Here is an 86620-nt window from a genome sequence, read left to right as displayed (position 1 = left end):
CCACTCCGCCCTGGGCTACCAGACGCCAGAGCAGATAGAGCACAATGCCGCCTGATCCCTGTCCATCAAATCAGCGGAAGATCAAATCGCCATTCCCTGGCTCCTCCCCGTTCTGGCTTTGCCTCAGCCGCACACGACGCCTGCGGCGCGCAGTCGCGCCAGCTCGGCCTCGCCCAGGGCGGGGCACAGGATCTCGTCGTTATGCTCGCCCAGCTTCGGCGCCGGGCGGGCCAGCACGCCAGGCGTGGCAGAAAGGCGCGGCACCATGCCATGCATCGGCACGAAGCCGCCGGGCATATCGTCGTCCGGCACCTCGATCAGCGCCTCGCGCTCCGCCACGTAAGGGTCCTGCAATAGGTCCGCGGCATCCATGATGGGGCCGATGGTAACGCCGGCCTTGTCAAAATGGTCCAGCACCTCGGCCTTGTCGCGCTCGGCGATGAAGCCGGCGACGATGCCGTCCAGCTCCTGCCAGTTGCGCAGCCGGTCCACATTGGTGCGGAAGCGCGGGTCCTGGATCAGCTCCGCCCGCCCGATCGAGCGCAGCAGCTTCTCCGTCATGCCCTGGGTGGAGGAGGACAGGCAGACCCAGCCGCCATCCCGCGTGCGATAGGCGTTGCGTGGCGCGGTATTGGTGCTGCGGCTGCCGGTGCGCTGCTTGGTGCGGCCGGTCAGGCAGTAGTTGGCGGTCTGTGGGTCCATCACCGCCAGCATGGGGTCGATCAGCGAAAGGTCGATCACCTGCCCCTGGCCGGTCTGCTCCGCGTGCCGCAGCGCGATGGTGGCGGATGCCGCGCCATAGATGCCAGCGTAGCAGTCGCCCATGAACATCGGCGGCAGCACGGGCTCCCGGTCCGCGAAGCCATTGACGGCGGCGAAGCCGGAATAGCCTTCCACCAGCGTGCCAAAGCCCGGCTTGTGACGGTAGGGGCCATCCTGCCCCCAGCCGCTGATGCGCACGATCACCAGCGCCGGGTTGATCTCATGCAGCACTTCCGGCGCCAGCCCCATCTGCTCCAGCACGCCGGGGCGGAAGCTTTCCGTCAGGATGGCGGCATCCTTCACCAAGGCCCGCACCACGGCCTGCGCTTCCGGATTTCGCAGGTCGAGGCAGATGCTTTTCTTGTTGCGGCACCAGCTTTTCCAGGATGTCTCGACACCCTGCACCTTCCAGGCGCGCAGCGTGTCGCCCTCGGGCGGCTCCACCTTCACCACCTCGGCGCCATGGTCGGCCAGCACCATGCTCAGCGTATTGCCGGCCACCAGGCGCGCCAGGTCCAGCACGCGCACCCCATGCAGCGGGCCGCGCGCGGCGGGGTCGAAGGCCTTGCGATGCAGGCGGGAGGGCGCGTGCTGGTCCATGCTCAGTCGATCCGGATGTTGGCGGCGGTGGCAACCTGCTTCCAGCGGGCGATGTCCTGCTTCAGGAAGCTGTCGAAGTCGGCAGCGGGGCGCGGGGAAGGCTCGGCGCCCTCGCCGCGCAGGTATTGGGCGAGGCGCCCCTCGCCCAGCGCCTCATTGGCGACGGCGTTGAGCTTCTCCACGATCTCGCGCGGCGTGCCGCGGCGGGCCAGCAGGCCCCACCAGATCTCGGCGCTGTAATCCAGGCCGCTTTCCTTCGGCGTCGGTGCCTGCGGGCCGCTGGCGGGCCGGGCCTCGGAGGTCCAGCCGAGGATCTTGACGCTGGCATCCTTCACCAGCCCGGCGGCCGAGGGCACGGTGGTGAAGAGAAGCTGGATGGTGCCGGCCACCAGGTCGGTCGTCGCCGGCCCCATGCCTCGATAGGGGATGTGCACGAGTTGCAAGCCGCCGGCCCTCTGCGCGAAAAGCTCCGCCGAAAGCTGGTTGATGCTGCCAGGGCCGGCGGAGCCGTAATCCACTTTGCCCGGGTTGGCGCGGATATACTCCACCGCCTCCTTCAGGTTGTTGGCCGGGAAGGACTTCGTGGCCAGCACCAGCAGCGGCGCCGTGGCGGCCAGCGCCACGCCCTCGAAATCGCCGATGGCGTCATAGGGTGTCGCCTGCGTCGCCGCGCTGGTGGCGAAGGTGGAGGAAGTCACCAGCAGCGTGTAGCCATCCGGCGCCGCGCGGGCGACCTCGTTGGAGCCCAGCGTGCTGCCGGCGCCGGGCCTGTTCTCCACCACGAAAGGCTGGCCAAGGCGGCGCTGGAAATGCTCGGCCAGCGGGCGCGCCACGGCGTCGTTGGAGCCGCCGGGGGTGAAGGGCACCACCACGCGCACGGTGCGGCTGGGCCAGTTGCCCTGCGCGCGGGCGAGGCCGGGCAGCACCAGCGGGGCGGCCAGGGCGCTGGCCAGCAGGCCACGGCGGGGTATTGCAGCGATCATTGCAGGTTTCCTCAGGATCTTCTTGCTTCAGGCTGCGGCGCCGAGGCCCAGCCGCCGCGCCAGTGCCAGCACGGCGCGGGCGCTGGCGGCAAAAGGCGCGTCCACCATCTGCCCATCCACGGTATAGGCGCCGATGCCCTTGGTCTCGGCCTCCTCGGCCGCCGCGACCACGCGGGCGGCGCGGGCAATCTCGGCCTCGCTGGGCTGGAAGGCAGCGTTCACGATGGCGATCTGGCTGGGATGGATGCAGGACTTGCCGGCGAAGCCGAGCCGGCGGGACGCCTCGGCCTCCGCCCGGCAGCGCTCGGGCGAGGCGATCGCGGCCAGCGCGCCGTCGAAGGCCGGAATACGTGCCTCCGCCGCTGCCAGCCGCACCTGGAGGCGCACCTGATGCAGCGCGGCCTCGTCGTCGCGGGCGATGCCGAAAGGCTCGAAGAGGTCGCCATAGCCGATCTGCAACCCGGCCACGCGCGGGTCGGCGCCGGCGATCTCGGCGGCCAGCCGCAGCCCGCGCGGCGTCTCGATATTCGCCAGGATGCCGCAGGGCGCGGCGCCCACGGCAGCCTCCGCCCGCGCGATAACCGCGATGGCATCCCGCACCATGGCAGCAGATTCCACCATGGGCAGGTTGATGGCATCCAGCCCGGTTCCGGCCAGCGCCGCCACATCCTCGGCGAAATGCGGCGTGCCGGGTGCGTTCACGCGCACGATGGCCAGCTTGCCCGCGGCACGCAGGGCCGGGTCGCGCAGCGCGGCGGCGACATGGGCGCGGGCCTCGGCCTTGCGCTCCGGCGCCACGGAATCCTCCAGGTCAAAGCTCAGCGCATCGGCGGCGGAGGTCGCGCCCTTGGCGAAGAGTTCCGGCCGCGTGCCGGGCAGGAACAGCTTGCTGCGCATGGCGTCGAGGGAGGCGAAGGTCATGGCGCGGTCCTGTTCAGGCGAAGCCGTAGAGGGTGGCGGGATTGTCCACCAGGATGCGATCGGTGAGCCGCGGGCCGGCCCACTCGGCCAGCAGGTCCAGCAGCAGGGCGTCATCCGGCTTGTGCGGCTCGGTCACATGCGGCCAGTCGCTGCCCCAGACCAGGCGCTCCGGCGCCTCGGCAATGAAGGCGCGGGCGATGCGGCCGGCTTCCGGGTAGGGCGGGCCACTGCGGGTGTTCAGGTAGGCGCCGGACAGCTTCGCCCAGGCCCGTCCGGATTGCAGCAGCCGCGCCACCACGGCGAAGGCGGGATGCTCCGGTCCATCCTCCGGCGGCAGGCGGGCCATGTGGTCGAAGACCACGGGGCAAGGCAGGGTGGCCAGCACATCGGCGGCTTCCAGGATCTGCGCCGCCGTCAGGTGCAGTTGCAAGTGCCAGCCCAATGGCGCAACGCGGGCAGCGAGCGGCGCCAGGTCAGCCAGCGACAGGGGTGCGTCCGCCGGGTTCCACAAGCTCAGCCGCAGCCCGCGCACGCCGGCGTCGTTAAGGCGGCGGAACTCCTCGTCCGGCGTGCCGGGGGGCAGCACGGCGATCCCGCGGCCATCCGGGCCGAGTTGCGCCAGCGCGTCCAGCAGCGCGGCGGGGTCGGTGCCATGGTGCTTGGCCTGCACCAGCACGGCGCGGCTGGTGCCGAGGCGGCGCTGCAGCAGCCGGTAGTCGGCCAGCGTCATGCCGGCAACGGGTCCCGCGCCGGGAAAGCGGCTGTCGAGAACGTGCAGGTGGGCGTCGCAGGCCTTGGCCGGCACGGGGTGGCGTGGCGGGGCGATGCCCGCCGAGTGCGGCACAGCCGTCACGACGCGCAGCCGGTTGAACCGGTCAACATGGATCGTTCCTTCCCGCTCCGGCGCCGTGTCGCGCCTGTTCGTTTTCGCGGCGGCAGGATGGCGGCTTTCCCATCCCGAGTATAATGCATTGATGGCATTGATTGATGAGGAATGGTCATGCATCTGCCAATGGACGACGTGCAGGCCTTTGTGCAGGTGGCTGAGCTTGGCAGCTTCACCCGCGCCGCCGACCGGCTGGCTCTGACGCAGACAGGGCTGACGCGACGCATCCAGCGGCTGGAGGCTTTTGTCGGCCTGCCATTGTTGGACCGGACGAGCCGCCGCACCACGCTGACCGCCGCCGGGCGGGACTTCCTGCCCCTCGCCAAGCGCGTCGTGGAGGACCTGACCCATGGGCTGGAGCGGCTGCGCACCACCGCCCGGCTCAGCGCCGGCGATGTCACCCTGGCCACCATGCCCGCAGTGGCCTACCAGCGCCTGCCTATGGTGCTGGCCACCTATGCCCGCCGCTATCCCAGCAACCGCGTCATGCTGCTGGAACGCTCCGGCGCCCTGGTCACCGAGGCGGTGCGGCGGGGCGATGCCGAATTCGGCATCCATATCGGGCAGGACCCGCAGGACGATCTGGCGGAAGACCTCCTCTCGTCCGATCCTCTGGTACTCGTCTGTCACCCTGCCCATGCGCTGGCCTCCCGCAGCGCCGTGGCCTGGGCGGAGTTACGGGAGGACGACCTCATCACCCTGGGCGGCAGCAGCGGCAATCGGGCGCAGGTGGAGATGCAACTGGCCCGCGTCGGCCTGCCTGGGCGTGGGCGCTTCGTGGTGGAGAACACGCCCAGTGCCATGGCGCTGGCGGCAACGGGCGTGGCGGCAGCCATCCTGCCTTCCGCGACCGGCCGGGGCCTGCTCTCTGGGGCGCTGGTGGAGGTGCCCTTGGTGGAACCCGTGCTGCATCGCCGCTTGAGCCTGGTCCGGCGGCGGCGGGAAGCACTGACTCCGGCGGCGGCAGCGCTCTACCGCATGTTGCTGCCAGCCCGCGCCTCGTCAGACGAGGAGTGAATCCATACCGCTTCCTGATGCTGGTGGCTCAAGAACGGAGGTTCTCAAAGGCATCCAGCGCCTCCGGCTGCCGAAGCTTCGGCTCAGCGCCAGTCCACCAGCCGATCAAGTTCAGTATACCGTCTGCGTCACCGCGCGCAGGCTGGCTGGGTTTCGTCGATCCCGCGAACCACCAGTCCTGTGCGGAGAAGGCTTCGAGCTCAACAAGCCCTGGCGATGAGGCCCTACAAAGCGACAGCTAGGTCTTCCTGACGTTCCAGAACTTGATGAAGCCCGGAAGCATGCCGGAAATGTTCTGTCGCACCACTGTGGGCAGGAACACCTGACCAACAGGGATCCACGTTACGTCCTTGAGCGTCTGAAGCTGCAGATCCCGAGCAATGGCTTTTCTCTGCTCCTGATCGGGCGCCAGGAACCAGTCGCGATACAGCGCCTCGATGGCCGGGCTGTCCGGCCAGCCCACCCAGGCATCCTTGCCATTGGCGCGGATGGAGGGGACCACCGTAGGATCCTGGAAATAGTCCCCGTCGGCGCTGACAGCGAAGAGGTTCCAGCCGCCCTTGTCCGGCGGCTGCTGACTGGTGCGCCGCTGCACCACGCTGCCCCAGTCCATCGCCCGGTAATCGACATTGAAGCCCATCTTGCGCAACAGGTCGGCCGTGACCTCGCTGGCCGCGTTGTTCACCGGGCTATCGGTGCCAACCAGCATCACGACGGGCTCTCCCTTGTAGCCCGCCTCTGTCAGCTCGCGGCGAAGCTGGTCGAAGTCGGTGCGCCCGGCCATCGCCTCGACGCCTGCCTCCGTGGCCATGGGGGCGCCCGGCAGGAAGATGCCGACCTTGCCGCCGTGGAGGGAGGGGTCGGACCCGCCCATCGCCACGGCGTAATCCTCCTGGTTGATGGCAGAAAGGACCAACCGGCGGACCGCGACGTTGTTGAAGGGCGGGTAGAGGTGGTTGAACTGCAGGAAGGCCATCGTGCCGGCCCGGTTGGTCACTTCCACCTTCAAGGACCGGTCGCGGCGCAGCAGCGGAATGAGGTCGGGGATCGGCCTTTCCCACCAGTCCATCTCGCCCTGCTGCATCGCGGCCTGCGCCGTGGCGGCATCGGGGACGATCCGCCACTCGACACGCTCGACATGCACGACCTTGGGACCGGCGGAGATGCCGGGCGTGCCATCGGGGCGCGGCACATAGCCATCGAAGCGGCTATAAACCACCTGCGCGCCGGGCAGGCGCTCGCCCGCCACGAAGCGGAACGGGCCGCTGCCGATCATCTCCGTCACGGCTGCGTTCGGATCGGCCGGCAGAACCCGCGCCGGCATGATGAAGGGCGTATAGGGCGTCGTCTTCGCCAGGGCCTGTGGCAGCAGCGGGAAGGCGCGCTTCAGGCGGAAGCGCAGCGTGCGCTCGTCCACGGCCGACAGCTCGTCCGTTACCGCCATCAGCGTCTTGCCGAAGGGGTCGCGCCGGGCCCAGCGCCGCAGGCTGGCCACGCAATCCTCCGCCCGCACAGGCTCGCCGTCATGGAAGCGGAGGCCGTCGCGCAGCCGCAGGGTCCAGACCTTGCCGTCCTCGGACACGTCCTGCGCGCCGACCATTTCCGGCACCGGCTCGCCGGCCGCATTCATGCCGTAGAGCGTGTCGAAGACCATGAAGCCATGGTTGCGCGTCACGGTCGCGGTCGTGATGCCGGGGTCCAGCACCGCCAGATCCGCCTGCGGAACGACGCGCAACACCGAACGGCCCTGGGCGAGCGAGAGGCGCGGCGCGGCGAGCACGCCGGCACTGGACAACAGAAACTGACGCCGCTTCATCACGCCTCCTCCCGCCGCCGGCTTGTGCCGGTCGGCTTCTTTCAGTCCCGCCATCTAGACCAGGCTGCGTCCGGGCGCCAAGCCCGGCTTTCCGGTCCCGCCTCCTCTGGCGCAATATCCGGGGAGAATTGGGGGCAGGCAGCGATGCAGGGCATTCAGGCGGATTGGGTGACGCTGCGGCTGTTCCTGGCGGCGGTGGAACTCGGCAGCATTACCCGCGCCGCGCTGCGCTGCGGCATCGCCAGCTCGGCGGCCGCCAAGCGCCTTCGTCTTCTGGAGGAAGCCTGCGGGCTCCCGCTCCTTCAGCGAGGGGCGCGCGGGGTGCGCCCGACCGTGGCGGGAGAAGCGGTCGCGCAACACGCGCGGGCGCTGTTCGACCTGTCGGCACGCATGGCGGATGACCTGCGGGCCTTCGCCGCCGGGGGCCAGGGGCATGTCCGGCTGCACGCGGCGTCATCCGTCATCGGCGGCCCCGACCTCGGCCCCCTGCTCGCCGCCTTTCTGGAGGAACGGCCGGGTATCCGCGTGGAACTGCGCGAGGCGGCGAGTTCCACCGTCCTGCACGACCTCATGGAGGGACGCGCCGACCTTGGCCTGATCACCGGCGCGGGCGAGGTGCCGGCGCCGCTGCAAAGCTGGCCATGGCGGCGGGACCAGCTCGTCGTGCTGGTGCCGCTGGGGCATGACCTCGCCTCCCGCCCCGGCCTGCATTTCGCCGAACTTCTGGACCACCCGCTGATCGGCGTGCAGGAGGGCGGGGCGCTGTCCCTCCTGCTGGAGGAGCAGGCCCAGAGGCTCGGCCGAAACCTGGCCTTCCGCTTCCATGTGGTGGGCACGGACGCGGCCCGCAGCCTCGTGGCGGCGGGGCTGGGCCTCACCGTCATGCCGGATGGCCTGGTGCGCGGCAGCCTGGAGCAGGCCGACCTGAAGGCGGTACCGCTGCGGGAGCCCTGGGCGCGGCGAAGCCTCCGCCTGGTCAGCCGGCCCACGGAGACCCTCCCCCCGCCTGCCCGGCTGCTGCGGGACCACCTGATGGCCAGCGTGCGCCAGCCGCGCACGCTGGCACCGCAAAATGGCGCTTCTGCCGCGTGATCCGCGGGGGCATGATGGCGCCATGAGGAACATGCCGGACAGGCCCACCGTGCTGGTGCGCGAAGTGGGACCGCGCGATGGGCTGCAGAACGCCCGCGCCATCATGCCGACCGAGGCGAAGCTGCGCTGGATCGCCGCCATGGTGGAGGCCGGGCTGCGGGAGATCGACGTGGCGAGCTTCGTGCCCCCCGCCGCGATGCCGCAGATGGCCGATGCCGCCGAGGTCGTGCGCGCCGTGCGCCAGAACCATCCGTCGGTGCACACCGTGGCCCTCGCACCCAACCTGCGCGGGGCGCAGAATGCCGCTGCCGCCGGGGCCCAGACCCTGCTGATCCCGGTCTCCGCCAGCGAGGCGCATAGCCGCTCCAACGTCCGGCGCAGCCGGGCGGAGCAGGTGGAGGCCTTCCGTGGCATCGTCGCATGGGCCCGCTCCCTGAACGGGGCGGCGCCGCGCATCGAGGCCGGCATTTCCACCGCCTTCGGCTGCTCGCTGCAAGGCGTGGTGCCGGAGGATGAGGTGCTGTCCCTCGCGGCGGAACTGGCGGAGGCCGGGGCCGATGTCATCGCCCTGGCGGACACGCTGGGCTATGCCAACCCGGCCAAGGTCCGGCGGCTGGTGCGGGCAGTGCGCGGCGTGGTCGGCGTGGAGCGCTTCGGCAACCTGCACCTGCACGACACGATGGGCACGGGCCTCGCGAATGTGCTGGCCGCGCTGGAGGAAGACGTGCGCGGCTTCGATGGCGCGCTGGGCGGGTTGGGCGGCTGCCCCTTCGCGCCAGGCTCGGTCGGCAACATCAACACCGAGGACCTCGTCTACCTGCTGGAATCTGAGGGCTTCGACACCGGCATCGACCTTCCGGCCCTGATCGCCGCGCGGGAGCCGCTGCGAGAGGGTCTGCCCGGCGAGCCCCTCTCCGGCCGCGTGGCCGCCGCCGGCATTCCCCGCACCTTCCAACCCGCGCGCCTTGCTGCCTGATGGAGCCGATCATGACTGAAACCACGAAGCCCGGCCCCCTGAGCGGCATCCGCGTGCTGGAATTCACCCACATGATCATGGGGCCGAGCTGCGCCATGGTGCTGGCCGATCTCGGCGCCGACGTGGTGAAGGTGGAGCCCGGTCCGGATGGCGACAACACGCGCCGCCTGATGGGGGCCGCCATCGGCTTCTTCCCCTCCTTCAACCGCAACAAGCGCAGCCTGAGCCTGGACCTGAAGCAGCCGGAAAGCCTCGACCTCGTCCGCAAGCTGGCAGCGCAGGCGGATGTGGTGGTGGAGAACTTCCGCCCCGGCGCCATGGACAAGCTCGGCCTGGGTTACGAGGCGCTCTCGGCGCTGAACCCGAAGCTGGTCTATTGCTCCTGCAAGGGCTTCCTGCCTGGCCCCTACGAGCATCGCGCCGCGCTGGACGAGGTGGTGCAGATGATGGGCGGCCTGGCCTACATGACCGGCCCGCCGGGTCAGCCGCTGCGGGCTGGCGCCTCGGTCAACGACATCATGGGCGGCCTGTTCGGCGTCATCGGCATCCTGGCCGCGCTGCGGGAGCGGGAGGTGACGGGCCGCGGCACCCATGTGCAGTCCGGCCTCTTCGAGACCAACATGGTGATGATGGCGCAGCACATGGCCGGCGCCGCCATCACTGGCCGCAACCCGCCGCCCTTCGCCGACCCCGCGATGCAGAAGCCCTGGTCGGTCTATGATGTTTTCGATAGCGCCGATGCGGGCGAGCAGGTCTTCGTCGGCGTGGTGACGGAGACGCAGTGGCGCGGCTTCTGCGAGGCCTTTGGGCTGCAGGAACTGCTGGCCGATCCGTCCCTGGCCACCCAGTCTAAGCGCGTGGCCGACCGGTCCCGCTACCTGCCGCGCGTCGCCGCCGTCTTCCGCAGCCTGCCCAAGGCCGAGCTGATGGCGCGCTGCGAGGCGCTGGGCGTGCCCTTCGCGCCGATCGCCCGCCCGGCGGACCTGTTCGAGGACCCGCATCTGCGCGCCTCCGGCGGGTTGCTCGACACCGAGCTGACCAGTGCCCAGGGCGCGCCGGGCGGCACGCCAGCGCAGCCGGCCGCAGGCCTGCCGGGGCTGCCCATCTCGCTCGATGGGCGCCGCATGGGCATCCGCCGCCAGCCGCCCCGGAGTGGCGAGCACAGCGCCGATATCGCGCGGGAGGCCGGGCTCAGCGAGGCGGAGATCGCCGCCATGGTGACTTCCGGCACGCTCTGGGCCGCTGACCTGCCGCTGGCGGCGGAATGACCACGCTCGCCCTGCCGGGGCGCATCCTCATCCTGTCCACCGATCCCGCCGCCATCGCGGCGCAGATCGATGGGCAGGACCTGGATCTGGCCTCGGCCGGGGCGCTGAGGGCCGAGGTCTCCACCGATGAGATCACCCCGCTGCCTTCCCTCGTCTATTTCGATGAGCGACTGGCGGAGCACGCCTATACGGGCGTGAAAGCCGGGGATGCGCTGCCCATCGGCGTTGGCGCGGTGCGGCAGGGGGGCTTTTCCGTCATGGTTGGCGGGGCGCGCTACGGCAAGGGCTCCTCGCGCGAGCATTCGCCGCTGGCGGAGCGGATGGCCGGCATCCGTCTTGTTATCGCCGAGAGCTTCGAGCGTATCTACCGCCAGAATGCCGACAATCTTGGCCTGTTCACCTCCACCGATCTCGGCCTTGTTGAGCGCATCCGTCGTGGCGAAGCCATTGAGGTGGAGGAGCTTGTCGCGGGCCGGGACCCCGTGGCCGCTGCGGTTCTCCGTGCCGGCGGGCTGCTGAACTATGGGCGCGAGCAGCTGGGTGTGGCGGCGCTGGCGGACCCGGCGCCGCAAGGGCCGCTGACCCTGGCCGAGAAGATCCTGGCGCGGCATGCCCTCGCTGTTCCTGGCATCGCCACGGGCCTGACGCCGGGGCAGAGCGCCTTCGTGCGGCCGGACTTCCGCTTCATCCACGACATCTACACGGCCATGTGCCGCTTCATGCTGCGCGAAGCCTTCGGCGAGGCCCTGGCGCTGCGCGACCCCGACAGCATCCTCACCTTCGAGGATCATTATTCCTACGCGCATCGCAGCATCGCCCATGTGGCGCGCGGCCTGCTGCCGCAGGTGCAGGCGCTGTCCGAAGCACATCGCGCCTTCGTCGCCGAGCACGGCCTGCGCGACCATGGCTACCTGGCTGGCGGTGAGGGTTCCCAAGGCATCTCCCATGCCCTGATGGCGGAACAATACGCGCTGCCCGGCCAACTCATCGCCGGCACGGATTCCCACACGCCCCATAGTGGCGCCCTGGGCTCCCTCGCATTCGGGGTGGGGACGACGGACATGGCCAATGCCATGACGACGGGCGCTGTCCGGCTCGCGGTTCCATCCGTGCTGCGGATCGAGCTGGAAGGCACCCTGCCGCGTGGCGTCACGGCGAAGGACCTGGTGCTGCATCTCCTCGCCCTGCCGGCCCTGCGTGCCGGGGAGGGCGTGGGCAAGATCTTCGAATTCGGCGGCCCCGGCATGGCGGCGCTGAACACCGACGAGCGCACCACCCTGACCAACATGACGGCCGAGCTTGGCGGCTTCAGCGGCATCGTCGAGCCGGACGAGGAAACGCGGCGCTTCCTGCGCGAGCGGCGCGGCATCGATGTGCCCATCGAGCCCTGGATGCGGAGCGACCTCGGGGCCAGCTATGCCGGCTGGATCACCGTCGATCTGGCCGGGCTCTCGCCCATGGTGGCGGCGCCGGGCGATCCGGGGCGCGGGCTGGACCTCAGCGCCCTTCCCTCTCCTGTGCGGGTCGACATCGCCTATGGCGGTTCCTGCACCGCCGGCAAGCGGGAAGATTTCGACCGCTATCATGAAGTGCTGGCCTGGGCAGCGGAGCGCGGGCTGCGCGTGGCGGACGGTGTGGAACTGTATCTTCAATTCGGCACGACTGCGGTGCGGGATTATTGCGAGGCCAAGGGATACCTGGACACCTTCGAAAAAGTCGGCGCCCAGCTTCTTCAGCCGGCCTGCGGCGCCTGCGCCAATTGCGGCCCAGGCACATCCACGCGCGCTGAACAGGTGACCGTCAGCGCCATCAACCGCAACTTCCCTGGCCGTGGCGGACCCGGCGGCGTCTGGCTCGCCAGTCCGCCGACGGTGGCCGCGAGTGCCATTGCCGGCAAGCTGATCTCCTTTGAAAGCTTGCAGGAGCACGCAGCGGCCGTTCAGGCTGCGGAGCAGGCTTAAGGTCAGTGCTGGTTGCTTTCTGAAGCCTCACGATCCTCAGGGCCCTCCTCCCGCCTCCGGGCGCGCAGGGGGATATAGGCTGCCAGATAGGCTTCCTTGGCCTGAACAGCCTCTTCCACCATCTCATCCGTCAGCCGGCCGTGCCGGATGTAGGACAAGGACCAGATGGCGTCGGTGATGGTCACCGAGATGGCAAGCTTTTCGATCAGAGATGGGTCTTCGGGGATCACGTAGTACTGGCGCAGCAGCTTGTACTGGTGCTGGCCGAATTGCCGGTTGGCGTCCAGATCCGCCTCCCTGATCCGCCCGGCGACATCGGCGCCGAGGAAGAGCCGCATGGTGGTCGGGTAGGCATCGTAGACACGGCGGCTACGCTGAATCAGCAACCGGATCAGTTCCGGCCAGCTGTCCGGCACCGTGGCGATGGGTTCCTCGTACACCGCCTCGAACAGGCTGTGGTAGCGTTGCGCCAAGCCCAGGAAGGCCGCCGTGCTGTTGGGGAAGTAATGGTAGACCGAGGCCAGCGGGGCCTTGGCCTGCCGCGCCACGTCCTGCAGGCTGATCAAGGCGGGCGGGCTATCGGCGAGCAGGGCATCCACCGCATCCAGCAGGGCTTCATAGCGCGACCGACCCCGGGCCCTCAGCGGCTGTCTCGGCATGTCTGGACGGGTTTCGGTCATGCGTATCCTGTCCTCCTCCGGGCCTCTGTCTAGCCGCTGAACAAAGTGATTGACAGCCTGACATCGCGATGCCGAAATCGAACTTAATCGATAAACGAAAGGTGGGACGGCATGGTGCGGAGTCTGTCGCAGGGAACGGCGCTGATGGAACGTGCCCGTGCCGTCATTCCCAACGGAATGTACGGGCACGAATCGGTCGGCTTGCTGCCGGAGGGCTACCCGCAATTCTTCGCCAAGGCGCGGGGCGCACGGCTCTGGGACGCCGACGGCAACGAGTACATCGACTATATGTGCGCCTTCGGGCCGAATTTATTCGGCTATGGACAGCCTGAGATCGAGGCGGCCGCCGATGCCCAGCGCGCGCTGGGCGACACCATGACCGGCCCCGCCGAGGCGATGATCGCCTTCGCCGAGGCCATGGTCGCACAGGTCAGCCACGCCGACTGGGCCATGTTCTGCAAGAACGGCACCGATGCCACCTCCATGGCCATCGCCACGGCCCGCGCCCATACAGGCCGTGGCAAGATCCTGGTCGGGCGCGGCGCCTATCACGGGGCTTCCGGCTGGGCGACCCAGCGCAGCAGCCGCGGCCTGATGCCGGAAGACAAGGCGCATGTGATCCACTTCCGCTACAATGACGCGGAAAGCCTTGCCGATGCCGCCCGCCAGGCCGGGGACGATCTGGCCGGCATCCTGGTCACGCCCTTCCGGCACGAGATCTTCCAGGACCAGTTCCTGCCGGACCCGGAATTCCTGCAGCTCGCGCGCCAGATCTGCGACCGGACGGAGGCGCTGCTGATCGTGGACGATGTGCGCGCCGGCTTCCGCCTGGACCGGGATTGCAGCATTGAGCAGTTCGGCGTTTCCCCCGACCTCAGTTGCTGGGGCAAGGCGATCGCCAATGGCCAGCCCATCTCCGCCCTGCTGGGCGTGGAGAAGGCGCGCCAGGCCGCCGGTTCCATCGTGGCCACAGGCTCCTTCTGGTTCTCCGCCGTGCCCATGGCGGCGGGCGTGGCGACGATGCGCAAGATCCGGGAGACGGATTACCTGGAGCACACCATCGCCATGGGGCAGGCGCTGCGCGACGGCTTGCAGCAGCAGGCGGCGGCGCATGGCTTCACCCTGCGCCAGACAGGCCCCGCGCAGATGCCGCAGATCCTGTTCGAGGAAGACCCGGATTTCCGCCTGGGCTATGCCTGGGTGGTCGAGGCGCTGGATCGCGGCGTCTATCTCAGCCCCTACCACAACATGTTTCTCTGCGCGGCGCTGACGGAGGCCGATATCCGCCTGACGCTCGACCGCACGGATGACGCCTTCGCGGCGCTGAAGGCGAAGCGGGACACCGTGAGGCCGCTGGAGAAGATCCAGCCCCTGGTTGCGGCCATCCGCGCCGCAAATCGCTGAGACGGGACGAGGCCAATGACCGAGACGGCAGAATCCCTGGCAGGCGCCTGGCTCGCGACCCTGGCGGAGCGCATCGCGCAGGGGGATGCGGCCGGCGCCGCCTCGCTCTTCGCGGCGGAGAGTTACTGGCGCGACCTGCTGCCCTTCACATGGTCCGTTGTGACCCTGGAGGGCCCGGACCAGATCCGCGCCATGCTGGAGGAAACCCTGCCCCGCGCCATGCCCACGGCCTTTCGGCTGGAGCCGGGCAGCGCGCGGCAGCAGGACGGCGTCACGGAGGCCTGGTTCCGCTTCGAGACCGGCGCGCTACGCGCCCGTGGCCACCTGCGCCTGAAGGACGGGCGGTGCTGGACGCTGCTGACGGCGGCGCTGGAGCTGAAGGGCCATGAGGAGAAGGCCGGCCGCGCGCGCGAGATGGGCGTGCGGCACGGCGCCGTTCCGGGCCGCAAAAGCTGGTTGGAACAGCGGCGCGAGGAGCATAGCGCCCTCGGCACGACGCGGCAGCCCGAGGTGCTGATCGTGGGCGGCGGCCAGGGCGGCATCGTGCTGGGCGCGCGGCTGCGCCGCCTGGGCGTGCCGGCACTGATCATCGATGCCCTTCCCCGCCCCGGCGATGCCTGGCGCCGACGCTACCGCACGCTCTGCCTGCACGACCCGGTCTGGAACATCCACCTCCCCTACCTGCCCTTCCCGGACCATTGGCCGGTCTTCACGCCCAAGGACCAGATGGGCGACTGGCTGGAGGCCTATGCCGGGCTGATGGAGCTGGACATCTGGAGTTCCACCCGGGCCGAGGGGGCGCGCTACGACGCGGCGCGGGGTGAGTGGGAGGTCGGCGTGGTGCGGGACGGCGTGCCTGTCACCCTGCGCCCGAAGCAGCTGGTGCTGGCCACCGGCATGTCCGGCGCGCCCCAGGTGCCGGCCTATGAGGGCGCGGAAAGCTTCCAGGGCGTGCAGTGCCATTCCAGCGCCTATCGCGGCGGCGAGGCCTATGCCGGCAAGCGCTGCGTGGTCATCGGCTCCAACAACTCGGCCCATGACATCGCCGCCGAGCTTTGGGAATGCGGCGCGCAGGTCACGATGGTGCAGCGCTCCTCCACTCTGGTGGTGCGCGCCGAGACGCAGATGCGGCACTTCGCCTACAAGCTCTATTCCGAGGACGCGCTGGAGGCCGGGATCGGCACGGAACAGGCCGACTTCATCGCCGCTTCCCGCCCCTATGCCCTGCTGCCCGCCATGCACCGGGCCATCTACAACCAGATCCGGCAGGAAGACGCGGAGTTCTACCGCCAACTGGAGGAAGCCGGCTTCATGCTGGACTTCGGCGAGGACGAGAGCGGCCTCTCGATGAAGTACCTGCGCCGTGGCTCGGGCTATTACATCGATGTCGGTGCCTCCGACCTCATCATCCGCGGCGAGATCAAGCTGAAAAGCCGCGTGAAGGTATCGCGCATCCTGCCCGAGGGCGTGGCGCTGGATGACGGCACCGTGCTGCCTGCCGACCTGATCGTCTACGCCACCGGCTTCGAGCCGATGGAAAGCTGGATCTCGCAGCTCATCTCTGAAGACACGGCCAGCAGGGTCGGGCATGTCTGGGGTCTTGGCTCGGGCACGCGGCGCGACCCGGGCCCCTGGTCCGGCGAATTGCGCAACATGTGGAAGCCGACGCGCCAGGAAGGCCTCTGGCTGCAGGGCGGCAACCTGGCGCAGGTGCGCTTCTATTCCCGCATCCTCGCCTTACAACTCAAGGCACGGATGGAAGGCATTCCTACCCCGGTGCACGACCCGAAGGTATTCCGCGAGGCCATGGCGGAGGCGAGCCTCTGACCCCGCCATGCGCGTCGCGAGGCCTCCGCCGCCCGCGCCCCGCCGCATGAAGCCTGTTGGCCCCCCACTGCACCTGAACGGAGACACGCCATGACGAATGCGGAGCTGGGCTTCCTGCCGGCGAGCGAACTGCTGTCCCTCTACCGGAGCAAGGCGCTCTCGCCCGTCGAGGTCACGGAGGCGGTGCTGGGGCAGATCGAGCAGGCCGAGCCCCGCATCAATGCCATGGCCCGCACGACGCCGGACCTCGCCCGCGCGGCGGCACGGGAGTCCGAGGCGCGCTGGTTGCGGGGTGAGGCCCGCCCGCTGGAGGGCGTGCCCGTCACCATCAAGGATCTGCAACACACCAAGGGCATCCGGACCGATTTTGGCACGCATATCCTGGCGGGCAGCGTGCCGGATGTGGACGTGCCCTGCGCGGCGCGCCTCTTCGAGGCCGGCTGCGTCATGCTGGGCAAGACCACCTCCTCCGCCGAATGGGGCTGGAAGGGCGTCAGCCAGGCGCCGGTCTATGGCATCACCAGCAATCCGTGGAAGCAGGGCTACAACGCGGGCGCTTCGTCTTCCGGCGCCGGTGCCGCCACGGCGGCGGGCTATGGGCCGTTGCACCAGGGCGGCGACGGTGCAGGCTCCATCCGCATGCCGGCGCATTTCAGCGGCATCTATGGGCTGAAGCCGACGCATGGGCGCGTGCCGAACTGGCCGATGTCCAACAACGACCTGGCGACGCATATCGGGCCGATGACGCGCACGGTGACGGATGCGGCGCTGATGCTCCGCACCATGGCTGGCCCGCACCCCTGGGACTATACCTCGCTGGAATCCACGCCGCCGGATTATGCCGCGCAGCTTGCCGCCGACCTGCGCGGCAAGCGTGTCGCCTTCAGCCCCGATCTCGGCCATGCCCGCGTGGACCCGGAGGTCGCCGCCCTCGTCGCGCGCGCCGTATCCGCCTTCGAGGAGATGGGCGCGGTGGTGGAGCAGGTGACGCCGGCCTGGGGCAAGGAGGGGCCGGAGCTGTCCCGCTTCTTCTGGCCGGCCACCTTCAGCGGACGGCTGAAGTACCTCCCGGAATGGGAGGATAAGATGGACCCTGGCTTCGTCGCCATGATCCGCACAACGGAGAACTATACCGTGTCGCAGTTCATGACGATGCGGGAGCGGCGCTTCAACTACTGCAACGCCATCCATGACTTCATGGAGGATTACGACTTCCTGCTGACTCCTGCGGTCAGCGTCGCGGCCTTCCCGGCCGACCGCCTGCAACCGGAGCACTGGCCGCAGCACCCCTGGGACTGGCTGATGTGGGCGGAGTTCAGCTACCCCTTCAACTGGTCCGGCAGCCCCGCCGCCAGCATTCCCTGCGGCTTCACCGCGGCCGGCCTGCCGGTCGGCCTGCAGATCGTCGGCCGCCGCTTCGACGACCTTGGCGTGCTGCAGGCTAGCGCCGCCTTCGAGGCCGCGCACCCCTGGGCGCAGCACCGCCCTCCCCTGGCCGCCCCGACACGAGAGACACTGCCTACCGCCTGAACCCCACCCCACCAGGAGAGACCACCATGAAGCGACGCGACATGTTCAAGGCGACGGCCGCGTTCGGCGCCGCATCGCTGGCCGTGCCTTCCATCTCCCGGGCGCAGGGGGCCAATGTGCTCCGCTTCGTGCCGGCGGCGGATCTCACCCTGGTGGACCCGGTGTTCAACACCGCCCTTGTCACCCGCACCCATGGCATGCTGGTCTTCGACCAGCTCTATGGGCTGGACGAGCACTTCAACCCGCAGCCGCAGATGGTGGAAGGCCATGTCATCGAGGATGACGGCAAGACCTGGAAGATCACGCTCCGCGAAGGGCTGATGTTCCACGACGGCACGCCGGTGCTGGCGCGGGACTGCATCGCCAGCATTGACCGCTGGACCAAGGCGGATGTGCTCGGCCGCAATATCCGCGCCCTGACGCAGGAGATGAACGCCCTCTCCGACCGCGTGCTGGAGATCCGGCTCAGCAAGCCCTTCCCGCTGCTGGCCACCGCGCTGGCCAAGCCTTCCTCCTTCTGCCCCGTCATGCCGGCGCGCCTGGCCAGCCAGCCGCCGACGACGCAGGTGACCGAGGTGGTGGGCAGCGGCCCCTTCCGCTGGGTGGCGGAGGAACGGCTCGCCGGTTCTCGCACCGTGTACCGGCGCTTCGATGGCTACAAGCCGCGCCCCAATGGCACGCCGAGCTTCCTGGCCGGGCCGAAGATCGCGTATCTGGAGCGGGTGGAATGGCATACCCTGCCCGATGCCGCGACCGCCGCCGCCGCCTTGCAGCAGGGCGAGGTGGACTGGTGGGAAAGCCCGGCACCCGACCTCGTGCCCCTGCTCCGCCGCCGCGACAATATCGCGGTGGAGGTGAAGGACCGTGCCGGCACCATGGGCATGATCCGCTTCAACCACCTGCAGCCGCCCTTCGATAATCCCGCGATCCGCCGCGCCTTCCTCGCCGGCATCAACCAGACCGACTACATGACGGCGGTGATGGGCAGCGACACCTCGCTGTGGAACGCGCGCTGCGGCTTCTTCCTGCCCGGCAGCCCGCTCGCCTCCGAGGACGGGCTGGAGGCGATGAACGGCGCCCCCAATTACGACAAGGTCAAGCGCGATCTGGAAGCCGCCGGCTACAAGGGCGAGCGCGTGGTCTTCATGGTGCCCACCGATTTCGCGGTGCTGAACGCGCAGAGCGAGATCGCGGGCGATATGTTCCGCCGTGTCGGCCTCAACCTGGATTACCAAGCCTCCGACTGGGGCTCGGTGGCCAGCCGCCTGCCCAACCAGGGCGGGCTGGACAGCGGCGGCTGGAGCGTCTGGGCCAATATCATCCCCGGTGTCATCGCGCTCAATCCCGCCACGCAATCCTATGTGCGGGGCCCCGGCAAGAGCGGCACCTATGGCTGGCCGGAACTGCCGAAGGTGGAGGCGCTGCGCGACCAGTTCATGGACGCGCAAAGCCCGGAGGAACAGAAGCGGCTGACGCGGGAATTGCAGATCCAGGCCTTCCAGGACGTGCCCTACCTGCCGACCGGGCTTTATTTCCAGCCCACGGCATACCGCAAGAACATCACCGGCATCCCGGCCGGCTTCCCGCTGTTCCACAACGTCCGCAAGTCCTGACGCCTGCATGCTCGTCAACGACCCGGCGGCGGCGCACTGGCCCTTCGATCCATCGCGGCTCGACCTGGCGCTGGAGTTCCGCCGCCGGCCGCGTGGCCCGCACGGCGATGCCTTGCAGAAGCTGCTGCACCGCATGCGCTGGGCGGGTGACCCAGCGGAGGAAGGGCGCTGGATCCTGGTGGTGGTGGAGCCGAACCGCCGCTGGATGCTGGCGCAACTGCCGCGCCATCGGGGGCAGCCTGTGCGTACCCTGCCCAACCAGGTCTTCACCTCCCTGGCCGAGGCGGAGTGGGAGATTTTCAAGCGGCGCTGGGCGGCCCTGGCCGGGGCGCCGCTTCCCGAGGAGATCGCCGGCGGCGGCGCCGGCACATGAGGCGAGAGCAAGCTGTGATGCCGGTTCCCGGTACGGTCGATACCACCTCCATCCTGGGCTATGCCTGGCCGCTGGCTGTCTCCGCGGGGGAGGAGGTGCGCTTTCACCTATCCAGCCCGGCGCTGGATCTGGCGGAAGCGGCGGTGGCCCGCGTGCGCTGCGCCGACCCTGACCCGAATGGCCCTGGGCTGAAGCTCACCTTCCCCGGCACGCCCATCGACGGGCCGGTGCCGCTGCGGAACCAGCCGCTCCATCCCGGCTCCTGCGGCATCGTGGCCGATGCGCCGGCGCTGACGGCCTTCTCCGGCTTCACCGTGGGCACCTTCCTCTGGCCCACCGCCCCCGGCGCCGAATACAACGGGGCGGCGGCGCAGACGGTGCTGGCGCGCTGGTGCGAGGCCGAGGGGTGTGGCTGGCGCCTTGGGCTGGACGCTGAAGGACGGCCGGAGTTCATCGTCTCGGATGGCGGCCAGAGCTGGCGGGCCGTCTCGCCCCATCCCCTGGCTGAGCGCGAATGGGTGCTGATCGGCGGCAGTTGGGACCCCGCCGCGCGCGAAGTCCGGATCATGGCGCGCAGCCTGGACCCACAGGCCGGGCGGGACCGTTCCGCCGATATCGCCGCACCCGGCCCGGCAGCGCTCTCCTGGCCCATGGATACGGCACTGACCATGGCAGGCCATGCGGCGGCGCAGGGTCCCTCCCCGCGCGTGCTGGGCCTCCTCGACGGCAAGCTGGACCGCCCTCGCCTCTATGGTGCCCCCCTGCCGCTGGATGCGCTGCACCGCCTTTGCGAGGCCCAGCGCCCGTCACCGGGCGACCCGCTGCTGCTGGCCGCCTGGGACTTTTCCGACGGCATCCCCACCGACCGGCTGCATGACCTCTCGGCCAACCGGCTGGATGGCCTGCTGCGCCAGATGCCGGCGCGCGCCATGACCGGCGCGAACTGGGATGGCAGCACGCGAAGCTGGACTGAGGCGCCCTGGCAATACGGCGCCATCCACTTCCACCGGGACGACATGGCCGATGCCGGCTGGGCCGCCGACCTTTGCCTGACTGTTCCGGCCAACTGGAAGCCCGGTTTCTATGCCCTGCGCCTGCGCGCGCGGACCGACAGCCCGGAACCGGTGGAGAGTTTTGTCGCCTTTTTTGTGCGCGCGCCTGTTGGCCGGCCCTCGTCGCGCCTTGCCTTCGTCGCCAGCACCGCGACCTTCCTCGCCTATGCCAACAGCGCGCTGCGGCTGGACCAGGTGCACGCGGAAGCCATGCTGGAGGGCGTGATCGCGCTCTCCCCAGACGACGTGTACCTGCAGAGCCACCGCGAACTCGGCCTCTCCACCTACGACACGCATAACGACGGCAGCGGCTGGACCATCAGCAGCGGTGCCCGCCCGATCCTGAACATGCGGCCGCGCGGCGCCGTGTTCAACTATGGCAACGACACCCATGTCCTCGACTGGCTGGAGCATTTCAGCCAAGACTATGACATCGTCACGGACGAGGACATCGACCGCCACGGCGTGCAGGTGCTGCGGCCCTATGCCTGCGTCATCACGGGCTCCCACCCGGAATATGTCTCGCGCCCCATGCTGGATGCCTTCGACGCTTATCAGCGTGGCGGCGGCCGGCACATGTATCTCGGCGGCAATGGCTTCTACTGGCGCATCGCCTTCCATCCCACGCGGCCGCATACCATGGAGGTGCGGCGCGGCATGATCGGCCTGCGCACCTGGGAAGGCGAGGCCGGCGAGGACAGCCTGGCCTTCACCGGGGAGCCTTCCGGCACATGGCGTACCAATGGCCGCCCGCCGCAGCGCTTGGTGGGCGTCGGCTTCGACGCGCAGGTCTTCACGGCATCGGCGCCTTACCGCTGGCTTGAGGCGGCGCGGGACCCGGCCCTGTCCTGGCTGACGCAGGGCATCGACCTGGATGCGCCGCTGGGCGATTTCGGCCTGCGCGGCAACGGGGCCGCCGGCATCGAGGTGGACCGGGTGGAACCCACGCTGGGCTCCCCGCCAGATCTCGTCTGGCTCGCCACGGCCGACCAGCTGGGCTACGGCGGCGTGCCGGTGCCCGAGGAATTCCGGACCCTGCACCGGGGCCTGATGGGCGACCAGAACGCCAGGGTGCGGGCCGATCTTGTCTTCTTCCCGACGGCGGGCGGCGGCGCGGTATTCTCCACAGGGTCGATCGCTTATAGCTGCGCGCTCACCTGCAATGATTATGAGAACAACGTCAGCCGCCTGACCCTCAACGTCCTGCGGCGCTTCCTGGACCCAAGGCCGTTCTGAAGCAGCCTTTCCCAACCGACTGATCCGAGGCGTCCGGGCGCCACGGAAATCCTCGCCCGATGATCCGGCGGCAGGTGCGATAGCTCAGGGCGGGTTCTCACGCTTCCCCAGGCACCGCGTGGAGGGAGACGCGGGCGCCCGCCCTTGGGCGAGCACCCGCGATCCGGCTCTCAGCCCGCTTCCGCCGCCAGCGCCGCGGCGACCCGGCTGGCGAAGGCCACCGGGTCACGCGGCGTGTCGCCATCCTGCACGCGGGCCAGGTCCAGGAGCAGGCCTGCCGTTTCCGCCAGGTCTGCCCCGGCGCCGGCACGCTCCGCCAGCCGGCGGATCAGGGGATGGCGCGGGTTCAGTTGCAGCACCGCCCGGTCGGGGCCGAAGGCGCGGCCAGCGCGGCGCAGCAGCCGCTGCATCTGCAGGTCAGGCCCGCCCGCCTCGGCGGCCAGCACCACGGCGCTGCCCACCAGCCGGTCCGTGGCCTGCACGTCCGCCACCTCGTCCTTCAAGGCGTCCTTCAGCAGCGGCAGAAGCGGGGCCAGATCGGCAGGCTCCGCCGCAGCCTCTCCTTCCAGCGGCAGCTTGGAGAGGTCGATATCGCCCTGGGTGATGCTGCGCAGCGGCTTGCCGTCGAAGCTGTCCAGCCGCTCCGGCCAGAAGGCGTCGATCTGGTCGGCCAGCAGCAGCACCTCGACGCCACGGGCCTTGAAGCCCTCCAGCTGAGGCGACTTGGCCAGGGCATCCGTGCTGTCGCCGGCAAGGATGTAGATCGCCTCCTGTTCCGGCTTCATCCGGCTGACATACTCGGCCAGCGAGGTCCAGCCCTCCACCGCCGAGGAGCGGAAGCGCAGCAGCCCGGCCACGTCCTGCCGGTGCTCGGCATCCTCCCAGACGCCTTCCTTCAGCACGATGCCGAAGTTCTCCCAGAATTTGGCATAGTCCTCGGCGTCCTTGGCGCGGGACTTCAGCTCGGACAGCACGCGGTTGGTCACGGCCTTGCGGATGCGGCCCAGCACCGGGGTGGCCTGCAGCATCTCGCGGGAAACGTTCAGTGGCAGGTCCTCGGTATCCACCACGCCATGCACGAAGCGCAGCCAGGGCGGCAGCAGCTTGGCGTCCTCGGTGATGAACATGCGACGGACATGCAGGCGCAGCGGGCTCTCACGCTCCCCTTCCACCACCTGGAAGGGCTTCATGCCGGGGATGAACAACAGCGCGCTGAAATCCACCGCACCTTCGGCCCGCCAGTGCAGCGTGGCCCAGGGCTTGTCGAAGGTGTGGGCGACATGGCGGTAGAAGTCGGCGTATTGCTCCTCGGTGATCTCCGACTTCGGCTTACGCCAGAGCGCCGTGCCCTCGTTGGCCGGCTCCTCCTGCCCGTCCCGCACCACCGTGATGGGGATGGTGATGTGGTCGGCCCACTTGCGGATGATGGTCTGCAGCCGGATGGGCTCCAGGAACTCCTCCGCATCGGACTTGATGTGCAGCACGATGTCCGTGCCGGCTTCATCGCGCGTGGCGGGGGCCAGGGTATACTCGCCCCGGCCTTCGGAGGCCCAGGTCCAGGCTTCCTCGGTACCGGCGCGGCGGGAGGTCACCTCCACCCGGTCCGCCACCATGAAGGCCGAGTAGAAGCCGACCCCGAACTGGCCGATCAGGCTGGGCTTCTCGGCCGCCGGGGCATCGGCCAGCGACTTGGCGAAAGCCAGGGTGCCGGAGCGGGCGATGGTGCCCAGATGCTGCGCCAGTTCCGCCTTGCTCATGCCGATGCCGGGATCGGAGAGCGTCAGGGTCCGGGCGGCCTTGTCCGGGATGATGCGGAGCTTGGCCTCGCCCGGCAGCATCAGGGCCGGATCGGTCAGCGCCTCGAAGCGTCGGCGGTCCACCGCATCGGCGGCGTTGGCGACCAGTTCACGAAGGAAGATCTCACGCTCCGAATACAACGCGTGGACCACGAGATCGAGCAGGCGCCCCACTTCGGCGCCAAATTCATGCCGCTCCAAGGCTTCGCTCACAATGCATCTCCCTCTAGGTTCAGGCTCAGCGCGGCGCGATATGAGAGATCAGCGGCCGCCTTTCAACGGCTCAGTGCGCGGAAACCTTAGCCTTGACCATGAAGCCGGTTTGCCTTCGCCTGCAGCCTGACGGGTCCTCCCTGGGCGCTGCTCCAGAACAGCGCGGCCTGTGAGTTTACTTCGCCTTCGATGAAAGCCGCGGCTATCACGCTTCAACCGCTTTCCTCGGAAGACGGTGCCACACCGAGCCTGGCCCGGCGCGTGTCCCGTGCTCGTTCCAGAGATGCCGCTTTGCGGCGTTCCTGCCGCAGCACCTCGATCGTCGGCTGCCACCAGCCGCGCGCAAGGTCGGCTGGCCCGGGTGGTGTTCGTGCAGGCCATGCCTGAACCAGCTCGGCATGGCCGGGTCTGCGCCATGTCGCCCAGACAAGTGTGGCTGCTCCGGCGCTGACGTTGGGATAGAAGCGAGCAGCGATCAGAGGCTCGACCAACTCGCCGGTGACGGCCTCGAAGATGATGCAACCCACATGGGTCATCACCACGCGGCCAAGTGGTGGCAGAGCATCCTCCGGCACAGGATACCGGTTCCGGCGGCGCTCGGCGGCTTCGGCGCGCCTGTCAGCATGCTCGGGAGAGGTCTTGCGGCTTTCCTCGCGTTTTCGCCGCTCTTCAGGCTCGGCGCGGCGGGCGGCGGCTTCTATGGCAGGCCAGCGCTTCTGCAACTCCCCGAACGAACGGAATGGCACCCGCCAGGCCTTCAATGTCGGGTCCCACCGGGCCCAGGGCACGGCCCGCAACTCGGCGATGGCTGTTCGGGAATACGGGGTCCGGATTACAAAGCCGTCAGCAACCTCCAGATAGGGGCTTGCAATGGGCTCGAAGGTGAAGGCGTCGCGGCCGCGCGCATCGGCATAGGCCAGCACGCCCGACCATTCACGGCTCATCCACTTGGTCAGGCGTTGTTCCGCGCGTGTGCCCGGCACGAACCAGGCGCCTAGGTCGTCGCGCCACCGGGCTTGCGGGAAGGCCTTGCGGAACCGCTCCACGGTCATGCGGTCGTATGGGAAGGCAGCCGTAGCTCCTGGCGCACCATCGCCGGCATCTTGCTGCGTTGCGCTGAACTCCACCGTCTCGTCAGCCACCCGTCATTCCCTTATGGTCACGTAGCCTGCAGTGATCCTGCCGTCCGCCTCCTCCGCCAGCATACCAGCCCCCCACGCCGCCGCGGCACTGTCGGTGCGCCGGCAGGCTTGCGTCAGGCAGGCGCTGAACGCCGGGCTGGATCATGCCCCTGGCTGAAGCAGAGATCAGGGCGGCAGCCGTAACATCGTCAACCCAGGAACAATCTACCACCTTTGCGCCATGGCGTGTGGCGCTCCGCCAGGGCTAGCCTCTGGTGCAATACCAAGACTGCATGCTTCAGAATTCTGCCGGGGATGTGATTGCCGCTTCAGCAGCGTCAAGCCGGGAGGTCGTGCATGAACAGCGCACCGATAGCGTCACCCGACACTGGCTCGGTGACCAAGGGCACGGCGCCCGTGGCCACGGGCAATGTGCTGACGAATGACCGCGACGCCGAGGGCGACCCGCTGCGCGTCACCGCCATCAATGGCCAGGCGGCCAAGGTGGGCACCGCCCTGGCCGGCACCTACGGCACCCTGCTGCTCGGCGCCGACGGCAAGTACACCTACACGCTGGCCAGCAACCAGGCCAATGTCCAGGCGCTCAGCGCCGGCCAGGTGGTCACCGAAACCTTCCGCTACACCCTGTCCGACGGGCAGTCGCATCTGGTGCAGCAGCCAGGGCCCTGGCAGAACCTGCTCACATACTCCGAGGCCTTCAACAACGCCGCCTGGAGCCGCTTCGCCGTCTCGGGCGCGCTTCCGGCCGTCACGGCCGACGTGGCCGCCACCCCCATCGGCAGCGGCAACACCGCCGAGCGCCTGACGCTTTCCGGCGCCAACAGCGGCATCTTCGAGAATGCCGCCGTGTCCGGCCAGCACACCTTCAGTGTCTGGATGCGCCTGGCCAGCGGCGATGGCAACTTCAGCTTCAACTACTACAACGGCAGCAGCAACAGCCTGCAATCCGCCGTCGCCACCGGCGAGTGGCAGCGCTTCACCTGGACCTTCACCGGCAATGGCTCCAGCAGCGGCAATGTCGCGCTGATGCACAATGCCAGCCAGGCGGCCACCGGCGTCTTCGAGGTCTGGGGCGCGCAGCTCAACCCCGGCGCCACCGCGCAAAGCTACCTGGCCACCACCACCGCACCTGTCACCATCGCCAATCCCACGCCTGTCGAAGAGGTCGTCTCCTCCACACTCACCCTCACCATCCGGGGGAACACCGATCCAGGAACCCTGAGCTTTGCTACATCTAGTCGCGGCGTTGTCGCTGATCTTACGAGCCATGACTGGAGCCATCCCATCGCCCTCATGCCTTTGGGCGATTCCCTCACCTATGGTTGGCGGCGCGAGGATGATCTTGGCCAGAGCGGCGCGTCCAACGGCTACCGCAACCCGTTGTGGTGGAAATTCGCAGCGCAACATATGCTGATTGACTTCATCGGTCCGCAGAGCTCTGGTTCAGCCAAGCTTCCAGACCCTGACCACGCCGGCTTTCCAGGCGAGCGCGCAGATCAGCTGGCGCTACGCGTCAATAGTCTGATGCAACCGGTGCCGGGCATTCTGGCCGAAGGCGATCCAGTGTCTATCCTGCTGATGGCCGGCACCAATGATATCACGCAGGAGAGCGCACCACAGAACACCATTGGTCAGGAAATCCGTAGCATTCTCAACAGTGTTGCGAAGGTGAGTCCACTTGTTCACGTCTATGTCGCGACCTTGCCGCCGATTTCATCCGCGCACACGGACCCGAACAAGGTCACGAGCGTGAATGCGGCCATCACGGCTTCAGTCCAGAAAGCGATGGCTGAAGGCCTCAACGTCAGCCTGCTGTCCATGAGCAACCTCACGCTCTCCGACCTCTATGAAGGCAAGCATCCAAGTGAGGCCGGTTACGTCAAAATGGCACAGAACTGGTTCAACGCCATTCTCGCTTCGCAACCCGAGCATGGCGGCACACCGGGCGGAACCGCGCATGCGATCGATACGGGTATCCATGACCTGGTGGGCAGCAGTTTCAACGACCTGCTGATCGGTGATCTGGGGCCGAACCGATTGACGGGCGGCAATGGCAACGACAGGCTCCTGGGCGGCGGCGGCGTGGATACGCTGATGGGTGGCGCCGGCCGCGACCAGTTTGCCTTCGAAGCCGTCAGCAGCACCGTCACCATCGCGGATTTCAAAGCAGCCGATGCAGATGCTTTGGTCTTCCAGAAGTTCGCCGGCCTCACCAGTTTCAGCAATATCGCTGGCCAAGTGAGTCATACGGCCAGTGACACCATCATCGATCTGCACTCCCTCGGGTTTGACGTGAAGATCACGCTGGCAGGCTTCACCGGCACCCTCAACGACGGCAATGTCTGGTTCTCCTGAAGGCAGGCTTCCGCAAGCTCCCTCTGGATGTGACTGGTGCGGTACAGCAAGCCGGCCATGGAACTCGCAGTCCGCAGGCGCCTGACCGTGAGCTGCCAGTCATGCAGCCTGGGTCAAGCCCTCCCTCAGCCGCTGCATGACAGCTGCCTGATGCTATAATCAGGCCCAGGAGGTTCGTGGCTGATATCATCATCCATCGCCATGATCCCGGGATCGTGAGCGGAAGCAGGCCGGATCTTCCTCTCCAAGCAGCTTAAGATCACCAAAAGGATGGGAGGCAGCTATGGCGAGAGACTTCCGGCGAACGCATCTGGATGGGCACGCGCTTCATCCGCAGACTCAGATGACGGCCTTTGGTTATGACCCCACGCTGTCGGAAGGCGCGGTCAAGCCTCCTGTCTTCCTGACCTCCACCTTCGTCTTCGACAGCGCTGAACAGGGCGCCGAGTTCTTCGATGTCGTGGCAGGACGTAAGCCGGCGCCTACCGGAATGGGCGCGGGAGGATTGGTCTATTCCCGCTTCAACCACCCCAACCTGGAGATCGTGGAGGACCGTCTGGCGATCTACGACCATGCCGAGACCGCACTCGTCACCGCTTCGGGCATGGCGGCGATCAGCGCCGTCGCACTGAGCTACCTCCGGCCGGGCGACAGCATTGTGCACTACACGCCACTCTATGGCGGAACGGAAACCCTGCTCGGCAAGGTCTTCCCCCAATGGGGCATCCACCCCTTCGCCTTCACGGACGGGGCAAGCGCCGAGGCCCTGGAGGAGGCGCTCGGCGAGGCGGCACGGCAGGGGCCAGTCAAGATGGTCTACCTCGAGACCCCCGCCAACCCGACGAACGCCTTGACGGATCTGGCACTGGTGCGACAGACCGTGGATCAATGGTCGCGCGGCTCCGGCCAGCGCCCGATCATCGTCTGCGACAACACGATGCTTGGCCCGGTCTTCCAGCAGCCGCTCGATTTCGGGGTGGATATCTGCGTCTACTCTCTCACGAAATATGTTGGCGGCCATTCCGACCTCGTGGCGGGCGGCATCACCGGCTCCCGCGACATGCTGCGGCCCGTGCGTCAGACCCGCTCGGCCTATGGCTTCCAGCTCGACCCGCATTCCTCCTGGATGCTGTCGCGCTCGATGGAAACCCTGTCGCTGCGCATGGAACGCGCTGCGGAGAGCGGCAGGAAGGTCGCGGCCTGGCTTGCCACGAACCCGCATATTCCCTGCAAGGTGCTGCATCCTGAGCATCCCGCCTCCGAGCGGGACCGCGCCATCTACGCGCGCCAGTGCTCGGGGCCGGGTTCAACCTTCTCCTTCGTGGTCGCGGATGACCGGCCGCTCGCCTTCCGCATCCTCAATCCTTTGCAGATCTTCAAGCTTGCGGTGTCGCTCGGCGGCACGGAATCCCTCATCTGCCATCCGGCATCGACAACGCATTCCGGTGTTCCGGCGGAGGCGCGCAGCATGAGCGGCGTCAATGAGGGGCTCATCCGGCTGTCCGTCGGGCTTGAGCATCCGGACGACCTGATCCGTGACCTCGACCAGGCATTCAGGCGCGCGGCAGCCAATGCGCCACAGGCAGTCCTTTCAATAGCCCAGGGAGCAGGGCCTTGACCTTCTCGTGCCCAAGGGCTTCAGCCTGTGTAGCCTGTCACAGCCATCCGCGTTCCCGGAAGCCGGCCAGATCCACGCCGCTTGGCGCATACCAGCCGCCGGGCCGGTAACGGGCGCCCATCTTCAGGGCCGCCTCCTTGTTGCCGAACGGAATGTTCAGCGGCGTGTCGCCATCCGGCAATTCCGCAGCCTGGCTGGCTTTCACGCCACGGCTCGCCGGCTTGCTGCGGACTGGCGGGCCGGCCTGCGTGGCGCGCTTGGACGCACCCTTCCGCTTCCGGGGCGCGTGGGCTGGCGCAGTTCCGGCATCGGCACCTGCCTGGTCTGGCGATCCGGCTTTACTCGGCATTGTATCCGCGGCGCTCCCTCCGTCCCTCTTGGGCGCATGCTGGTCCAGAAAGCTGCGGCAGAGGGCGCCCGAGGCCGTATAGCCACGCGGCGGCTTGATGCCTTTCTGCCGCGCCAGGCTATCCACGAAGCGCTTCATCGCGGCCGTGGGCGGCCGGTCGGAGCCCCCTGGCCTGGCTGACCCGCCGAGAAGCGCGGGAGCCAGAGCCCCCACCCCTTCCTGCAACTGCGCGATGATGCGGCTGGCCTGGGCACAGACGGCATCGATCGCGCTTCCCATGTCCTGCTGCCCCACCAGAACCTCGTCCAGCAGCCGCTCCATCTGCGCCGTCACGCCGGGATCGACCAGCGCGGGGTCCGCCCGCTCCAGCACCGCGTGCAGCGACAGGCCCCGCTCCGTCGGAACGATGTGCTTGCCCTCGATGGTGAGGAAGTCCTGTGCCTTGAGGCCACGGATGATCTCGGCACGGGTCGCGGGCGTGCCGATCCCCTTGGCCTCCTTCAGCCGCTCCTGCAGGGCCTCGTCCTCCACGAAGCGCCAGGCATTCTGCATGGCCTCGATCAAGGTGCCCTCGTTGTAGCGCGGCGGGGGGCGGGTTTCCTTGTCCTCGACAGCGGCATCGTGCAGTCGCGCTTCCTCGCCATGGCGGAGCGCGGGCAGAAGCTGCGCGTCCTCGCCCTTTTCTTCCGCCGGTTGCCATTCGGGGAAGGCTGCGCGCCAGCCCAGGTCGATCGGCTGCCGCCCCGAGGCCCGGAACTGGTGGCCGCCCACGTCCAGGGTGGCCGTTGTCTGCCGGTAGCGGAAATCCGGCATCATGGCCGCAAGGTAGGAGCGGGCGATGATGTCGAACAGCTTCCGCTCGTCGGCCGAGAGGCGCGGCCAAGCCTCTCGCAGCGTATCCACGGTGTTCACGTTGGGAATGATGGCATGGTGGCTGGCACCCTCCAGGCCCTTGTCGTGGAAGGCGCCGCTGGCACCCCGGCGGATCACCGCCGGGTCGGGTACCGGAATCTGGCTGAAGGCGCGGCCGACCCGCAGCCCCGCCACGATCCGGGGCACGTCGGGGATCAGGTTTTCCGGCAGGTAGCGCGTCTCGGCCCGGGGATAGGTGATGACCTTCTTGCCCTCACCGTCATAAAGCTGCTGCGCGACCTCCAGCGTCCGCGCCGCGGACCAGCCGAAGCGGGAACCGCACAGCTTCTGCAGGGAGGGCAGGTCATGCAGCCGCGGCGGCCCCTGGCGCTTGTCCTCGACCTTCACGGCAAGCGGGCCCTGGAAGCCCTCAGCCAATGCCGCGATGGCCTCGGCATCCTCGCGCTTCAGGATCCGGTCCTTCGGCGCGTGCCGCATCCGCAGCCGGCCCTCGGAGACCTCGGCCGTCGCCACCACCTCGAAATAGGGCTGTGGCACGAAGTGGCGGATCTCGAGCTCACGCCGGCAGACAATGGCCAGGGTCGGTGTCTTGACCCGCCCGACCCCGATCACCGTGCGTGCCCCACGCGCCAGGGTCACGGTGGCGGTGCGGGTCAGGGACAGATTGTAGATCTGGTCGGCCTGGCGGCGTGCCACGGCGGCCGCATAGAGGCGGGCATATTCGGCATTGGGGCGGGCCTTCGCGAAGGCATCCTGGATGGTCCGGGGGTCCTGGGCGGTGAAGATCACCCGCATCACCCGGCCGCGGTACTTCAGGTGCTCCAGGATCTCCTGGCCGATCAATTGCCCCTCACGGTCGCAGTCCGTGGCGAGCCAGACGCATTTGGCGCTCTTCAGCGCCGCCTGGATGGCCTTGAGCTTGGAGGCCTTGTTGCCTCCGGAAGCAGGCTTGGTGCCGTAGAGGCCATCCGGCCGCAACAGCACCGCCGACCAGCGCTTCCAGGCCGGCACCGCTTCTTCCGGCTCCACCAGGTCGAACAGATGGCCTTCCGCCGGCAGGACCACGCCGTAGCGGCCCCCGATGGCGGCCCGTACGTCCTTGGCCTGGCTGGACTTTTCGGTAATGACAAGCTGGTCGGTCATGGGCACCCTTCGGATGTTCTCTAAAGGTTCCAAAGCCGGCCTGCCAGTCCCATCTTGAGGGGCAGCCCGGCAGCAGTGGCAATACCGGCATGGCTGCGCCACGCTTCCCTGGGCTTTTGATGAACCGATCTGAGGGCCGATGGCCGCTGCGACCGTCCAATCCGCACCCACCGAGGCCCTGGCAGGGCTGGTCGAGCGGATCACCTACCACAATGCCGAGAATGGCTTCTGTGTCCTGCGGGTGAAGGCCAGGGGGCACAAGGACCTGGTCACGGTGGTTGGCCATGCCGCCACGATCACGGCCGGCGAGTGGGTCCAGCTCTCGGGCAGCTGGGTCAACGACCGCAGCCATGGCCTGCAATTTAGGGCGCAATTCCTGAAGGCGAGCCCGCCCACCACCCTGGAAGGCATCGAGCGCTATCTCGGCTCCGGCATGATCCGCGGCATCGGCCCGGCTTATGCGAGGAAGCTGGTGCGGGCCTTCGGCGAGGCGGTCTTCGACCTCATCGAGGCGGAGCCGGGCCGGCTGCGGGAGGTGACGGGCATCGGCCCCCGGCGCGCGGCCCGCATCGTCGCGGGCTGGGCCGAGCAGAAGGTGATCCGCGAGATCATGCTGTTCCTGCACGCCCATGGTGTCGGCACCTCGCGAGCCGTGCGGATCTACAAGACCTATGGCGTCAATGCCGTGCAGGTCATCACCGAGAATCCCTACCGCCTCGCCCGCGACATCCGCGGCATCGGCTTCCGCACGGCCGACCTCGTGGCGCAGAAGCTCGGGATCGAGCCCACGACCACCATCCGGGTGCGGGCCGGCATCTCCTTCGCGCTGGCCGAGGCCACCGGCGAAGGGCATTGCGGCCTGCCCGTGGAGGAGCTGACCGCACAGACCGCCGCCTTGATCGTGGTGCCCCCGCCCCTGATCGAGGCCGCGCTGAAGCTGGAACTCGAAGCCGGCGAGGTGGTCGCCGATACGCTGGAGGGCGAGCGCTGCGTCTTCCTCGCCGGCCTGTACCGGGCTGAGCAGGTGATCGCGGAACGGCTGAAAACTCTTGCCGCGGGGCAGCCGCCCTGGCCCGCCATCGACGCGGAACGCGCCATCCCCTGGGTGGAAGGCAAGACCGGCCTTTCCCTCGCGCCCAGCCAGCGGCAGGCCCTTGGGCTCGCGCTCCGCTCCAAGGCGCTGGTCATCACCGGCGGGCCCGGCGTGGGCAAGACGACACTGGTGAATTCCATCCTGCAGGTTCTGCGGGCCAAGGGCGTGCAGGTGGTGCTCTGCGCGCCCACCGGCCGTGCCGCCAAGCGCCTGACGGACAGCACGGGGCTGGAAGCCCGCACCATCCACCGCCTGCTGGAGGCCGACCCCAAGACCGGCGGGTTCAAGCGGAGCGAGGAACGCCCGTTGGAATGCCAGCTCCTGGTGGTGGACGAGACCTCGATGGTCGATGTCCCCCTCATGCGGGCCTTGCTCCGGGCATTGCCGGACGAGGCCGCCCTGCTGCTGGTGGGCGACGTGGATCAGCTTCCGTCGGTGGGGCCGGGGCAGGTGCTGGCGGATATCATCGGCGCCGGGACCCTGCCGGTGGTCCGGCTGACCGAGGTGTTCCGGCAGGCGGCTGAAAGCCAGGTCATCGTCAATGCCCATCGGATCAACCAGGGCCGGATGCCCGAGCTGCGCCAGGCCGAGGGGTCGGACTTCTACTTCGTGAATGCGGCCGACCCGGAGGAAGGGGTGCGCAAGCTGCTGGCGGTGGTGCGGGAGCGTATCCCTGCCCGCTTTGGGCTGGACCCCGTGCGGGATATCCAGGTGCTATGTCCCATGAACCGCGGCGGACTCGGGGCGCGCGCGCTCAACATCGAGTTGCAGAAGGCGCTGAACCCGCCGGGGGAGCTGCGGGTGGAGCGCTTCGGCTGGACCTTCTGCCCCGGGGACAAGGTCATGCAGGTGGCGAACGACTATGACCGGGAGGTCTATAACGGCGACCTCGGCATCATATCGCGCCTCGACCTCGAGGAAGGAGAACTCACGGTCCGGTTCGAGGAGCGCGAGGTCGTTTATGGTTTCGGCGAGCTGGATGAGCTGGTCCTGGCCTATGCCACCACAGTCCACAAGGCGCAGGGATCGGAATACCCTGCCGTGGTGATCCCGCTCACCACCCAGCACTACACCATGCTGGCCCGGAACCTGCTCTACACCGGTGTGACGCGGGGCAAGCGGCTGGTCGTGCTGGTGGGCCAGCGGCGCGCGCTGGCTATCGCGGTTGGAAACAAGAACACGCGGCGGCGGTGGTCCAAGCTCAAGGAGTGGATGCAGGACGGTCCTCTGCGGCCCGTATCCGGGTGAGACGCTCGGCGGGCCAGGCCCATGCGGCCGCCTGGCACCGGCAGGACGTTTCCTGGCAGCCGATCTCTGCTGAGATGCTGGCCGCTGAATCGGGCATCATCGGTCCGGAAGAGAACGGTGCCGGCGGGGCAGATGGGAGGAGCGAGTGGATTTTCGCCAGTTGCGGACCTTCAAGGCCGTGGCAGAACTGGGCAGCCTCAGCAAGGCCTCGGACCGGCTGCGCATCGCGCAGCCCGCCTTGAGCCGCCATATCAAGCTGCTGGAACACGAGCTGCGTACCGAGCTCTTTATCCGCAACGGGCGCGGCATGCAGCTGACCAGTGCCGGCTGCATGCTGCTGGAGCGTACGGCCGGACTGGTCCGGCAGATGGAGCAGGTGCGCGACGACATCCAGTCCTTCAGCGCCTCCCCTGCCGGGCGCGTCGTCCTGGGGCTGGTGCCTACGGTCAGCACCGTGCTCTCGGCCCGCTTCGCGCGCCGCGTGGTCAATGAACTGCCGGATGTAGCCCTGTGCATCGTTGAAAGCTACGGCGGGCATCTCCTGGAATGGCTGAACCGTGGGGAGATGGACCTGGCACTGATCTATGGCCCGGCTGTGGACCTGCATCTCTCGGCCCAGCCGCTCGGCCGCGACGAGGTGGTGGTGGTCGGGCCGCCAGGCTCAGGGCTCAGGGAAGCCGGGCCGGTCCGGCTGGCATGGCTGGCGCAGCAGAAGCTGGTGCTGCCCAGCCATTCCCATGGCCTGCGCACCCTGATCGAGCGCGCGGCGGCCAAGCGTGGCCTTTCCCTGCGAGTTATGCTGGAAGCCGATTCCTACCGGGTGCTGACCAGCTTCGTGGAGGAAGGATTGGGCTTCAGTGTCCTCCCGCCCTCATCCATCGCCGCCGAACTGCGGGCAGGACGGCTGGAGGCGGCGCCGCTCAACCCCGCCGTGACACGGGAGCTTGTGCTGGCGGCACCGGTTGACCGCCCTTCCTCCGTGGCGGCCACAGCCGTCGCCAACCTGATCGTCGAAGAGGTCCGCTGCTTGTGGCAGGAGGGCCTCTGGGACATCCAACTGGAGACGTGACGCCACCACCAGCACGCCCGCCTCAGCTCACCGGGAGCCCGAGCTTCTCGCGGAAGCGGTTCTTCAGATACACGCCGTCCCGCGCCGGCAGAGCCCGCTCCTGGTTTCCTGGAGCAATGCGCAGGACCGCGAAGCGTGGTCCTCCGGCGACGTCCTGCAGGCGGGGGCGGAAGGCTGCCACCCCCTCCAGGTTCCGGATGGTGACGACCTCGGAGAAGCCAGCGCCCTGGGCCAGCTTCGCCAGATCGACGCCGAAGCCAGAATGGCTGCGCTGCATGCCGGTTTCGCCGAACTGTCCATTGTCCAGAACCACCACCGTCAGGTTGGGCGGCTTGCGGACCGAGATCGTCAGCAGCCCCCCGACGCCCATCATGGCCTCGCCATCGCCGGTGATCACCGCCACAGGCTGCCGCGGGCGGGCCAGGGCCAGGCCCAGCCCCATCATCGCGGCGCCGCCCATGGCGCCCCAGAGGTAGAAATTTGCCGCATCGTCGCCCGCCGCGAAGACGTCATAGCTGGGCGAGCCGAGGCCGCTCACCACCAACAATTCCGCCCGGTCCGCCAGCAGGTCACGCACGGCGTGGCGGCGATCCATCGTGCCCGGTTGCATGGCCATCACTCGCTCACCCACTTCTTGCGGCCGATCAGGCGCTGGGAGATCAACACGGCGATCTGCTGATCCCCTTCGAAGGCGAGATCGGCTGCTGCGGTGACGATCTCATCGGCCTCGTCAGCTTCATCCAGGCGCATGACGGTGACGCCCATCAGCTCAAGCGCCGCAGCGGCCGCGCGGCCCATCGGGATCTGCCACGGATTGAACTCGGCCCATTCGCCCCGCATGGTCACCAGGGTCAGGAAGGGAAAGCGGCAGGAGTTCAGCAGCGACAGCATGTTGATGCAGTTGCCGACACCACTCGACTGCATCAGCAGCACGGACCGGTCCCCGCCCAGCCAGGCCCCCGCCGCCAGGGCAACGCCCTCCTCCTCGGTGGTCAGGACGGTGGCCGCCATGGCGGTGTCCTCATGCGCCAGGTTGATCAGGCGGGAATGCCCGGCATCCGGCACATACGAAACCTGGCGCACCCGGGCACGCTTCAGCGCGCCATAGATGGCCACTGGCCAACCGGTATCCACCTCGCTGGCTGGAGGGCCGGCAATCTGGTTCATGGTCTACCCCCTTGATGCTTTCCAAGAGGGCTAAAGCCGATCGGTTCCGAGCCGAATTCGCAATTCGGTCATTCTGCCATGCCGTTCTTGTATGGGATCGACGCCCGAGAAGCGTTGCTAAATCGTTCCTGTGCCAGACGTACGCGACAGACGCACGCCACAAGATCAAGGGAGGAGACCGGCATGGATGTCGGATTCATCGGGCTGGGCCGCATGGGGCGCCCCATGGCGTCGAACCTCTGCCGCAAGGGGTTCCGGCTGGTCGTCAACGACATCAATCCGGAGGCGGTGGCCGAGCTGGAACTGCTGCAGGCGCGTGCCGCGGCAACCGTGGCCGAGGTGGCTTCCGCTGGCCAGGTGATCGTCACCATGCTGCCGAACTCCGCCATCGTGGACCAGGTCGTGGGCGGTGCGGAGGGCGTGCTGGCCAATGCCAAGCCTGGCTCGATCGTGCTGGACATGAGCACCATCGACCCTGAGACCACCGACCGCCTGGCCCGGCAGGCCAAGGAGCGCGGCATCGGCTTCGTGGACGCGCCGGTGGGCCGCCTCGCCAGCCATGCGGACCGCGGTGAGTCGCTGTTCATGGTGGGCGGCGAGCCCGAACATTTCGAGGTGGTCCGGCCGCTGCTGGAAGCGATGGGATCGACCATCCACCATTGCGGCCCCGTGGGCAGCGGCACGCGCACCAAGCTGGTGAACAACTTCCTGGCCGTTGCCTCCTGCCAGATGAATGCAGAGGCGCTGGCGCTGTCGCAGCGCTTCGGCCTGCAACTGGAGACAACGCTGGACGTGCTCTATGGCACCACGGCGGTGAACGGGCAGCTCAAGATCGCGTGGCCGACAAAGGTGCTGAAGGACGATATCGAGCCCGGCTTCACCATCGACCTGGCGCACAAGGATCTGACGCTGATCGTCGATGCGGCCAATATGGCGAAGGTGCCGATGCCCATGGCCGCCGCCGCCCGCGAGGCCTTCAGCACGGCACGGTCGCGCGGGTTCGGCGGCAAGGACTTCTCGGCCATGGTGGACGCGCTCTGCGACCTGGCCGGCATCGAGAAACCCCGGCTGCGCTGAACGGCGGGCCGGATCGCCGGCCCACCGACAACATGCACCGCCCCGTAGAGGGCGGGCCATGCTGACATACAGGGAAACGCCCAATGTCCACATCGCGTCGCGCGCTGCTTCAGGGGACGGCCGGCCTCGCGGCCACCCTGGCCACGCCTGCCATCGCGCAGGCACCCACTATCCGAATCGGCGTTCTGGCTGACTTCTCCGGCATCTACACCGATCTTCTTGGCCCGGCCGGCGTGGCCTGCGCACGGCAGGCCGCAGCCGAGATGATGCCCAAGGTCTCCGGCCTCAATGTCGAGATCATATTCGGCGACCATCAGAACAAGGCGGATATCGGCGCGACACTCGCCCGGCGCTGGTTCGACCAGCAGGGCGTCGACATGCTGATCGCGGGCCCGAACTCCGCCGTCGGCCTCGCCGCCGCAACCGTTTCGCGGGACAAGGACAAAGCCTGCCTGGGCGTGGCCGTCACCGCCACCGAATTCACCAATGCGCTCTGCACGCCGAATACGATCAACTGGACCTATGACGGCTATATGCTGTCCAAGGCCGTGGCGGCGGAGACGGTGAAAGGCGGCGGCCGCAAGTGGTACTTCATCGCCACAGACAATGCTTTTGGCCACTCGCTGCAAGCTGAAACGACCGCATTTGTGCAGGAGGCGGGCGGCAGCGTGGTGGGCGGCTCACGGGTACCGCTGGGAACATCCGACTTCTCGGCCACGCTGCTGGCCGCGCGCAGCAGCGGCGCGGAGGTCATCGGCCTGGCGCTCGGCGGCAACGATCTGCCGAACTGTATCAAGCAGGCGCAGGAGTTCGGGATCACTCAGCGGATGAAGGTCGCGGCCCTGGTCATGTTCCTGAACGACATCAAAGCGGCAGGGCTGCAGACCATGCAGCACCTGCTGTTCACCAACAGCTTTTACTGGGACACCAATGAGCAGACGCGGGCTTTCACCAAGCGCGTGCTGCCGGTCATGGGTGGCGCCTATCCCGGTATGGTGCATGCAGGATGCTACGCCACCACGCTTCACTACCTGAAGGCTGTCGGAGCGCTCGGGGTATCCCGCGCCAAGGAAAGCGGCGCCGCAGTGGTGGCGCAGATGAAGAAGATGCCGACACAAGACGACGCTTTCGGTTCCGGCACCATTCGCGCGGACGGCCGGGCGGTACTGGCAGCCTATTTGCTGCAGGTGAAAACACCGGCTGAAAGCCAGCAGGAGTGGGATTACTGCAAGCTCATCTCTACCATGGCGCCCGAGGACACGGTCAAGCCATTACAGCTGAGCGCCTGCCCGCTGGTGCGAACCTAGGCTTAAGGCCCATCGATCCAGGAGGGATGCTAACGCGGAAGACGGCAGGCACGAAGATATCTGCGCAACGCTTATAGTTCATGTGTCGTCGTGCCGGTCTTCAGGTCAGCCGGACCCATAAAAATCTATGGGCGCGGCAGAGGTCGAGGCGCGAGGTATCTGCCTCGCCTGAACCACCGCGTTGCCTCGGATGCTCAGAAGGCCGGCCAGCACCGGCCTGTGCCAGCGTGTTCTGCATTATTGTGGCAGCGGGAATTCCTGCAAGTATTGCGCATAATCTGGCTCCACATCCACCTCGAGCGTCGCCAGCAGCCGCACCACACCACAATAGAAGGCTACCACCACCGTCAGCTCCGTCAGCAGCGCCGGGTCCAGGTGCGGGCGCAGCGCATCGAAGGTTTCTGCCGACATTCCAGGCCCGTGGAACATCTCCCGTGCACCGCGCAGCACCAGCTTGGCAACCGGATCAAGGCTGCTGCCCTGCCCGTCAGTTTCCGCGGCGATGGCAGCAATGTCATGATCCGGCACGCCGAAGTCACGGCTGATGCGGACATGATGGGACCATTCATAGGGGCTCCGCGCTAGCCACCCGATCTGCAATATTGCCAGTTGGCGCAGCCGCGGATCAAGGCGGCTGCGATGGCGGATGAACATGCCGAGGTTGTCGAAGGCCTTGGCTGCCTCTGGGCTATTGGCCAGAACACGATTCAACGTGATGTCGCGTGCCAGGATGCCCTGGTGTTCGGGCGCCAGATCTTCACGGCTCAGGATGGGTACACGTGCCATGTCCAGCTCCTTCCTAGGCCGTTTCGCCGAGGCGGTAGAAGCGCGTGGCATTGCCGTGGAACAATGCTGCCCGCTCATGTTCCGACCATCCAGCAGTGATGCGCTTGAAGGCATTCCACAGGACCGTGTAGCCACAACTGGCCTTGTCCACCGGGAAATTGCTTTCGAACATGCATCGCTGCGGCCCGAAGGCTTCCACGCAAGTCTCGATATAGGGCCGCCAGAGTTCAGCCAGTTGCACAGAATCCGGTGGAACCTCGCCTTCATGCAGGCCGAAGCCGAAGAGCCGCATCCCCAGCCCGCCGAGCTTCACATGCAGATTGGGGCAATGCGAGAGTTCACGGATCGCGGCGCTCCAGGCCGCGGAAACATGGCGCCGGCGGCTCGCATAAGGCCCGATCCCGATGGCGCCGCCGACATGATTCAAGACGATGCGGGTTTCGGGGAAGGCATCAGCCAAGTCGCGCAGCTCCGCGAGCTGCGTATGGTAGGCCCAGGCGTCGAAGCTCAGTCCCAATGGCGCAAGCTGCGCGAAGCCTTCGCGGAAGCCTGGATCGAGCATCATCATGGGCGGCGGCGTGGCCACGGAGCCTCGCGCTGCCGGGTCTGGATGCCAGGCAGCGATCTGCCGGATGCCGCGGAAGTGCCCTCGCCCCGCCTCGATCTGCGCCTCTAGCACCGGGCGGACGGCGGCACCGGCGCTCAGGTCCGCGAAGCCAACGATGCCATCCGCGACGCGCGGTCCGTGCGGTCTCGACGCGGCACGGGCTGCGGCAGCCGCTACGAATTCCGTTTCCCCCAGCGGACGGAACAGCGGGTCGCCGTCCGGGTGATAGGAGGTGTTGCATTCGATGAAGACGCTGGCCTGCACGGCGTGGCCGCCGGAAGCATCGGCCAGGAATTCATCGAGCATATAGGGATCGCCCGGCCGGTCCCAGAGGTGGTGATGCGCGTCCACAATGGGCAGATCAGGCTCCAGCGCCGGTTCCGCGTTGCGGGCGAGCCAGTCCGGACGAATGGTAGGATGCCGCACAGGTGCGGCAGCGGTCGTGCTCAGGGGCCTATCCTCCAAAGCTTCTTGGGGCGCACCTTCCGGTCCAACGCCCGGATTCATCCTATGCACATGCGCGGGGGCCGTCGACTCTCCTTATGCAGCCTTCTGGAATCATTCCTGCCCGCACCGCTCTCCCAAAGATTGTTGTGGTATCAGCGATGCTCGATTGACAGCGGATGCGCCTCGTAGAAGTGTCAGCAGGATGTGAGGAGGCCCGAATGCGCCACCCCAGCAATACTGGAATCCCCGTCGGGCTGAATAAAGGGCCGGCGCAGTGATGCCGGCTGTGTTGCACCACCGTCTGACAGGACCCCCTGCCGATACGGGGCCAGTTCTGCTGCTGCTTCATCCCCTTGGCGCCGCGCTGGATTTCTGGGCTGCCAGCCTGCCGCTATGGGAGCCGCATCTTCCCTGCCTCGCGGTGGATCTTCGCTCCGCTGGCGCTTCTCCACGCGCGGCGCAGCCACCGGGCCTCGACCGGCATGTCCAGGACCTGGAAGCCCTGAGGGCCGCTTTGGGGCTGGTTTCCGTGATTCCCATTGGCTGTGCCATGGGCAGCATGGTCGCCGCCGCTTACGCCGCGCGTCATGCTGAGCACGTGCCGGCTGTGGTGATGTCGAATCCGACACCGCGCACCAGTGAAGCCGCGGGCACCATGCTGCGGGCCCGCGCTGACGCCGTGAGAACCGGCGGCATGGCCGCCATCCTGCCAGACGCGGTGGACCGCCCCTTCGCCGCGCAGCCACGCGACGGGCGTCATGCCCGCTATCTTGCCGCCTTCGCGGCGCAGGATGCCGCGGCCTATGCCGATGCCGTGCTGGGCTTTGCCACCGCGGATGCCACTGCCGACCTGCGCCGTATCCGCTGCCCGGCATTGCTCGTCGCCGGCCGCCACGACCTGCTGTTGCCGCCAGCGCTGGCGGAGGAGGTATCGGGCCTTCTGCCGGCTGGCACGGCGCAACTGGAGATCGATGAGGAAGCAGCGCATTTCCTGCCCTACCAGCAGCCTGCGCGCTTCGCCGCCCGGGTGCTGGACTTCCTCGCCCCCATCATCGGCGGCAAGCCGCCAGGAAGAGGATAGAAGGGCATGTCGAGAAAGGGCTACCTGCTGGTGCTCATGCATCCGCCCACGGCGCTGGAGGAGGAATTCAACGCCTGGTACGACACGGAGCATGTTCCGGACCGTCTCGCCATTCCGGGCTTCGAAAGCGGAACGCGCTTCCACAGCCTCGCCGGTGGCGCGCCTCGTTACCTTGCCTTCTATGATCTGGCTTCGGTGGCCGTAATAGAGTCGCCCGAATACCTGCGCGTATCCTTTGACCAGGCAACGCCCTGGACCAAGCGCATCACGGCCCGGGCCAGGGTGCAGCGCTTCACCGGCGAGCAGATCTATTCCGGCGGCGGCCAAGCCACACGCCCCGCCCGCCTGCTGCTGCTGCGCTTCCGTGGCCTGAAGGCCGGCGATGCCGATGCCATCGTGACGGCGATGCGTGCCAGCTTCGGGATGCGGCCTGAGGTGCGGCGCGTCCGCGTGCTGGCGCATGACGCGGGGTCTGCCGGCACCGACTTCATCGGCCTGGTGGACACGGGCGCACCGATGTCCGAGCAGTTCGATCCCACGCCCTTCGGCCTTTTGGCCGATGCGCTCGACATGGTCGGCACCTACACGCCTTTCTGACCCCCTGACGGGCCTTGTGCCGGTAGCCATCGGCCCGGTTTGGCATTACAGCCGCGGCGAACGCGACGTGGCGAGGAGACAAGCATGAAGATCACCTGGTTCGGTCACTCCGCCTATCGGCTGGATTTCGGCAGCGCCGTGGTGCTGATCGACCCCTTCCTGTCCGGCAACGGCAACTTCAAGGGCGATGTGGAAGCCGTCACGGCCGGCACCACCCATATCGTGCTGACCCATGGCCATGGCGACCATGTCGGCGACACGGTCGCCATCGCCCAGCGCACCGGCGCCAAGCTGGTGGCGACCTTCGAACTGTGCCAGTTCCTGGCCGCCAAGGGTGTCGCGGCCACCGACCCGATGAATACCGGCGGCACCACCGACCAGGGTGAGTTCACCGTCTCGCTCACCACCGCTTTCCATTCCTCCTCGGAGCTGGATGAGAATGGCGTACTGCACAACCTGGGCCTGCCCAATGGCGTGGTGATCAGCCCCAGGGCGGCGGGTGAGCCGGTGGTCTACCACACCGGCGACACCGACATCTTCTCGGACATGGCGCTGATCGCGGAGCTCTACCGGCCCGAGGTCGTGATGGTGCCGATCGGCGACCGCTTCACCATGGGCCCGCGCAGCGCCGCCCTGGCCATGCGCCGCTTCCTGCCCGATGCCGGGACGGTGCTGCCCTGCCACTACGGCACCTTCCCGCCGCTGGTGCAGTCTCCCGAGCCTTTCCTGCGCGAGATGGGCGACCAGGCCGGGCGCGTGCGTGTTCTGGCGGTGGGTGAATCCTGCACCGTCTGATCAGCGGGTCAGCGAAGCGATGCGGGGCGCGCGGATGACGCGCCCCGCCGCGTCAAGCGCGGAGGACGCGGCGTTTCGGTTTTGGTTCGGATGCCGCTTCGGCGGCCTCCGACTGTCCGCCGGCTTGCATTCCGGCCCAACCGCTCTCGATATGGTCCACCAGCGCCTGCACCGCGCCTTTCGCATTGCCGGCCTCCAGCATGGACAGGAAACGTTCATGCTCCGCCATCTGCTTCTCGCGCCGGCCAATGTATTCCTGGCCGATGAACGGGTACTTGGCCCATAGGACGCGCACGAACTGCAAAGTCTGCGGCCGCTTGGCCATCTCATAGAGCCGGAAGTGGAAACGGTAGTTTTCCGCCCGCATCTCTTGTTCGGTGCCGCTGCCGGTCAGCGCCACGATGCGGGCCTGGCTTTCCCGCAGGCCGGCGATGTCGCGTGGCGTCATCGCCGCGACGGCCCGGGCCGTCAGTTCGCGTTCCAGCAACACGCGCAGCTCAAAGACCTCGGTGGCGGCGCCGGGCACCACCTCCGGTACCAGGAGCCCCTTGTGGGATACGCCGGCTACATAACCTTCGGCCTCCAGCGTATGCAGCGCCTCGCGGACCGGAGTGATGGAAACGCCCAGTTCCTCCGCGATCTGGGACTGCTTCAACTTGGTGCCACGTGGATAAGTGCCAGCGATGATGCGCTCGCGGAGGATTTCGGCCACTTGATCCTGTTTGGTCCTGAACGCCATCGTTACCATATCCTTACCGGGGCATGTCCGGCATTTCCTTGGGCCAGATTACCCGGGTGCTCCCGCCGAAGTAAACGTGAGGCGGGGCGGGAGGGTGGCGCTGTCAGGACTGCCAAGTCAGCGCTGGAAGTTCAGCCGCAACCCGGGCTCGTCCCAGCGCATGCGGGCCAGCTCGCCCTTGGCCGAGAGGGTGACATAGGCGGTGCGCATGTCTGTGCCGCCGAAGCAAATATTGGTCGGATGCGTGTCCGGCATCTTCAGTTCGCGGATGACGCGGCCATCCGGGGCGAAGACCGTGATGAAGCCGGTGCCCAGCGTCGTCACCGCGATATTGCCCGCCGCCGTCACCGCCAGGCTGTCGAAGCGCGTGGGCCCGGGCAGGCCGCCGATGCAGCGCCCGCCATGCGGCGCGGGAAAGACGCCGGGCTTCACCACGCCAGGAGCTTCTACATCGAAGCACCAGAGGCGCGCGCCCTCGGTATCGGCCACATAGACCCTGCGCTCATCCGGGGAGAGGCCGACGCCATTGGGGCTGAGGATGGGGTAGGCGAGCTCGCGGACGGAGGAGCCATCCGGCAGGGCGTAATAGAGCCCGCCGTGGTCGCGTGAGCGCGCGTAGCGTTTGCCCATATCGGTGAAGTAGAAGCCGCCGTGCCGGTCGAAGACCAGGTCATTGGGCGCGGAGAACCGGTGGCCGTTGCATTCGGCATACAGCACCCGCCGCTCACCGGTCCGCGGATCGACGCGCTGGATCGAGCCACCGGCATAATCGGCGGAAGGCCCCATGCCCATGAAATGCCCGGGCAAATACAGGCTGCCGCCATTATCGCAAAGATAGAGCGCGCCGTCCGGCCCCATGGCCAGCCCGTTCGGCCCGCCGCCGGGTTCACCAATCGAGGTGACCTTCCCATCGGCCGTCACCCGCGTGATCTTGCCGCCGTTGATCTCGGTGATGAAGACGGTGCCGTCCTCCAGCACCACCGGCCCTTCGGGAAAGCCCAACCCGCGGGCCATGATCTCGATATTCTCCATGCTCGCTCCGTCCCAGTCGTGTTGCTTGTTGTCACGCCGCTCCGGCGCGGCCCTGCTTTCCGTCATGGCGCCACCGCGTATCGCCAGCCGGGCGGCGGGCCACCCAGCCAGCGCGGCGCCTCCCCGGCCCAGAGCACCGCACCGCTGGCATCCACGCCCCAACCGGCCGCGACACTCAGCACCCGCAGGCCGTCAGGCGCGAGCGAGAGGGCATTGACGTGATGGTGGCCATGCACGACCAGCCGCGCCCCCAGGCTCCGCGCCAGGGCTTCCAGCGCCGCCGCCCCGGCGGGGCGGCTGGAGGGTGCCTCGTGGGTCACCAGCACATCCGCCCGCTGGCCCAACAGCGCCTCCCAGTCCTCCGGCCAGATCGCCATGGCGGCCAGGGCCTCCCCCAGCGCTTGGCGCTGCGCGGCGTTCCAGCCCGCGTCCAGCTTATTGAGATCCGCCTCCAGCTCCGCCCTGCGACGCAGGCGCGGCGGCGCCGGGGGTTCCCAGACCCGGCGGCGGAAGACGCCACCAAGCCCTACGACCCGCAGCCCGCCGATCTCGGCCACCCGGCCATGCAGCGCGCCGGGTGCGGTCAGCGGGTTGCGCTCCGGCGCGGCGAGGTTGGCCCACATTTCCGGCCCGCCGTCATAGTCATGGTTGCCGAAGATCCAGTGCACCGCCACGCCACGGCGGAGCAGCGGCGCCGCCAGCAGGTCCAGGGGCGCGTCGCATTCCATGTCGCCCAGCAGCACCGCCGCGGCGGGCGGCGTGGCCAGTGCCGCCAGCCCGTCTTCCAGGTAGTCCCAGCGCCGGTGCAGGTCCCCCACGAAAACGATGCCGCCGGCACCGGCCACGGCGTCAGATCACCCCTTCGGCGGCGAGTTCGGCGACCTCGCGCGCCGAATAACCCAGCAAGTCCCGCAGCAGCCGCTCGTTGTCCTCGCCATAGCCAGGGGCGCCGCGATCGATGATGCCGCCGCTATAGGCCGGGGTGGCCGAGAGCTTTGCCGGCAGTTCCGTGACGGGCCAGCGGCCGATCTTGGTGCCGGTCACCTCCGTCATCCAATCCAGGGCCGCGAGCTGCGGGTCGCGGTCGCAGCGGTCCTCCGCATTCTGGCAGACGCCGGCGGGCACGCCGGCCGCCTGCAGCGCGGCCATGCAGGCATGGGCCTCCTGCTCCCGCGTCCAGGAGGTCAGCGCCACGTCCAGCGCGTCCTGGTGGGCCAGCCGCCCCTCCAGCGTGGCGAAGCGTGGGTCGCTGGCCCAGCCCGGATGGCCGGCGACCTGGCAGAGCCCGCGCCATTCCTCCTCCGTGAAGCAGGCGATGGCGATCCAGCGGTCCTCCCCGGCGCAGCGATAGGCGCCATGCGGCGCCGCCGGCTTGTAGGGGGAGCGGTTGCCGATGCGGGTCCAGGAGCGGCCATTCACCGCGCGGTCCAGGATCGGCACGCCGCAATGGAAGATGCCGGACTCGCATTGGGAACTGTCGATCCACTGCCCCCTCCCGGTGCGGTCGCGGTGCAGCAGCGAGCCCATGATCGCCATGGCGAAGCCGTAGGCGCCGATCCAGTCGAGGTAGGAATAGCCCCAGCCCGCCGGCATGGCGGGTTCCGGCAGGCCGGACATCTCCGCCGTGCCGGCGAAGGCGGCCGCCACGGGGCCGATGGTGCGGAAGCGGCCATAGGTGCCGACGCCGCCCATGCCGGATTGCTGCACATAGATGATATCGGGCCGGATCTCCCGCAGCGCCTCGTATCCCAGGCCCAGGCGCTTCAGCACGCCGGGCGAGAAGCCTTCCGCCACCACGTCCGACTGCGCGATCATGCGCCGGGCGATCTCCAACCCCTTCGGGTGGCGGATATTGAGCGAAAGGCCGCTCTTGCCGGCATTCTTGTTGTTGAACTGCCCGCCCATATCGGAATCCGTGACGCCCGGCAGCGGCGCTGTGGCCTTTTGCCGCGCTTCCCGTCCACCCACCGGCGCCATGGCGGCCAGGCGGGTGTCGGGGTTCTCCTTCCACTCCACCTTGATCACATCGGCACCCAGCGCCGCGCAAAGCCGCGTGCCGCCGGCGGAAGCCAGGAACCAGGAGAAGTCAAAGATCCGCACGCCCTGCAAGGGAAAGGCCTTGCCATGCGCGGAGAGCCGCGGCTGCCCCTCGCGCGGTTTCGCGGGCACGAGGGGCGGCTTCCTCCCGGCCGGCGCGGCGTCCAGTACGGCCTCGGTATGCTCGCCCAGTTGTGGTGCCCGGGCGCCCGGCTGCCAGCGCGTCTCGGTGCTCAGCCAGCGGCTGGCGGGATAGGGCAGCGCGCGCCCCAGCTCCGGGTGCACCACCTCGGCGAAGGTGCCGCGCACCTGCCAGTGCGGGTCGTCCACATTCTCATGCGGCTTGCGCAGCGGCGCCCAGAGCAGGCCGGCCGCCTGCGCCTCACGCCAGGGCATGTCCTCGTAGGTATAGGCGCGCATGAAGCGCTGGATCACCTCGGTGATATGCGCCTTGCTTTCATCGCCGGCTGCGGAGCCAGGGATATTGCGGGCGCGGGAATCCGCCCCCTGCTCCGGCATCGCCAGATCCGCCTGCATCTCGTATTCGGCGAGGAAGGGCACCAGGCTCGTCTGGTCACGCACCGAGAGGCCGAGCGCGATGAACCAGCGCCCGTCCTTGGTATGGCCGATATTCGGCACGTGGTTCACGTGCTCCCCGGCATGGCGGCAGGTCATGCGGTAGAGCGGCGCGCGGCGCATCACCCAGGACATCACATCCAGCTCGGTGTTCTTGGATACCGCCTCATGCACGGCGACGGAGACGTCCTGCCCTTCCCCCGTGTGCAGCCGGTGCAGCAGCGCCGCCAGGATGCCCACCGTGAGCTGCTCGCCCGCGATGTGATAGGCATGCCAGAGCTGCGGCGCGATGGGCGGCAGGTCGTATTTCCAACCCGGCGCGGCGTCGTAGCCGCAATTCATCATCACGCCGCCCAGGGCGAGGTGGATGAGGTCGCTGGCGCGGTAATCCTTCCAGGGCCCGGTATCGCCGAAGGGCGTCATCCGCGCCACGACCAGCCCCGGAAAGCGGCGCGGCAGGCTCTCCAGGCTCTCGCCCAGCGCCGCATGCAGCCCGCCACGGGTGGAATCCAGCACGATATCGGCGGAGCGGATCAGTGCTTCCAGCGCTTCCCGCCGCGCCGGGTCGGCGATGTCGAGGCGGACCGACCGCTTGCCGCGGTTGTAGGTCCAGAAATGTAGCGACTTCTCGGGGTCCGGCGTATCGCCGGCGAAGGGGCCGATATGGCGGGTGGGGGAGCCTTCCGGCGGCTCGACCTTGATCACCTCGGCCCCCAACCCGGCCAGGATCAGCCCGGCATATTCCGCCAGCTCATCCGCGAATTCCACCACCCGCAGCCCGGCCAGCATGCCGGGCGCATCGGCGTCCAGCTTCCCCGGCTCCACCGCCACACCGGCCTGATCCTGCCGCACCGTCACTCCATCCATCCCCTGGCCCTTTCTGGCCGCGGCAATGCCGGGCCTTCTTGTTCTTCTGTTTCGCGCCCCTGACCCATGGACTCATGCCACCCCGGTGGCCGGGGCCCGCAGATGGCAGGCCACGGCATGGCCCGCCGTATCCGTCACCAGGGGCGGCTCCACCTGCTTGCAGATCGACACGGCGATCGGGCAGCGGGTGTGGAAGCGGCAGCCTGGCGGCGGGCGGATGGGGCTCGGCACGTCGCCCCGCAGCATCGGGCGGTGCGGCCGTGGCGGCCTGCGGCCATTCACCCGTGGCGGCGGCCGGGAGGGCGGCACCGCCGCCAGCAGCGCCTCCGTATAGGGATGGCGCGGCGCCTCGAAGAGCGCGGCGCGCGGCGCCAGCTCCACGATCTTGCCGAGATACATGACCGCAACACGGTGGCTGATATGCTCCACCACCCCCAGGTCATGGGCGATGAAGAGGTAGCTCAGCCCCAGTTCCTCCTGCAGGTCCATCAGCAGGTTGATCACCTGCGCCTGCACGGAGACATCGAGTGCCGAGACCGGTTCATCGCCGATGATCAGCTCCGGCCCGAGCGCCAGGGCCCGGGCAATGCCGAGGCGCTGCCGCTGGCCGCCGGAGAATTCATGCGGGTAGCGCGCCATCTGGTCCGGCCGCAGCCCGGTGCGGCGGAACAGCGCCTCGGCCCGGTCCCGCCGTTCCGTGCGGTTGCCGATGCCGTAGTTGACGAAGGGCTCGGCGACGATATCCCCCGCTGTCATGCGCGGGTTTAGCGAGGAATAGGGGTCCTGGAAGATCACCTGCATCCGCTGCCGGTAAGGATGCATGGCGGAGGGGCCGAGATGCGTGATGTCCTCCCCGCCCAGGCGAATGCTGCCGGCGGTGGGCTCCACCAGCTTCAGGATGGCCTTGCCGGCGGTGGACTTGCCGCAGCCGCTTTCCCCCACCAGCCCCAGCGTCTCACCGGCGCCGATGGAGAAGCTGATGCCGTCCACCGCGCGGATCTCGCCGCGCGAGCGGCCCAGCAGCCCGCCGCGCAGGGGGTAGTGCTTCACCAGCCCTTCCACGGACAGCAAAGGCTTCGTGTCACGCATGGCGGGTGAACTCCCCTTCCCCGGGATGCCAGCAGGCGACAAGGCGGCCGGGCATCTCCTCGCCCAACGGCGGCATGGCCTGATGGCATTCCCCGGTCGCGCGCTCGCAGCGCGGAGCGAAGGGGCAGCCGGGCGGCATGGCGGTAAGCGCGGGCACCACGCCCGGGATCTCCGCCAGGCGCCGCCGACCGACGCCAACGCCGCCGAGATGCGGCATCGCTGCCATCAGGCCCCGCGTATAGGGATGCAGCGGCGCCTCGAAGAGCCGCTCCACCGCCGCTTCCTCGACCTTCCGGCCGGCATACATCACCACCACGCGGTCGGCCATTTCGGCCACCACGCCAAGGTCGTGCGTGATCAGGATCACCGCCGCGCCGGTTTCCTGCTGCAGCTCCCCGATGAGGTCGAGGATCTGCGCCTGGATGGTGACATCCAGGGCCGTGGTCGGTTCATCCGCCAGCAGCAGGCGCGGGCGGCAGGCCAGTGCCATGGCGATCATCACCCGCTGCCGCATGCCGCCCGAGAGCTGGTGCGGATATTCATGCAGCCGGCGCTCCGGCTCCGGCATGCGCACCTGGCGCAGCATGGCCAGGGCGTGGTCCATGCAGGCGGCCCAGGGAAGCTGCTCATGCACCATCACCGTTTCCGCGATCTGCCGGCCGATGGTCAGCACCGGGTTCAGGCTGGTCATGGGCTCCTGGAAGATCATCGCGATCTCGCCGCCGCGCACCGCGCGCATCTCGGCATCCGAGAGGGCCAGAAGGTCACGCCCGCCCAGGATCGCCTCCCCCGCCGCGATCCGCCCGCCGGGCCGTGGCACCAGGCGCAGCAGGGACAGCGCCGTCATGCTCTTGCCGCAGCCGGACTCGCCCACGATGCACAGCGTCTCACCCCGCCGCACCGTGAAGGAGAGGTCCTGCACGGCCACCGCCGGAGGTCCATCGCCCTGGAACTCGGTACGCAGCCCCCGCAGTTCCAGCACCGTCTCACCCAGGTCCGGCAGGCCCGGGTGGCCGGGCAGCACGGCCGCGCTCACAGACGCCTCGCCAGGCGCGGGTCGAGCGCATCGCGCAGCCCGTCGCCGAGCACATTGACCGAGAGCACCATCAGGGCCAGCGCGATGCCGGGGAAGAGCACGTTCCAGAAGGCGAGCTGCACATAAAGCCGGCCATCCGCGATGACATTGCCCCAGCTCGGGATCTCGGGCGGCGTGCCGACGCCGAGGAAGCTGAGGTAAGCCTCCGTCAGCACGGCGGAGGCGCAGATATAGGTTGCCTGCACGATCAGCGGCGCGAAGGTGCTGGGCAGGATGTGCAGCCGCATCAGCCGGGGAAAGCGCGTGCCGATGGCGCTCGCTGCCTGGATATAGGTCTGCTCCCGCACCGTCAGGACCACGGCACGCACCAGGCGCACCACGCGCGGGATTTCCGGAATGGTGATGGCGATGACCACCACCCAGAGGCTGGCGCGCGTCAGCGACATCAGTGCGATAGCGAGCAGGATGCCGGGGATCGCCATCAGCCCGTCCATCACCCGCATGATCACTGCATCCGCCAGCCGGAAATAGCCGGCGACCACGCCGATCACGAGGCCCAGCACCGTACTGGCCAGGGCCACCGTGACGCCGATCAGCAGCGACACCCGCCCGCCATAGAGCACCCGGGCGAAGAGGTCGCGGCCATAGGCATCGGTGCCGAAGGGATGGTCGGCGCCCGGCGGCAGCAGCCGGTCGATCACCTCCATCTCGATCGGGTCCCGGCTGGTGATCCAGGGGGCGAAGAGCGTGCTCAAGACCAGCAGCAACAGGAGCACCCCGCCCAGCGTGGGCAGCGGGTAGCGCCGCAGGCGGCGGAGCCAGCCAGGACGACGCGGCGCGGGCAGAGCCAAGGGCTTTTCGATAGCTGCGCTCATGATCACGCGCCTCCTCAGTACCGGATGCGCGGATCAAGCGCGGAATAGGTGAGGTCGATGCCGAGGTTCACCAGCACATAGACCCCGGCCACCACCAGGATGACGCCCTGGATGACCGGATAGTCGCGTTGCAGCACCGCCTCGATGGTCAGGCGCCCGATGCCGGGGATGGCGAAGACGCTTTCCGTGACCACGACGCCGCCGATCAGCAGCGCGATGCCGAGCCCGATGGTGGTGACGATGGGGACGGAGGCGTTCTTCAGCGCGTGCAGGATCAGGACCCGTGGCTCCGCCAGCCCCTTGGCGCGGGCGGTGCGGATGAAGTCCTCGTTCAGCACCTCCAGCATGGTGGCGCGGGTAATGCGGGCGAGCAGCGCGGTATAGACCAGCCCCAGACTGATTGTCGGCAGCACAAGATGGCGGGCGAAGGCCACCACATCGTCGCCCAGGCTGACGAAGCCTTGCACCGGCAGCAGATCGAAGGTCAGGGCGAAGCCCACCACCAGCCCCTGGCCGATCAGGAAGACCGGCACGGAGAAAGCCACCACCGAGAGCGCCATGATCGTCTGGTCCACCCAGGTGCCGGCGCGCCAGGCCGCCAGCACGCCCATGGGCACCGCCAGCAGCACCGCGAAGACCATGGTGCTGACGGCCAGTGCCAGGGTTGGCTCCACCCGCTCCATGATCAGCCCCAGTACCGGGCGGTTGAGATAGATGGAGGTGCCGAGATCCCCGCTGAGCAACTGCCCGAGCCACAGCATGAACTGCTGCAACAAGGGCCGGTCGAGCCCCAGGCGCCCGCGGATGGCGGCGATGTCGTCGCTGGTGGCCTGGTCTCCCGCCAGGATGGCCGCCGGGTCGCCCGGGCTCAGGTGCAGCATCAGGAAGACGATGACCGCCACGACGGCCATGACCGGCACTGTCGCGAGAATGCGGCGAATGGCGTAAGCACCCATGGCCTCAGCGCTTCTCGATGTTCCAGTAGACGGGCTGGCCGGCCGCCAGCACGCCATGGACGTTGGAGCGCACCGCGATCGGCTGGGTGAACTGGCCGATGGTCAGATAGGGAAAGGTCTCCCAGGCGCGGCGGTGCAGCTTCTCCAGCAGCGGCCGGCGCGCCGATGGGTCGCTCTCCTTCGCCCAGTCCGCGACCATGCCGTCCAGGTCCATGTCGCAGGCCCAGCCCGGATTGGCCTTGTCGCACCGGCTGTTGAACCAGGTATTGGCGACAGGATTGGCCGTATCCGGCCCACCCTGGCCGGTGATGAAGAGATGGTATCCGCCACTCTCCGGCGGATCGCGCCGGGCGCGGCGGGAGAGCAGCGTGGACCAGTCCATCGCCTGCACATCCACGGTTACCCCGGCGCGGCGCAGCCCCTGCACCAAGACCATGGTGGCGGCGTTGTACTGCGGGCGGTCGCTGGGTTGCAGCACCACGATGCGCTCACCCTTGTAGCCGGCTTCCTGCAGCAATTGCTTGGCACGCGCGAGATCCGGGTCGCGGTAAGCCTCGCTGCCCGCGTCGGTGTCGTTGCCAGAGCCGCACTGGAAGATCGCGCCGCACCACCGCGTGTAATACTTGGGGTTGCCGACCACCACGCGCATGTAGTCTTCCTGCTTCGCCAGCAGCGCCAGCGCCTGCCGGGCCCGCACATCGTTGAAAGGCGGGTAGAGCCAGTTGGAGCGCACCAGGAGCTGAGTGCCGAGCGGGTCGATCATCTCCAGCTTGATGTTGCGGTTGCGCTCCATCAGCGGCACGAAATCCATCGGCGGCGCTTCGAAGTAGTCGATCTCGCCCGCGTTCAGCGCCGCCAGCGCGGTGTTGTTGTCGGGGATGTAGCGCCATTCCACGCGCTCCACGAGCGCGCGCTTGCCACCGGAGAGAAAATCCGCCGGCTCCGGCCGCGGCTTGTAGTCGGGGTTGCGGCGATAGACCACCAAGCTCCCCGGCCGCCATTCCTCGCGCTGGAAGATGAAGGGGCCGGAGCCGGTGGTGTCGGTGATCTGCGTATTGGGAGGGGTATTGGCCACCCGCTCTGGCATCACGAAGGTGCCGGTTCCCTTGGCGAGCGTTTCCAGCACCAGGCCGTAGCGTTCCCGCAGCTTGATGGAGAAGCTCCGGTCGCCCGAGGTCTCGACCGCGCTGCTGAACTGCGCCAGCCGCTGCCCCATCGGGTCGCGTTGCATCCAGCGGCGCAGGGAGGCAACGACGTCGGCGGCACGCACCGGCTGGCCATCGTGGAAGGCGAGGCCCTCGCGCAGCGTGAAGTCCCACAGCAGGCCGTCTTCGGAGACGGTGTGCCGGTCCACCATCTGCGGCTGCGGTTCGAACTTCGAGTTCATGCCGTAGAGGGTGTCGTAGATCAGGTAGCCATGCCGCAGCGTGATCAGCCCCGTGGTCCAGACCGGGTCCAGGATCTGCAGGTTGGCATGGATGGCGACGCGCAGCGTGTTGCGGTCCCCCGTTTGCGCCAGGGCGGGCTGCGCCGCCACGGCCCCAAGCAGCGCCGCGCAGAGCGGAGCAAGCAGCCTTCTCATCCTCATCCTCATCTCCTCCCAGCCGCGACTGGCCGCCCTCTGCCGGGGTGGTCCTTGGCGCGCTTCAAGCGTGGATCCGGAACTTCGGCAGGCTTAGAGCTTCGTCCACGGCCTCGAATGTCACCTTGACGGATGCGCCGATCGGCGGATCGTCGGGCGTTTCGCCGGCGAAGTTGCTCAGCATCAGCGGCCCTTCCTCCAGCCGTACGAGGCAGACGAGGTAGGGAAGCTCGGCGCGGAAGCTGTCCCAATAGGCGCGATGGAAACGCACCCAGGACACCAGCTTGCCCCGCCCCGAGACCGGGGCCCAGGACTGCCGCGATGACAGGCAGTTCGGGCAGACCGGAGAGCCTGGATAATGCTGGTGCCCACAATCGTCGCAGCGCTGTACGGAGAGTATGCCGCGCCGGCAATTCTCCCAGAAGCCGCGGCTGACCGCATCGACGGTGGGGCGGGGCTTGGTGGAAAGCGTGGTGGTATCCATGAAACGCCTCCTCAGCCCCGCGTATAGATAATGGAGCGGGAACACGGCGTGATGGCGCAGAACTGCGCCACTTCCGCGCCTTCAACCTGCCGCTCGCCGCATTCGCCACGCAGCTGGCGCACGGCCTCGGCATTCAACGCCCAGCCCTGCATATAGGAGTTTGACAGGTGGCCGCCGTCCGTGTTGGTGGGCAGCCTGCCGCCAAGCTTCAGCGCTCCGCCTTCCACGAAGCCGCCAGCCTCGCCCCGGCCGCAGAAGCCCAACCCCTCAAGGCTGAACAGCACCGTCGGGCTGAAATTGTCGTAGCACATGAGCGTATCGACATCGGCCGGTCCGACCCCTGCCATGCCATAGACTTGGCGCGCGACATCCTGTGCCTGGGGATACCAGCAATCCGGATCGTAATTGGCGATCGAGGCCGTCTCATAGGCCTCTCGCCCACCGATGCCGGAGATCAGGATCGGGCGCTTCTTCAGGTCGCGCGCCCGCTCCTTGGTTGTCATGATCAGGCAGACCGCGCCATCATTGATGAGGCAGTAATCGAGCAGCCGCAATGGCTCGACGATCGGCCGCGCTGCCTCATGATCGTCGATGCTGATCGGCTGCTTCATCACAGCATCCGGATTCAGGCAGGCGTGATGCCGGAAGGCAACCGAGACCTCCGCCAGCTGCCGGGTGGTGGTGCCGTATTGCGCCCGATGCTGCTGGAACATCAGGGCATGGGCCGCACCGGGCGAGGTGAAGCCGAAAGGGTCCCAGACGCCGGGGCTTTCCTCGCCGCCGTAGTTCACGCGGCGGGACCGGCCGATATTGGCGTAGATCAACGCGGCGTAGTCACAAAGGCCGGCATCCAGAGCCGCCGCGGCCTCAATGATGCCCATGGCGGACATCCGTCCATGCGGCGGCAGCGGCACCGTCCAACGTGGCGACAGGCCGAGGATCTCGCCCATGCGGGCATAATACGGAATGCGGCAGACCAGCAGCCCGTCCACCTTGTTCTTTTCTAGCCCGCAATCTTCTAGGGCGTTGCGGAAGGCTTCGGCGCCGAGGCTGTAGTCGTCGCGGTCCGGGAAGTTGCCGTAGCGGGTATTGCCGACGCCGACGATGGCGATCCGGTCCTTCAGGTGGGTGTAGTCGTTCATCGTGTGCGGCGCCCCGTTTCGTCAGGCGCCATGGGCGCGCAGCCGGCACGGACCGGCGACAGGTCCAGTCGCATCCTCGCCTCCTCCCGCCGCCCGCTTTCCGCAGGTCGGTCTTGTTCACGAAGGCCTGGAGCACGCCCTTCGGCCCGCTGCGCCTCCTATTAAATATAAAATGCCTTTTATGACTGGCGGCTGCAAGCATCTTCCGCGATCCTCGGCACATCAGGCCGCTATGCCTTTGGCTCAGCGCGGCGCAAGGGAGGAAACATGAGCGAAAACAAGGAAGGTATCCGTATTCCGGACCTTCGGGGCAAAGCCGTGCTTGTCACGGGGTCCTCCACAGGCATCGGCGCCGCCGTGGCGCGCGGCTTCGGCGCCCAGGGCATGCGCGTCGCCGTGCATGGCCATTCACATCCCGAAGCCGCGGAAGCCGTCGCGGCAGAGGTGGAACGCGCCGGCGGCAGCGCTATTGTGCTGCGCGGCAATGTGCGTTCACGTGAGGACTGCGCGACCCTGGTGCGTGATGCCCATGCCGCCTTCGGGCGCCTCGATATCCTCGTGAACAATGCCGGCAATGTGGTCGATCGCCGCCCCATTCGTGATGTGGATGATGAACTGTTTGACGCCGTGACGGAGCTGAATGCGCGGTCCGTCTTCGCCTGCTCCCGCGCCGCTCTGCCCATCATGGAAGCGCAAGGTGGCGGCACCATCATATCCACGACCTCGCTGGCCGCCCGCAACGGCGGCGGCGGACGCTCGGTGCTCTACGCCTCCTCGAAAGCCTTTGTGTCCACCTTTACGCGCGGCCTTGCCAAGGAAGTCGCGCGCTTCAACATCCGCGTCAACGCCGTCGCGCCTGGTGTCATCGACAAGCCCAACATCGGCAGCACCACGCCTCCCCACCAGATCGAGGCTTCCCTGCGGCAGACGCCGATGCGCCGCACGGGGACAGTGGAAGAATGTGTGGGAGCCTATCTCTATCTTGCCTCCCAGGAGATGTCCGGCTTCGTCACCGGGCAGATCCTGGAGGTCAATGGCGGGCTGCTGATGCCCTGATCGGTACGGCGATTACTCGAGTTGGATCTGCGCCTTCTGAATGACCTCGCGCCACTTCTTCACCTCACGCTCGGTGAGCGCCCGCAGATCCTCTGGCGCCCCTGGTGCCGGCTCCGCGCCAAGCCCCGCCAGAGTGGCGCGGATCTCCGGCTTCGCCAGCACGGCATTGGTGGCGGCGTTGATCTGTCGGATCATGGCGGGCGGCGTGCTGGCCGGTGCGAAGAAGGCAAAGAAGGAGGTCACATCGAAGCCGGGCAGCGCCGCCTCGGCAATCGTCGGCAGTTCCGGGAAAGAGGGAGCGCGGCTGGCACCGGTGACGGCAAGCGCCCTTACCTCCCCCGCCTGGATGAGCGGCGTGGCGGAGGGCAGGTTGTCGAAGATCATGTCCACATGGCCTCCCATCAGATCGGCCAGCGCCGGCGCACTTCCTTTATACGGAACATGCACCATGTCCAGGCCGCCTGCGTGCTTGAACAGTTCCCCGGCCATGTGCAGCGACGACCCGGCGCCGGCTGATGCGAAGGTCATCCTGCCCGGTGATCGCTTCGCGAGAGAGATCAGTTGCCGCACATCCTGCGCTGGCACCTGCTTGTTCACGATCAGGACATTAGGCACCGTGGCGATCAGGGCAACCGGCGCGAAGTCCCGCATGAAGTCGAAAGGCAACTCACGCTGCGCCGCGTGATTCACCGGGTTGTTGAAGGAGCCGACATAGAGCGTCAGGCCGTCAGCAGGGGCTCGGGCGCCCTCCGCCGCCGCCAGGTTGCCGTTCGCGCCGGGCTTGTTCTCGACGATCACCGGCCTCCCGAGATCGGTGGTGATGGCGGTTGCGATCACGCGCGCCAGGCTGTCCGACGTACCTCCCGGCGGAAAGCCAACCAGAATACGCAAGGATCTGGCATTGCGCTCCGCCGGCTGAGCGACGGCCCGGGAGGCGTCGCTGGCCGGTGCGGGGGGCAAGAAGGCCAGATTCCTTCGCCGCAGGAGCATCATGGTGCTTCCATCTCTCGCCAGGAATGAAGCCGCCATATGGCGGCAGTAGCTCGGTCCCTTAGTCAGTCAGCGCGAAGCGCGGCAGCACGGCGCCGTCCGGCATTTCCGCATAGATCAGCCGCACATGGCATCCGATCCAGTTTCCGTCTGGCTGCTCACCTTCAAGGTTGCTGATCATCACTGGCCCTTCGGCCAGCCTGACGGCGATCACGTTGTAAGGTGCCGGATAGGCCTGCAGATACTGCCGGTGAAATATGGCCCAGGAGAGGATGGTTCCGTCACCCGAGACAGGCGACCATTCGAGATCCTCCGACAGGCAGGCATGGCATCCGGGCCCAGGTGGATATTGCCAGGTGCCGCAACTGCAACAGCGCTGCAAGCACATGGCACGGGCACGAATGCCCTCCCACATCGGCCCGTCGTAGAGTCCCTGGACGGGGCTCGGCGTCTGCGCGACGTCGCTTCCCATGGCGTCCCTCACCGGCCGTAGATCAACGACACGGCCTTGCCAGCCACATCGGAGGTATAATGAACATGGCGGCAGTCTGGCACCTGCCTCTCGCCACATTCGCCGCGCAGCTGCCGGACGCATTCGATCTGGTGCGCCCAGCCCTGCATGTAGGTTTCTGAGAGATGGCCGCCGCCGGTATTCGTTGGCAGCTTGCCCCCGGGGCCAATCCGCTGCTCCCGCAGAAATTTTCCGGCCTCGCCGACGGCGCAATAGCCATAACCTTCCAGGGCGAGGGGAACGTGCACCGAGAAGCTGTCGTAGACCTGGAACACATCCATGTCCTCCGGCCCCACCCCAGCAACCTCGTAGGAGCGTGCGGCGGCCTGCTGCTGTGCCGGGAGATAGAATTCGGTGATGCGGGGCTCCAGCGCCGTAGCGCCACGGTTCAGGTCTGAGCGTCCCACCGCCTCGATGAAGACCGGGCGCTCGCACATGCGCTTGGCGCGCTCGGCCTCCGCGATGATCATCGCCACGCCGCCATCGTTGATCAGGCAGTAGTCGAACAGATGCAGCGGCTCGCATACATAGTTCGATGCCATATAGTCTTCCAGCGTGATGCGCTTGCGCATGATCGCGTTGGGGTTCATCGAGGACCAGCCGCGCTGCGCGACCGCGACCTCTCCCAACTCGGCCTCTGTGAAACCACGTGCCTGCTTGTATGCCTGAAAGGTCAAGGCATAGAGCGCACCCTGCGAGGTGAGCCCCCAGGGCGAGTGGTAGACATAGGACAGGAAGGCATCGCCGCCCATGGCCTGCGGTCCGCCGTACTGCGTGCCGGCCGTGCGCTGGTCGTTACCGTAGACGATCGCCACCACATCCGCGAGGCCGGCCTCGATGGCCATGCAAGCCTGCGTCACCGACAGGACGGCATCCGCCTGGCCGCCCCAGCGGGGGTTGATGCCGAGCACTTCCCCCAGCCGCTCATAGGCGGTGGTGGGGCCCGCAATCAGCCCGTTCACCTCCTCACGCTTCAGGCCGGAGTCATTCAGCGCGGCCGAGAAGGCGCGCATGGCATAACCGTAGCAATCCGCAGGCTTCTCACCCGCGCGCGCTCGCTTCCAGTCTCCCACCCAATCCGTATGGCCGATGCCCACCACGGCGGCGGCACGCCGCATGCGCGGCGCTCCCTCCTGCATGCTCATGCGCGTGTCGCTCCTTGTGTCCAGGCTCTCTTCACGCCGCGATCCAGACGTCGCCGAGGTCCTGGTAAATCATGTGCGTCGGTGCCATCGACCACCCGCGAACCTGCTGGTTCATCACCACGATGCGCTGCCACCAGAGGATGGGTACGGCATAGGCTTGATCCAGCGCCCGCGCCTCGAACTGCCGCACCAGCTTCTTGCGCTGTTCGCCATCGATGGTCCTGGCCTGCTCATCGAAGAGCCTGTCCAGCTCCCGGTCGGTGGCACGCGCCACTGCCACCTCGGCGCGGTCATAGGAGATGTACTTCACCAGCACATTTGTCGGGTCATCGCTGAACTGGGTGAAGGAATCCACGAAGGCTTCGAAATTGCCGCTGTTCTGTGCCGCGTACCAGGCCGACAATTCCACCTGCTGGTGCTCGGCCTTCACGCCGATCTGCCGCCACTGGTCGATCATGAAGATGCCGGCGGTGACATAGGGCTGGTGATTGCGGTCCATCAGCGTGAAGCTGAGGTTCTCCGCCCCCGCTTCCTTCAGCAGCCGCTTGGCCTCGGCGCGGTTGGCCGCCATGTCGCGGCCGTAGCCAGGCCACTGCTCCATCTCCTTGGGTGTGGCGGACCACTCGCTACCCGGCCGGACCAGTCCACCGACTTGGCCAAGCTGCGAGATCTTGGACAGCGACTGCGATCCGCCCCAGCGGTCGATCGCCAGGGACAACGCGCGCCGCACCCTTGGGTCGTTGAAGGGCTTTCGCTCGCAATTGAAGGTCAGGATCATGTGCAGCATCCAGCTGGATTCCTGCACACGGGCATCCTGCCCCAGGGCGCGAACGATCCGGTCCCGCTCATTGGGCGTGAAGCCGCGAAATTCGGCCATGATCTGGCGGCCAGAAAGAGCGTTCACCATCGCGGCCGGTGACATGGTGATGGCGCGATAGCCATCGAGATAGGGCTTCCCTTCGCGGAAATAGCCGTCGAAGCGCTCGCCGACCCAGTGGGAACCAGCGACGTGCTCGACAAAGCGGAAAGGCCCGCTACCCATGATGTTGCGCGCCGGGAAGTTTGGGTCGGCACGCAGGCGAGCAGCACTGAAGATCGAGTTCCAGGGCGAGGCGAAGGTATCCATGATGGAGGCATCGACCTCCTTCATCCGGAAAGCCACCGTCAGCGGGTCAGGCGTCTCGATCGTAGCGATCTGCGCGAAGGATGGCTGCCGGTTGGAGACGACGCCCTCCGGCGGTGCCCGCATCCGGTCGTAGCTCGCCTTGACATCCTCCGAGGTCAGCGCGGTGCCGTCATGGAACTTGATGTTGGGATGGAGCTTGAAGGTATAGGTCAGCCGGTCTTCGGCAACGGTCCAGTTTTGCGCGACATCGCCGACGATATTGGGATAATTGCCGGGCTCGTAGCGCAGCAGGGTCGAGTAATGCGGCGCCACGCGGTGCATGACGGCGAAGGTGCCGGTCGCATGCAGGTCATAGGTCGGCGGCTCCGCCGCCACGGCGAAGGTCAGGATGCCGCCGCGGCGCGGGGACTCGCCTTGTTGCGCCAGAGCTGGGCTGGTCCGGCCCAGGGCGGGCAGCACCAGCGCCGGTAGCGCCAGTGCGGCGCGCCGGCTGAGTGGCCTGCCGCGTGGTTCCTGTGTCATGTCTGTGTCCTCCCGTTCTTGTTGCAGCAAGGCCACGCCGGCTCATGTCCGGAATTTCGGGTCGAGCCAGTCGCGCAGCGCATCGCCGAAGAGATTGAAGGCGAAGACCGCCAGGGAGATCGCCAAGCCAGGGAACAGGATCATCCAAGGCGCTTCCTGGTAGAAGTTCGAGGAATCTCCGGCCAGCATCAGCCCCCAGGCCGGCTTTGGCTCCACCACACCGAGGCCGAGGAAGGAGAGCGATGCCTCCAGCAGGATGGCCTGGGCGATATAGGCGGTCAGCAGGATCAGGTAGGGCGCGGCGACATTGGGTGCCATGTGCCGCAAAATGATATGGACATGGCCGTAACCGCCGGCGCGGGCCGCATCGATATAGGGCATGGCGCGAACGCTAAGTGCCGCCGCCCGCACCACCCGTGCCGCGCGCGGCACGATGGGGATGGCGATGGCCGCGACTAGGTTGAGGTCGATGCCCAGCAGCGGCCGGTGCCCGACCACGGCGACCATCACCAGGGCCAGGACGATGATGGGAAAGCACAGCACGATGTCCACCAGGCGCTGCAGCAGCAGGTCCACCCGCCCGCCGAAATAGGCGGAGGCAACGCCGAGCAGGCCGCCTGCCGTGCAGCCCAGGAAGGAGGATAGGAAGCCGATGCTCAGCGCCGTGCGCGCGCCATAGAGCAGGCGAGTCAGGATATCTCGCCCGAAGGCATCCGTCCCCAGGAAGTGCTCCGCCGACGGCGGCGCCAGCATCGAGGCGAAGTCGATCGCTTCCGGATCATAAGGGGCGAGAAGGTCAGCGAAGATCGCCGCCGCCGCCATCAGCAGGATGACCAGCAACCCCGCCGCGCCCAATGGCTGGGCTGCGATGAAACGCAGGACCAGTCCCCGCTCCCGGTGCCGGCTCTGCACCGCTCGCGAGATGCCGGCCTCCATGGATGTGCTCATTGCTCCAGCTCCCTCAGCCGTGCCGCACGCGGGGGTCGAGCACGCCGTAGAGCATGTCGATCAGCAGGTTCATGGTGACGAAAACCACCGCCAGCAGCATCACCAGCGCCTGCACCAGAACGAAGTCGCTGCGCGAGACGGCTTCCACGAAGAGGCGGCCGATGCCGTTCAGGTTGAAGACCTGTTCCGTGACCACCAGGCCGCCGATCAGGAAGGCGAATTCAAGCCCCACCACGGTGATGGCGGGCAGCATCGCATTGCGCATGGCATGCCGCGCCACGACCAACCGCTCGAACACGCCCTTGGCCCTGGCGGTACGGATATAGTCTTCCCTCATCACCTCGATGACGGAGGAACGCACCATGCGCGCCACCACGGCGGCGTAGCGGTAGCCGACCGCCAGGGCAGGCCAGATCAGTTGGGAGATATTCTCCAGGGGTGAGCGCCAGAAGGGCGTGTAGGTCACCGGGGGCGACCAATGGAACACGCTCAGCAGCCCGAGGATGACCAGCATGCCCAGCCAGAAGGAGGGCACCGCCAGCCCCGCCATGGTGAAGATCCGCACCGCATAGTCCAGCCAGGTGTCTCGCCAGAGGGCGGAGATGGTTCCGAGTGGCACGGCGATCAGCACGGCGATCACCGCCGCCATGAAAGCCACCTGCATGGTCAGCCCCAGGCGGATGCCGATCTCCTGCGCCACGGGGCGCCCGGTCCACATCGATGTGCCGAGATCGAGCGTCACCAGCCCGCGCATCCAGTCGCCGAACTGCACCACCAGTGGCCGGTCGAGCCCCAGCCGGGCGCGCTCGCTGTCGATCATCTCCTGCGTCACCTGCGCGCCATCGCTGCGCAGCTTCACCTCGACGATGTCGCCGGGCACCACGCGCAGCATGAAGAAGGTCAGCAGCGCGACGCCCAGGAGTGTGGGCACCATCAGCGCGATCCGGCGGGCGGCATAGCGAAGCATGTCCTTCCTCCTTCTTAGACCCGGATACAGGCCGCCAGGTGGCCCGCCCGGGCCTCCTGCAGCGGCGGCACGACGGCAGCGCAGTCGGGGATGGCCATGGGGCAGCGCGTGCGGAAGACGCAGCCGGATGGCGGCGCCAGGGGCGAAGGCAATTCGCCGCCCAGGGTGCGGGGCGGCCGCTTCCGCTCCACATCCGGGTCCGGCACCGGGGCTGCGTCGAGCAAAGCGCGGGTATAGGGATGCAGCGGCGCGGCATAGAGCGTATCGCGATCCGCCACTTCCATGACCCGGCCGAGATACATGACGACGACGCGGTGCGAGAGATGGCGCACCACAGCCAGATCATGGGCGATGAAGAGATAGGAGAGGCCCAACTCGGCCTGCAGTTCCGCAAGCAGGTTGATGATCTGGCCCTGCACCGACACGTCCAGCGCGGAGACCGCCTCATCGCAGACGATGAACTCCGGCTCCATGGCCAAAGCCCGCGCGATGCCGACACGCTGGCGCTGGCCGCCGGACATCTGATGCGGGTAGCGTTGCCCCATCTCCGCCGGCAGGCCGACCTGCCGCAACAGCGCCGCCGTCCGCTCCCGCGCCTCCGTCCGCCGCATGCCCAGCCGGTGGAGCAGCGGCTCACTGATGGTATCGCCCACCGTCATGCGCGGGTTCAGGGAACTGTAGGGGTCCTGGAAGATCACCTGCATGCGCGTCCGCAGCGCACGCATCTCGGGCTCGGTGGCCGTGGCGATATTGCCGCCGCCGAAAAGGATCTCGCCCTTGCTCGGCTGGTCCAGCCGCAGCACCAGGCGGCCCACCGTGGTCTTGCCGCAGCCTGATTCCCCAACCAGCCCCAGAGTTTCCCCCCGGCTGATGGTGAAGGACACATCCTCCACTGCGCGGACAACCGGACCATCGCGGAAGAATCCCCGCGCCGGCATGCCGAAATGCTTGCTGAGGCCGCGCACCTCCAGCAATGGGCCGCCAGCGGATGCCTCTGCTGTGGGGCCGCTCGCCAAGGCGGCTGCCGGCGCTCTAAGCTCCGGCATGGCGGCCGGCATGTCTTCCGCACGATGGCAGGCGGCACGGCGCTCCGCCCCCATGCCGCGCAGAGGAGGGTCCTTCTCGCAGACCGGAAGGCGTGCGGCGCAACGTGGCGCGAAGCGGCAGCCGGCGGGGGGGCGCAGAAGGTTGGGCGGCAGCCCCTCGATGGTCTCCAGCGCGCCATCCCGGGGCCGGTCCAGCCGCGGCACCGAGCGCAGCAGACCGATGGTGTAAGGGTGCCTGGGCGCGGCGAAGACCTCCGCGGCCGGTCCCTCCTCGACCACCCGGCCAGCGTACATGACCGCCAGGCGGTCCGCATAGCGCGCGACGATGCCGAGATTGTGGGTGATCAGCACCAGCGTGATGCCCAGCCGGCGCGACAGGTCCTTCATCAGCTCCAGGATCTGGGCCTGGATGGTGACATCGAGCGCCGTGGTGGGTTCGTCCGCAATGATGACCTTCGGCTCGCAGGCCAGCCCGATGGCGATCATGACGCGCTGCCGCATGCCGCCGGAGAACTGGTGCGGATACTGCGCCAGCCGCCGCGCGCCATCCGGGATGCCGACCATGCCCAGCAGTTCGATGGAGCGGGCGCGTGCCTGCGCCTCGGTCATGCCGAGATGGATGCGCAATGGCTCGGCCAGCTGCGCGCCCACCGTCATGACCGGGTTCAGGCTGGTCATCGGTTCCTGGAAGATCATGGAGATGTCGCGGCCGCGCAGGGCCCGCATCTCACCCTCGGGCAGGCGCAGCAGGTTCTGGCCGCCGAACATCACCCGGCCGCCGACAATGCGCCCGGCCGGCTTGGCCAGCAACCGCATGACAGACAGGGCACTAACGGATTTGCCGCAGCCGGATTCACCCACCAGGCCCAGCGTCTCACCCGCGCGCACCGACCAGCTGACGCCATCCACCGCGCGCACCGTGCCGGCCGCCGTATCGAACTCGACGGCGAGGTCCTCCACCGCCAGGATGGGCGCAGCCAGGGCATCCGGGGGGCAGCCCGGCACCTCGTTGAGCGCGGACAGTGTGGCTGACACCTGACCGGTCCTCCCCTTATTTCTTACATCTTATAAAATGCCTTATCCGCGCGTCACGCAAGGCTGTTGCGACGTCTGGCCGGATGTCGTCTCAACTGGCAGCCGGGCGCAGAATGCTGGCGCCGGTGGTGCGGCGCGCCTGCAGGTCCTGATGCGCGGCGGCCGCATCAGCCAAGTCATAGACACGGCCGAGCGCCACGCGCAGCTCGCCCTCAGACAATGCCTTGAAGAAATCGCCTGCTCTTCGCAGCAGTTCTGGCCGCGCCGCCGTATGCGTGACATAGGCCGGGCTGGTGACGTAGAGCGACCCCAGGGTGTTCAGCCGGAACAGATCGAAAGGCGGAATCGGGCCAGAGGCGGTGCCGAAACTCACCAATGTGCCGCGCGGCCGCAGGCACAGCAGCGATGCCTCGAAGGTATCACGGCCCACAGAGTCATAGACCACGGGCACGCCCTCGCCGCCCGTCAGGGCGCGCACCCGAGCTGGCAGATCCTCACGCGGATTCACCACCACATGCCGGCAGCCATTCGACGCCGCGGTGGCCACCTTCTCCTCGCTGCCGACCACGCCGATGACCGTTGCCCCGCGCGCGGAGGCCCATTGGCACAGCAATGAGCCTACGCCGCCCGCCGCCGCATGCACCACGATCGTCTCGCCCGGCTGCACCGGATAGGTGGTGTGCAGCAGGTAATGCGCGGTCAGCCCCTTGTTGAAGCCGGCGGCTGCCAGATCGTCAGGCACGCGATCCGGGATGGGCACCAGGTGTTCGGCCCCCACCACACGAAGATCGGCATAGGAACCCACGGGCGGAAAGGAATAAACCACCCGCTGCCCTGGCCGCACGCCCTGCACTCCGGCGCCGACGTCCAGCACCACACCCGCCGCTTCGATCCCCAGAGTGGCCGGGTAGGAAGGCAGCGGATAGCGGCCGGAGCAGTGCTGGATGTCGATGAAGTTCACGCCGATAGCTGTGTGGCGCAGCAGCACCTCGCCCTCGCGAGGCGCCTCCACCTGCCGTTCCTCCAGTCGCAGCACCTCCGGCCCACCGGGCCGGTCGATCAGCACCACGCGCGATTTCGCGGCCACCGCCGGCATCCTATACGCGGGGCCAGATAGGCTCGGCGGTCGCGACGGAAGGCGGATAGACCGCGACTGCCTTGCCTGCCTGCCACTGGATGATCACCAGCTCCGCGCCGACGCGGCGGCCCTTCTCGTCGAACTTCAGCCGCCCGCCGGGCGAGAGCAGCGCCACGCCATCGGTCAGGTCGAAGTTGCGCATGGCTTCAGCAACCTTGCGGCGGTCGGCCACACCGGCGCGTTCCGTTGCTTCGCGCAGGATCATCATGTCCGTATAGGTCATGATGGAATCCTGGTTCAGCCAGGGCTCGCCGGTCTTCTCCGTGAAGCGCTTGGAGAGTTCCGCCTGCCCCTTGCCGCCCCAGTTGGCGACGATGCCCATTAGGCCTTCAATGATCTGAGGGCCCACCACCTGACCCAGTTCCGGGGCACCCAGGGCGCCACCATTGCCGATCTTGGGCAGGCGGTCGCCACTGAGGCGGTATTCCGCGAACTTGTCCATCAGCAGCTTGGTGTCGGGCACGTTGGAGGTGACGCAGAGCAGGAACTGCGGCCGGGCACTGCGTACCCGCTGCACGATGGAGGTGGCATCCGAAAGCGGCGGCGTATAGGTCTCGTCCACCACGGCGCGCAGCTTGTGCTTCTCCAGTTCCGTGGCGCGGATTGGGCGCAGCAGGCTGGCGGCGGAGGCATCGTTGCCGGCGATCAGGCCGATCGTGGTGGGCTGGCTGCCGGCGGCCTGCTTGGCCAGTTGCAGGATGGTCGGCAGCGCCTTGATGGCCTGGTCATCGGCCGTGGGCGCCATCTGGAAGACGTAGCGGAAGCCACGGTTGGTGATGAGGTCGGAATAGGAGAGCGTCAGCCAGGGCAACTCGGCGCGCTCCGTCACCTCGGTCACCGCCAGGGTGAAGCTGCTGAACCAGGCGCCGGTGCCGCCCACCAGATCGGGATATTGCGCCACCATGCGCTGCGCCGCGTTCTTGGCCTTCTCGGCGGAATCGCCGGCGTCGAAGACCACCAGTTCCATCTTGGCGCCGCCCAGCGCCTTGATGCCGCCAGAGGCATTGATCTCATCGATCGCCATGTCGGCGCCCAGGCGCATCAGCATGCCCTGCCGCGCCCAGGGGCCCGACATCGGCGCCAGCAGCGCCACCTGCACCGGCTTGCCCTGGGCCCGCGCCGGCCGCGCACCGAGAGCCACGGCGCCGGCCGCGCCCAGGCCCATGGCCAGTGCCGTCCGCCGTGGCACCACCCGGCCCGTCTGCCTGCTGTCTTCCACCATGTCCGCTTCTCCCTTGTTTTTCTTTGATTAAGCGTCGCCGAGGCCGAGATAGGACCGGCGTACCCGGTCGTCCCCCGCCAGCGTCTCGTAAGGTCCCTCCAGCACGATGCGGCCGGTCTCCAGCACGTAGCCGCGGTCGCAGAGCTCCAGAGCCTCGGCCACCCGCTGCTCCACCAGCAGGATGGTGAGCCCATCCTCCCGGTGGATCTGCGAGATGCGGTCGAAGATCAGGTCGGCGATGGCGGGGGCGAGGCCCATGGAAGGTTCGTCCAGCATCAGCAGCTTTGGCGCACAGGCCAGCCCGCGCCCGATCGCCAGCATCTGCTGCTCGCCACCCGAGAGAGTGCCGGCCAGCTGCCCCGCACGCTCGCTCAGGATGGGGAAGAGCGTATGGATGCGCTCCAGCGTATGCGCCCAGTTCTGCCGCCCCGCCTCGGGGTAGGCGCCCATCTCCAGGTTCTCGCGCACCGTCATGGCCTTGAAGACCTGCCGGCCTTCGGGAACATGGGCGATGCCCAGATGCGCGCGGCGGGAGGCCGGCATCGCCAGCAGGTCCTCGCCGGCGAAACGGATGCTGCCGGCGGCGGGGGGCACGACGCCGCTGATGGTCTTGAAAAGCGTCGACTTGCCCGCGCCATTCGGCCCGACCACGGTGACGAACTGCCCCGCCCCGACCGCGAGCGAAACCTCAGACAGCGCGCGTAGGCCACCGTAGGAAACCGACAGTCCTGTTACGTCGAGCATTGCGCGAGCCACTTCTTCCCGAGATAGGCTTCGATCACCATGCGGTCCTCCACCACCTCGCGTGGCATGCCGTGGGAGAGGACGCGACCACGGTCGATCACCAGCAGCTCATCCGCGACGCGCAGCATGGCGTGCATGGTGTGCTCGATGATGATCGTGGTCATGCCTTCGGCGCGCAGGCCGTGCAGCACATCCAGCACCGCGTCGCATTCCTCGCGCCCCAGGCCAGCCAGGGTCTCGTCCAGCAGCAGCAGGCGCGGCCGGCCGGCCAGCGCCCGCGCCAGTTCCATCAGCCGCAGCTCCTTGTTGGTCAGGCCGCCGGCCGGCGCATCGGTCAGGTGGGAAAGCCCGGTGCGCGCGATGGCCTCACGCGCCGCCGCCACGGCTTCCTCATCCGCGAGGCCGGCGCCGTAGGCCCCGACCAGGACATTGTCCAGCAGCGGCAGGCGGGGGAAGGAACGCACCACCTGGAAGGTGCGGCCGACGCCGAGGCGGCAGATCTCATGCAGCTTGCGCCCCACCAGTTGCTGCCCATCCAGCAGCGCCTCGCCACGGTCCGGACGCAGCACACCGTTCAGGGCATTGAACATCGAGGTCTTGCCGGCGCCGTTGGGCCCGATGATGCCCAGGATGGTTCCTTCCTTCACGGAGAAGGACACATCGTCCACTGCCTTCAGCCCGCCGAAGGATTTGCACAGGCCGCGCACCTCCAGCAGCGTGCGGCCACTCGGTGCCTTGGGGGCCACTGCCTCCGCCGGCATGACTGGCAGCTTCTGGATCGGCACAGGGATGGCCCCGGGCACCAAAGCCTCGGCCGAGCGGCGGCTCCAGCGGTCCCTCAGCGACCAGAAGAGGCCCTCCGGCGCCAGCAGCATGATCAGGATGATCGCGGCGCCATAAACCACGCCCTGGATGCCAGGAATGATCTCGCCCAACTCGGCATGCAGCGTTTCCGACAGCGGGATCAGGATTGCGGCGCCGATCAACGGCCCCCAGTAGGTGCCGACGCCGCCGAAAAGCGCCACCACCAGCGCCTGGGCGGAAACCAGCATGCCGAAGACCGCCTCCGGCGTCACGACCAGCAGGATGCAGGCATAGAAGCCGCCGGCGGCGCCAGCCATGGCGCCGCTGAGCATCAGCGCCCGCATCTTCCACATCCGCACATTGATGCCGGCGGCTTCGGCCGCCAGTTCGTTCTGGCGGATCGCCATCAATGACAGACCGAAGCGGGAATTCTCCACCACCATGGAGATGGCCAAAGCCAGGGCCAGAAGCCCGAGGCCCAGCCAAGTGTAGATGCGCGGGTCAGAGAATTGCAGCCAGGCCGCCGGCGCGTCGCGCCGCATCGGCAGCGAGACTTCCTGCAAGCCCAGATACTGCGCCAGGTAGGACATCAGCAGCGGATAGGCGAGCATCGCCAGCGCGAAGTAGTGCCCGCGCAGGCGGAAGGTCGGCAGCCCGATCAGCAGGGCAGCCGCCGCACCGAGCAACGCCGCGATGGGAATGCCGATCCAGGGCGTCAGGTTCAGCATCGTCAGCCCCAGCGCCACGGTGTAGGCGCCAAGGCCGAAGAAGGCGGCATGGCCGAAGGAGGTGAGGCCGACATAGCCGGAGAACAGATTCCAGCTCAGCCCCAGCACGGCCCAGACAGGCACCAGCGTCAGCATGAGCTGATAATAGCTGTTCGTGACGACAGTCGAGAGGCCGATGTAGGCGAGGAGAAGCACGGCCATGATCAGGCCGTGTCGCCGCAGGCGGGGGGCCGCGCCGGGTCTCATGCGCGTTCCGCCGAGCGGCCGAAGAAGCCTTGTGGCCTCAGGATCAGGATCAGCAGGAAGACCACGAAGATCGCGGAATTCTGCAGCTGCGGCGGCAGGGCCAGCGCTGAGAACTGCTGCACGAAGCCGACCGTCAGACCGCCCCAGAAGGCGCCAAGGATGCTGCCCATGCCGCCGAGCACGACACCCGCGTACATGATGATGACAAAATCCACGCCGACGAAGGGCGAGTAGGACAGGAAGGTGGCGATGAGCCCGCCGGCCACGGCGGTGATGCCGCTGCCCATGCCGAAGGCGATGCGATGCGCCCGGTCCACATCCACACCGGCATAGGTCGCAGCGGTGGGATTGTCGGCCGCCGCGCGCAGCGAGCGGCCAAGCCGTGAGCGCTCCAGCAGGAAATAGAGAGCGATGGCGACGATCACTGCCACGACGCTGGAGACCAGCCGTGCCTGGTTCAGGAAAATCATCGCATCTGTGAAGGGTATTTCCAGCACCCAGGCCGAGGATGACAGCGGCGTGCGCACCGTGCGCGGCGATGAGCCGAAGAGGATCAGGCCGCCGTTCTGCAGGATCAGCGATACGCCGAGTGTGACGATCAACTGCCCGAAATGTCCTTCATCGGCACTGGCCGCGCTGCGCATGCCAGAGACGCGCGAGATCAGGAAACGGTGCAGCAGAACGCCACCGGCAAAGACAATGGGTCCTGCCAGCACCGCCGCCAGCAACGGCCCCGCATAAGGGCCAAGGAAGGCCAGCAGGCCCCAGCCGGCGAAGAGGTAGTAGGCAGCGTACATGCCCAGCATCAGGAAATCACCCTGGGCGAAGTTCACCACCCGCATCACGCCGAAGATGAGGCCGAGCCCGACGCACATCAGGCCATAGATGCAGCCGATCAGCACACCGGCGACCAGCGCATTCAACACATTCTCGATCAAAATCTGGGCGTCGCTCATGGCTCGCCCTCCTCCTGCGCACGGCATAGCAAAGCCGCGCCGGCTCCCTTGGCCTTGTTCACCGCCTTCCTCCCATCGCGCCATGCGTCGTTGCGCCGGCGTCGTGTTTTGTACCGCCCGCAGCGCGAGCGGGTCGTCTCAGGCCTCGATGGTTCCCGAGGCCCGTAGCGCGGCGATGCGCGCCGCGTCATAGCCAAGGATGCCAGACAGCACCTCGTCGGTATGCTCGCCGATCAAGGGCGGCCGCATCAATTCCACGCGCTCGTTGTCCAGGCGGTAAGGCGGCGAGGTATAGGTGGCCTCACGCAACTCCGGATGATCCAGGTGCTGCCAGTAGCCGCGATGCCGCAGTTGAGGATCGCGCTCCATCAAGGTGCGCGGATCGGCCACCACGCCGGCGGGCACGCCCACGGCCTGCAGGGCAGCCATCACATCTTCCGCCTCGCGCTCCACGGTCCAGCGGGACACCGCCGCTTCCACCTCATCCACCCGCGCAAGCCGTCCGGCAGCCGTGGCCAGTTCCGGATCAGCCGCCAGTGCCTCCGCCCCGATGGTCCGTGCCAGCGCCGCCCATTGAGCATCTGTCAGGACGGTGATGGCGCACCAGCGATCCTCGCCCTGACAACGGAAAACATTGTGCGGCGCGTGCTCGGCGGAGCGATTGCCCAGCCGCTCCGGCTCCTGGCCGGTGATCGCCTGCTCCAGCACCGCGGGACCGATGCAGTTGATGGTGGATTCCACCTGTGCGAGATCGATCTTCATGCCGCGGCCGGTGCGCCGGCGATGCCGCAGCGCCGCCAGGACGGCGAAGGCAGCGTGATAGGGATTGGCGGCATGATCAGGGAAATGCGTCCCTGGCCCGAGCGGCGGGCCGCCGTCATAGCCTGTGAGTGACATCAGCCCCGTCACGGCACTGATGGTCATGCCGACGCCCAGCAGGTTGGAAAGCGGCCCATCCTCGCCATACATCGGCATGGAAAGATACACGACATCAGGCCGGATCTTCCGCACCTCCTCATAGCCGAGCCCGAGCCGGTCCATGGCGCCGGGGCCGAAGTTGTTGCTGACAACATCGGCGGTGCAGATCAGGTCACGCACGATCTCGCGCCCTTCTTCCGATTTCAGGTTCAGGGCCACGCTGCGCTTGCCGGTGTTGCGTGAGGCAAAATAGCCGCTGCGGTTCAGCCCCGGAACACCGTCGCGAAAGGGGCCACCCAGGCGCACCGGATCGACCCGCGTGGCGCTCTCGACCTTGATGACCTCGGCTCCGAAATCGGCAAAGACCTTGGTGGAGAAAGGGCCGGCGCCAGCCCAGGTGAGGTCCGCGAAGCGGATGCCTTTGAGGAATTGCGGCTTCATCGGTCCACTCCCGCTCAAAGTGCCGCTGCGCGTGGACCGGCGCCGCCAAGCAGTTCCTCGGTATGTTCGCCCGGCAGCGGCGCAGGGCGATCCAGTTGCCAGACCGGCTCTGACAGGCGGTAAGGTGCGCCCGGGAAGCGCAGCGAGCGCCCGGCTGCCGGGTGCGGTAGGTCGCGGAAGTAGCGGCGAAAGACCAGTTGCGGATCGCCTGGCAGGTCGCTCACCTGGCTCACCGGCGCCATGATGATGCGCCGGCGCAGCGCCTCGCTCCGCATATCCGCCTTGGTTTTGTTGCATGCGAAGGATTCGAAGAGCGTACGGAACTCGTCGCGCATGGCGCGGGTGGTGCGTTTGCGGCGGTCGGACCAGTCAGCTTGGCTCAGCCGCTCACCGCCGGGATGTCCTTCCTCCCGCATCCAATCAACCAGCGCCTTCCAGGATAGCGGCATGGAAAGGGAGCTGGCCAGGAAGACATGCCCGTCGCCGCAGGCCAAGACCTGCTCCGTCGCGTCACGCGTACCTTCGCCGCCACGCACGGGAATACGCCCCTCTAGGTCCCAGACCTGCAGGGCATTCTGCAGCGAATGCGCGACACACTCCTGGGCGGAAACGTCCAGGAGATGAGCGCCGCCGTCGTTGTTCTCGATGTCATAGAGCGCCAGCGCGGTGGCGGTGGCCGCATACAACGAGGCTACGAAACTGGCTTGGCCTGCGGCGATGCGCAGTGGCGGCGCATCCGGCTGGCCTGACATCCATGTGATACCGCCCAACGATTGTGTAACAAGGTCTGAGCCGAGGTAGTCGGCGTAAGGGCCATCGAGGCCGAAGTGCGATACAACCGTCACCACTCGTTTGCCCGGCACTGCCAGAACCGTCTGCAGCAGCGCCGCCTCCTCGCCCTCCAGCACCACGACACTGGCTGTAGCCACCAGGTCGGCCAGCACTGCGCGCCCCTCCTCGGCGTTCAGGTCCAACGCAACGCTCTTTTTGTTGACGTTGAGAAAGGAGAAGCAAACATCACCGCCAAGTCCTGGCAAGGCAGGCTCGCCACGGTCGGCCCGTCCGCATGGCGGCTCAACACGGATCACCTCAGCACCAAGATCAGCGAACAGACGGGTTGCATAAGCACCGAGTTCACGCGTCAGGTCGATAACGCGCAGCCCCTGGTACGGCCGCTCCTCAAGGTTCGGCATGATGTCTCCCCTTCGGGTTTCTTTGTGACGCTCACGGCCTGTCACTGCAGGGCATCAGATCGTTCAAGGCAGTGTGGAAGGCCTGCGGCGCTTCATAGGCGACCCAGTGGCCCGCCCCTGGAATGACGCGCACGGCCGCATCTGGCCTGACACGGCGGAGCGCCGCGATGCGCCCCGGCAGATCAGGAGCCGCAGGCGCATCCTTCTCGCCCCAGATGGCGCCAAGTGGTGCACGCACCTGCTCCAACGCACCGGCAAGCGATGCGGTGGTGGCAAAGGGTAAGCTGGACAATCTGGCGCGGCGAGTGTTCTGGTCCTGAATCTCCAGCGCCAGATCATCGATCTGCCCCGGATCGGCCAACATGAGCCGTTCGAGGTTGGTACGATGCGCCACCCGGCGCTCTTCGCCGATCTTGTTGCGCACCCGCTCAAGCCGAATGGGCCCACGCGGGACGCCGAGCGCGCCAGCTCCCACCAATATCAGTGAGCGGATGCATTCCGGCGCAGCCACAGCCGTGTGGCCCGCGATCAGCGCCCCAAAGGAGAAGCCGACAAGATCGCAGGCAAGACCTTTCGGTAGAATGCACCGCAACCCATGGCCGACGATGCCACCGACACTCTCCGGCCCACAGGGTTCTGGCGGCATGTCGGAATCGCCCAAACCAGGCAGGTCGGCACATACCACCATTCGGTTCTGCGCCAGGAACTCAATGTTCCGGCTCCAGTGTCGCCATGAGCCGGAGCCACCGTGCAGCAGCACCAGTGGATGCCCCCTGCCCCAGACGCGCCAGACCATCTTCCCGTCGCCGCAGCGCGTCTCGACATGTTGGGCAAGGTCCAGCAATGCGTCGCATGACAGTTCGGCGCCGGAAGCCTGTTCCTGACGCTGCAAAGCCTGCTCTGCCATGCTCAGGCTTCGCCTTGATGCTGAACTGTGCACGGGGGCACCAGTCCACACTGACAGCCTCGCAGTTCCGAGTTCTGACACATGATCGAGACGTTCTCCCGCCGCCGATTGTGCAGAATGCATTCTACCCGTCAAGCAATGATTCGGCGCGCTGGAAGGGTGCCTTGAGCTGCGTGGCGTCGATCATCAGCCGCTCCGGCTGCCCTTGCGCCCGGCCAGCTCCGCGAAGATGCGGTTGAAGATGCCCATGCGGCTCCAGCGGATGAAGCGGTTGCAGAGGGTCTTGTGCGGCCCGTATTCGGCAGGCGCGTCGCGCCAGCGAAGACATTGCGGATGACATGGATGATGCTGCTAATGACGCGCCGGTCGTCCACCCGCGGCACGCCATGCGAGAGCGGGAAGGAGCGCGGGATCCGCTCGATCTGCGCCTTCGTCAGCCAGAACAGGTCGGCCATGGCAGCACCTCCGGCCACCATGGCATCACAGCAGGATTAAACCGCAAGAGGCTTATTAATAGGTCCTGTTCCTAATCTTCAGCATGCCATCAAGGTGACGGAGAAGCTGGAAACTAATGGTTTTGCGCCCGTGCTGCTGCGGCGGCTGGCCAAGGCTGAGGTGCGACTTGGGTGCCACGCCGCCGCCCGACGGCTACTGCGCCTGATGCGGGCCAAGGCGAGGGCCCAAGGCGCCATCGCTCTGCCAGGGGCGCGCTCCCAGACCAGGCGGTAGTGCCACGCCATAGCCTGAGTTAGGGAGCTTGGCGTTTCCGTGAGTTCTGGTACCCGGGGCTCCACTTGGAGCGGGAATGCATGCCGGCGGACTGCCTTAAAGCGCGTGTTGCGACAGCCTGCGTGAAATGAGGCGTCAGGTGGTGGGGTTCGCCGCGGCCATGCCATTATACTGAAACTGCAGCGCGCTTCGGATGCGGCGTAGTTGCCACGAAGGCTAGACCAATCGGCAACGATGATGAACAGTGGCCTCGTACGGTGCGCTGCCAACGCAGATATAGCACCTCCCAACACCAGGGATCGACCAGGAACCAACGCATGCCCGTGACCATGATCCGCGCCTCGCACATCATCGCATTCCAGGATGGCGGCCATCGCCATTTGAAGGACGGCGTCGTGGTGTATGAAGGCGACACCATCCGCCATGTCGGCCAAAACTACGATGGGCCGGTGGATGAAGTGATCGAGGCGCGGAACAAGGTTATCACCCCCGGTTTCATCAACACACACGCGCATCTTTCCGAATCGCCACTGGATAAGAGCTTCGTGGAGGATCGTGGGCCGCGCCAGTTCTACCTTTCCGGCCTCTTCGAGTTCCTCTCGGCCAGGGACGGCGCCATCACGCAGGCCGCCCGGCATGCCAGTATCGCCTATTCCATGCCGGAACTGCTGCGCACCGGCACCACCACCATCATGGAGATCGGCGGCTATGGCGACGTGGTGGCCGAACACGCGGCGCGCTGCGGCATCCGCGCCTATATCGGCCAGGGCTACCGCTCCGGCCGCTGGTTCACCGCCAATGGGCGCACGGTCGATTACGAATGGCTGGAAGATGACGGCGCCAGTGCCTTCGACGAGGCGGTGCGCTTCATCGAGCGCGTGGACGGCCGCGAAAACGGGCGGTTGAAGGGCTTCCTCACGCCCATGCAGGTGGACACCTGCTCCGAGGCATTGCTGCGCCGCTCCGCCGATGCGGCGCGCGACATGAAGGTGCCGCTGGCGCTGCACGTGTCCCAGTCGGTGCCCGAGTTCCTCGAGATGACGCGCCGCAACGGCTGCACGCCGATCGAATGGCTGCAGAAGATCGACTTCCTCTCGGAACGCTGCATCCTTGGCCATTGCATCATCCCTGGCGAGAGCAGCTGGGCCAACTACCAGGCGGACGATATCGGCATCCTGGCCGATACCGGGGCCAACGTAGCCCACGCGGTCTGGGTCTTCGCGCGGCGCGGCATCGCCATGGAAAGCTTCGCGCGCTACCAGAAGCGCGGCGTCAACATGACCATCGCGACCGATACCTGCCCACAGAGCATGATTGAGGCGATGCGCTGGACCTCCGTAGTCTCCAAGATCGTGGACCGGCAGACGCAGGTGGCGACGGCGGCCGATGTATTCAATGCGGCGACGCTCAACGGCGCCAAGGCACTGGGCCGCGACGACCTCGGCCGCATCGCGCCAGGCGCCAAGGCGGACCTGCTCATCTGGCACAGCGACAGCCTCTTCATGACGCCGCTCCGCGACCCTATCCGCAACCTTGTCTTCTCCGCGACCGCGGAGGATCTGCAGACCTCCATCATCGACGGCCGCGTGGTGATGCAGGATGGCGTGGTGCCGGGCTATGACCCTGTGGCCCTGGGGCGCGCCGTGCAGGAAGGCGCGGAAGCCATGTGGGCCGGGATGAAGGAGCGCGACTGGGCCGGGCGTGGCATCGAGCAGCTTTCGCCGTCGAGCTACCCGCCCTTCCGCGGCTGAACCCGACGGCCCTCCCGCCGCGCACCGTCACAGGGCGCGGCGGACGGTGCGGCCATCAGCCTGACTGGCGTTTCAGAAGGCTCGCTTCACCGGCAAGGGGTCAAGAGCCCACACCTGCCCGCTGCCTGGCCCGGTCATAAAGGGCCAGGCGCGTGGTTGCCGCCGGGGTCAGGCCGCCGGAATAATCCAGGCCAGCATCGGGCAGGCTTTCGGAGAAATGGCAGGCCGCCTGCTGGCCGGGCGCCACCTCACGCAGCAACGGCACTTCCTCCCGGCACCGCGCCTGGGCGAAGGGGCAGCGGGTGTGGAAGCGGCAGCCTGCCGGCACCGCCATCGGGCTAGGCACGTCGCCGCCCAGCGGCGTGACCCGGCCACGGCGCGACGGATCGGGATGCGGAATGGCGGCCAGCAGCGCGCGGGTATAGGGATGGCGCGGATTGGCGAAAAGCTCCGCCTTGCTGCCCATCTCCATGATGGCGCCGAGATACATGACGGCCACGCGGTCTGCCATGTGCTTCACCACCGCCAGGTCATGCGCGATGAACAGGTAGGACAGGCCGAGCCGCGCCTGCAGGTCCTTCATCAGGTTGACCACCTGCGCCTGGATGGAAACATCCAGCGCCGAGACAGGCTCGTCGCAGACCACCAGATCCGGCTCCACCGCCAGGGCGCGGGCAATGCCGATGCGCTGGCGCTGGCCACCGGAGAATTCATGTGGGTAGCGCGTGGCATGGAAGGGACGCAGCCCGACCAACTCCAGCAGCTCCTGCACCCGGTCCTGGCGGGAGCGGTCGTTGCCGATGCCATGCACCACCATCGGCTCGGCAATGGCGTCGCCCACCGTCAGGCGGGGGTTGAGGCTGGCATAGGGGTCCTGGAACACGATCTGCATGCGCCGGCGCAGCGCCCGCATCGCGCCGCCCGTGACCTTGGTCACGTCCTGGCCATCGAAGCGGATGCTGCCGGCACTGGGCTCGATCAGCCGCAGAGCCAGCCGCGCCGTGGTGGACTTGCCGCAGCCGCTTTCCCCCACCAGCGCCAGGGTCTCGCCCCGCATCACGGAAAAGGACACGCCATCCACGGCGCGCACCGTGCCCACCTCCCGCTGGCGGATCACGCCCTGCTTCACCGGGTAGTGCTTGGCCAGCCCGGCCACTTCCAACAAAGGCGTCATGCGGCAGTTTCCAGGGTCAGCGCTTCCTCGACCGGCGCGCGGATGCAGGCGGCCTCATGCCCCGGGCCCAGGGCTCGCAGCGGCGGCAAGGCCTCACGGCAGGCCTGGATGGCGAAGGGGCAGCGCGGGTGGAAGCGGCAGCCATCGGGGAAGGCGAAGGGAGGCGGCACGGCGCCGTCAATCGCCAGCAGCCGCTCCCGGCTCTCGTCCAGCCGCGGCACGGAGCCGAGCAGGCCGAGCGTATAGGGATGCTGCGGGTCCTCGAACAAGGCGCGGGCGCTGGTGCGCTCCACCACCTGGCCGCCATACATCACCGCCACCTCATCCGCCATTTCCGCGATGACGCCGAGGTCATGGGTGATGAGGATGATGGACATCCCCGTCTCGGCCTGCAACTCCCGCAACAGGTCCAGGATCTGCGCCTGCACCGTCACATCCAGCGCCGTGGTCGGCTCATCCGCGATCAAAAGGCGCGGCTCGCAGGCCAGCGCCATCGCGATCATGACGCGCTGGCGCATGCCACCGGAGAGCTGGTGCGGGTATTCGTCGAAGCGCCGCTCCGGCGAGGGGATGCGCACGCGTTTCAGCGCGGCCACCGCCTTCTCCTTCAGCGCGGCGGCGTTGAGGCCGGGGGAATGCACCTGCATCGCCTCCACCAGCTGCCGCCCCACCGTATGCACCGGGTTCAGGCTGGTCATCGGCTCCTGGAAGATCATGGCGATCTGGCCGCCGCGCACCATGCGCATCTCGCGCGCGGAAAGCGGCAAAAGGTCACGCCCGGCCAGCAGCACGCGGCCATCCACCGTGCGCCCCGGCGAAGGCACCAGCCGCATGATGGAAAGCGACAACATAGACTTGCCGCAGCCGCTTTCCCCCACGATCCCCAAGGTCTTGCCGCGCGGCACGGAGAGGTCCACCCCATCCACCGCCCGCACCAGCCCGGCGGAGGTCTTGAAGACGGTGCGCAACCCTTCGACGCGCAGCAGATCCTCTGTCATCGTGCCCACCGGAAGGTCGGCGGGGAGATCTTCTCCACCGGCCGGTGCGCCCAGTCGCGCTCCGGCGCATTGGCGACGATGCGCTTCTGCGCCTCATGCAGATGCGCGGCGGCGCCTTCGTAATCCATGGTCAGCACGCGGCCTTCCCGCACCACTTCCTGCCCATCCACATGGACGGAGCGGATGGCGCGGTCACCGGCGGCGTAGATCAGGCTGCGCATGGGGTCGCGCGCCGGACGCATCATCGGGTGGGTCACGTCCACCATCACGAAATCGGCGCGGCAGCCCGTGGCCAGCCGCCCGATGTCGTCCCGCCCCAGCGCCTGGGCGCCGCCGATCGTCGCCGCATCGAAGAGGTCGGTGGAGGACAGGCTGCGCGGGTCCTCCGCCTGCGTGCGCGCGAGGTAGGAGACCAGCCGCAACTCGTCCAGCATGTTGTGCGGATAGGTATCGGTGCCGATGCCCATGTTGACGCCGCGGCGGCGGTAGCGGCCGAAATGCTTCATGGTGATGCCGCGCCGCGCGAAGACGGTGGGGCAATGCGCCACGGTGGTGCCGGTCTCCGCCAGCCGGTCCAGGTCGTTCGCCGTATGCCAGCGGGTGCTGGGGTGGTCATCCAGGAAGATGCCGTGGCCGATGATGGCGCGGTCCGAGAGCAGCCCCATGCTGTCCAGCCAGCCGATCGGCGTGAAGCCGCTGCGGCGCGTGATCTCGTGGAATTCCACCACGCTCTGCGCCGCATGGATCTGCCAGGAAAGGCCACGCTTGCGCGCCTCCTCGGCGCTCTCGCGCAGCAGGGTCTCGGAGCAGGTGTCGATCTGCGCCGGCACCACCATGCCGAAGAGGCGGCCGGATTCATGCTGCTCCGCGCGCTCCACCAGCGACAGCGCCTCGGCCATCGCCTTTTCGCCCGCGGCCTCGTCCCACTCGTACTCCACGACATGGCCGTTCTTGGTGAACCAGCGGGCGGAACGGAACATCGGCGCGACGCAGACGCGCATGCCGCTTTCCGCGAGCAGGTCCAGCCAGCCCGGATGCGCCATGGAAAGGTCGGCCACGGTGGTGACGCCGGAGAGCAGCAGTTCCGACAGCGCCACGCGCACGCAGGAGGGCACCGCTTCCGCATCCGCGCGGAAGATCGGCATGTATTCGTAGAGCGAGGAATTATACAGGCCGGGGGAGCCGATCTCGTCGATCAGCCCCTTGTTCATCGGCTCGCTGGAAGGGTGGCAATGGATATTCACCAACCCGGGCATGACCATCATGCCACGGGCGTCGATGACCTGGTCGGCCGTGCCCTCATAGCCACGGCCGACGAAGGTGATGCGGCCATCCTCGGAGGCCACGGAGGCATCGGGCATATAGACATGCTGCCCGGCTGCCTCGTCCCAGGCGATGACGAGGTCGGCGTCCTGAACGAGTGTGGTGGTCATGTCCCTCCCCTTCCCGCTCAGCGCGTCAGCCGGATATCGAGGCCCTTGTAGAGCGCCGCGCCATAGATGCCATGCGGCCGCGCCCCTTCCACCCGCTGCCCCGACATCAGCCAGAGCGGCTGGCGGATCAGCGGCAGCCAGGGGTTCTGTTCCGACAGGAGAATCTGCGCCTCGCCGATCGCCTTGGCGCGGTCCTCCGGCGCCGTGGCGGCGCGGGCGGCGTTGATCAGCCGGTCGGTTTCCGCGTCGTTCCAGTTCATGCGGTTGGGGGTCGGCCGGCTGGCGCTGGGGAAGTACAGGCCCAGCGCATCGGTCGCCGAGGCATAGGGATAGGACATGATGAAGGCGTCGAATTCCTGCGTCGCCAGCTTGCCCCAGGCCACCGTGGCATCCCAGAGCTGCACGCGCATCTCGATGCCGATGCGGCGCAGGTCCGCCTGGATCGCCTGCATCATGCCGTTGTTGTAGGCATGCTGGATGGCATAGGCCAGGAAGGTGGCGCGCTGGCCGTCCTTCACCCGCACGCCGTCGCTGCCCATGGTCCAACCGGCCTCGTCCAGCACCTTGCGGGCGGCAGCGGGGTCGAAGCCCGGCACCTTGGCGGCCGCTTCGCCACTGGCATCCTGCGCATTGGGGTTGACGTAGGAGCTGGCGACCTCGCCGGCGCTGAACCAGACAGCCTTGTTGATGGCTTCCTTGTTCACCGCCAGGTTGATGGCGCGACGCACGGCCGGGTCGTTCATCACGGGCTTGTCTACTTTGAAGCCCATGAAGTTGTCGTAGAAGTAGTTCGGCTGCTGCTGCAGCTTCACCGTCGGGACGCGCTTCAGCCCTTCCAGCGCGAAATACGGAATCCACTGCGTCAGGTCACCCTGGCCGGACTGCACGGCGGCCAGCCGCGTATTCGCTTCCGGGATCACGCGCAGGATAATGCGGCCAACCTGCGGCGACGGATTCTGGTAGATCGGCGGGCCCCAGTTGTAGGCGGGGTTCTTGGTCAGCACCATGTCCTGCCGGGGCGACCAGCTCGCCCAGCAATAGGGGCCGACGCCGTTGAAGCCCTGCACGCCGAAGCCGTCGCCCAGCTTCTCGACCGTCGCCTGGTCGACGATGCCCATGAAATACTGCGTCAGTTGCAACAGCAGCTCGCTGAAGGGCTGCTGCAGCTCGTATTCCACGGTGTAGTCGTCGGTGGCGCGAACCTCCTTCACCTGCCCGGCGCGCGCGCGCACCGGCCCGCGCAGCGCGGGGTCGATGAAGCGGTTGATGGTGTAGACCACGTCCTTCGCAGTGAAGTCCTTGCCATCGCAGAACTTCACGCCGCGCCGCAGCTTGAAGGTATAGAGCTTGCCGTCCTCGCTGACGGTCCAGCTTTCCGCCAGGCCAGGCCGGATGGTCTTCTGGTCCCAGTCCAGCGAGACCAGCGTGTCCGTCAGCAGGAACAGCGCCTCCCCCGCTGCGGTGGCCGAGGTGCGGGCGGGGTCGTAGCGGTCCGCGTCGATCTCGCGCAGCACCACCAGCGTGTCCTTGGGCGCCATCTGCGCCTGCGCGGCGGGCGGCAGCGCGCCCAGCGCCAACAGGGAACCGCTCAGCAGGCCGGCCATGCGGCGGCGCTTCAGCAACTGGAACATCCTTGGGCCTTTCGGTTGCAGCAGGATCAGACGCGGAGCCGGGGGTCCAGCGCGTCACGCAGCGCATCGCCCAGCAGGTTGAAGCTCAAGACCAAGACAAAGATCAGCGCGCAGGGCAGCACGGCGATATGCGGCGCGAAGAACAGGAAGTTCCGCCCCTCCGCCGCCATGGCGCCCAGTTCCGCCATTGGCGGCTGCGCGCCGAGGCCGAGGAAGGACAGCGCGGAGCCCAGCAGGATGACCTGCCCGAAGCGCAGCGTCGCGAAGACGAACATCGGCGACAGGCAATTGGGCGCCACGTGGCGCAGCATCAGCCGGGCATCGCCCATGCCGGTGGCGCGCGCGGCCTCGATGTAATCCTGGCGCATCACCACCAGGGCGGCGCCGCGCACGATGCGCGCCATCAGCGGCACCGTGGCAACGGAGAGGGCCAGCACCACGGCCGGGATGCCGGGGCCGAAGATGGCCGCCAGCGCCAGGCCGAAGAGAATGGCGGGGAAGGAGAGCAGCACATCCATCAGCCGCATCAGCAGCCCGTCCACACGGCGGTAGAAGGCGGCGGCGAAGCCCACGAGGGCGCCCACGAAGCCCCCCAGTAGCACTGAGGCGATGCCGATGATGAAGGTGATGCGCAGCCCGAACAGCAGGCGGGTGATCATGTCCCGCCCCTGCGCATCGGCGCCGAGCAGCAGCCCCGGCGTGCCCGGCACCGCCATGGCGGAGCCGAGGTCATTGTCGAAAGGGTCGGTGGGTGCCAGCACCGGGGCCAGCACGGCCGCCAGAACCAGCAGGATGGCGAGCAGCAGCGCCGCCGCCGCCACGGGCTCCCGCACCAGGCGGCGCAAGGTGCCGGGCGCGCGGCGCGGGGCGGGTACGGGCGGCGTGACGGCGGCCGGGGCCGTGGTAGCGCTAGCCATGCTCAGGCCCCCCTCATGCGCGGGTCAAGCATCACGTAAAGCAGATCCACCACCAGGTTGATGAGGATGAAGCCCAGCGAGAGCACGATGATGGTGCCCTGGGCCATCGGGAAATCCGAGGACAGGATGGCGCCCACAGCCAGCCGCCCGACGCCGGGCCAGGAGAACACGGTTTCCGTTACCACCGCGCCGCCCAAGAGGAAGCCGATCTGCAGCCCGATCAGCGTCACCACCGGGATCAGCGCGTTGCGGAGCGCGTGATGCAGCACCACGGCACGCTCGGTCAGACCCTTGGCGCGGGCGGTGCGCACATGCTCGGCGCCCAGCACATCCAGCACCGCCGTGCGGGTCATGCGCGCCACGGGGGCGATGAAGACGCCGCCCAGCGTCAGCGCCGGCAGCGCCACGGCCTGCCAGCCTTCCACCGTCCAGAGCGGCCCTGCGCGCCCGGTAAAAGGCAGCAATTGCCACTGGAAGCCGACGAACCAGATCAGCACCAGCCCCAGGAAGAATACCGGCACGGAGCCGCCCGCGACGGAGAGCGCCGTGATGGCGCGGTCCAGCAGCGTGCCACGGTAGTAGGCGCCCACGGTGCCCAGCGCGATCCCGGCCGGAATGGACCAGAACAGGGAGGCGAACATCAGTTCCAGCGTCGGCCCGATGGTGGCGCCGAGTTCCTGCGTCACCGGGACGTTGTTGATGATGGAGACGCCCAGGTCACCCTGCAGCAGCCGCCAGAGATAGATGGCGAACTGCACATAGATCGGCTGGTCCAGCCCCAGGTCACGGCGGATGGCGGCCACCACATCGGCCGTGGCGCTGGGGCCCGCCCGTACCACGGCGGGGTCCGTCGGCACCACCTGCATCAGCAGGAAGCCGATCAGCAGCACGCCCAACATGACCGGCACGATCAACAGCAGGCGTTGCACCACATGGCGCAGCATGGCGTCAGCCCAACGCCGCCGACAGCGCCGCCACTTCGCCATGGCGGTCGAAGATCGGCCGGCCGCCGCGGAAGGTCATGTCCGCCTGGGTCGCGAACAGCGCTTCCGGCTCCTCCGCGAAGATGTCGCGGGACAGGATGGTGATATCGGCCTGCTGGCCCGGCTCCAGCGTGCCACGGTCACCCTCGGCGAACTGGCTGAAGGCGCCGCACCAGGTGTAGCAGTGCACCGCTTCCTCCATGGTCAGCACTTCCTCGGCGCCCAAGACGGTGCCCTTGTTCGTCTTGCGCGTGACCATGGTGTAGAGGTTGGGGAAAGGGTCCACCGTGCTGACCGGGCTGTCGGAGGAGGCGGCGGGGTGGTGGCCCTCATGCAGCCAGGTCGCCATCGGATAGGCGGCGGCGGCGCGCTCCTGCCCCAGATTGGTGACGTAGAGGTCACCGAACTCGTACATGAAGACAGGCTGCGGCACCGGCAGGATGCCATGGCGCAGCATGCGCTGGCGCTGGTTGCGGTTCAGGAAGCCGCAATGCTCGATGCGGTGCCGCCTGCCGGCGATCGGCGCGTCCGGCGCATCCGCCTTCTCCATGCCGGAGAGCACCTGCTCGATGGCGGCATCACCGATGGCATGGATGTCCAGCTGCCAGCCCTGGCGATGGTAGCGCGACAGCATCTCGTGCATCGCGTCATCGGGGAAGCAGAAGATGCCCGTGCCGCCGCCCGCGCTTTCCAGATAGGGGTCGAAGAAGGCAGCGGTCAGGCCGCCGGCGGAGCCATCGCCGAAGACCTTCATGCCGCCCCAGGCCAGCAGGCTCTCGGCCGTCGCGCCGGCGGCGATGCCGGGGCGGATGCCCTGCTCCCAGGCCTGCTGCGCGATGCCTTCGGGGTTGCCGAAGAGCACCTGCCACATCCGCTGGTGCAGCCGGCCCTCGGCCTCGGCCTGGTGATAGGCGGCCACCTCGGTCATGCCCGCCGTCATGCCGATATTCATGTCACTGGCCGATGCGAAGCCGTAGCTGGCCAGCTTCTGCCCCGCCTTGTCGATCGCATCCACCAGCTGCGCTTCGGTGCAGGACGGCATCGCCTGCTTGATCATCCGCATGGCACGTTCGGCGAACAAGCCGGTCAGACGGCCGTTCTTACGTTCGATGGCGCCGCCCTCAGGGTCCGGAGTGTTGTGGCTGACGCCCGCCAGCTTCATCGCCATGGAATTGGCGACGCCGACATGGCCACAGGTACGGACAATGAACACCGGGTTGTCCGGCGCCACGCGGTCCAGCTCCTCCGCCAGGGGATGGCGGCCGATGTCCAACTCGCCGTGGTCATAGCCGCGGCCGGAAATCCACTGCCCTTTCTGGGCGCGCTTCGCTGCCTCGCCGACGCGCTTCAAAACCTCGTCCAGCGTGCGCACCTCCTCGGCACGCAGGTTCACCTGGGTCAGCGTCAGCCCGAAGGCGGCCAAGTGCATATGCGCTTCGTTCAAGGCCGGAATCGCCACACGGCCGTTGAGGTCGATACGCCGCGCGGCCGTGCTGACTGCCTGAGACGCTTCCTCCTGTGTGCCTACTGCGACAACACGACCGTCGCGGACGGCAAGCGCCTCAGCAAATCCGCCACGTAACCCGCGAAAGATCCGGCCACCGGAGATCAGCAGTTCCGTGTTCATACGCGCTGAACCCGGTTGGTAACGATCAGGTGCATGGCCGCTCTCCTCGCTGAATGACCCGGATGCAACCAGTGACCATGAAGAGCGTCAAGCCCACCCGAATCGGGCGTGGCGTTCTCTGCGCGCCGTAATGCTTAAATACCTGCCAAATGCACCATCTTCAGCACAGATCATGATCACTCCCGGCAACGATACGCGCAATCATCGTGCTGTCCTGCTTGTTCAGCCGTTGGCACCAGTGGCTATTTGTATATGTGCCTGATGAGGAAGGTTCTGGCCAAGTTTCTGTTTGAATGCGTCTTTGCCGTGCACTATCGCTTCGCCCGAGGCGCAATCAATAACCGCTTGGCGAGGTGGGAAGGCAGGAAATGTCCAGGCGCAAGGCATCGGCTGCGCCATGCAGAACACCTCAAGGAAATAATCTCTTGGCACATCGTGCAGGAGATGACGTACCGGCTGGAGCGGGTTGATCCACCTCTTCCTTCGCTATGGTGTGGGGGCTTGCTTGGCATCTGCGGGTGGGGGTTGCGATAACTCTGCCGCTAGATACGGTAATCGGGTTGGCGTGGTAGCGGTGGCTGCTGCGGCCGGATGTTCTTCCATGTGACCCTTGGGGGTCATGAGCTGAGGGAGGCACCGAGATGACCCACTGCGCCGGGATCGACATCTCGCTGGAGACGAGCAGCATCTGCATCGTGGACGCCGAGGGAGCGATCCAGCGCGAGTTCAAGGTGGAGAGTGAGCCGGAGGCCATGGCTGCCGTCCTGGTAGGGAGCGGCTTTGCCTTCAGCCGGATTGGCCTTGAGGCGGGGCGGCTGTCGCAGTGGCTCCATGCAGGGCTAGCCATGGCAGGCTTGCCGGTGGTGCTGCTCGAGACCCGGCAACTGCGGGCCACCACCAAGGTCATGCCAGTCAAGACAGACCGGAACGACGCGCGGGCGATGGCGCAAGTGGTGCGCACCGGCTGGTACAAGGCGGTGCACGTGAAATCGGAACTGTCGCAGGAACTCGGCCGCAAGCTGGTGGTGGCCAAGTTGCGCGACCTCGACAATGGCATCCGGGGCTTGCTGCGTGGGTTTGGCCTCAAGGTCGGACAGGTCAGCGAGGCAGCCTTCCCGACGCGTGTGCGCGAGCTGACCGACGGGCATGCGGGGCTGGAGGCGCTGATAGGACCCCTCCTGCAGGCCCGCGATGCCGCACGTACAGAGCGCGAGCGCCTGCACCGCCTGGTGCTGGCGGCAATACGCGAGGATGACGTCTGCCGCAGGCTGACGACGGTGCCAGGCATCGGGCCGGTAACGGCGTTGACCTTTTGCTCCGCGGTCGACGATCCCGCCCGGTTCAGTCGCTCTCGGGCCGTAGGCGTGCATTCTGGCCTGACGCCGAGGCGCTACCAGTCGGGTGAGACAGACCGGGTGGGGCACATCAGCAAGCAGGGCGACAGCTTGGCGCGCCAAGCGCTTTATAAAGCCGCCATGGACTTGCTTCAGAAAGGTGGAGGGTTCCTGCTGAGGCAAGGGGAACTCCATGACGCAGCAGAGACGGTTCACGAGGGAATT

General features: G+C 67.6%; 69 protein-coding genes and 1 pseudogene. 23 read left to right on the top strand and 47 right to left on the bottom strand.

The window, feature by feature from the left end; translation table 11 throughout:
• Positions 1-123: 123 nt before the first annotated feature.
• The 4 genes from EBE87_RS19120 to EBE87_RS19105 are packed head-to-tail and all read right to left on the bottom strand — an operon-like array spanning position 124 to position 4119.
• Entirely contained in the window at positions 124-1362 is a 1239-nt protein-coding gene (locus tag EBE87_RS19120; protein WP_120636332.1) for a CaiB/BaiF CoA transferase family protein, read from the bottom strand.
• 2 nt (positions 1363-1364) lie between these two features.
• Entirely contained in the window at positions 1365-2345 is a 981-nt protein-coding gene (locus EBE87_RS19115; protein WP_120636331.1) for a Bug family tripartite tricarboxylate transporter substrate binding protein, read from the bottom strand.
• Positions 2346-2372: 27 nt separating this feature from the next.
• Entirely contained in the window at positions 2373-3266 is an 894-nt protein-coding gene (locus EBE87_RS19110) for an HpcH/HpaI aldolase/citrate lyase family protein (RefSeq protein WP_199707013.1), read from the bottom strand.
• Positions 3267-3279: 13 nt separating this feature from the next.
• Positions 3280-4119, bottom strand: coding sequence for an amidohydrolase family protein (locus EBE87_RS19105; RefSeq protein WP_233552954.1), 840 nt, complete (start codon positions 4117-4119; stop codon positions 3280-3282).
• A gap of 147 nt (positions 4120-4266) precedes the next feature.
• Here EBE87_RS19105 and EBE87_RS19100 point away from each other — a divergent pair, with 147 nt between their 5' ends.
• Positions 4267-5169, top strand: coding sequence for a LysR family transcriptional regulator (locus EBE87_RS19100; protein ID WP_120636329.1), 903 nt, complete (start codon positions 4267-4269; stop codon positions 5167-5169).
• Positions 5170-5407: 238 nt separating this feature from the next.
• On the opposite strand, the gene EBE87_RS19095 is transcribed toward EBE87_RS19100, so the two are convergent.
• Positions 5408-6985, bottom strand: coding sequence for an ABC transporter substrate-binding protein (locus EBE87_RS19095; protein ID WP_120636328.1), 1578 nt, complete (start codon positions 6983-6985; stop codon positions 5408-5410).
• 144 nt (positions 6986-7129) lie between these two features.
• Here EBE87_RS19095 and EBE87_RS19090 point away from each other — a divergent pair, with 144 nt between their 5' ends.
• Genes EBE87_RS19090 through EBE87_RS19075 form a run of 4 tightly spaced genes read left to right on the top strand, consistent with a single transcriptional unit; the run spans position 7130 to position 12282 of the window.
• Positions 7130-8077: a LysR family transcriptional regulator gene (locus tag EBE87_RS19090; RefSeq protein ID WP_120636327.1), complete on the top strand. Its 948-nt coding sequence runs from the start codon at positions 7130-7132 to the stop codon at positions 8075-8077.
• A gap of 22 nt (positions 8078-8099) precedes the next feature.
• Positions 8100-9053: a hydroxymethylglutaryl-CoA lyase gene (locus EBE87_RS19085; RefSeq protein WP_120636343.1), complete on the top strand. Its 954-nt coding sequence runs from the start codon at positions 8100-8102 to the stop codon at positions 9051-9053.
• 11 nt (positions 9054-9064) lie between these two features.
• Positions 9065-10321, top strand: coding sequence for a CaiB/BaiF CoA transferase family protein (locus EBE87_RS19080; RefSeq protein WP_120636344.1), 1257 nt, complete (start codon positions 9065-9067; stop codon positions 10319-10321).
• Complete coding sequence (locus EBE87_RS19075) at positions 10318-12282, top strand: aconitase family protein (protein ID WP_120636326.1); 1965 nt, start codon at positions 10318-10320, stop codon at positions 12280-12282. The genes EBE87_RS19080 and EBE87_RS19075 overlap by 4 nt, the downstream gene beginning before the upstream one ends.
• A 2-nt stretch (positions 12283-12284) precedes the next feature.
• Here EBE87_RS19075 and EBE87_RS19070 read toward each other — a convergent pair whose 3' ends face one another.
• A complete protein-coding gene (locus tag EBE87_RS19070) occupies positions 12285-12962 on the bottom strand; it encodes a TetR/AcrR family transcriptional regulator (protein WP_147425904.1) in 678 nt (225 codons plus the stop codon).
• Between the two features lie 144 nt (positions 12963-13106).
• Between EBE87_RS19070 and EBE87_RS19065 the strand changes: the two genes are divergently transcribed.
• The 6 genes from EBE87_RS19065 (at position 13107) to EBE87_RS19040 (ending at position 21997) form a co-directional block, all read left to right on the top strand.
• On the top strand, positions 13107-14366 hold the full coding sequence (locus tag EBE87_RS19065; protein ID WP_233552953.1) for an aminotransferase class III-fold pyridoxal phosphate-dependent enzyme: 1260 nt from the start codon (positions 13107-13109) through the stop codon (positions 14364-14366).
• Between the two features lie 15 nt (positions 14367-14381).
• Complete coding sequence (locus EBE87_RS19060; protein ID WP_120636323.1) at positions 14382-16193, top strand: flavin-containing monooxygenase; 1812 nt, start codon at positions 14382-14384, stop codon at positions 16191-16193.
• A 90-nt stretch (positions 16194-16283) separates the two neighbouring features.
• Entirely contained in the window at positions 16284-17723 is a 1440-nt protein-coding gene (locus tag EBE87_RS19055; RefSeq protein ID WP_120636322.1) for an amidase family protein, read from the top strand.
• Between the two features lie 26 nt (positions 17724-17749).
• Entirely contained in the window at positions 17750-19336 is a 1587-nt protein-coding gene (locus EBE87_RS19050) for an ABC transporter substrate-binding protein (protein ID WP_120636321.1), read from the top strand.
• A gap of 7 nt (positions 19337-19343) precedes the next feature.
• Positions 19344-19709 carry a hypothetical protein gene (locus tag EBE87_RS19045; protein WP_120636320.1) on the top strand — a complete coding sequence of 122 codons (366 nt, stop codon included), beginning with the start codon at positions 19344-19346 and terminating at the stop codon, positions 19707-19709.
• 17 nt (positions 19710-19726) lie between these two features.
• The gene (locus tag EBE87_RS19040) at positions 19727-21997 is read left to right on the top strand and encodes a N,N-dimethylformamidase beta subunit family domain-containing protein (RefSeq protein ID WP_120636319.1); all 2271 of its coding nucleotides are present in this window, start codon (positions 19727-19729) and stop codon (positions 21995-21997) included.
• 170 nt (positions 21998-22167) lie between these two features.
• Here the strand turns inward: EBE87_RS19040 and htpG are convergent, their stop codons facing one another.
• Positions 22168-24006, bottom strand: a complete 1839-nt coding sequence (gene htpG / locus EBE87_RS19035; protein WP_120636318.1) for a molecular chaperone HtpG — start codon at positions 24004-24006, stop codon at positions 22168-22170.
• A gap of 212 nt (positions 24007-24218) precedes the next feature.
• Positions 24219-25148: a hypothetical protein gene (locus EBE87_RS19030; RefSeq protein ID WP_199707011.1), complete on the bottom strand. Its 930-nt coding sequence runs from the start codon at positions 25146-25148 to the stop codon at positions 24219-24221.
• A gap of 336 nt (positions 25149-25484) precedes the next feature.
• Between EBE87_RS19030 and EBE87_RS19025 the strand changes: the two genes are divergently transcribed.
• Both EBE87_RS19025 and EBE87_RS19020 read left to right on the top strand, forming a co-directional pair.
• Complete coding sequence (locus EBE87_RS19025; protein WP_120636317.1) at positions 25485-27503, top strand: phage head spike fiber domain-containing protein; 2019 nt, start codon at positions 25485-25487, stop codon at positions 27501-27503.
• Positions 27504-27786: 283 nt separating this feature from the next.
• The gene (locus tag EBE87_RS19020) at positions 27787-29121 is read left to right on the top strand and encodes a cystathionine gamma-synthase family protein (RefSeq protein ID WP_120636316.1); all 1335 of its coding nucleotides are present in this window, start codon (positions 27787-27789) and stop codon (positions 29119-29121) included.
• 37 nt (positions 29122-29158) lie between these two features.
• Here EBE87_RS19020 and EBE87_RS19015 read toward each other — a convergent pair whose 3' ends face one another.
• The gene (locus EBE87_RS19015) at positions 29159-31486 is read right to left on the bottom strand and encodes a type IA DNA topoisomerase (protein WP_120636315.1); all 2328 of its coding nucleotides are present in this window, start codon (positions 31484-31486) and stop codon (positions 29159-29161) included.
• Positions 31487-31625: 139 nt separating this feature from the next.
• Between EBE87_RS19015 and recD2 the strand changes: the two genes are divergently transcribed.
• Together recD2 and EBE87_RS19005 are read left to right on the top strand one after the other, a co-directional pair.
• A complete protein-coding gene (gene recD2, locus EBE87_RS19010; protein WP_120636314.1) occupies positions 31626-33827 on the top strand; it encodes an SF1B family DNA helicase RecD2 in 2202 nt (733 codons plus the stop codon).
• Positions 33828-33987: 160 nt separating this feature from the next.
• Positions 33988-34896 (top strand): LysR family transcriptional regulator, encoded by a 909-nt coding sequence (locus EBE87_RS19005; protein WP_199707009.1) that lies wholly within the window; start codon positions 33988-33990, stop codon positions 34894-34896.
• Positions 34897-34918: 22 nt separating this feature from the next.
• Here EBE87_RS19005 and EBE87_RS19000 read toward each other — a convergent pair whose 3' ends face one another.
• Both EBE87_RS19000 and EBE87_RS18995 read right to left on the bottom strand, forming a co-directional pair.
• The gene (locus EBE87_RS19000) at positions 34919-35512 is read right to left on the bottom strand and encodes a thiamine pyrophosphate-dependent enzyme (RefSeq protein ID WP_233552951.1); all 594 of its coding nucleotides are present in this window, start codon (positions 35510-35512) and stop codon (positions 34919-34921) included.
• Positions 35512-36063, bottom strand: a complete 552-nt coding sequence (locus tag EBE87_RS18995; protein ID WP_120636312.1) for a thiamine pyrophosphate-binding protein — start codon at positions 36061-36063, stop codon at positions 35512-35514. Before EBE87_RS18995 ends, EBE87_RS19000 begins: the two co-directional genes overlap by 1 nt.
• A 78-nt stretch (positions 36064-36141) precedes the next feature.
• Here EBE87_RS18995 and EBE87_RS18990 point away from each other — a divergent pair, with 78 nt between their 5' ends.
• Positions 36142-37140: an NAD(P)-dependent oxidoreductase gene (locus tag EBE87_RS18990; RefSeq protein WP_120636311.1), complete on the top strand. Its 999-nt coding sequence runs from the start codon at positions 36142-36144 to the stop codon at positions 37138-37140.
• 83 nt (positions 37141-37223) lie between these two features.
• Entirely contained in the window at positions 37224-38447 is a 1224-nt protein-coding gene (locus EBE87_RS18985) for an ABC transporter substrate-binding protein (protein ID WP_120636310.1), read from the top strand.
• A 237-nt stretch (positions 38448-38684) separates the two neighbouring features.
• Here the strand turns inward: EBE87_RS18985 and EBE87_RS18980 are convergent, their stop codons facing one another.
• Positions 38685-39233, bottom strand: coding sequence for a carboxymuconolactone decarboxylase family protein (locus EBE87_RS18980; RefSeq protein WP_120636309.1), 549 nt, complete (start codon positions 39231-39233; stop codon positions 38685-38687).
• 13 nt (positions 39234-39246) lie between these two features.
• Complete coding sequence (locus EBE87_RS18975) at positions 39247-40266, bottom strand: amidohydrolase family protein (RefSeq protein ID WP_233552949.1); 1020 nt, start codon at positions 40264-40266, stop codon at positions 39247-39249.
• Between the two features lie 298 nt (positions 40267-40564).
• Between EBE87_RS18975 and EBE87_RS18970 the strand changes: the two genes are divergently transcribed.
• The 3 genes from EBE87_RS18970 to EBE87_RS18960 all read left to right on the top strand — a co-directional run bounded on the left by EBE87_RS18970 (position 40565) and on the right by EBE87_RS18960 (position 42760).
• On the top strand, positions 40565-41368 hold the full coding sequence (locus tag EBE87_RS18970; protein WP_120636307.1) for an alpha/beta fold hydrolase: 804 nt from the start codon (positions 40565-40567) through the stop codon (positions 41366-41368).
• 6 nt (positions 41369-41374) lie between these two features.
• Positions 41375-41965, top strand: coding sequence for a DUF4286 family protein (locus EBE87_RS18965; RefSeq protein WP_120636306.1), 591 nt, complete (start codon positions 41375-41377; stop codon positions 41963-41965).
• Between the two features lie 84 nt (positions 41966-42049).
• Positions 42050-42760 (top strand): metal-dependent hydrolase, encoded by a 711-nt coding sequence (locus EBE87_RS18960; protein WP_120636305.1) that lies wholly within the window; start codon positions 42050-42052, stop codon positions 42758-42760.
• A 52-nt stretch (positions 42761-42812) separates the two neighbouring features.
• Here EBE87_RS18960 and EBE87_RS18955 read toward each other — a convergent pair whose 3' ends face one another.
• The 11 genes from EBE87_RS18955 to EBE87_RS18905 form a co-directional block, all read right to left on the bottom strand.
• Complete coding sequence (locus EBE87_RS18955) at positions 42813-43499, bottom strand: GntR family transcriptional regulator (protein WP_120636304.1); 687 nt, start codon at positions 43497-43499, stop codon at positions 42813-42815.
• A 117-nt stretch (positions 43500-43616) separates the two neighbouring features.
• Positions 43617-44597, bottom strand: coding sequence for an SMP-30/gluconolactonase/LRE family protein (locus tag EBE87_RS18950; RefSeq protein ID WP_233552948.1), 981 nt, complete (start codon positions 44595-44597; stop codon positions 43617-43619).
• The gene (locus tag EBE87_RS18945; protein ID WP_120636302.1) at positions 44594-45376 is read right to left on the bottom strand and encodes a metallophosphoesterase; all 783 of its coding nucleotides are present in this window, start codon (positions 45374-45376) and stop codon (positions 44594-44596) included. The genes EBE87_RS18950 and EBE87_RS18945 overlap by 4 nt, the downstream gene beginning before the upstream one ends.
• Positions 45377-45380: 4 nt before the next feature.
• On the bottom strand, positions 45381-48011 hold the full coding sequence (locus tag EBE87_RS18940; protein WP_199707007.1) for a CaiB/BaiF CoA transferase family protein: 2631 nt from the start codon (positions 48009-48011) through the stop codon (positions 45381-45383).
• Positions 48012-48083: 72 nt separating this feature from the next.
• Complete coding sequence (locus tag EBE87_RS18935) at positions 48084-49100, bottom strand: ABC transporter ATP-binding protein (protein WP_120636301.1); 1017 nt, start codon at positions 49098-49100, stop codon at positions 48084-48086.
• A complete protein-coding gene (locus EBE87_RS18930; RefSeq protein ID WP_233552947.1) occupies positions 49093-50136 on the bottom strand; it encodes an ABC transporter ATP-binding protein in 1044 nt (347 codons plus the stop codon). Before EBE87_RS18930 ends, EBE87_RS18935 begins: the two co-directional genes overlap by 8 nt.
• Positions 50133-51011 carry an ABC transporter permease gene (locus EBE87_RS18925; protein WP_120636300.1) on the bottom strand — a complete coding sequence of 293 codons (879 nt, stop codon included), beginning with the start codon at positions 51009-51011 and terminating at the stop codon, positions 50133-50135. Before EBE87_RS18925 ends, EBE87_RS18930 begins: the two co-directional genes overlap by 4 nt.
• A 14-nt stretch (positions 51012-51025) precedes the next feature.
• Positions 51026-51967 carry an ABC transporter permease gene (locus tag EBE87_RS18920; protein ID WP_120636299.1) on the bottom strand — a complete coding sequence of 314 codons (942 nt, stop codon included), beginning with the start codon at positions 51965-51967 and terminating at the stop codon, positions 51026-51028.
• A gap of 4 nt (positions 51968-51971) precedes the next feature.
• Entirely contained in the window at positions 51972-53555 is a 1584-nt protein-coding gene (locus EBE87_RS18915) for an ABC transporter substrate-binding protein (protein WP_158600760.1), read from the bottom strand.
• A gap of 58 nt (positions 53556-53613) precedes the next feature.
• Complete coding sequence (locus tag EBE87_RS18910; protein ID WP_120636297.1) at positions 53614-54033, bottom strand: Zn-ribbon domain-containing OB-fold protein; 420 nt, start codon at positions 54031-54033, stop codon at positions 53614-53616.
• A gap of 11 nt (positions 54034-54044) precedes the next feature.
• Positions 54045-55175 (bottom strand): thiolase family protein, encoded by a 1131-nt coding sequence (locus tag EBE87_RS18905; RefSeq protein WP_120636296.1) that lies wholly within the window; start codon positions 55173-55175, stop codon positions 54045-54047.
• A gap of 267 nt (positions 55176-55442) precedes the next feature.
• Here EBE87_RS18905 and EBE87_RS18900 point away from each other — a divergent pair, with 267 nt between their 5' ends.
• Complete coding sequence (locus tag EBE87_RS18900; protein WP_199707005.1) at positions 55443-56231, top strand: SDR family NAD(P)-dependent oxidoreductase; 789 nt, start codon at positions 55443-55445, stop codon at positions 56229-56231.
• A gap of 12 nt (positions 56232-56243) precedes the next feature.
• On the opposite strand, the gene EBE87_RS18895 is transcribed toward EBE87_RS18900, so the two are convergent.
• The 16 genes and pseudogenes from EBE87_RS18895 to EBE87_RS29770 form a co-directional block, all read right to left on the bottom strand.
• Positions 56244-57122, bottom strand: a complete 879-nt coding sequence (locus tag EBE87_RS18895) for a tripartite tricarboxylate transporter substrate binding protein (protein ID WP_199707003.1) — start codon at positions 57120-57122, stop codon at positions 56244-56246.
• 160 nt (positions 57123-57282) lie between these two features.
• Positions 57283-57693 (bottom strand): Zn-ribbon domain-containing OB-fold protein, encoded by a 411-nt coding sequence (locus EBE87_RS18890; RefSeq protein WP_120636294.1) that lies wholly within the window; start codon positions 57691-57693, stop codon positions 57283-57285.
• An 8-nt stretch (positions 57694-57701) separates the two neighbouring features.
• The gene (locus EBE87_RS18885) at positions 57702-58877 is read right to left on the bottom strand and encodes a thiolase family protein (RefSeq protein ID WP_199706991.1); all 1176 of its coding nucleotides are present in this window, start codon (positions 58875-58877) and stop codon (positions 57702-57704) included.
• 31 nt (positions 58878-58908) lie between these two features.
• Positions 58909-60525, bottom strand: coding sequence for an ABC transporter substrate-binding protein (locus EBE87_RS18880; protein WP_120636293.1), 1617 nt, complete (start codon positions 60523-60525; stop codon positions 58909-58911).
• 42 nt (positions 60526-60567) lie between these two features.
• Positions 60568-61473: an ABC transporter permease gene (locus tag EBE87_RS18875; protein WP_199706989.1), complete on the bottom strand. Its 906-nt coding sequence runs from the start codon at positions 61471-61473 to the stop codon at positions 60568-60570.
• Positions 61474-61486: 13 nt separating this feature from the next.
• Positions 61487-62440: an ABC transporter permease gene (locus EBE87_RS18870; protein ID WP_120636291.1), complete on the bottom strand. Its 954-nt coding sequence runs from the start codon at positions 62438-62440 to the stop codon at positions 61487-61489.
• A gap of 14 nt (positions 62441-62454) precedes the next feature.
• The gene (locus tag EBE87_RS29775; protein WP_233552946.1) at positions 62455-64521 is read right to left on the bottom strand and encodes an ABC transporter ATP-binding protein; all 2067 of its coding nucleotides are present in this window, start codon (positions 64519-64521) and stop codon (positions 62455-62457) included.
• A gap of 91 nt (positions 64522-64612) precedes the next feature.
• Positions 64613-65608, bottom strand: a complete 996-nt coding sequence (locus EBE87_RS18860; RefSeq protein WP_233552945.1) for a quinone oxidoreductase family protein — start codon at positions 65606-65608, stop codon at positions 64613-64615.
• 10 nt (positions 65609-65618) lie between these two features.
• Positions 65619-66881: an ABC transporter substrate-binding protein gene (locus tag EBE87_RS18855; RefSeq protein WP_120636289.1), complete on the bottom strand. Its 1263-nt coding sequence runs from the start codon at positions 66879-66881 to the stop codon at positions 65619-65621.
• A gap of 27 nt (positions 66882-66908) precedes the next feature.
• On the bottom strand, positions 66909-67625 hold the full coding sequence (locus tag EBE87_RS18850) for an ABC transporter ATP-binding protein (RefSeq protein ID WP_120636288.1): 717 nt from the start codon (positions 67623-67625) through the stop codon (positions 66909-66911).
• Complete coding sequence (locus tag EBE87_RS18845) at positions 67613-69358, bottom strand: branched-chain amino acid ABC transporter ATP-binding protein/permease (protein WP_120636336.1); 1746 nt, start codon at positions 69356-69358, stop codon at positions 67613-67615. Before EBE87_RS18845 ends, EBE87_RS18850 begins: the two co-directional genes overlap by 13 nt.
• Before the next feature lie 41 nt (positions 69359-69399).
• Positions 69400-70359, bottom strand: a complete 960-nt coding sequence (locus EBE87_RS18840; protein ID WP_199706985.1) for a branched-chain amino acid ABC transporter permease — start codon at positions 70357-70359, stop codon at positions 69400-69402.
• A gap of 138 nt (positions 70360-70497) precedes the next feature.
• Positions 70498-71718 carry a CaiB/BaiF CoA transferase family protein gene (locus EBE87_RS18835; protein ID WP_120636287.1) on the bottom strand — a complete coding sequence of 407 codons (1221 nt, stop codon included), beginning with the start codon at positions 71716-71718 and terminating at the stop codon, positions 70498-70500.
• Between the two features lie 14 nt (positions 71719-71732).
• The gene (locus tag EBE87_RS18830; protein ID WP_120636286.1) at positions 71733-72911 is read right to left on the bottom strand and encodes a CoA transferase; all 1179 of its coding nucleotides are present in this window, start codon (positions 72909-72911) and stop codon (positions 71733-71735) included.
• 31 nt (positions 72912-72942) lie between these two features.
• Entirely contained in the window at positions 72943-73818 is an 876-nt protein-coding gene (locus EBE87_RS18825; protein ID WP_158600758.1) for an alpha/beta fold hydrolase, read from the bottom strand.
• A 160-nt stretch (positions 73819-73978) separates the two neighbouring features.
• Positions 73979-74273 (bottom strand): annotated as a pseudogene (locus EBE87_RS29770) (transposase); the annotation flags it as partial.
• A gap of 591 nt (positions 74274-74864) precedes the next feature.
• On the opposite strand from EBE87_RS29770, the gene EBE87_RS18815 reads away from it, so the two are divergent.
• Positions 74865-76298 carry a chlorohydrolase family protein gene (locus EBE87_RS18815; protein ID WP_120636284.1) on the top strand — a complete coding sequence of 478 codons (1434 nt, stop codon included), beginning with the start codon at positions 74865-74867 and terminating at the stop codon, positions 76296-76298.
• A gap of 100 nt (positions 76299-76398) precedes the next feature.
• Here EBE87_RS18815 and EBE87_RS18810 read toward each other — a convergent pair whose 3' ends face one another.
• The 7 genes from EBE87_RS18810 to EBE87_RS18780 are packed head-to-tail and all read right to left on the bottom strand — an operon-like array spanning position 76399 to position 85061.
• Entirely contained in the window at positions 76399-77472 is a 1074-nt protein-coding gene (locus EBE87_RS18810; RefSeq protein ID WP_120636283.1) for an ABC transporter ATP-binding protein, read from the bottom strand.
• Positions 77469-78470: an ABC transporter ATP-binding protein gene (locus tag EBE87_RS18805; RefSeq protein WP_120636282.1), complete on the bottom strand. Its 1002-nt coding sequence runs from the start codon at positions 78468-78470 to the stop codon at positions 77469-77471. The genes EBE87_RS18810 and EBE87_RS18805 overlap by 4 nt, the downstream gene beginning before the upstream one ends.
• Entirely contained in the window at positions 78467-79903 is a 1437-nt protein-coding gene (locus EBE87_RS18800) for an amidohydrolase family protein (protein ID WP_120636281.1), read from the bottom strand. The genes EBE87_RS18805 and EBE87_RS18800 overlap by 4 nt, the downstream gene beginning before the upstream one ends.
• A gap of 17 nt (positions 79904-79920) precedes the next feature.
• Positions 79921-81525 (bottom strand): ABC transporter substrate-binding protein, encoded by a 1605-nt coding sequence (locus EBE87_RS18795; protein WP_233552944.1) that lies wholly within the window; start codon positions 81523-81525, stop codon positions 79921-79923.
• Positions 81526-81560: 35 nt separating this feature from the next.
• Positions 81561-82451 carry an ABC transporter permease gene (locus EBE87_RS18790; RefSeq protein ID WP_233560132.1) on the bottom strand — a complete coding sequence of 297 codons (891 nt, stop codon included), beginning with the start codon at positions 82449-82451 and terminating at the stop codon, positions 81561-81563.
• Positions 82452-82453: 2 nt separating this feature from the next.
• On the bottom strand, positions 82454-83395 hold the full coding sequence (locus tag EBE87_RS18785; RefSeq protein ID WP_120641026.1) for an ABC transporter permease: 942 nt from the start codon (positions 83393-83395) through the stop codon (positions 82454-82456).
• A gap of 4 nt (positions 83396-83399) precedes the next feature.
• Positions 83400-85061, bottom strand: coding sequence for an amidohydrolase (locus EBE87_RS18780; protein WP_120641025.1), 1662 nt, complete (start codon positions 85059-85061; stop codon positions 83400-83402).
• Positions 85062-85702: 641 nt separating this feature from the next.
• Here EBE87_RS18780 and EBE87_RS18775 point away from each other — a divergent pair.
• The coding region (locus EBE87_RS18775) for an IS110 family RNA-guided transposase (protein WP_120641024.1) at positions 85703-86620 on the top strand (918 nt) is incomplete at its 3' end.

Source organism: Teichococcus wenyumeiae (assembly GCF_003696345.1).
Classification (GTDB): Bacteria; Pseudomonadota; Alphaproteobacteria; order Acetobacterales; family Acetobacteraceae; genus Pseudoroseomonas; species Pseudoroseomonas wenyumeiae.
The sequence above is the reverse complement of the archived record's forward strand: the minus strand, read 5'-3'. Positions and strand labels throughout refer to the sequence as shown.

What these genes read in the sequence shown, in the direction of transcription:
- EBE87_RS19120 (WP_120636332.1), bottom strand. Translation starts at nt 1,362, where the DNA reads ATGGACCAGCACGCGCCCTCCCGCCTGCATCGCAAGGCCTTCGACCCC.
- EBE87_RS19115 (WP_120636331.1), bottom strand. Translation starts at nt 2,345, where the DNA reads ATGATCGCTGCAATACCCCGCCGTGGCCTGCTGGCCAGCGCCCTGGCC.
- EBE87_RS19110 (WP_199707013.1), bottom strand. Translation starts at nt 3,266, where the DNA reads ATGACCTTCGCCTCCCTCGACGCCATGCGCAGCAAGCTGTTCCTGCCC.
- EBE87_RS19100 (WP_120636329.1), top strand. Translation starts at nt 4,267, where the DNA reads ATGCATCTGCCAATGGACGACGTGCAGGCCTTTGTGCAGGTGGCTGAG.
- EBE87_RS19095 (WP_120636328.1), bottom strand. Translation starts at nt 6,985, where the DNA reads ATGAAGCGGCGTCAGTTTCTGTTGTCCAGTGCCGGCGTGCTCGCCGCG.
- EBE87_RS19090 (WP_120636327.1), top strand. Translation starts at nt 7,130, where the DNA reads ATGCAGGGCATTCAGGCGGATTGGGTGACGCTGCGGCTGTTCCTGGCG.
- EBE87_RS19085 (WP_120636343.1), top strand. Translation starts at nt 8,100, where the DNA reads ATGAGGAACATGCCGGACAGGCCCACCGTGCTGGTGCGCGAAGTGGGA.
- EBE87_RS19080 (WP_120636344.1), top strand. Translation starts at nt 9,065, where the DNA reads ATGACTGAAACCACGAAGCCCGGCCCCCTGAGCGGCATCCGCGTGCTG.
- EBE87_RS19075 (WP_120636326.1), top strand. Translation starts at nt 10,318, where the DNA reads ATGACCACGCTCGCCCTGCCGGGGCGCATCCTCATCCTGTCCACCGAT.
- EBE87_RS19070 (WP_147425904.1), bottom strand. Translation starts at nt 12,962, where the DNA reads ATGACCGAAACCCGTCCAGACATGCCGAGACAGCCGCTGAGGGCCCGG.
- EBE87_RS19065 (WP_233552953.1), top strand. Translation starts at nt 13,107, where the DNA reads ATGGAACGTGCCCGTGCCGTCATTCCCAACGGAATGTACGGGCACGAA.
- EBE87_RS19060 (WP_120636323.1), top strand. Translation starts at nt 14,382, where the DNA reads ATGACCGAGACGGCAGAATCCCTGGCAGGCGCCTGGCTCGCGACCCTG.
- EBE87_RS19055 (WP_120636322.1), top strand. Translation starts at nt 16,284, where the DNA reads ATGACGAATGCGGAGCTGGGCTTCCTGCCGGCGAGCGAACTGCTGTCC.
- EBE87_RS19050 (WP_120636321.1), top strand. Translation starts at nt 17,750, where the DNA reads ATGAAGCGACGCGACATGTTCAAGGCGACGGCCGCGTTCGGCGCCGCA.
- EBE87_RS19045 (WP_120636320.1), top strand. Translation starts at nt 19,344, where the DNA reads ATGCTCGTCAACGACCCGGCGGCGGCGCACTGGCCCTTCGATCCATCG.
- EBE87_RS19040 (WP_120636319.1), top strand. Translation starts at nt 19,727, where the DNA reads ATGCCGGTTCCCGGTACGGTCGATACCACCTCCATCCTGGGCTATGCC.
- EBE87_RS19025 (WP_120636317.1), top strand. Translation starts at nt 25,485, where the DNA reads ATGAACAGCGCACCGATAGCGTCACCCGACACTGGCTCGGTGACCAAG.
- EBE87_RS19020 (WP_120636316.1), top strand. Translation starts at nt 27,787, where the DNA reads ATGGCGAGAGACTTCCGGCGAACGCATCTGGATGGGCACGCGCTTCAT.
- EBE87_RS19015 (WP_120636315.1), bottom strand. Translation starts at nt 31,486, where the DNA reads ATGACCGACCAGCTTGTCATTACCGAAAAGTCCAGCCAGGCCAAGGAC.
- recD2 (WP_120636314.1), top strand. Translation starts at nt 31,626, where the DNA reads ATGGCCGCTGCGACCGTCCAATCCGCACCCACCGAGGCCCTGGCAGGG.
- EBE87_RS19000 (WP_233552951.1), bottom strand. Translation starts at nt 35,512, where the DNA reads ATGGCCATGCAACCGGGCACGATGGATCGCCGCCACGCCGTGCGTGAC.
- EBE87_RS18995 (WP_120636312.1), bottom strand. Translation starts at nt 36,063, where the DNA reads ATGAACCAGATTGCCGGCCCTCCAGCCAGCGAGGTGGATACCGGTTGG.
- EBE87_RS18990 (WP_120636311.1), top strand. Translation starts at nt 36,142, where the DNA reads ATGCCGTTCTTGTATGGGATCGACGCCCGAGAAGCGTTGCTAAATCGT.
- EBE87_RS18985 (WP_120636310.1), top strand. Translation starts at nt 37,224, where the DNA reads ATGTCCACATCGCGTCGCGCGCTGCTTCAGGGGACGGCCGGCCTCGCG.
- EBE87_RS18980 (WP_120636309.1), bottom strand. Translation starts at nt 39,233, where the DNA reads ATGGCACGTGTACCCATCCTGAGCCGTGAAGATCTGGCGCCCGAACAC.
- EBE87_RS18970 (WP_120636307.1), top strand. Translation starts at nt 40,565, where the DNA reads ATGCCGGCTGTGTTGCACCACCGTCTGACAGGACCCCCTGCCGATACG.
- EBE87_RS18965 (WP_120636306.1), top strand. Translation starts at nt 41,375, where the DNA reads ATGTCGAGAAAGGGCTACCTGCTGGTGCTCATGCATCCGCCCACGGCG.
- EBE87_RS18960 (WP_120636305.1), top strand. Translation starts at nt 42,050, where the DNA reads ATGAAGATCACCTGGTTCGGTCACTCCGCCTATCGGCTGGATTTCGGC.
- EBE87_RS18955 (WP_120636304.1), bottom strand. Translation starts at nt 43,499, where the DNA reads ATGGCGTTCAGGACCAAACAGGATCAAGTGGCCGAAATCCTCCGCGAG.
- EBE87_RS18950 (WP_233552948.1), bottom strand. Translation starts at nt 44,597, where the DNA reads ATGACGGAAAGCAGGGCCGCGCCGGAGCGGCGTGACAACAAGCAACAC.
- EBE87_RS18940 (WP_199707007.1), bottom strand. Translation starts at nt 48,011, where the DNA reads ATGGATGGAGTGACGGTGCGGCAGGATCAGGCCGGTGTGGCGGTGGAG.
- EBE87_RS18935 (WP_120636301.1), bottom strand. Translation starts at nt 49,100, where the DNA reads ATGCGTGACACGAAGCCTTTGCTGTCCGTGGAAGGGCTGGTGAAGCAC.
- EBE87_RS18925 (WP_120636300.1), bottom strand. Translation starts at nt 51,011, where the DNA reads ATGAGCGCAGCTATCGAAAAGCCCTTGGCTCTGCCCGCGCCGCGTCGT.
- EBE87_RS18920 (WP_120636299.1), bottom strand. Translation starts at nt 51,967, where the DNA reads ATGGGTGCTTACGCCATTCGCCGCATTCTCGCGACAGTGCCGGTCATG.
- EBE87_RS18915 (WP_158600760.1), bottom strand. Translation starts at nt 53,555, where the DNA reads ATGAGGATGAGAAGGCTGCTTGCTCCGCTCTGCGCGGCGCTGCTTGGG.
- EBE87_RS18910 (WP_120636297.1), bottom strand. Translation starts at nt 54,033, where the DNA reads ATGGATACCACCACGCTTTCCACCAAGCCCCGCCCCACCGTCGATGCG.
- EBE87_RS18905 (WP_120636296.1), bottom strand. Translation starts at nt 55,175, where the DNA reads ATGAACGACTACACCCACCTGAAGGACCGGATCGCCATCGTCGGCGTC.
- EBE87_RS18900 (WP_199707005.1), top strand. Translation starts at nt 55,443, where the DNA reads ATGAGCGAAAACAAGGAAGGTATCCGTATTCCGGACCTTCGGGGCAAA.
- EBE87_RS18890 (WP_120636294.1), bottom strand. Translation starts at nt 57,693, where the DNA reads ATGGGAAGCGACGTCGCGCAGACGCCGAGCCCCGTCCAGGGACTCTAC.
- EBE87_RS18885 (WP_199706991.1), bottom strand. Translation starts at nt 58,877, where the DNA reads ATGAGCATGCAGGAGGGAGCGCCGCGCATGCGGCGTGCCGCCGCCGTG.
- EBE87_RS18880 (WP_120636293.1), bottom strand. Translation starts at nt 60,525, where the DNA reads ATGACACAGGAACCACGCGGCAGGCCACTCAGCCGGCGCGCCGCACTG.
- EBE87_RS18875 (WP_199706989.1), bottom strand. Translation starts at nt 61,473, where the DNA reads ATGAGCACATCCATGGAGGCCGGCATCTCGCGAGCGGTGCAGAGCCGG.
- EBE87_RS18870 (WP_120636291.1), bottom strand. Translation starts at nt 62,440, where the DNA reads ATGCTTCGCTATGCCGCCCGCCGGATCGCGCTGATGGTGCCCACACTC.
- EBE87_RS18855 (WP_120636289.1), bottom strand. Translation starts at nt 66,881, where the DNA reads ATGGTGGAAGACAGCAGGCAGACGGGCCGGGTGGTGCCACGGCGGACG.
- EBE87_RS18850 (WP_120636288.1), bottom strand. Translation starts at nt 67,625, where the DNA reads ATGCTCGACGTAACAGGACTGTCGGTTTCCTACGGTGGCCTACGCGCG.
- EBE87_RS18845 (WP_120636336.1), bottom strand. Translation starts at nt 69,358, where the DNA reads ATGGCCGTGCTTCTCCTCGCCTACATCGGCCTCTCGACTGTCGTCACG.
- EBE87_RS18840 (WP_199706985.1), bottom strand. Translation starts at nt 70,359, where the DNA reads ATGAGCGACGCCCAGATTTTGATCGAGAATGTGTTGAATGCGCTGGTC.
- EBE87_RS18835 (WP_120636287.1), bottom strand. Translation starts at nt 71,718, where the DNA reads ATGAAGCCGCAATTCCTCAAAGGCATCCGCTTCGCGGACCTCACCTGG.
- EBE87_RS18830 (WP_120636286.1), bottom strand. Translation starts at nt 72,911, where the DNA reads ATGCCGAACCTTGAGGAGCGGCCGTACCAGGGGCTGCGCGTTATCGAC.
- EBE87_RS18825 (WP_158600758.1), bottom strand. Translation starts at nt 73,818, where the DNA reads ATGGCAGAGCAGGCTTTGCAGCGTCAGGAACAGGCTTCCGGCGCCGAA.
- EBE87_RS18815 (WP_120636284.1), top strand. Translation starts at nt 74,865, where the DNA reads ATGCCCGTGACCATGATCCGCGCCTCGCACATCATCGCATTCCAGGAT.
- EBE87_RS18810 (WP_120636283.1), bottom strand. Translation starts at nt 77,472, where the DNA reads ATGACGCCTTTGTTGGAAGTGGCCGGGCTGGCCAAGCACTACCCGGTG.
- EBE87_RS18805 (WP_120636282.1), bottom strand. Translation starts at nt 78,470, where the DNA reads ATGACAGAGGATCTGCTGCGCGTCGAAGGGTTGCGCACCGTCTTCAAG.
- EBE87_RS18800 (WP_120636281.1), bottom strand. Translation starts at nt 79,903, where the DNA reads ATGACCACCACACTCGTTCAGGACGCCGACCTCGTCATCGCCTGGGAC.
- EBE87_RS18790 (WP_233560132.1), bottom strand. Translation starts at nt 82,451, where the DNA reads ATGGCTAGCGCTACCACGGCCCCGGCCGCCGTCACGCCGCCCGTACCC.
- EBE87_RS18785 (WP_120641026.1), bottom strand. Translation starts at nt 83,395, where the DNA reads ATGCTGCGCCATGTGGTGCAACGCCTGCTGTTGATCGTGCCGGTCATG.
- EBE87_RS18780 (WP_120641025.1), bottom strand. Translation starts at nt 85,061, where the DNA reads ATGAACACGGAACTGCTGATCTCCGGTGGCCGGATCTTTCGCGGGTTA.